Below are 113582 nucleotides of genomic sequence, written 5' to 3' on the forward strand. Positions count from 1 at the left end.
GGACGCTGTTCGTCGGATTCCACGGCACTTTCCTGGTCCAGCACTGGCTGGGGGTGAACGGAATGCAGCGGCGGATTCCGGACTATCTGGCGGTGGAGGGCCTGACGACGCTCAACACGGTGTCGACGATCTTCTCGTTCCTCCTCGGAATGTCCTTCCTGCCGTTCTTCTACAACGTCTGGAAGACCGCGCAGTACGGCGAGAAGGTGGAGGTCGACGACCCGTGGGGCTATGGCCGCTCCCTGGAGTGGGCGACCTCCTGCCCGCCGCCGCGGCACAACTTCACCTCCCTCCCCCGGATCCGCAGCGAATCACCGGCCTTCGACCTGCACCATCTTCAGGATCCTGCGGCGCGGAGGGAGTTGACCGCACCGTGAGCAGTGAGGACGCGCAGGTGCTCCTCAACGAGATCGAGGGGCACCTGCTGATCGCCGCCGCCCGCGAGGAGGGCCGTACGGCCGCCGCACGTTTCAGTGCCCCCTTCGACTGGCTGACGGGGGCTCAGCGGGAGGAGGTGGAGCGCCGGTTCGAGGCGGAGTACCTCGCGGTCGCCCGCACCTCGTGGCAGCAGACCGCGGCGCGCGCCCACGCACTGCGGGAGGAGTACGAGGACGCGTACCGCGACCTGCGGCGCCGCCTGCTGGCCGGCTCGCTGCTGGCGTGCGCCGCGGTCGCGGCGGTCGTCGTCCTGCTGCTGCCGCTCGCCTAGTCCGGGGCTACGTCAGTGTCCACTTCTGGTTGTCGCCCGTTCCGCAGGACCACAGCACCGTTGAGGTGCCGTTGGCCGTGCCGTTGTTGTAGGCGTCGAGGCAGAGGCCGGCGTTGACGTTGGTGATGGTGCCGTCGCTGTTGACGTTCCACTTCTGGTTGTTCTGGCCGTTGCAGTCCCAGATGACGACCTTGGTGCCGTTGGCCGTGCCCTGGTTGTAGGCGTCCAGGCACTTGTTGCCGTACACCACGAGTTCCTTGCGGGAGGTGTAGGTCCAGGCCTGGTTCTGGCCGCCGTTGCAGTCCCACAGCTCGCCCTGGGTGCCGTTGGTGATCGTGTTGTTGTAGATGTCGAGGCAGCGTCCGGACTGCGTGCCGACGACCTGGGATCCGCCCGCCCCCGGCAGGGGTCTGACGGTGATCGAGTCGAGGGTCGGGGCGCCGGAGAAGGTGAGCGAGTTGGCGGAGCCCTTGGACAGGCCGACCTCGACCGAGATCGTGCCCGGGCCTGCGCCCGTCGGCGGGAAGGAGACCGCGCTCGCTCCCTGGCCATTGACCTTGAGGGTGCCGGTGCGGGCCGCGGAGGTGTTGTTGGTGTACGACACGTCGACGACCTTGATGCCGGTGTTCCCGGCGACCACGCCCGAGAAGCCGGCGGTACCGGTGTAGGTGTTGCCGGCCGCCTCCGTCCCGCCGGTGACCGTCAGCATGACCGAGCCGCCCGCCGGAACGCCGGAGGTGTAACCGGTGCCGTAGGTGCCGACATCGGCGCGCGCCCACAGGTCACGCACGGTCGCGGAGGCGTTCGTCAGACCGAGGTCGGACCAGCGGACGGTGATGTTCTGGGCGGAGGAGGTGCGGTTGAGGAGGACGACGGCGCGGTTGCCGGTGCCGGCGAGGACCTTGCCGTAGACCTGCAGCCCGGTCGTGTCCTCGGCGACCTTCACGCCCTGGAGGCCGCGCGGGTCCTGGTCGACGCCGATGACCTCGGGGTTCTTGAGGATGCCGGCGGTCTCCGACGTCATCGTGGCGAGGTTGTTTCCGGCGAGGAGCGGCGCGCCGGAGATGGCCCACAGGTTCATATGGGTGCGGTTCTGGGCGGCGGTGAAGCCGTCCATGCCGACCATCAGCATGTCCGGGTCGTTGTAGTAGCCGGTGTGCTGGGCGGTGGGGTGCAGCGTCTGGTCGAAGTTGGACAGCAGGTTCGTCATCGACGGCGAGTTGCCGTAGTAGATGATGTCCGTGCTGGTGCGCCACATGGGGGCCTGGCCCGGAGCCCAGTTCCAGGGGTTCTGCTTGCCCCAGTTGCAGAGGGAGAGGGTGAGCGGACGGCCGGTGGTGGCGGTCGCCTTGGCGACCGCGTCGCTGATCGACCGGTACGCCGTCGCCGCGTCGAGTCCCTCGACGTCTCCGCCGCACCAGTCGACCTTGACGAAGTCGAAGCCCCACTTGGAGAACTGGAGCATGTCCTGGTCGTAGTGGCCCTCGCTGCCCGTGTTCGGGGCCGCGGGGCGGCCCGTCGGGTAGTAGTAGCCGCAGCCGTTCTTGCCGGCGTCGGTGTAGATGCCGGCCTTGAGGCCCTTGCTGTGGATGTAGTCGGCGATGGCGCTCATCCCGCCGGGCCACTCACCGGTGTCGACGGTGATGTTGCCGTCGCTGTCGCGGGTGCCCTGCCACCAGCCCTCGTCGATGTTGATGTACTTGTAGCCGGCCGCCGGCAGCCCCGCCGCGACGAACGCGTCGACCTGCTGCTTGATGACGTTGTAGTCGATCCTGGCGGCGAAGCTGTTCCAGGAGGCCCAGCCCATGGGGGCGGTGGGCACGGCCATCTGACGGGTCGTCGCCGCCTGGGCGGGGCCGGGCGCCGCGAACAGGAGCGCGGCGGCCGCGGTGACGGCGAGGGCGAGGAGGCGTACGGCGGCTGCTCTGCAGCGGTCTGCGAGACCTCTGCGGGTCGAGCGCGGAGGGGGGTACATGCGGCTCCGTCCATTCGACATATCGAACGAGGATCGGTGATCCGAACGCGTTGCGCGCCGAAAGTAGAGCCACCCGGAGCGTCAAGTCAACGGAAGTGACAAGCGTGAACTCGCCTTTCTCCACGGGGCGTTCTCGCTGAAAGGCGTACGACGGCGGGATACTGGCCGTCGTGCGTGTAGCGATCATGACGGCGGGATCCCGGGGCGACGTCGCCCCGTACACGGGACTCGGACATGGGCTCTCCCGTGCCGGGCACGAGGTCACTCTGGTGACGCATGCCCGTTTCGAACCGCTCGTGGCCGGGTCGAAGGTCCGTTTCCATCCGCTGCCCGTCGACCCGCGGGCGGAGCTGGAGTCCTCGCGGGGGCGCGGGCTGCACCGCAGTGCGACCGGTGTGGGCAAGCTGGTGCGGGTGGTCGCGATGGCGCGGGCGCTGGTCGGGCGGATGACGGACGATCTGGTGGCGGCCGCCCGGTCGAGCGACATGCTGCTGCTGTCCGGTTCGGTGGGGCCACTGGGACACGCCATCGCGGAGGGCCTGTCCCTGCCCTTCCTCGACGTACCCCTCCAACCCCTCGCACCCACACGGGAGTTCGGGCCGCCGATGCTGGGTGCCCGTTCCCTTGGAGCGGTGGGCAACCGCGTCGCGGGCCATGGGGTGAGCCTGGCCGTGGAGCAGGTCTTCGCCGGGGCGCTGCCTGCGGTACGGCAGCGGCTGGGGCTGCCCCGGGTGAGTGCCACCGCGTCATGGCGGGCGCAGGAGCGGCGGGCGCGGCCGGTGCTGCACGGATTCAGCCCGCTCGTGGTGCCACGACCGGACGACTGGCGTCCGGGCCTGTCGGTGACCGGATACTGGTGGCCCTACGACGCGGAGCCCCAACTCCCCTCCCCTGTACGGGACTTCCTCGACGCGGGCCCGCCACCCGTGTTCGTGGGCCTGGGCAGCGCGACCGTGCCCGACCCCGAGCGGCTCAGCGCCTGCGTCGTGAGCGCCCTGCGCCGGGCCGGGCTGCGCGGGGTGATCCAGCGTGGCTGGGCCGGCCTGGAGGCCTCCGGCGACGACATGCTGACCGTCGACGAGGTCCCGCACTCCGCGCTCTTCCCCCGTATGGCCGCGGTGGTCCACCACGCGGGCGCGGGCACGACGGCGGCGGGTCTGCGCGCGGGGGTGCCGGCCGTGCCGGTGCCGATCCAGTTCGACGAGGGCTTCTGGTCCGCCCGCCTGGTCCCCCTGGGCGTCGCCCCGCGCACCCTGCCCCTGCGCCGGCTCACCCCGGACACGCTGGCCACGGCACTGCTGCGGGCCACCAGAGACCCGGCGTTCGCGCGGCACGCCGAGACGCTCGGGGCACGCATCCGCGGGGAGGACGGGGTGGCCCCGGTGCTGGCGGCGGTGGACCGGTGGGGTGGCTAGGAGGCCATGAGCGCCCTGCGCGCGGAGAACGGGATGAGTCACGCTCATGACCACGGCGCACCCGAGAATCGAGCTGCTTCTGCCGGCGGGCGCGTCCATGACCGCCGCGGCCCTGCTGCTCCTGGCGCTGCTCAAGAACGCCGAGATTCGTGCCGAGCACGCGGTCCGGCACAAGCTCGACGCGTTCGCCGCCGCCCTGCTCGAAGTGCACCGCGACAACCGCATCGACGCGTTCGAGGACCTGCGGAATGCGATCCGGATGGCGGAAGCGATCTGACACCGGACCGCGAAACGCCGCCGTGGTCCTTCTCGCCCCTCCGCATACCGACGATCATTCCGCGCCATGGACATCTTGCTCGTCGCCAGCGCGTTCAACAGCCTGTCCCAGCGTGTGTACGCGGAACTGTCCGACGAAGGGCACCGGGTGGACGTCGTGCTCGCCTCGCACGGCGCCGAAGCGATCCGGACCGCCGTTCACGAAACCCGCCCCGAACTGATCATCGCCCCGATGCTGAAGACGGCGCTGCCGGAGGACATCTGGCGGGAGCACACCTGCCTCGTCGTGCACCCGGGGCCGCCGGGCGACCGCGGCCCGTCCTCCCTGGACTGGGCGATCGCCGAGGGTGCCTCGCAGTGGGGGGTGACGGTGCTGCAGGCCGAGGCGGCCATGGACGCGGGCGCCGTATGGGCGGCCGAGCCCTTCCCGGTGCCACCGGTCGGCAAGAGCAACCTGTACCGGGGTGAGGTCTCCGACGCCGCCTCGGCCGCCGTCCGGCAGGCGGTGCGGCGGTACGCCGACGGATCGTTCAAGCCGCAGCCGCAGAGCGATCCCGCGATCCGGGTGGTCTGGCGCGACTTCTTCCGCCGGGAGCAGCGCAGCATCGACTGGGAGAACGACACGACGGAGACGGTCCTGTGCAAGCTCCGCGGGGCCGACTCCCAGCCGGGAGTCCTGGACGAACTCTGCGGCCAGGAGGTGTTCCTGCACGGCGGCCACCTCGAGGACCGGCTGCACGGGCGCCCCGGGGAACTGCTCGCGACGCGCGCCGGGGCGGTCTGCCGGGCCACCCGGGACGGCGCGGTGTGGATTTCGGAGCTGCGGCCCCGCAAGGCCTCCGGCGACCCCGCGCCGTTCCGCCGCCCGGCGGCCTCCGTGCTCGCCTCCTTCCCGGCCCCGTCTCTGCCGGAGATCGCGGCACCGCTGGAGTTGCCCTCCGGCCGGATGACCTGGAGCGACATCCGCTACCGGCAGCACGGCGACGTCGGATTCCTGAGGTTCTCCTTCCCCGGCGGAGCGATGAGCACCGGCCACTGCCGCAGGCTGCTGGCCGCCTACCGGTACGCGCTCACCCGCCACACCTCGCTGCTGGTGCTGGGCGGCACCCGCGACTTCTTCTCCAACGGCATCCACCTCAACGTCATCGAGGCGGCCTCCGACCCCGCGGGCGAGTCCTGGTCCAACCTCAACGCCCTGGACGACCTGGTCGAGGCGGTGCTGCGCACCACCGACCGGATGGTGGTGGCTGCGCTCGGCGGCAACGCCGCGGCCGGCGGCGTGATGCTCGCCCTGGCCGCCGACCAGGTGTGGTGCCGCACCGGCACCGTCCTCAACCCGCACTACCGGCGGATGGGCCTGTACGGGTCGGAGTTCTGGACGTACACGCTGCCGCGCCGCGTCGGGACCGAGACGGCCCAGCGGCTGACGACCGAGGCGCTGCCGGTGAGTGCGGCGAGCGCGGCACGGATCGGCCTGGTGGACCGTCTGGTGGAGGTCCCGCCGCAGGGGTTCACCGCCGAGGTCGAACGGTTGGCGGCCGAACTCGCCGGCGACCCGGACCTCCCGCAGCGGATCGCCGCGAAGGCCGCGGCACGCCAGGCGGACGAGGCACGGCAGCCGCTCGCGGAGTACCGGCGGGACGAACTCGCCCGTATGCGTGCCATCTTCTTCGATCCGCAGGCCCCGTACCACGCCCTGCGTTCCGCCTTCGTACGCAAGCTGCCGAACGGCGAGTCCCGGCCCCTGGCCCCGACAGATGCCCCGGGCGCCGGGGATGCCCGGTGACGCGGTCCGCCACCCGCCTGCTGGTGGCGGGTGTCGGCAACATCTTCCTCGCGGACGACGCCTTCGGGCCCGAGGTGATCCAAGCCCTGGAAGGGCGGCCGCTGCCTCCCGGGGTCCGGGTCCGGGACTTCGGCATCCGCGGCCTGGACCTCGCGTACGAACTGCTCGACGGCTACGACACGGCCGTCCTGGTCGACGCGGCCGCGCGGGGGCACCGCCCGGGCACCTTGTCGCTGATCGAGCCGGAACCGCCCGGCGGCGGCACGGGCGCCGCCCCGCCCGAGGCACACGGCATGGATCCGGCCAAGGTGCTGGCCCTGGCCGCCCACCTGGGCGACGAGCCGCTGCCGCGGGTCCTCGTCCTCGCCTGCGAGCCCGAGGTGCGGCCGCACGGCGACGAGGACATCACCCCGGGCATCAGCGCACCGGTTCGCGAGGCGGTCGACCGGGCCGTCGCGGCCCTGCACACCCTGGTCCCGGCGCTGCTCGCCGACCCCGCGGCCATGCCTTCGTTGAGCCGCCCGGACGAATCCACGGACCCGTCCGCGGCCGAGGTCCCGCTCCCGGTGGCCGGCGGCGTCGACGATCGGTGACGCACCGACACCCGTGTCCCTCGAACGACCGCGAGGAGCAGCGCCCATGTGCGAGTCCATGGACGACGTCACCCAGGCCGTCCTGGCGAAGAACGACGGCCTGGCCGCGAGCCTGCGCGACGAACTGGCCCGGCGCGGGGTCGGCGTCGTCAACCTGCTGTCCAGCCCCGGCAGCGGCAAGACCGAACTGCTCGGGCAGGTGCTGGCTCTGGCGGTGGAGCGGCGCATCCCGGTGGCCGCTTTCACCGCCGACCTGGCGACCGAGAACGACGCCCAGCGGCTCGCCCGTTCGGGCGCGCCGGTCAGACAGCTGCTGACCGACGGGCTGTGCCATCTGGAGGCCCGGCAGCTCACCGGCCATGTGCAGAGCTGGCTGCCCGAGGACACCGCGGTGCTGTTCGTGGAGAACGTCGGCAACCTCGTCTGCCCGGCGGCCTACGACCTCGGTGAGAGTCTGCGGATCGTCCTCATGGCGGTCACCGAGGGCGAGGACAAACCGCTGAAGTACCCCACGGCCTTCGGCTCCGCTCATCTGGTCGTGCTCACCAAGACCGATCTGTCCGAGCCCGCCGGTTTCGACGAGGCCGCCTTCGTCGCCCATGTGCAGCGGGTCAACCCCGGGGTGGAGGTGGTCCGGTCCTGCGCACGTGACGGCGCCGGTGTCGCCACCGTGCTGGAGCGGGTGCTCGCCGCGCGGGACGGGGGCCCCGTGCACCGGCCTCCCCTCGCGCCGCACCCTCACCGCCACACGCACCAGGCACCGGGCCTCGCGGCCGGCCGCGTCTCGTGACCGCTCCGGCCGCGCAGACGGTGCGCCGCCGTGTCGTGGTGCGCGGCACGGTGCAGGGCGTGGGTTTCCGCCCCTTCGTGCACCGCCTGGCCACCGATCTCGCGCTGTCGGGATTCGTGAGCAACACGGCGAGCGGCGTACTCATCGAGGTGGAGGGCCCGCCCGACGGCGTCGCCCGCTTCTGCCGCCTTCTGGCCACGGAGACTCCACCGCTGGCCACCGTCACCGGCGTCGGCGTCGAGGACCTGCCCGCCACGGGCGCGGACGACGCCTTCACGATCCGTGCCACCGAACGGTCCGCGGGCCGCACGCTGCTCCCGCCCGACACGGCGACCTGCGCGGACTGTCTGCGCGAGCTCGCCGATCCGGCCGACCGCCGCCACCGACACCCGTTCGTCACGTGCACCCACTGCGGCCCCCGCTTCACCATCGCCACGGGGATGCCGTACGACCGGGCGGTCACCACGATGGCCGGCTTCCCGATGTGTTCCGCATGCACCCGGGAGTACGGCGACCCCGCGGACCGGCGCTTTCACGCCCAGCCCGTCGCCTGCCCGGCCTGCGGTCCCCGGCTGCGGCTGGTGCCGGCACCCCGCAGCGGGATCCTTCCTGCACGAGACGGCGACGCCCTTGCGGCGGCCCGGTCTCTGCTGGCAGCCGGCCGCGTCCTCGCCGTCAAGAGCCTCGGCGGCTACCACCTGGCATGCGACGCCACCGACGCACGCGCCGTCGGCACACTGCGCGCCCGCAAGGAGCGCGGTGCCAAGCCGTTCGCGGTGATGTGCCCGGACCTCGACACCGTGCAGCGGATCGCCCTGGTCTCCGCGGCCGAGGGCGCGGCGCTCACCAGCCCCCGCCGCCCCGTCGTCCTGCTGCGCCCGCGGACACCGGCCCACCACCTCAGCCTCGCTCCCGGTGTCTGTCCGGGCAGCCCGCAGCTCGGCGTGATGCTGCCCTACACCCCCGTGCACGTCCTGCTGTTGGGGCTGCCCGGTGATCCACCGGGCCCTCGGGTCCTGGTCATGACCAGCGGCAACCGGTCGGGGGAACCGATCGTCACGGACGACGAGGAGGCGCTGACCCGGCTGGCCGGACTGGCCGACGCCTGGCTCACCCACGACCGGGAAATCGCCTCACCGTGCGACGACTCCCTGCTGCGGGTGCGCGCCGACGGCAGCGAGCAGGTACTGCGCCGGTCCCGGGGGTATGTGCCGCGCCCGCTGCGGCTGCCGGTCGGCGTGCGGCCCGCGCTCGCGGTGGGCGGCGACCTCAAGAACGCACTGTGCGTCGGCGCGGGCGATCAGGCCTGGCTCGGCCCGCACATCGGTGACATGGGTGATCTGACCACGCTGGAGGCCGCCGAGCGGGCGGAGGGGCACATCCGGCGGCTGAGCGGCGTCACCCCTGAACTCGTCGCGGCCGACCGGCACCCCGGCTACCACTCGGCCCGCTGGGCCCGCCGCCGCGCGGCCGAACTGCCCGGGCGCACACCCGTGTTCGTCCAGCACCACCACGCGCACATCGCCTCGACGATGGCCGAGCACGGCCTCGACGGCACCACACCCGTGATCGGCGTCGCCTTCGACGGCACCGGCTACGGCGACGACGGCACCGTCTGGGGTGGCGAGATCCTGCTCGCCGACTACGCGGGCCACCGGCGCTTCGCCCACCTCTCCCCCGCCCCGCTGCCCGGCGGAGACGCCGGGGTGGCCAACCCGTGCCGTCTGGCCCTGGCCCGGCTGTGGGCCGCGGGCGTGCCGTGGGACACGGACCTGCCCTGCGTCGCCGCCTGCTCGGCGACGGAACTGACCCTCCTGGAACGGCAGTTGACGCGCGGGCTGGCCTGCGTGGCGACCTCCAGCATGGGTCGGCTCTTCGACGCGGTGTCCTCCCTGCTGGGGGTGTGCCACCGCGCGGGATACGAAGCCCAGGCCGCCCTGGAGCTGGAGGCCGCGGCCGCCTCGGCCCGGGACGTCGGCACCTCGGCGTACACCTTCGGCATCGGGTCCGGCCTGTGCGACCCGGCACCGGTGCTCCGCGCACTCGTCGCCGACCTGCGGCGCGGTACACCGGTTCCCCTGCTCGCCGCGCGCTTCCACCGGGGCGTCGCGCGGGCCGTCCTGGAGATCTGCCGGCGGGCGCGCCGGGACACCGGCCTGGCCACGGTCGCCCTCAGCGGCGGGGTCTTCGCCAACGCACTGCTGGAGGAGGAGTGCACGCGGCTGCTGGCCGAGGACGGCTTCGCGGTGCTGCGGCACGGTGAAGTCCCTCCGAACGACGGCGGACTGGCCCTTGGACAACTCGTGGTCGCGGCGCACGAACGACAAGAGGAGTGACCCATGTGTTTGGCAGTGCCCGGCAAGGTCGTGGCCATCGACGACAGTGCAGACCCGCTCACCGGGCTGATCGACTTCGGCGGTGTGCAGAAGCAGGCGTGTCTGGAGTACGTGTCGGACGTTCGGGTGGGTGAGTACGTCATCGTGCACGTCGGGTTCGCGCTCCAGCGCCTGGACGAGGAGTCGGCGCTGGCCTCCCTGCAGCTCTTCGAGGAACTGGGGCTGCTGGAGGAGGAGTTCGGCGACGCCTGGGAGCAGGCCTCGCGGGACGCCGGAGTCGCCGCCGTGAGTGAGGAACCACGAGGGAGCGAGGCCCGGTGAAGTACATCGACGAGTTCAACGACCCCGATCTGGCCCGCCGTCTGCTGGACGAGATCCGCGCCTCCGCCACCCGGCCGTGGGCGCTGATGGAGGTGTGCGGCGGGCAGACCCACTCCATCATCCGGCACGGCATCGACCAACTGCTGCCGGAGCAGGTGGAGTTGATCCACGGTCCCGGCTGCCCCGTGTGTGTCACCCCGCTGGAGGTCATCGACAAGGCGCTGGAGATCGCCGCGCGCCCCGGGGTGATCTTCTGTTCCTTCGGCGACATGCTCCGGGTCCCGGGCACGGACCGGGACCTGTTCCGGGTCAAGGGCGAGGGCGGCGACGTACGCGTGGTGTACTCACCGCTCGACGCCCTGGAGCTGGCCCGCCGCAACCCGGACCGGGAGGTGGTCTTCTTCGCCATCGGCTTCGAGACCACGGCCCCCGCCAACGCGATGGCCGTCCACCAGGCGCGCCGCCTCGGCCTGACCAACTTCAGCCTCCTGGTGTCGCATGTGCGGGTTCCTCCGGCGATCGAGGCCATCATGACGGCCCCCGAATGCCGGGTGCAGGGCTTCCTGGCCGCCGGGCATGTGTGCAGCGTGATGGGCACGGCCGAGTACCCCGAGCTGGCCGAGCGGTTCCGGTTGCCGCTCGTGGTGACCGGTTTCGAGCCGCTGGACATCCTCGAGGGCATCCGCCGGGCGGTGCGGCAACTGGAGCGCGGAGAGCACCGGGTGGAGAACGCGTACCCGCGTGCCGTGCGCGAGGACGGCAACCCGGCCGCCGTACGCATGATCGAGGAGGTCTTCGAGGTCACCGACCGGAACTGGCGGGGCATCGGACCCATCCCGAGGAGTGGCTGGCGGCTGACCGAGGCGTTCCGGGCGTTCGACGCCGAGCACCGCTTCGACGTCGCCGGGATCCGCACCGAGGAGCCCGCCGAGTGCCGCGCCGGCGAGGTGCTCCAGGGGCTGATCAAGCCGACCGAGTGCGCCGCGTTCGGCACCACCTGCACCCCGCGCACCCCGCTCGGCGCCACCATGGTCTCCAGCGAGGGCGCCTGCGCGGCCTACTACCTCTACCGCCGGATGAACGCCGCGACGCCGCAGGCCGCGCGGGAGGAGATGAACCCCGTTGCCTGAACTCTTCGAAACCGTCGACCCCGCGGGCTGGACCTGTCCCGCGCCGCTTCGCGACCAGCCCGTGGTGGTCATGGGGCACGGCGGAGGGGGCGCCCTGTCGGCGGAGCTCATGGAACAGGTCTTCGCCCCCGCCTACGGCAATGCCACCCTCGCCGCGCTCACCGACTCCGCAGTCCTGCAACTGGGCGGCGCGCGGCTGGCGTTCTCCACCGACTCCCATGTGGTCAGGCCGCTGTTCTTTCCCGGCGGCTGCCTGGGCGACCTCGCGGTCAACGGCACCGTCAACGACCTCGCGATGAGCGGCGCCAGGCCCGCCTATCTGTCCGCCGCCTTCGTGCTGGAAGAGGGCGTCGAACTGACCGTGGTCGAGCGGATCGCGCGCGCCATGGGCGTGGCCGCCGAGGCGGCGGGGGTCGTCGTGGCCACCGGTGACACCAAGGTGGTGGAGTCCGGGCACGGCGACGGCGTGTACGTCACCACCGCCGGAGTGGGGCTCGTCCCCGACGGGGTGGACATCCGTCCCCAGCGTGCGCGGCCCGGTGACGCCGTCATCGTCAGCGGTCCGATCGGCCTCCACGGAGTGGCGATCATGAGCGTCCGGGAGGGCTTGGAGTTCGGCGTCGAGCTCTCCAGCGACACCGCGCCGCTCGCGGACCTGGTGGCGGCCATGCTGACGGTCACGCCCGACATCCACGTCCTGCGGGACCCCACCCGTGGCGGCCTGGCCGCGTCCCTCAACGAGATCGCCCGCGCCTCCGGGACCGGTGTCCGCCTGCGGGAGCGGGCCATCCCGGTGCCGGACGCCGTCGCGAACGCCTGCGGCTTCCTGGGCCTCGACCCGCTCTATGTCGCCAACGAGGGCCGGCTCGTCGCCTTCGTGCCGCCGGCCGCGGCGGAGGAGGTCCTCGCGGCGATGCGCGCCCACCCCCAGGGCGCCGGAGCCACGCTGATCGGCGAGTGCGTCGCCGAGCACCCCGGCATGGTCGTGGTCTCGACCGGCCTCGGCGGCACCCGGGTGGTGGACCTGCCGCTCGGCGAGCAGCTTCCGCGGATCTGCTGAGCCCGGCACACGAGGCCCCCCGCCGCAGCATCGAGCTGCGGCGGGGCCTCGTATGTGTCACTCGATCCCGGTGATCTCCAGTTCCCGGCCGCTGCGCAGGTCGGAGGAGGGCCGGTCGCAGTGCGGGCACCAGAAGAACGGTGGCATGCCCACCGGGAACTCCGCGGCGCACGCGCCGCAGTAGGCGTGCGCGAGGACCGGCTCCACCACGAGCCGCGCGCCGGCGAGAGCGGTGCCGTCGCGGGCGGCCTCGAACGCGAAACTCAGTGCGTCGGGTACCACCCCGGCCAGTTCGCCGACCCGTACGGTCACCGCCGAGACGGCTTCCGTCCCGTCCGCCCGGGCGAGTTCGCCGGCCCGCTCGATGATCGCGGTCGCGATCGACAACTCGTGCACGGCCGGCTCACGGATAGCGGCGGCCCGCGCGGAAGCCGCCGGTCAACCGGTAGATCCGCAACTCGCGCTTGATGCTCGGCCACTCCCGGACGAGCAGCGCCAGGGCCACGGCGCCGGCCAGAACGGCCTCCGCCAGCAGCAGCTGCCGTCCCGTTGTGGCACCCTGCGCGCCGTCTGCTCGTTGGACCTTCATTCCGGCTCCCTGTTGTTCCTCATCCCGGGGGGATGTTCGGCATGGCGTCGAGGAGGGCGTCGTGCCGCTTCCAGTGGATCCCGGTGGAGCGGCGGGCGTCCGCGGTGCCGTCCTCGTGGTGTCCGGTCTGGCGGCCGTAGGGCCCTGTGTTGCCCTGGTGCATGCCGGGCACATGTCCGGCGGAGTCGGGCTTGGCCTTGGGTCGGCCGACTCTGATGGTGCCCATGGGGTGTTCTCCTTCCTCGCCTCCGCGCCGCGGAGTGGTGGTCAGGGCCGCTCGGTGAGGTCGTCGAAGAACCGTTCGACGGCGGGCCAGACCCGGCCGCCGCCGGACAGGCCGCGCCATTCCCGGCGTACGACGGCGATCATCCGGTAGCAGTCGTCGACCGGGACGATCCAGTGGTGGTCGAGGCCGTGGACGGTGTTCACGAGCAGTGCCTCCACGTCGGGTTCCACGGAGGCGAGCTGCGGACAGGCTGCTGTCAGCCGCTGCCAGGCCGCCGCGTCGACCTCCCACCGCATGGCCCCGGCCGGGCTCGGGCCCTCGGCGGTGACCGTGCCGTCGGACCGGGGCACGAAGAAGACCAGCCCGACGGGCACGCCCAGAACCCCAGTGTCCACCCGGGGGAGCCTGATCCGCCTGCGGGGAACGAGCCGGTAGTGTCCGTCGCCGGCAGCGCCGTCGGCGAACAGCACCGAGCAGGGACCGCAGGCGCAGCGCATTTCCTCGGCTGCGGTGTCGTACAGGTGGCGGTGCTCCTCGGGCACCGGCGCGGCGCACAGGTCGCACCGCTCCGTTTCCGCCTCCGGCCGGGGCTCTGGGGAGGAGCGGATGAGGCGGGCGAGCGCGCCGTCCGTGGTCACGGTGTGCCTCGGCGGGTGAGCGTGGTCAGCGGCACGAAGGCCGGAGCGGTCGTCTGCACCGGCTCCACCTCCGTCAGCTCCGGGGCTACGGCGAGCACCGCCTCCCGGACGGCGGCGGTGACGTCGCCCGTCCCGCCGCCGCAGCCGGAGCCGCAACCGCCGCCCGCCGTCAGCCGCACGCGGCCCACCTCGCCGTCCGCGCCGGCCCACTCCACGTCGCCGCCGCGTTCCTGTAGGGCGGGCCGCAGCCGCTCGACCGCGCGGGCCGCCCGGCGCTCGACGGGCTCGGGGTGGATCGCGTGCAGGACCAGCAGATGCCCCAACAGCTCGTCGTCGGCGAGGTGTTCGGCCAGCTGCGCGTCCGCGTGGTCCATGACCCGGGCGAGCGCCTCGCCGTAGATCTCGGTCAGCAGCCGTACGGTCTCGACCGCGGAGCGGGTGGCGGGTCCGGGTGCGGATTCGATCCCTTCCAGCAGTTGGTCGAGCCGGGTCAGCCGGGCCTCGACGGCGGGGTCCGCGAGCCGCTCGGGCTCAGCCATGGTTCGCGCCGTAGGTCGGCGAGTGCAGGGTGGTCAGGGTCTTGCCCTTCCCGACATACATGTGCACCCCGCACGGCAGACAGGGGTCGAAGCTGCGGACGGTGCGCATGATGTCGACGCCCTTGAAGTCGTCCGGGCCGTTCTCCTCGAAGATCGGCTGTCCCTGGACGGCGTCCTCGTAGGGGCCGGGGGTGCCGAACTTGTCGCGGGGGCTCGCGTTCCACGGAGTGGGCGGGTACGGGTGGTAGTTGGCAATCTTCTTGTCCTTGATCACCAGATGGTGGGAGAGGACACCGCGTACGGCCTCGTGGAAGCCGCAGCCGATGGCCTCGTCCGGCACCTCGAAGTTCTCGAACACCTTGGTGTCGCCGCCCCGCACCAGCCCCATCGCCTCTTCCAGGAACTGCAGGGCCATGGCGGCCGCGTAGGCGACGAAGTAGGGGCGGGCGCGGTCCCGTTCGATGGTGTTGCTCCACTTCGGGATGCGCCACTCCAGGGTCGTCTCGGGCAGCGTCTCGCCCTTGGGCAGCGAGATGCGCACGCTGTGTCCGGTGGACTTGATGTACGGGGTGTCGACCAGTCCGCTCAGCGCGGTCGACCAGAGGCGGGCGAGCGGGCCGCCGCCGGTGTCCAGGGCGAGGTGGTCGCCGCTGCGCGCGTCGTACCAGCGCGGGCTCATCACCCAGCTGTACTTGTCGTCGAAGTCGCGCTTCTGCGGTACCGGCACGGTGGTCTGGTTCCACGGGTGGCGCAAGTCGACCGGGTTGCCGAGCGGGTCGTGGGTGACGAAGGGCTGCTCGTTCACCCAGTCCTCGTAGTAGGAGCTGCCGAGCATGATGCGCAGGCCGAGGTTGATGTCGACGAGGTTGTTGGTGACCAGTTCGCCGTCGACGACGATGCCGGGGGTGACGTACATCGCCTTGCCCCAGGTGTTCATGTTCTCGTAGCGGTAGTCGACGACGTCGGGGTTCTGGAAGGCGCCCCAGCAGCCCAGCAGGATGCGGCGGTTGCCGACCTCCTCGTAGCCGGGCAGTGCCTCGTAGAAGAAGTCGAAGACGTCGTCGTTCATGGCGACGGCCTTCTTGACGAAGTCGATGACCCGCATGAGGCGGCTGAGATAGTCGGTGAAGACGGTCGGCTGCGGCAGCGTGCCCACGCCACCGGGGTACAGCGTGGACGGGTGGACGTGCCGTCCCTCCATCAGGCAGAACATCTCGCGGGTGACCCGGCTGACCTTCAGGGCCTCCTTGTAGACCTCGCCCTCGAAGGGGTTGAAGGCCTTCATGATGTCGGCGATCGTCCGGTAGCCGTGGATGTCCCCGCGCGGGGCGTCGGAGCGTTCGGCGCGGGCCAGCACACCGGGGTTGGTGGCCTTGACCATGGCTTCGCAGAAGTCCACGAACACCAGGTTGTCCTGGAAGATCGTGTGGTCGAACATGTACTCGGCGGCTTCGCCGAGGTTGACGATGTGCTCGGCGAGCCGGGGCGGTTTGACCCCGTAGGCCATCTGCTGGGCGTAGTCGGAGCAGGTGGTGTGGTTGTCGCCGCAGATGCCGCAGATGCGCGAGGTGATGAAGCCCGCGTCGCGGGGGTCCTTGCCTTTCATGAACACCGAGTAGCCACGGAACAGCGAGGACGTGCTGTGGCACTCCACGACTTCCCGGTTGGCGAAGTCGATCTTCGTGTAGATGCCCAGGTTCCCGATGATGCGGGTGATCGGGTCCCAGGACATGTCCACGAGCTGCGGCGGCTTGCGTCCCGTGGGCCGGGCCTCGGTTGTCGTCATCGCTGTTGCTGCCCCTTGCTGTCGCTGTTCCGTAGGTCGGTCCGTGGTGGGGGTGTGTGCCGGGCGGGGTCAGGGACGCCAGTGCGGGTCGTAACCGCTGGTCAGCTTCCGCTTGTTGTGGCGCCACCTGGGTTCGTGGTTGACCAGCTCGTTCGTGAAGCCGCGCAGCCGGCGGATGACGGCTCCGTACGGCTTGACGATCATCGAGGAGAGCGTTCCGCCGGGCGGCTCGTCCATGAACGGCATGAACGCGTCGGGGAAGCCGGGCATGGTGCAGCCGATGCAGATGCCGCCGACGTTGGGGCAGCCGCCGATGCCCGCCATCCAGCCGCGCTTGGGCACGTTGCAGTTGACGACCGGACCCCAACAGCCCGTCTTCACCAGGCACTTGGGCGAGTTGTAGTCCTTGCCGAAGGTGCCCTGCTCGTAGTACGAACCGCGGTCGCAGCCCTCGTGGACCGTCTTGCCGAACAGCCACTGCGGGCGCAGCATGTGGTCCAGCGGGGGCGGCGGAGCGGATCCGGCGGCGTGGTAGAGGACCCAAATCAGGGTCTCCATGAAGTTCTCGGGCTGGATCGGACAGCCGGGGACGTTCACCACGGGCAGGCCGCCCTGGGATCTGAAGTCCCAGCCCAGGTAGTCCGCGAGGCCCATGCAGCCGGTCGGGTTGCCGGCCATGGCGTGGATGCCGCCGAAGGTGGCGCAGGTGCCGGCGGCCACCACCGCCCAGGCCTTGGGGGCGAGTTGGTCGATCCACCAGTTCAGGGCCTGCGGTTCGCCGGTCTCCGGGTCGTTGCCGAAGGACGTCCAGTAGCCGTCGCCCTTGATGATGTTCTGGTTGGGGACCGAGCCCTCGATGACGAGGATGAACGGGGCCAGTTCGCCGCGTACGGCCGCCCGGTAGGGGGCGAGGAAGTCCTCTCCGCCCAGGCTCGGGGAGAGCACCTTGTTGACCAGGTTCACCTTGGGCAGGCCCGGGATCAGGCCGAGCACCAGGTCCTCGATGGAGGGCTGGTCGGCGGCCGTCAGGGAGACGGTGTCGCCGTCGCAGCTCATGCCCTCGGAGATCCAGAGGATGTGGAGCTCGTCGAAGCCCTGCCGTTCCTCGCCGCGGCCGGGTTCGGCGCTGACCTCGGTGGTGCTGCTGTGCGTCGTCATGTCAACGGCCTTTGCTGCGGGGGGTGTCGGAGTCGGTGGGCTGGAGCGGTTCGAGTTCGTCGGGCCGGAAGTAGTGGAAACGGCCGTACCAGCTGTGCAGTTCGGCCGCGGGGTCGTCGTCGAGGGTGACGGCGAGGTGCACGCTGCCGTCCACGTCGTGGAAGACGGCGGCCACCTCGGCGGTCCGTCCGGCCAGGAACATGTCCTGGGCGTCGGCGCCCCGCCTGCGTGGCCGGAGCCGTACGCGGCTGCCGCCACCGAGGGGCACACCGTCGACGAGCACCGTGTCGGTGGACGGGGACAGGCCGTCGTCGGCGCCCTCCTGCCACCAGGCGGGGCGTTCGGCGCGCGGGGACGACGGGCTGGCCGGGGCCAGGGAGCGGACGGCACCGTGCAGCCGTTCGAAGACCTCCTGGGGCATGGTGTCGACCCGGTCGAGGATCGCGGCGGCCCGTGGGTCGGTGGCGCGTGCCTCGCGTTTCTCCTCGTCCGTCAGCAGCATGGTGCGCAGCGTGAGGATCTCGTCGATCTCCGCCGCGTCGTGCAGGTCCCCGGGGCTCTCCGGGGCCACCTGCGGATGGTCGGGGAGGATGATCGGGGAGGAGAGCAGGACGTGGCCCGTGGCGCCGGCAGGGGAAGTCGATGGCTCGCCGCCGAGGACGGGGAACGTGAATTCGTTCCGGCACGTTCCTGCCTGGGCCCGCAGGTCCTCGGGCGGATCGATCAGCGAGACGAACTCGACGCCGTCGCCGCCGATCAGCGTGTGCGCGGCGATGAGCGCGCCGCACAGCGCTTCCTCGCGCGTGGCCCGTGGGTCCGGGGCGGGTCCCGTGTTGGCGGTGCGTACCCGCAGACGGCAGAGGTTCTCCCCCAACTGCTCGGCGCCTAGGGTGACATGGGCCCGTACCTCCTCGCGACGGCGCACCACCCGCCCGGCACCCGAGGGCAGTGCCTCGATGTCCCTGCCGGCCGCCGCTCCCGCCGCAACGGTGCGTTCCCCCTGCAGGAGGTCGTCCAGCGGGACCGCGATGTCCACTTCGCAGGGCACGGCCTCGTCGAAGGTCAGATGCACCGTGCCGTCATCGGTGCGCAGCGACTGGACCTCTCGCAGGCGGCCGTGGCCGGTCTCCTGCACCTGCTTGCGCTGCAGCTGGAGGTAGCGAAGCCTCACCCGCAGGGTCGCGCCGGGCTGCCGGGTCCTCAGCAGCACCTCGGTCTGCTGGTACCAGGAGTCGGCGGAGCCGGACACATGGGGGACGACCGGGCCGTCCTGCTCCACCCAGGCCTGCGGGAAGAGCACTCCGAACTGCCAGCGGACGCGGTTCTTGGCCGACGAGCGGCGATAGGGATACAGCAGGTAGCCCTCATACAGGACGGCGTCGGCGACGGCGCCCAACTGCTCGAAGCCGTGCCGGGACCGGTCGGCCGGCAGACCCGGGGCGTCCCTCGTGGCAGCGGGCGCCCTGCCGCCCTCGACCGACCTCTGCGACATCGCGCCTCCTCGTCACGGCGTGCACGCCCACGCCTTCCACCACGGTCACACCGCCCACGCACCCTCGCCTCCTCCGGCGCAGCATCACTGAGCCGTTCGAGGGGTCACTCGGAGTGGTCAGACGGTCCGCGGCACAGGGCATGGGAGTGTCGTCGGCCGATCGGCGGCAGAAGTCGTCACAGGCCCGGGGTGGGGCAGCGCCGTTCAATCAGTCGGTGTCGCCCATCCCGGCGGACGCAGAATCGCCAGCAGCTGGTGGACCAGTTCGTCCACCACTTCGTCGAGCGTGGCGTTCACCCAGCCGGCGCTCCAGTCGTGCAGCAGCCCGTTGACGCTGCCGATGAAGGCCGTCGCGGGGATGCGGTAGTCGCGGGGGGCGGCTTCTCCGTGGGCGGCGGCGGTGTCCGCCTCGGCGCAGATGAGGTCCACCCAGCGGGAGCGGCGGGCCAGGCGCTGTTCCTCCAGGCGTGCGCTGACGCCGATGATCTCGACGAAGGTGATCCTGATCCGGCGTGGATCGCCGGTGACGTTCCCGGCGTAGGCGCGGAAGATGGCGGTGACGCGCTCGGCGAGCGGGAGCCCCTGCGCCTCGGCGAACGCGGTGAGGACGGCCTCCTCGGCCCAGTCGTTGACCTGGAGGTGCAGCGCGGCCAGCACGTCCTCGAGGGTGCGGAACTCCTCGTAGAACTGGCGGGTGGACAGGCCCGCGGCCTCGCTCAGTGCCGCGACCGTGGTGGCGCGGTAGCCGGGGTCGCCGCCGAAGAGTTCGAGCGCCGCGTCCAGGAATCTCCTGCGCCGCTCGGCCTGCCGTTCCGCGGCGGTTTTGCCGCCGTATCGTCCGGTCGGCGCCTTGAGCCTTCCCGCCACTGAGCCTCCCTTGTCGCCCGCCCCCGCCAATTTTGTCGTGTACGCAGTCTTGTGGAGAAGGGCACCTCTTCCTTACTTTCCAGTAAGTAAGAGTCTGAACGCACCTGTTTTCAGATTCGGCCTCCATTTCTTTTGGCATGCCCTCATCACGCCCCGTCCGCAGAGGAGAGAGAGCACTCATGCCTGCCTTCAGATCCAGGCACATCTGCTCCGTAGCCGCCGCCCTCGTCCTGACCGTCGCCGCGCCCGCGACCGCCGCCACCGCCGACTCGCCCGCAGCGCTGCGCGAGGTGCTGTTCGTGGGCAACAACTGGGACGGCACCGCCACCGTCCTGAAGTCGTCCGGCGACTTCGCCAAGGTCGGGGAGATCAACGTCGTTCCCGACAAGGCGCAGCGCATCGCGGAGATCAACGCCGACCCCATCAAGTGGATCTACTACACGGCCATCCGCAACCAGGTCGGCCAGGGCCACGACCAGTACGTCGACGACATGTACTCCACGCCCGACGGCACGTCCGTGGTCGTCTCCCGGCCCAGCTTCGCCGACGTCGTCTCCATCGACCTGGCCACCGACAAGATCAACTGGCGTTTCCCGGTGGCCGGTTACCGTGCCGACCACATGGCCGTCTCCCCCGACGGCACCAAGGTCGCCGTCTCCGCGTCCACCGCCGACAAGGTACAGGTGCTGGACATCAACACCGGCAAGGAACTGGGCGAGTTCGGCACCGGGGACAAGCCGCACGAGAACGTCTTCACCAACGGCGGCAAGTACATCTGGAACATGTCGATCGGCGAGGTCACCACCTCCCTCGACGACCCGTCGGCGGACTGGACCAAGGGCGACCGTCACATCACCGTCGTAGACGCCACCACGTACAAGACGGTCAGGACCATCGACATGCGCGACCGGCTGGACGCGATCGGCCTGAAGGACTTCTCCGACGCGGTACGGCCTGCCGCCTTCACGCCCGACTGGTCGAAGATGTACTTCCAGGTGTCGTTCTTCAACGGCTTCCTGGAGTACGACATCGCCGCCGACAAGATCACCCGGGTGAAGACGCTGCCGGCGAACCCGGCGACCAACCCCGACCGCACCACCTGGCTGCTGGACTCGCGCCACCACGGCATCTCGATGAGCCCCGACGGCAGCAAGCTGTGCGTCGCCGGAACGATGGACAACTACGCCACCGTCGTCGACCGGGCCACCCTCCAGGAGGGTCCGCTCGTCACCGCGTCCACCCCGTACTGGGCCACGGTCAGCGGTGACGGCAAGGACTGCGTCATCTCCGAGAGCGGCGCCGACCAGGTCACGGCGATCGACTTCGCGACCGGCCAGAAGGTCACGTCCGTGCCGGTCGGGGACCATCCGCAGCGGGTACGGCTCGGCCATGTACAGGCCGGCTGGACGGGTCCGTCCGCGAGCTGATCCCCAAACCGACGGCGCCGGACTGTGCGGTCCGGCGCCGTCGGCCTGTCGGTCCGCCCGAGCCCCGGCTCAGAAGTGCGCCGCCGCCCAGGTCGCCAGTTCGGCCTTGGCCGCGCTGAGCAGACTCGCCGACGGTGCCGTTGCTCCGTTGGTCACCAGCGCGTAGTGCAGGACGCCGGAGTCCGAGTCGGTGAGCAGGAGCCGCCGGCTGCCCGTGCCACCCGGTTCGGGAGCCGCCGCGACCGGTGCGGAGGCCGTGTACGCCGAAGGGCCGTAGACCGCGCCGAGGTCGGAGACGACGGTGGTCGTGGCGGTCGGGAACGAGGCGGGCAGGTGCAGTTCGGTGGGCGCCGTGCCGCTGCCCGACCTCCACACCAGCAGCCCGTACTGGCCGGAGCCGACCAGCTGGGACACGTTCGGCAGTGAACTCGGCACCGGGTTCCAGGTCAGGGTCGTGGAACCGTCGCGTGAGCGGTCCTCGTAGGTGAAGGCGAGCGTCGTACCGGCCGTGGCACTCGGGTAGATACGGTCGAGGAGCCGGGCGTCCTGACGGAGTGTCACCGCGCCCGAGTCGTCGAGCTTCACGGCGGAGAGGTCCTCGTCGTTCCAGGCGTCACCCGACGTCTGGACCTTGTCGGGGTTGTCGTTCATCAGCTCGTGGTGACGGCCGTTGTAGATGTCCCACTGCCACTGGTTGCCGGAGAGGACGGGTCCGGACGAGGACGGGCCGGACCACCAACTCGAGCCCGGCAGCCGGGAGTCGAGGGCCTGGTACATCGCCTTGTCGACCGTGGGGGCCTTGCCCGCCACCGATCCGGACAGCGGCTGGCCGAACTCGCTGACCACGGTGGCCGTCCCCGCGGCCGAGGCCCGGTCGCGGATCGTCCCGAAGTCGTTCGCGTACTGCCCGTCGGACGCGTTGCCCCACATCAGGATGCCGGAGATGGCCTTCTGGTCGTAGAAGTGGGTGTTGAAGACATAGCGCGGGCCGAGCGTGCCGGCGTCCAGCAGTCCGCCCTCCTGCTTCTGGGAGTCGATGTTGGAGTTCCAGAAGAGGTTCGGTTCGACGAAGGCCGGTTTGGCCTGCCAGCCGGCCGCGTCCATCCGGGCCCGGAACTTCTGGTAGAAGGGCCACAGCAGGTTCTGCTCCCAGCCGCGGCTGGTCTGGCCGGAGTCGTACCCGCCCGCGAAGGGTTCGTTGTAGGGGTCGAAGCCGACGATGCCCGCGAACTCGGCGTCGCTCAGGTGCTGTTCGACGTACGCCATGGTCTTCTGGGCGGTGGCGAGGAAGGCGTCCTGCAGGCCGTAGTTGTTGTGCCAGAAGTCGTACTGTGCCTTGGTCACGGCCTGGTTCTGGGTGATGTTCTGGCCCCAGAAGAGGCAGATCCCGCACGACTCCTGCGGGTAACCGCCCAGCGCCACAGCCCACTTGGGGGCGCCGTCGCCCGTGTACCAGCTGCCGGAGTTGAAGAGGTAGCGGGAGTAGAGGTCCTGATGGAAGTCGGGGTACACGCGGACGCCGGCGTCGAGGAAGGCCTGCATCTGCGCGGTGGCGGCGGCCAGGTAGGCGGTGTCGACGGTGCCGCGGGTGGGTTCGGCGTGCGCCCAGGACAGCAGGAAGCGGACCGAGTTGCCGCCGCCGAGGGCGCGCAGCGCGGTCGCTGACTTCTTCGCGTCGGCGACCGAGGCGAAGGGCAGGCCGCTGTTCTCCTCCAGCTTGGTCTCGCCGGAGACGTTGTAGCCGCGCAGCACGACCTCGCGGCCGTTGCCGTCGACGAATCTGCCGTTCTGCACGGTCAGGGGGGATTCGTCGAACCAGAGGGAGTCGGGAAGGGTCGCGGCGGTGGCGGAGGGTGCGCCCGCCACCGTCAGGGATCCGAAGAGGACAACCAGCACAAGGAGCAGACGTGTCCGAATATTCGGCATGTCCACTACAGTCCGGTGATTTCCGGACACCGTCAATACTTCTGACTCTTGAGTAAGTTTCAGGATTTTCGAGGAGCGTTCCTTCTCAGCCACCTCAGCCCGTCACGCGACGCGTCACGTTCAACAGGTACTCCTTGCGGTTGAGGGGGTTGTGGTCGGTGCGCGGACGTTCGGGAACCGTTCCGAAAGTGATCGGTGCGTAGTGGTCGAAGGCGCTCTCCAACTCGCCCTCACCCCGCGTGAGTCCGGGCAGCCGCTGCTCCAGTTCGTGCACCCGGCCGGCCGGGACGGCACCCTCCAGGACGCAGGCGGCGCCCTGCGTCCGGGTCGTCTGCGGCACGGCACGCAGGGCGGCCAGTACCGGCAGCAGGGCGCCGAGGGTGTCGGCCGGGGCTTCGAGGCGGAAGCGGTGCATCGGCTCGTGGACCCGGGTGCCTGCCCGGCGCAGTGCCTCGATCAGGACCAGCGGGGTCAGGCCGCGGAAGTCGTAGCCGGTGCTGGACATGCTCTTGTCGAAGCCCTGGTGGGCGTGACTCTGCCGGGGCGAGTAGCCGGAGTGGGTCATGGTGACCGTGCAGTCGGTGACCTGCCAGCCGTGCAGGCCCTGCCCGAGGGTTTCGCGGACGGTGTCCTCGACGGCCTTGAAGAAGGCGTACGGCATGGCGCCGAGCTCCACCTCCAGGCGGAACCGCACGCCCGAGCCGGCCGGTGCGGGGTCGACGCGCAGGCCGACGGTGGCCAGGAACGGGTTCGGGTCCTTCTTGTTGAACTCGACCGCCGCTCCCGGCCCCGTCGGCCGCTCGATGCAGATGACCGTGGTCTCCCGGAAGGTGACGTCGAGCCCGAACTCCTCGGCGAGGGTGGCCTGGACGACCTCCTTCTGGACCTCGCCGTAGAGGGACACGGAGGTCTCCTGGCGCACCTCGTCGTGGCGCAGGTCGATCAGCGGGTCCTGTTCGGCGAGTTGGGTGAGCGCGAGATGGAGCTTTCGGGTGTCGACGCCCGGGCCCGGGACGACCACCGTCTCCAGCGTGGGAGGAGCGAAGAAGTGCTCGGGGGCCTTGCGGGGTTCGCCGAGCGCGTCGCCGATCCTGATGTCGGTCAGGCCCCACAGCCTGGCGATCCGTCCGGCGGGGACGGCGTCCGCCCGGGCGTCCGCGCCGTGCTCGAAGACGCTGATCCCGGTGACCCTTCCCTCGGTGCGGGCCTCGCCGAAGGGGATCCGGTCGCGGGTGCGCAGGGTGCCGGAGAACATACGGGCGTACGCCACCTTCTCCCCCGCCGGGCCCCGCTCGACCTTGAAGACGGTGCCCGAGACCGGCCCGTCGGGGTCGCCGTCGGCCGGGGGCAGGAGCTCTTTGATGCCGGTGACCAGGGCGCTCACGCCTGCGCCGGTGATGGCCGAGCCGAAGTGGACGGGGTGGACCAGGGCCTGACGGGTCTGGGTGGTGAGGGCCGCGCGGAGGGTGGCATGCGACGGGTCGCTGCCCTCCACATAGGCGGCGAGCAGCTCGTCGTCCTGGCCGGCCAGCGCATCGAGCGCCGTCGGGGCGAGCCCCGGCAGGAAGCGGGCATCGCGTGTACCGAGTCCGCTCACCGTCCCCATCGGCACGACCGCCGGCGTGAGCCGCTCGGAGATCTCCCGCAGTACGCCGTCGTACCGCGCCCCGCGGCGGTCGATCTTGTTGACGAACAGGAGGGTCGGGATGCGCAGCCGCTGCAGCGTCCGCATCAGGACGCGCGTCTGCGCCTGGACACCCTCGACGGCCGAGACGACGAGAACCGCGCCGTCGAGCACTCCGAGCACCCGCTCCACCTCGGCGATGAAGTCCGGGTGGCCGGGGGTGTCGATGAGGTTGACCGTCACGTCGTCGATCGCGAACGAGACGACGGCGGACTTGATGGTGATGCCGCGCTGCCGCTCCAGCGCGAGGGTGTCGGTGCGGGTGTTCCCGTCGTCGACACGGCCGGGCTCGTCGATCACTCCGACCGAGTGCAGCAGCCGCTCGGTCAGGCTGGTCTTACCTGCGTCGACGTGCGCGAGGATACCGAGGTTGAGCAAGTGCACGAAGCGTCATGTCCTTTGAAGAGTGGGTCATTCCTTCCTGGGCGGACATGAACGGTGCTCGCATTGCTTCTCCTGGACGGTGCGGTGACACAGCACATGAAGTGCAGCAGTTCCGATGCCACGGCGGCAACGGATTAACGCTCAACCAATGGCTCCTCGACCCTCGCCCCCTCCGTGAACCGGTCCTAGAGTGACGCACATCACGTCCCGTGATCCTGGGAGGGCACATGACCCACATCTCGGTGAAGGTGGACGGCACGACGTACGAGGACGACGTGGAACCCCGTCTCCTCCTGGTCCACTACCTGCGCGACCGCCTCGGTCTGACCGGCACCCCCATCGGCTGCGACACCTCCAACTGCGGGGCGTGCACGGTGGAGCTGGGCGGTGTCAGCGTCAAGAGCTGCTCCGTGCTCGCCGTCCAGGCGGACGGAGGTGAGGTGACGACGGTCGAGGGGCTGGCCCAGGACGGTGAGCTGACCGCCCTGCAGCGCGCCTTCCACGAGAAGCACGCCCTCCAGTGCGGCTACTGCACCCCGGGGATGCTGATGGCCGCACGCGATCTGCTGCGCGAGCACCCGCACCCCACCGCGGACGAGATCCGGCACGCCCTCGAGGGCAACCTCTGCCGCTGCACCGGCTACCAGAACATCGTGCGGGCCGTACAGGCCGCCGCCGAAGAGGAGGTCCCGGCATGACCGACCAGACGGTGGCAGGCGAGGTCGGCCGCGCCCGGCCGCGCAAGGAGGACGCCCGGCTGATCACCGGGCAGACCAACTGGACCGACAACATCAGCGTGAACGGCCTGCTGCACATGACGATCCTGCGCAGCCCCATGGCGCACGCCCGCATCACAGGCGTCGACGTCTCGCCGGCCCGCCGACGCCCCGGTGTCATCGCCGCGTTCAGCGGCGCCGACCTCGCCGAGGGCCTGGGCTCGCTGCCCTGCGCCTGGCCGGTCACCGAGGACATCGTGCTGCCCGACCACCCGCCCATCGCCGTGGACGAGGTGCGCCACGCCGGCGACCCGGTGGCGGTCGTGGTCGCCCGCGACCGGTACGCGGCCGCCGACGCGCTGGAGGCGATCGAGGTCGACTACGAGCCGCTGCCCCCGGTCCTCGACCTGGAAGCCGCGCTCGCCGAGGACTCCCCGCTGGTCCACTCCGACAAGGGCACCAACCGCTGCTACGTCTGGCCGTTGAAGACGGGCGAGGACTTCGACTCCGTACGGCAGCGCGCCGAGGTGACCCTGAAGCGCCGCTACCACCAGCAGCGGCTCATCCCCAACGCGATGGAGCCGCGCGCGGTCGTCGTCACCCCGCTCGCCGCCTCCGGCGAGTACACGCTGTACTCGTCCACGCAGATCCCGCACATCCTGCGGGTCATGATGGCGGTGGTCACAGGCACCCCCGAGCACAAGATCCGAGTGGTCGCCCCGGACGTCGGCGGCGGCTTCGGCTCCAAGCTCCAGGTCTACGGCGAGGAGGCCCTCGCGCTCGCGGTCGCCCGCCGTCTCGGCCGTCCGGTGAAGTGGACCGAGTCCCGCTCCGAGGGTTACCTCGCCACCCACCACGGCCGCGGGATGATCCAGGACATCGAGATCGCCGCCCACCGCGACGGCAGGCTGCTCGGCCTCAAGGTCGACCTGCTGACCGACATGGGCGCCTACCTGATGCTGGTCACTCCGGGCATCCCGATCCTGGGCGCGTTCATGTACCCGGCGATCTACAAGATGGACTCCTACGACTTCACCTGCACCGGCGTCTTCACGACCCGGACGCCCACGGACGCCTACCGCGGCGCCGGGCGCCCGGAGGCCACGTTCGCCATCGAACGGATCATGGACGAGCTGGCCGCCGAACTCGGCCTGGATCCGGTGGAGTTGCGGCGCCGGAACTGGATCCGGCACGAGGAGTTCCCGTACACCTCGATTGCGGGCCTGACCTACGACAGTGGACACTACGAGGCGGCGACGGCGAAGGCCCTCGAGTTGTTCGACTACGACAAGCTCCGCGCCGAGCAGGCCGATCGCATCGCCCACGGGGACACCGTACGGCTCGGCATCGGCGTGTCGACGTACACCGAGATGTGCGGGCTCGCGCCGAGCCGGGTGCTGCGCGACCTCAGGTACGCGGCCGGCGGCTGGGAGGCGGCCACCATCCGGATGCTGCCGACCGGCAAGGTCGAGGTGGTCACCGGCACCAGCCCGCACGGACAGGGCCATGTGACCAGCTGGAGCCAGATAGCCGCCGATGTGCTGGGTGTCCCGTTCGAGGACGTCGAGGTCGTGCACGGCGATACCAAGGCGGCACCGCAGGGCATGGACACCTATGGCTCACGCTCGCTCGTGGTGGGCGGAACGGCTGTCCACCACGCGGCGGTGAAGGTGGTCGACAAGGCCCGGAAGATCGCCGCGCACCTGCTGGAGGCCAGCGAGCAGGACCTGGACTTCACGGGCGGGGTGTTCTCCGTGAAGGGCTCCCCGGAGGCCCGCAAGACCATCCAGGAGGTCGCCTTCGAGACGTTCACCTCGCACGACCTGCCGGACGGCCTGGAGCCCAGCATCAACGCCGAGCATCTGGTCGACCCGGAAAACTTCTCCTATCCGCACGGCACCCACCTGTGCGCGGTGGAGGTCGACACCGAGACCGGGCAGGCGCGAATCCGCTCCTACGTCTGCGTCGACGACGTCGGCAAGGTCGTCAACCCGACGATCGTCGAGGGGCAGGTGCACGGTGGACTCGCGCAGGGCATCGCGCAGGCACTGTTCGAGGAGGCCGTGTACGACGACGAGGGCAACCTGGTCTCCGGCACGATGGCCGACTACCTCGTGCCCGCCGCGCCCGATCTGCCCGACTTCACGGCCGAGCGGACCGAGACGCCCGCCACCTCGAACCCCCTGGGGGTCAAGGGAGTCGGTGAGGCGGGCACGATCGCGTCCACGCCCGCCGTGGTCAACGCGATCGTGGACGCGCTGCGGCCGCTGGGGGTGCGGGACGTGCGCATGCCCTGTTCGCCCGAGCGGATCTGGCGGGCGATCCAGGCCGGTCAGTCAGCTCGATCCGGTCAGTCCGGCAAGTCCGATCAGTCAGGTCAGTCCGGTCAGTTCGGTAAGGGGGCCCCGGCATGATTCCTCCGGCATTCGACTATGCCCGGCCGGCGAACGTCGACGAGGCGGTACGCACCCTCGCCGACGCAGGCGAGGAGGCGAAGGTGCTGGCCGGCGGGCAGAGCCTGCTGCCGCTGCTGAGGCTGCGACTGGCCTTCCCCGAGCTCGTCGTGGACGTCGGCCGCATCCCCGAGCTGCGCGGGGTGCGCGAGGACGGCGACACGCTGGTCATCGGCGCGATGACCACGCACCACGACGTCATCCACGATCCGCTGGTGCGCCGGCACGCGGGCCTGCTCGCGTCCGCAACGGTCACGGTCGCCGATCCCGCCGTACGGCACCGGGGCACCCTGGGCGGTTCGCTCGCACACGGCGATCCGGCCGCGGACCTGCCCGCGGTGGTGCTGGCGCTGAACGGCGAGCTGGTGGCGCAGGGACCGGGCGGACGGCGCACCATCGCGGCCCGTGACTTCTTCGTCGACTACCTGCAGTCCGCGCTCGCGCCCGACGAGCTCCTGGTGGAGGTGCGGGTGCCCAAGGCGGACGGCTGGGGCTTCCACTACGAGAAGTTCCACCGCTCCGCGCAGTCGTACGCGATCGTCGGCGTGGCGGCACTGGTGCGGCGCGACGACGGGCACATCGCCGAGGCGCGGGTCGGTCTGACCAACATGGGCTCCACCCCACTGCGTGCGTCGGCGGCCGAGGACGCCCTGACCGGCGCCGGGGACGCGGAGGCCGTCGCGCGGGCCGTGGAGTCGGCGGCCGAGGGCAGCAGGCCGTCGCAGGACATGTCGGCCTCGCCGGAGTACCGAGCGCATCTGGCACGGGTGCTGACCCGGCGGGCGGTCCTTGCGGCGGCCGGAATGGGGTGAGGGACGATCACGCACGAGCACGGCCCGAGCGCGGACCTCAACGGCCCCGAGCAGGTACGGGCCCGTCTGGAGGAGACGGGATACCTCGTCGACGACGAGCTGGCGACCGCCTGCTTCCTGGCCCTGCGGCTGCACCGGCCGATCTTCTGCGAGGGCGACGCGGGCGTCGGCAAGACGGCCCTCGCGTCCGCTCTGGCCGAGGCGCTGCACGCACCGCTGATCCGGTTGCAGTGCCACGAGGGTATCGACGCCTCGCAGGCGCTGTACGACTGGGACTTCCCGCGTCAGCTGCTGCACCTGCGGGCCGCGGAGGCGGCCGGCGTGAGGGACGCCGACCGCCTGGAGGGCGAGCTGTACGACCGTCGCTTCCTGGTAGCCCGGCCACTGCTCAAGGCGCTGGAGACACAGCCGTCGGTACTGCTGGTGGACGAGATCGACCGCGCCGACGACGAGTTCGAGGCGTTCCTGCTGGAGCTGCTGTCGGAGTTCTCGGTCACGATCCCGGAGCTGGGCACCCTGCGCGCCGAGGTGCCGCCGGTGGTGGTGCTGACCTCCAACCGCACCCGCGAGGTGCACGACGCGCTGAAGCGGCGGTGCCTGTACCACTGGTTCGACCATCCGGGCTTCGCCCGCGAACTGGCCATCGTACGGCGGCGGTTGCCGGCCGTCTCGGCTCGGCTGGCGGAGCAGGTGACCGCGCTGGTGCAGGAGCTGCGGTCGCAGGACCTGCTGAAGCCGCCGGGCGTCGCCGAGACGATCGACTGGGCCCAGGCCCTGGACGCGCTGGGCGCGAGCGAGGTGGACGCGGAGCTGGCCGTGGCGACCCTGGGTTCGGTGCTGAAGTACCGGGAGGACACGGACCGGGCACGCGGGCTCGATCTGGCGGCGGTGCTCGCGGCCCGGGGGGCGTGAGCGCAGTGGGCGGCGGTGTGGGGCGGGCGGAGAGCGGGGGACGGGGGCAGACCGACGGACACCGGCCACAGGCCCCGCATGCAGGTGGGCGCGTCCGCGCCGCTGAGGTGCGGGGCCGACGCGCCGATGCGCCGGGGCGGGAAGGTGGAAGTGCCCACGGGGGCGTGTCGACCGGCGGCCCGGTTCATCCGCTCGCCGGGCCCGCCGCGGGCGCCCGTGCCGATGCCGCCCTCCTCGGCTTCGCCCGCGCCCTGCGCGCGGCCGGGGTCGACGCGAGCGCCGAGCGGGTGCACGCCTTTGTGCGGGCGGTGGACGAACTGCGGGCCGGGATGCGGGCGGACGTGTACTGGGCGGGGCGGCTGACCCTGTGCGGCGGGCGGGACGACCTGGAACGCTACGAGCGCGTGTTCGCCGCCTACTTCGGCGGCGCCGCGCCCGCCGGGCGGACGGTGACCGTTTCTGCCCCGCCCCGGCCGCGGCTGGCCGCGCGGGAGGGGCCGCTGCCCCGTACGACCGCTCGCGACGAGGAGCAGCCGGCACCGCCCGCCGCGGCGCTCGCCAGTTCCTCGGAGGTCCTGCGGCACCGTGACATCGCCGGGCTGGACTCCCCCGAGCGCGAGCAACTGCGCCGACTGCTGGCCGCGTTCGCGCTGCCCGGCGAGGTGCGGCGCACCGCGCGGCGGCGGCCGGCGCGGCGCGGGGCGGTCGATCCGCACCGGACGGTGCGCGAGTTGCTGCGGCGCGGCGGGGAACCGGCCCGGCTGCGGCAGCACACCCGGGCGGACCGGCCGCGGCGCGTGGTCCTGCTCGTGGACGTCAGCGGCTCGATGGCGCCCTACGCCGACGCGTTGCTGCGGTTCGCACATGCGGCCGCCCGCGGCAGCCGTACCGAGGTGTTCACCGTCGGCACCCGGCTGACCCGGGTCACCCGCGAGCTGTCGCACCGCGACGCGGACCTGGCGATGGCCGCGCTCGCGGCAGCCGTGCCCGACTGGCGCGGCGGCACCCGGCTCGGGGAACTGCTGCGCGAGTTCCTGGACCGCTGGGGGCAGCGGGGCATGGCGCGCGGGGCGGTCGTGGTGGTGCTGTCCGACGGGTGGGAGCGTGGCGATCCGGAGCTGCTCGGCGCCCAGATGCGCCGTCTGCACCGGCTGTCGCACCGGGTGATCTGGGCCAATCCGCGCAAGGCGCGCCCCGGCTACGCACCCGTGGCCGCCGGGATGGCGGCGGCGCTGCCGAGCGTGGACGCTTTCGTGGAGGGGCACAGTCTGGCCGCGCTGGAGCGTCTGGCGGCGGTGGTGCGCGGGGCCGGACCGGCGCCCGTGGAAGGAGCGGATCGTGCGTGAGATTCTCCCGACGCTGAGCGAGTGGTACGCGACCCGGGTCCCGTTCGGCCTGGCGACCGTGGTCGCCGTGAGCCGCAGCGCACCGCGTGAACCCGGTGCGGCCATGGCGGTGGGGCCCGGTGACGAGGTTGTGGGCAGCGTGTCCGGGGGCTGTGTGGAGGGCGCGGTGTTCGAGCTCGCCCAGGAGGTCGTCGAGACCGGCGAGGCACGCCTGCAGACCTTCGGCTACAGCGACGAGGACGCGTTCGCGGTCGGACTCACCTGCGGCGGTGAGATCACGCTGCTGGTGCGGCCCGTCACGCAGGAGACAGACCCGGGGTTCGCTGCCGTCGCACGGTCGGTGGCCGAGGGCCGCCCGGTGACCGTCGCGACGGTCACGGACGGGCCCGCCCGCATCGGGGCCACCCTCGCCGTCTGGCCGGACGAGGTGTCCGGCACGCTGGGCACCGCCGGTCTGGACGTGGCCGTGACCGCCGACGCGCGCGGCGAACTCGCCCTGGGGGCCACGGGGTTGCGCCACTACGGCCCGCACGGCGAGCGCCGCGAGGACGCGGTCACCGTCTTCCTGCACTCCTTCGCCCCGCCACCGCGCATGCTGGTCTTCGGCGCCATCGACTACGCGGCCGCCGTCGCCCGCATCGGCAGCTTCCTCGGCTACCGGGTCACCGTGTGCGACGCCCGCCCGGTCTTCGCCACGCCCAAACGCTTCCCGGACGCCGTCGAGGTGATCGTCGACTGGCCGCACCGCTATCTGCGGGGCACCGACACCGACGCACACACGGTGATCTGCGTCCTCACCCACGACCCCAAGTTCGACGTGCCGCTGCTGGAGGAGGCACTGCGCCGGCCAGCCGCCTACATCGGGGCGATGGGCAGCCGCCGCACCCACGACGACCGCATGAAACGCCTGCTCGACGCCGGGCTCACCGAGAGCGAACTGTCCCGGCTGCGCTCCCCCGTCGGCCTCGACCTCGGCGCGCGTACGCCCGAGGAGGTCGCCGTGTCCGTCGCCGCCGAGATCGTCGCGCTGCGCTGGGGCGGCAGCGGCGCCCCGCTGACGGCCACCGCAGGGGCCATCCATCCGTCGACGTAACGCCCGTTGGAGGAAGCCATGGAGCTGCACCACGAGTTCACCGTGCCGGTCCCGGTCGACGACGCCTGGCGGACGCTCCTCGACATCGAGCGGGTCGCCCCGTGCATGCCCGGGGCGACCGTCGAGGAGTACGACGGCAAGACCGTCACCGGCTCGGTGAAGGTCAAGGTGGGCCCGATCACCGTGACGTACAAGGGAACGGCCGTCTTCGAGGAGCAGGACGAGACGGCGCACCGCATGGTGCTGATCGCCAGTGGCCGGGAGACCCGCGGCCAGGGCACCGCACGCGCCACGGTGACCGGCACTCTGAGCGAGCGCGACGGCGGTACGGCGGTGTCGGTGCGGACCGATCTGACGGTGACCGGGCGTCCGGCGCAGTTCGGGCGCGGTGTGATGGCGGAGGTGGGCGACCGGCTCGTCGGGCAGTTCGCCCAGTGCCTCGCGGAGCGGATCGTGGAGCCCGAGCCTGCCGCGGTGGTGGCCGAGCCGCCGGAGGAGACCGAACCCCTCGACCTGTTCCGTACGGCCGGGGTGCCGGTGGCCAAGCGGGCGGCGGTGGCGGTCGCGGCGGCCGTCGTGCTGGCGGTCGTGTTCACACGGGTACGGCGGTGGCGGCGGGGCTGATCCCCTCTTTCCTCTTTCTCAGCCCGCGTCGCCCCGGTAGTCCGCGAGGATCGCCTCCAGGTGCTTCAGCGCTGCCGTGATCCGGGCCGGGTGGTCCCGGAAGAAGGGGTCGTCGGGTACCGGGAGCGATCCGGCGAGGGCCCAGCCGCGGCCCCGCGCCCAGGTCGCGGCGTCGGCGCCGACCGCCTCACGGAAGACGTCCCGCGCCCGCGCGGGCAGGAACTTCCAGGCGGGTACCAGGTCCACGGCGGGGTCGGCCACGGCCAGCGTGCCGAAGTCGATGACCGCGCTCAGCCGGCCGTTCCGCGTCAGGAGGTTGCCCGCGTCGAGGTCGCCGTGGATCCACACCGGCGGCTTCTCCCAGGCGGGCGCGGCGAGGGCCGCCTCCCACACCTCCGTCACCGCGTCGACATCGACGAGGCCCGCCTTCTTCAGCGCCTCGAGCTTGGGCCGCACACGGGCCTGAGCGGCCACGGAGTCACGTTCGTCGCCCAGCGGCACACCGCGGAAGGCGTTGCTCTGCTCGGGGCCGGGGCCGCCGGTGGGGTCGGCGGCCTGCAGCGCGGTGATGAACTCGGCGAGATCGAGGGCGGTGCCGACCGGGTCGGCCAGGGCGTCGGTGGCCGCCGTCTCGCCGTCCAGCCACCGGTACACGGACCACGGATACGGGTAGCCCTCGCCGGGTTCCCCCATCGCGAGGGGCTCGCAGACGGCCAGCGGAAGGTACGGGGCCAGGCGGGGCAGCCAGCGGTGCTCGCGCTCCACCTGGCCGACCCAGTGCGCATAGCGCGGCAGACGCACGGACAGCTCGTCGCCGAGCCGGAAGGTGGCGTTGTCCATGCCGGACTGCGGCACCGGGGCGAGGGGCAGATGGGCCCATTGCGGGAACTGGGCAACGAGCAGACGGCGTACGAGAGTTGCGTCGATCAGCACGCCGTCCATCTCAGCGCGGCGACCGCTGGACGTCCAACGGTTTTCTGGGTGTGGGGTGCCGTCCGAGGGGTAGGCGGCGGCCTATGGGGCATGCACGCCCCCGCGACACAGCACCTCTGCGGGAAGGAGGTCCGTGACAGCGCACACTCGCAGCGCCCGGGCCGCTCGCAGCTGCATGCAGCGGCCCGGACTTTGCGCCTGCTCACGTCACCTCTCGCCGCCCGGAAGCAGAGCGCCCGGCAGCACGAGCAGGGCGAGCACCGCGGCCGCCGCGTAGAGGCCCGCGGCTCCGAGGGCGACGGCGTGGAAGCCCCGTACGAAACGGGTCTCGTCATCGGGCTGTCCGGCGACCGCGCCCGCCACCGCGATGCCTATCGCACCGCCGGTCTGACGTGCGGTGTTGTTCATCGCGGAGGCCAGCCCCGACCGCTGGGCCGGGACGGCCGCGATGGCCGCGGCGACGACCGCGGGAGTCAGGAGGCCCATGCCGATGCCCCACAGCAGGAACGCGGGCAGCAGGACGAGATACGAGGAGTGCGGTGCGGCCAGGGCGAGGAGGGCGAGCCCGGCCGTGGCAACGAGCAGACCCGCGGCAGCCGGAAGTCGCGACCCGATCCGGCTGGTGACGCGCCCGCCGAAGGGCGCGATGACGGCGAGCGGGGCGAACAGCGGTATCACGGCCGCGCCCGCGAGCAGCGCGGAGCGGTCCTGGACCGACTGCAGGAACAGCATCAGCACGAACAGCGTGCCCAGCGTGCCCATGTTCATGATCCCGGCCACCACGTTCGCCGCGTCGAAGGCGGGTCGCCTCAGCAGCGGAACGGGCAGCATCGCCTCGTCCCCGCGACGCAGTTCGACGACGGCCAGCGCCGGCACGGCGAGGACGGCGAGCGTCGCGGCCGCAAGCACCTGCGGGGCGTCGGCCCCGGATCGTCCGCCCTCGATGAAGGCGTACGTCGTCGCCAGGAGCAGCAGGCTGCCGAGCAGCAGTCCGGGCACGTCCAGACGCCGGGCCTGCTCCTCCCTGCTCTCCCGCACGATCGCGGCGGACCACGCGAGGGCGACCAGCACGATCGGCACGTTCAGCAGGAAGATCGCCCGCCAGCCGAGGGTTTCGGTGAGGGCACCACCGAGCAGCGGTCCGGCGGGCAGCGCCAGGCTGCCCGTGCCGGCCCAGACACCGATGGCACGGGCACGTGCCGCGTCGTCGGGGAAGGCACGGCTGATGATGGCCAGCGTGCCCGGCAGCAGCAGCGCCGCCCCCGCGCCCTGGACCACCCGGGCGGCGACCAGGACGGGGACACCGGGGGCGAGTCCGCAGGCCAGCGAGCCGGCGCCGAAGACGACGAGTCCGGCGAGGACCACACGCCGGTGCCCGTACAGGTCCCCGGCCGTCCCGCTGGTCAGCATGAGGGCGGCGAGCGCCAGCGCGTAGCCGTCCACCACCCTCCCCCAGAGGGGGTACCCCCGGCAGGCCGCCGATGTCGGTGCCGAGGCCCGAACCGATGCGGGGCAGCGCCACGTTGACGATGGTGACGTCGAGCAGCACCAGGAAGTACCCGGTGCACATGACGAACAGGACGGTGCGCGGCGAGCCCTCGTGCCGTGCGGGGCTCACCGCGCGCCGCAGAAGCGTGGCCGGTGATCCAGTCATGGTTCCTTGGTAACAGGAGGGTCTGACAACGCCGCCGGATGCCGGATACGCACGTACGGCCGCCGCTGCCGGGTGCCCCGCCCCGCAGGCCCGAAACCGGTGATTACCTCGCGGGCAGGCGGTGCAGCTGTACGTCCGCGAGGAGGCCGTCGGCCACCGTGGCGGTCATGTAGGTGCAGTGGGGCTGGCGGCGCCGGTCGGTCGGGGAGCCGGGGTTGAGCAGGCGCAGGCCGCCGGGGGCGGTCGTGTCCCAGGGGATGTGACTGTGCCCGAAGACCAGCACGTCGACGTCGGGGAACCGGGCGGCACAGCGCGCCTCCCGGCCCTGAGCGGGGCCCGTCTCGTGCACGACCGCGAAGCGCACTCCGCCGAGTTCGGCGTACGCCACTTCGGGCAGCCGGGCTCGCAGCGCCGGTCCGTCGTTGTTGCCGTACACGCCGACGACCCTGCGGCAGCGCTCCTCCAGCAGGTCGAGGGTGGCGGTGTCGACCCAGTCCCCGGCGTGGAACACGACGTCGGCGCGCGGGAGTTCGGCCAGGAGCGGCTCGGGCAGCTGCTTGGCGCGTTTGGGGAGGTGGGTGTCGGTCGTCAGCAGAAGGCGCACGGGCTCAGCCTAGAGCGGGGCGGTCCCCGGGGCTGGAGTGCCAGTGGAGGTGCCGGGACGAGCAGCGCCCGGGCGTGGGCCAGGACGACCGGGTCGGTGTCGACGTCCAGGCGTTGCAGTCGCGCGCGGGGTGCGCCAAGGAGGAGTTGACCGGCGCGATTCCGCCTGTCGGGTGCTCGTGCCCAGTTGAGCGCACGGCAGCCGATCTACAGGGAAAACTGTTCAGCCTGAACTGGACAGTTTCGCCTTTCGGTTTTATGGTCGTGGCATGGATGAACAGACCACCGATCCTTCCGAGGGCATCGGCGAGTCCGCCGCCCGCGCGGCACGCGATCTGCGAGTGGTGGTCAGTCGGCTGCGGCGGCGCATCAGGGAGGTCGCAGAGGACGACGAGCTCACGCCGCCCCAGGTCTCCGCGCTCACTCTGGTGGCGAAGCACGGGGCCGCCACGGCCAGTGCGCTGGCCACGGCGGAGGGTGTGCGACCGCAGTCGATGGCGACCACGCTCGCCGCGCTGGACCGGCAGGGGCTGATCCGACGCAGTCCCGACCCCGACGACGGCCGCCGCCAGCTCGTCACCCTGACCGACGCGGGCCGCCTGCGGGTCGAGGGTGACCAGCAGGCCCGTGAGGAATGGCTGGCCCGGGCGCTGCAGGACCGCTACACCGAGGACGAACGGCGGACGGTCCTCGAGGGGCTCGCGCTGCTGGAACGGCTCACGCAGCCGTGATACGTCGGCTCTCCGGCATCGGGGGAGGCGCGCGGACCGCCCGTCCCTCCCCCGCCGGGTTCGACCGGCGGCTCATTGCGCCGATGCTGTTCGGTTCGGTCCTCAACCCGATCAACTCCTCGATGATCGCGGTGGCGTTGGTACCGATCGGGGTTGCCTTCGGTGCGCCGCCGGCCGAGACGGTGTGGCTGGTGTCCGCCCTGTACCTGGCCACCGCGGTGGGGCAGCCGGTCGTCGGGCGGCTCGTGGACATGTACGGGCCGCGTCGCCTCTATCTGACCGGTACGGGTCTGGTGGGGATCGCCGGGCTCCTCGGCGCGCTCGCCCCCTCGCTCGGCGCGCTCATCGGCGCGCGCGTGCTGCTCGGCTTCGGGACGTCGGCGGCGTATCCGGCGGCCATGCAGCTGACCCGCAGCGAGGCCGAGCGCACGGGTCACGACAGCCCGGCGGGGGTACTGACCGCGCTCGCCATGGCCAACCAGGTCGTGGCCGTGATCGGCCCCGCCCTCGGCGGTCTGCTGATCGGCCTCGGTGGCTGGCGGGCCGTTTTCACCGTCAACGTGCCGCTGTCCGTCGCCTGTCTTGTCCTGGGTGCGCGCCGTCTGCCGAGGACACCCGGGCGCACCACGGGCCGGGGACACGGTGTCGACCTGCCCGGCATGGCGTTGTTCGCGGTCATGCTGGTCTCGCTGATGATCTTCCTGACGGGCCTGCGGCTCGACCGCTGGTACCTGCCGGTCCTGTCCGCGGTCGCCGCGGCGGGTTTCGCGGTGCGGGAGCTGCGGGTGCCCGACCCGTTCGTCGACCTGCGCGTCCTCGGCGGCAACGTCCCGCTGATCGTCACGTATGCGCGCCAGTTGCTGGCCTACACGACCTCGTACGCCTTCCTGTACGGCTTCACTCAGTGGCTGGAGGAGGGGCGCGGTCTGCGCGCCGCGACGGCGGGACTGGTGCTGCTGTCGCTGTCGGCCACCGCGCTCGCCGTCTCCGCCGTCACCGGTCGCCGGGAGGCCGTACGGGGCAAGCTCGTCGTCGGCAGCCTTCTGCAGATGGCCGGCTGCGCCGCACTGCTGCTGGTCGGCGCCGGAACCCCGATGTGGGCGCTGGTCCTGGTCGGAGCCGTGATGGGCGTGCCGCAGGGCCTCCTCGGACTCGCCGTCCAGAACGCCCTGTACCGCCAGGCCGAGCCGGCCCGCACCGCCTCGGCCGCCGGGCTGCTGCGCACCTTCGGCTACCTCGGCGCGCTGGCCGCGTCCGCCGCCGACGCGGCCTTCTTCCCCCACCGCGCCGACACCTCCGGGATGCACGACCTGGCCCTGTTCATGCTCGCCGGATCGACGCTGCTCCTGGCGTCCGCTCTCCCCGACCGTTCACTCGACACCCTCGTACCGCAACGAAAGGCCTGATCCCATGACCGTCACCGCCCTCGACCCGCGCACCGCCCTCGTGGTGATCGACCTCCAGGCGGGCATCGTCGCCGCGCCCGTCCAGCCGCACAGCGGCGCCGATGTCGTCACCCGTACGGCCGAACTCGCCGACGCCTTCCGCGCCCGCGATCTGCCCGTGGTGCTGGTCCGGGTCTCGTTCGCCGCCGACGGGGCGGACACGGTGCCCGGCCGTACCGAGGTCTCCCGCCCTGGCGGCGCCTTCCCGGAGGGCTGGGACGTCGTGGTCGCCGAACTGGCCGGTCACCCCGGCGACATCACCGTCACCAAGCGCAACTGGGGTGCCTTCCACGGCACCGGTCTCGATGTCCAGCTGCGCCGCCGCGGTGTCACGCAGATCGTGCTGACCGGCATCGCCACCAGCATCGGCGTGGAGTCCACCGCCCGCGCCGCGCACGAGCACGGCTACCACGTCACACTCGCCACCGACGCCATGAGCGACCTGGACCCCGAGGCCCACCGGAGCAGCGTCGAGCGGATCTTCCCGCGCCTGGGCGAGACGGGCACCACCGCCGAGATCCTGGAACTGCTGGCCAAGACGCACGTCTGACCCCGCCCGCGGAGACGATCTGGAGACAGGCCCGGAGTGGGGCGAAGCTCCCGGCGGAGATAGCATCTGGCCACCCGTACCCACACTTTCGGCGAGCGACCCGAGGGGGCTCGGAAGCCCGATGCCGGTCAAGGTCAGCGTCATCGTCCCCGTGTACAACCCGGGGCCCTACATCGAGGACTGCATCGCCTCGCTGCTGAAGCAGTCACTGCCGCCCGACGAGTACGAAGTGATCTTCGTCGACGACGGTTCCACCGACCAGACCCCGGCCCGGCTCGATGCGCTTGCCGCACAGGAGCCCCGGGTGCGGGTGATCCACCAGGAGAACTCCGGCTGGTCGGGCAAGCCCCGCAACGTCGGCATCGCCGCCTCCCAGGGCGAGTACGTGATGTTCGTCGACAACGACGACCGCCTCGGCGACGAGGCTCTGGAGCGGATGTACGGCTACGGGGTGGCCAACGGCGCCGACGTCGTCGTCGGCAAGATGGCCGGCCAGGGCCGCGGGGTGCCGGTGGAGCTGTTCCGCCGCAACCGGCCGCGGGCCAGTGTGCGGGACGCCCCGCTCATCGACAGCCTCACCCCGCACAAGATGTTCCGCCGGGCCTTCCTGGACGAGATCGGCCTGCGCTTCCCCGAGGGCAGACGGCGCCTGGAGGACCACGTCTTCGTGACGGAGGCGTATCTGCGCGCGGCCAACGTGTCCGTGATCGGCGACTACGTCTGCTACTACCACATCCGGCGCGACGACTCCTCCAACGCGGGCTTCCAGCAGTTCGACCCGGCCGGGTACTTCAAGAACCTGCGGGAGGCGCTGGACGTCGTCGACCAGTACACCGAGCCGGGCAAGGTGCGTGACAGTCTGCACCGCCGCTGGCTGCGGGTGGAGATGGTGGAGCGGCTGCGCGGCAACCGTCTGCTCGCCAAGCCGGACGACTACCGGCGCAAGCAGTTCGAGGAGATCCGCCAGGTCGTCGTCGAGCGCTTCGGCCCCGGTGTCGCCGCCGGACTGCAGCCGACGCAGCAGGTCGTGGCCGCGCTCGTCGCCGCCGACCGGTACGACGACGTGGTGGCCTTCGCCGAGTGGGAGACCGGGCTCGGGCTCTCGGCCCGGCCCGGGAGCGTCGAGTGGCAGGACGGCAGGCTGCGCTTCGATTTCGTCGCCGAGCTCACGGCGGGCGGTACGCCGCTGACGTTCCCCGGCGGCGGGGTCCGCACCCCGCTGGAAGGCCCGCCGAAGGACCTCGACGAGGCGATCGCCTGGGTGGGCGCCGACACCGTCGCCCGGTTCGGACAGGCCGCCGTGGACCTGCTGGTGCGCGAACGCTCCAGCGCCGCCCAGTACTTCCAGCCGATCGAGGTCACCCGGGAGATCGTGCCGGTCGAGGACAGCGGGCAGGTGCGGCTGGTGCTGCGCGCCACGGCGACCGTCGACCCGGCCGGCGCGGTGGACGGCGCGCCGCTGCGCGCCGGGCTGTGGGACACGTACGCCCGCGTCAGGCTGGGCGGCTGGAGCAAGACGTCCCGCGTGGGCCCCGGCCCGCGCAAGGCCCGTGCCGCCACGTCCGCGGCGGTGGTGGGCGGGCGGGTGGTCCTGCCGTACTGGACGGACCAGCACGGCAATCTCGCCCTGGACGTCGACCGGGCCAACCAGCGCCTCGGCCTCGGCAAGCTCGACCCGGACACCGTGAGCGTCTCCGGCGGCCGACTGCGTGCGCCCCTGCCGCTGCACGTCGCGGCCGAGACAGCCGTATTGCTGCGGCTGACCTCGCACGACAGATCGGTGGACGTGCCGGGCACGCTGTCCCCGGCCGGGGAGGGGGCTCTGCTGGAGGCCGCCCCGACCGTCGCCGACCTCAGCGGCGCGACCTGGCGGACCGCCCTGTGCGCGGCGCCCGACGCCGCCGAGCCGCGCTTCCTCCCGCTGCCGCTCGCCCTGCACGCGGACCCGCACTCGATCAAGGTGGTACGAACCCCCAGGCCCTCGGCGGTACGGCGGCTGGCCCGCAGGGCGCGGCGGGCGCTGGCCGCGGTGCTCAGACGGCGCACGGCGTCCCGGGCAGCCAAGGCGGGAAAGGCGTGAAAGCACCCGACAACTGGGCATAGCGGGCGCGTGAGCGCTGGAGCCGAAGATCTTCCCCGACGAGCGGGGCAGCTGCCACGAGTGGTACCGGCGCGAGGAGTCCGGCGAGGCCACCGGCTACGACCTGGCGCTCGCACAGGCCACCTGCCAGGTCACCCGGTGGGGTGTGCTGCGCGAGCTGCCGAGTGGGAGGCGGTACGCCTCGACGAGGGCGCCCGGCACGCCGTGCTCGCCACGGAGGGCCTCGGGCGCGCCTTCACAGGGCATCCCTGCGATGCGGTCCCCGAAGGACGCGCAGGCGCCGTCGCCGGCAGAGGTCCGGCGGACCGGGCTCATGCCGTCGTACGACGCCTGCACCTCCCGTTACGGGGAGCCTGGGGTCCGGCCCTTCAGCGGCCGTCCGCCAGGCTCTCCACGGCCGAGCGCAGCGGCTGCCAGCCGCGGGAGCGGCTGAGGCCGCGGTTGCGCGCGCGGGCCAGGGGGCGCCAGAAGTCGGCCCCCAGCAGGGTCTCGGGCGTGACCGCCTTCACTCGCTCCAGGACCGTCTCGGGCACCTTCTGCGGATCGGGCACCTGGAACTCGGCGATGATCTCGTCGTACTTGTCCTTCAGCACGGTGTTCTGGTGGTCGGCGCCGAAGACGATCAGCTGGCCGGTGGGCTGAGTGTCGACGAGGACGGTCACGAGATCGGGCCGGTAGCGGTTCAGGATCTCGATGATCTTGTAGACGTCGCCGGTCCAGGCGTCGGTGTGCCGGTCGCGGGCGGCCTCGTCGATGCTGCGCGGCAGCATGTCGTCGAAGACGATCACGCTCGACCAGTCCGAGTGCTTCTCGATGTTGATGAAGTCCCGCAGCGCGTACTCGAACAGGTGCATGCCGTCGATGAACGCGAGGTCGAGTGTGGTGCGCCGCCAGTAGCCGAGCGGGCTGCGGCCCCGACGCAGGTTGCGCACGGGGTGGCGGCCGCCCTTGAGGTGGCCGAGGGGGTTGTCGCGGGCGAAGAAGTCGTCGCTGGTGGCCTTCACCAGGTGGACGTCGCACCGAATCTCCGTGACCACCTTGAACGCGGGGTCGACCGCGATGCTGGGGACGCGGGACAGCGTGAGACTGCGGCCGTCGTTGACTCCGATCTCCAGGTAGTTGCGGTTCGCGGTGGCCTTGTGCAGACCCCGCAGGAATTCATGGCGTTTCACGAAGAGGACTCCTTGCGGATCAGGGGGAATGCTTCGTGCAGGGCGGATCGCCAGTCGCGCAGCGGCGGCAGACCCAGCTCCTGCCGACGACCGTGGGCGAGAGCTCTGTACGCGGGGCGGGTCACGGATCGCGGGAAGGCCCCGCTGCTCACGGGCCGCACCCGGTCGGGGCCCGTGCCGAGGCCGGGGAAGACCTCGCGGGCCGGCTCACACCAGGAGGCCTCGCCACAGCCGGTGGCATGGCGGACACCGCTCGCACCCCGGCCCGGGTGCGGGCCGAGGTCGGCGAGACGTGCGGCGACGTCCGCGCTCCCCGTGGGCTGCCCGCGCTGGACGTCGACGACGTCGAGGGTGTCGTGGCGGGACTCCAGGTCGATCATCGTGCGGACGAAACTACGCCCGTGAACGCCGTGGAGCCAAGCGGTTCGCGCGATTGCGATGGATGTGGGACGCTCCTCGGCCACGGAACGTTCACCGCAGCTTGGTGCAGCCGTAGGTGCCGCTCGCGTCGGTGGCATGAACTTCTGGATACGGGGTACGAGCGTCGCCCGCGCGGGCCCAGGCGAGGTGACGGAGCCCCGCTGCACAGTTGACGATCAGCTCGGGGCGGTGGCCGGTCAACGTCCGCCGGCCAACGTCCGCCGGGCGGCGTCCTGTTGGGTGATACCGACAGCCCGTGCAGCCCAGCCCCACGACGTTCCCTGTGCCCCCGACGATGAAGTCACGCAGTCGGTGAACGTTGCGATCAGGACAAGGACGCGGAACGTGATGTCGGAGCCCGCACAATGACGCCGACCTCGGTGGTGCCGGCCGCGGCAAGGGATTCCAGAAGGGGCCGGGCTTGTTCGCCACGGGCAGGGTCCGGCGCCGGTGGTCAGTCCTCGCCCCGCACGATGTTGCCCTCCGGGCCGGCCTGGTCCGTTCGGGTGGTGCCCTGTTCGAGAACCGCCGGAATGCAGGTGCGCAGGACGCCCTTCCCCCGCAGCCGCCGGGCCCTCGCCCAACCGGTCTCCGGTCGACGGATCGCAAGCTTGTCTGTGGTGTGCGGCGTCACGGCGGTTCATCTTCCTTCTGCTTCAGAGCCTGCTGGCCGGGTCCCCTTCGGCGGCCCGGTCAAACGCCGTTGCCGGCCCGTCGGCGGCGCGGGAACCTGCCACGCGCAGGCCCCACTTCGACGCCGGCTCGACACTCAGGCGGTGCCCAGCGCCCCGCGAAGGGTGCTGATCGCCTGACTGATGGCGGCCTCCGCGGCATGAGTCTCACGCAGGGCGTTGAGCATCACGAAGTCGTGGATGATGCCCTGGTATCGGACCGCGGTGACCGGGACGCCCGCCTCGCGCAGCTTGTTGGCGTCGGCACCGGCACCGCGGTCGTCTTCCCCGAGTACGGCCTCTCGCCCGAGGACCTGACCCCCGAGCAGGACGCCCTGGCCGAACAGCTGCTCCGTCTGATCACCGCCAACGTCACGAACTGAGCACGAGCTCCGCCCACACCTGTTTGCCGCCGCTGGCCGGCACGGTTCCCCACGCCTCGGACATCGCTTCCACGAGGAGGATGCCGCGGCCGCCGGTGGCCTCCCAGCCGATGCTGGTCGGCTTCACCGGGGTGCGCGGCGAGGTGTCGGCGACCGAGACACGCAGCCGGTTGTCGAGCAGGGTGAGGTCGAGGCGGACCTGGCCGTCGGTGTGCACCAGGGCGTTGGTGACGAGCTCGGAGACGACCAGGAGTACGGCGTCCATGTCGTCGCGGGTGACGCCCCAGGCGCGGAGGGTACGTCGGGTGAAGCGACGGGTGTGCCCGACGGCCTCGGGCACGCGCCAGACCGTCCAGCTCTCGCGCAGCGGACGCAGCTCCATGCCGTCGTAGCGCAGCAGGAGCAGGGCGACGTCGTCGCTGCGCCGGGCGTTGCCGAGCAGGGCGTCGGCGACCAGGCCGAGGTGGCCGGGGTCGGAGCCGGACAGTTCCCGGGCGAGTCGCTCCATGCCGTCGTCGATGTCGGCCTCCGCGGACTCGACGAGGCCGTCCGTGGTGAGCGCGAGGACCGTGCCGGGCCGCAGCCGCAGCGCGCTCATCGGGAAGTCGGCCTGGGCGACCACGCCGAGCGGTGGCCCCCCGTCGGACTCGGGCACCTCGGTGCTGCCGTCCGGGTGGCGCAGCACCGGCGGCAGATGGCCTGCCCGCACGTACCAGGCGGAGCCCTCCTCCATGTCCACGTCGACGTAGCAGCAGGTGGCGAAGAGATCGGTCTCCATGTCCGTCAGCAGCCGGTTGGCATGGGAGACGACCACGTCCGGCGGGTGGCCCTCGACGGCGTAGGCGCGCAGCGCGGTGCGCATCTGGCCCATGAGGGTGGCGGCGCTCGCGTTGTGGCCCTGGACGTCGCCGATGACGAGGGCGACGTGGTTGTCGGGCAGCGGGATCACGTCGTACCAGTCGCCGCCGACCTCCAGGCCCGCCGTGGTGGGCAGGTAGCGGGCGACGGCGACCGCGCCGGGCAGCTTGGGCAGGCGGCGCGGCAGCAGCTGGCGCTGGAGCATGCCGACGAGTTCGTGTTCGGCGTCGAAGGCGTGGGCGCGCATCAGGGCCTGGCCCGCGAGGCCCGCGGAGGCGGTGAGCAGGGCGCGTTCGTCGGGGCCGAAGTCGTGCGGGGTGTCCCAGCCGATCAGACAGGCACCGGCCATACGGTTCCCGGCGGGCAGCGGCAGCACGGCGAGTCCGCCGGGACCGACCTCGGCGAGGGCGGGCTCCAGTGGGGTGCCGGCGGGCCAGATGCGGGCGCGGCCCTCCCGCAGGGCGGCGGCCAGGGTGGGCATGGCGCGCACGGGTGCGTCCGGCCACTCGGTGCGCCACTCCTGGCGCCACAGCTCGGGCCAGGATTCCGGATCGGCCGGGTCGAGGACCGTGACGACGAGCCGGTCGCCCTCCAGCTCGGCGAGCGCGATCCGGTCGGCCTGCAGCGGCTTGCGCAGGGCGGAGACGACGGCCTGGCTGACGTCGCGGACGGTGCCCGCCGTCGCGAGCATGGCGGCGAGGCGCTGGACGCGGGCCACGTCGGTGACCTCGGAGCGCAGCTTGGAGGCGTCGGCGACCGTGCCGACGAGCATGGCGGGCCGGCCCTCGCCGCCGGGCAGCAGACGCCCGCGCAGCCGCAGCCACTTGGGCGGGCCGGAGGGCTGCAGGACCCGGAACTCCAGCTCACGGTCGCCGAGGGACATGTGGTCGGCCTCGACCACCGACATCAGCGAGGGCAGGTCCTCCGGCACCGTCAGGCCCAGCAGGGTCTCGACCCTGCCGTCGAACTCGGCCCGGGTGACGGCGAACAGCCCCAGGATCTCGTCGCCGACCTCGACGCGGCCGCTGTCCATGGCGAGGCTGAACGCGTTGGCCGGCAGCTCGCCTCCCTCGGCGGTGCGGGCGGGGGCGGGACAGCCGACGGCGTCGGCGATCAGCTCCAGGCACTTGCGGTCCTCGGTGTCGAAGCCGTCCGGCCGCTCGCTGACGGCCAGCAGACAGCCGCCGTCTCCGTTCCCGCGCGCGGGCAGCACTGCCAGGTGGAAGTCCCGCGGCGGCGTCCGCCGTGCCTCGGTGTCCCCCGCGAGTTCCTCGGGCCCGAGCCAGACCGGGCTTCCGGAGCGGTGGCTGTCGGCCACTGGGGAGCCGCCGGAGCGCGGATAGCTGTCGCGCACCCCGAACAGCGTGCGCGGCACGCCCGCCGACTCCACCAGGCACAGCAGGTCGCCGTCCTCCTCGGGGGTGTACACACCGGCGAACGCCGCCCCGGCGAAGACCAGCGCCTGCTCCAGGACCCGACGCACCCGATCGGGTGAGGCCGGACCGGACGTGAGCGCTTTCAGGGCACCTTCGGCGCGCAGAGTTCTCGTTCTGCGTGCCTCTGCGCCCTCACTGACCACGTCCGCAATTACAGCGCGTATGGGACGCCTGCGCAGCCCCTGTGCGCATTCAGTCGAGGTCATCGAGGGTGCGCACTCGAAAATCGCCGAACATGTCTTGACGCGTGCGTATCGCACGGTGATCTCGTGACAGGCGTGACTGTCCCGAGCCCTGGGACGGCTGGAAGTGTCGGTGCCGGGCCACGGAGGGGGATCCATGGACAAGCGGTACGAGGTGTACGCACTCGCGGACAGACACTTCTACGAGACGCCGGACCGGCTTGCCGGTGCCGGACAGCAGCCGGCACCGCTCTTCGAGACCGCGCGTCGTGAGGTGCCGGAGGGCTGGGACGCGGCGCGGATCGGTGACTGGCTGACGCTGACGCCGCTCGGCGCGGACGGCAGTCCGCTGCCGGGCCCGGCGCAGGGCTGGAAGATCCACGCCTCGGCCACCCGGGCGAACGCGGAGCGGATCGCGGCGATCGTGTGGGACTACTGCGTGCCGCGCCGGATCCCGTTCAAGTTCGTGCCGGGACCGCATCTGCTGCACCTGCGCAACACCAAGTACGCGGCCCGCGACACCAGCGGCAAGTTCGTCACCGTCTACCCGGCCGACGAGGAGCAGCTCCATCAGGTGCTGCGCGAACTGGGCGGGTTGCTGGAGGGTTTCGAGGGGCCGTACATCCTCACCGATCTGCGCTGGTACGACGGGCCGCTCTATGTCCGCTACGGCGCGTTCGCGCGCACCTTCGTCGTCGACGAGCGGGGCTCGCTCGTGCCGGCGGTGCGGGACGGCGCGGGCACGCTGGTGCCGGACCGGCGGGCGCCGTCCTTCCAGGTGCCGGAGTGGGTGACGCTGCCGGCGTTCCTGGAGCCGCAGCTGGCGGCCCGCAACACCACGACGGTGGGCGAGTTGCCGTATCGCATCGAGAAGGCGCTGCACTTCTCCAACGGCGGCGGGGTGTATGCGGGCACCGACACCCGCAACGGGCGCAAGGTCGTCCTCAAGGAAGGGCGGCCGCATGCGGGCCTTGCCTCCGACGGCGCGGACGCTATCGCCCGGCTGGAGCGCGAGAAGCAGGCCCTGGAGCAGGTGGCGGGCACCGGTGTGGTGCCCGAGGTGCGGGACTGGTTCACGCTGGGCGACCACCGCTTCCTCGTCATGGACTTCCTGGAGGGGCGCCCGCTCAACTCCTTCTTCGCCGAGCGACATCCGCTGCTCACCCCGGACCCGGATCCGGAGGCCGTCGCGCGCTACACGGCGTGGGCGGTGCGCATCCACGGGGCGGTGCAGCGTGCGGTGGAGGCGGTGCACGCGCGCGGGATCGTCTTCAACGACCTGCATGTCTTCAACATCATGGTCGCGCCGGACGAGGAGTCGGTGTTCCTGCTCGACTTCGAGGCGGCGGCGCCGGTGGCCACGAGCGGCCGTCAGGTCGTCGCGCACCCCGGTTTCTTCGCCCCGCCCGACCGGTCGGGCACCGATGTCGACCGCTATGCGCTGGCCTGCTTACGGCTCGCGCTGTTCCTGCCCGTGACCACCCTGTTCGTGGTCGACCGGGGCAAGGCGGCGCACCTGGCCGAGGTGATCGCGCAGCAGTTCCCGGACGTACCGCGGGAGTTCCTGGACGAGGCGGTCGCGGAGATCACGCGCGGCGCCGGTGTGGGCGCACCGGCGCTGGTACGGCCCGGCGACTGGCCGCACAGCCGTGACTCGATGGTCAACGCGATCCTCGCCTCGGCCACCCCCGAGCGCGACGACCGGCTCTTCCCGGGCGACATCGCCCAGTTCTCCGACGGCGGCGGGCTCGGGCTCGCGCACGGCGCGGCCGGCGTGCTGTACGCGCTGGCGGAGGCCGGCGCCGAACGGTACGAGGAGGGCGAACGCTGGCTCCTGGAGCGTACGGCCCCGCCACCGCCCGGCACACCGCTCGGCCTGTACGACGGGCTTGCGGGCGTCGCGTACGTCCTGGACCGGCTCGGCCACCGGCAGCGGGCGCTCGACCTGATCGAGGGCATCCTCGCCGAGAAGTGGCAGAACCTCTCCGCCACCCTGCACGGCGGCCTGGCCGGCCTCGGCCTGGTCCTCGGCCAACTGGCGAGTACGACGGGCGAGTCGGAGCTGCGCGAGCGGGCCGCCGAGGCGGCGGAGATCGTCGTACGACGCCTTTCCGAGCCGCTGCCCGACACGCCCCGGCGGCGGGCCGGGTTGCTGCGGGGTGCGAGCGGACCGGCGCTGTTCCTGCTGCGGCAGTACGAGTGGACCGGCGACGCCGGGCTGCTGGAAGCGGCCGGGGTGGCGCTGCGCCGGGACCTGGACTGCTGCGTCGTCCAGAAGAGCGGCGGCGGCCTGGAGGTCGACGAGGGCTGGCGGACCCTGCCCTACCTCGGTGACGGCAGCGCGGGCATCGGCATGGTCCTGGACGACTATCTCGCGCACGCCGCCGACGCGGAGTTCGACAAGGCGCGCTCCGGCATCCTCACCGCCGCCACTTCCCGCTTCTACGCACAGCCCGGCCTCTTCCAGGGCCGCGCCGGGATGATCATGCACCTCGGCCGCACCACGGAGCCCAGCGCGACGGACCGTCACCTGGCGGAGCAGATCGCCGCCCTCGGCTGGTACGCGATGGCGTACGAGGGCCAACTGGCCTTCCCCGGGCACCAGATGATGCGGCTGTCCATGGACCTCGCCACCGGAACGGCAGGGTGTCTGCTCGCGCTCGCGGCGGCCACCGGTGACAGCGCCCACCTGCCGTTCCTCCCGCCGCTGCGGCGGCCCCTATGACGCGGCTCCGCGACCTGACGGAGTCGTGACCCAACCCCGTCCCCACGGGTGAACACACAGATGGAAGGACACGAAATGGCACTGCTCGACCTGCAGACGATGGAATCCGACGAGCACACCGGCGGTGGCGGCGCCAGCACCGCGAGCCTGCTCTCCTGCATCAGCGCGGCGAGCGTTCTGCTCTGTCTCTGACGGCACCGTGATCCACGGCTCCGGGCGGTCCGTTCCCGTGAGGGAGGGGCCGCCCGGGGTCCTGCGCTCCCCCGACCCCGGATGCGAGGCCGCAGCCGTATGACGACTCGTGCCGACGCCGCGCCTTCCGCCGCGTTGCTGAACTCCGCCACCCGGCACAGCGGCGCGCGCTGCATCGCCCTCTGCCTGATGAGCACGGCGTCCACCACTGCCGGACTGCTGCTGCCGGCCGCGCTCGGCCGCACCCTCGACCTCCTCCTCGCCCACTCCCCGGCGACCCGCTGGGTGCTGTACTGCGCGGGGATCGTGCTGTTGCTGGCCCTGCTCGACGCCGGCGAGACCGTGCTGGGCGGCACCGTCGACGCCCGGACGACGGCGTGGCTGCGGCGACGACTGACGGGGCATGTGCTGGCCGTCGGCCCGCGCGCCGCCGCCCGCTTCGGGCCCGGCGACCTGGTCGCCCGCCTCGTCGGCAACGCGGCCCAGGCGGGGACGGCTCCGGCCGCCCGCGCCGCACTGCTCGCCGCGCTGGCCGGCCCCGTCGGGGGCATGGTGGCGCTCGGTCTGATCGACCCGTGGCTGGCGGCCGTGTTCCTGGCCGGAGGACCGCTCCTGACGCTCCTCCTGCGCGCCTTCGCCCGGGACACGACACGCTGCGTGGCGGACTACCAGCAGGTGCAGGGGCGGATCGCGGGCGCGCTGGCGGAGGCGGTGGCCGGCCACCGCACCGTCGAGGCGGCGGGTACGGCGGACAAGGAGGCGGCTCGGGTCCTGCGGCCCCTGCCCGACCTGTCCCGCGCGGGCCATCGCATGTGGCGGGTGCAGGGGCGGGCCGCGGCGCAGGCGAGTGCCGTGGCGCCGCTGCTGCAGCTGGGCGTCGTAGCCGTGGCCGGACTGCTCCTCACCCGGCACCGGCTGTCGGTCGGCGAGGTGCTCGCGGCCTCCCGGTACGCGGTCCTCGCGACCGGCGTCGGCGTGCTGGTCGGCCGGTTCGCGAGCCTGGCCCGGGCCAAGGCGGCGGCCGGGCGCCTCGACGAGGCACTGACGGAACCGACCATGACATACGGCCACCGCCAACTGCCGCCCGGTCCGGGTCGCTTGGAACTGCGCGGCGTGACGGCGCGGCGCGGCGACCGTACCGTTCTCGACGGCGTCGACCTCGTCGTCCCCGGCGGCACGACACTCGCCCTGGTCGGCCGTTCCGGCACGGGCAAGTCGCTGCTCGCCGCACTCGCCGGCCGGCTGGCCGAGCCGGAGGCGGGAGAGATCCTGCTCGACGGCGTCCCCCTGCGCGACCTGACCCACAAGGACCTTCGCGGGGCGATCGGTTACGCCTTCGAACGCCCTGCCCTCCTGGGCACCACCATCGAGGACGCGCTGACGCTCGGCCTGCAGCGCCCCTCCCCCGCACGCATCCGCGGGGCCACCCGCCTGGCCCGTGCCGACGACTACGTGCACCGCCTGCCGAACGGCTACGCCACCGCGTGCGCCGACGCACCCCGTTCCGGCGGGGAGTCCCAACGCCTGGGCCTGGCCCGGGCCTTCGCCCACGACGGCCGCCTGCTCATCCTCGACGACGCCCTCTCCAGCCTCGACACGGTGACGGAGGCACAGATCGCCGAGTCCCTGACCCGGGGCGCGTCCGGCACCCGGCTCCTCATCGCCCACCGGGCGGCCACGGCGGCGCGCGCGGATGCGGTGGCGTGGCTGGACGGGGGGCGGGTACGGGCGGTGGGCACGCATGCGGAGTTGTGGCGGATGGCCGGGTATCGGGCGGTGTTCGGGGACGGGGGGCGGCCTTGAACGGCGAGGGCGCCTGGCGTGGTCGGGAGTGTCGGCAGAGCGAAGCGCGAGTGGCCGGGCCTCGACGGACCGCCGGCTGCCCGGCAGGGCTCGGTGAGGAGGCGTGAACCCGACAGGAAGGGGCCGGGCGGCACGGTCCCCGTGTGCTGAGGGGCGAAGGTCCAGCGTCGATCGAGTACATCGGGCGGCGGCCTCCGGATGGTGGCCGGAGATGGAGCGCCCGTTTGACTTCCTCCCCCACCTAAAGGCGGGGGATTCCAGCGGTCGCCCGCTGGGGTTCCTGCTTCACCGACGACCGCCCCGTCCGGGAGGACTCCCGTTGAGGTCTTACACCGTCTCCACAGGCAGACACCGCCAGCCCGGCGGCCAGGATATTGCGCGCCGCGTTCACGTCGCGGTCATGCACCACGCCGCAGTGCTCGCACGTCCACTCACGGACATTCAAAGGCAGCTTCCCGCCGACCGTGCCGCAGGCCCCGCACAGCTTGGAGCTGGGGAAGAAGCGGTCGATCACGACGAGGTCGCGCCCGTACCAGACGCACTTGTACTCCAGCATGGAGCGCAGGTCCGTCCAGGCCGCATCCGAGATGGCGCGCGCCAGGCGCCCGTTCTTGAGCAGGTTGCGGACGGTGAGGTCCTCGATCACGACCACTTGGTTCTCGTGGACGAGACGCGAGGTCAGCTTGTGCAGGAAGTCGCGGCGCCGGTCGGCGATCCGCGCGTGGATGCGGGCAACCTTCCTGCGGGCCTTGGCCCGGTTCGCAGAGCCCTTGACCTTGCGCGACAGCTCCCGCTGGGCGCGGGTCAGGCGGGCCCGGTCCTGGCGTTCGTGCCGCGGGTTGGTGATCTTCTCCCCGGTGGACAGGGTCACCAGCGAGGTGATCCCGGCGTCCAGGCCGACCGTGTTCGTGGTGGCGAGCGCGGGCGTGATGGTGTCCTCGCACAGCAGGGACACGAACCAGCGGCCCGCCGCATCCCGGGAGACTGTCACCGTGGTCGGTACCGCACCCTGCGGCAGGGGGCGCGACCAGCGGATGTCCAAAGGCTGCGCCATCTTCGCCAGAGTCAGCTTCCCCTCGCGCCAGGTGAAGGCGCTGCGGGTGTACTCGGCCGACGCACGGGACTTCTTCCGGCTCTTGAACCGGGGGTACTTCGCCCGCTTGGCGAAGAAGTGGGCGAACGCGGTCTGCAGATGGCGCAGCGCCTGCTGCAGCGGAACGGAGGACACCTCCGTCAGGAAGGCCAGCTCCTCGGTCTTCTTCCACTGCGTCAGCGCGGCGGAGGACTGCACGTAGGAGATGCGGCGCTGCTCGCCGTACCAGGCCCGGGTCCGCTCCTCCAACGCCTTGTTGTACACCAGGCGGACACAGCCGAACGTACGCGACAGCTCCGCCGCCTGCTCGCCCGTGGGGTAGAAGCGGTACCTGAACGCCCGCTTGACCTGCCGCGCCATACCTCACAATCTATCAACTCCCTTGCGAGCGGCGGGGGTCGGCCAGCTGCCGGCGAACGCCGCTCCGCCCTGGCGGCGAACTGGCTCTTCCTGCCCTGCTCCGCAGGAACTTCGTTTCCTCACCCGGCTGAAGTCGGGGGTATCCACGAAGGAGAGACCCGATGAATGGCCGGGGTGGCGCGCAGCACGGCAGCGGGATCCTTGTGCGTGGGCTTCGTTTCCTGAGGGGGCGGTGGCGGGTCGTGGTGCGGCTCGGCGGGTGGTCCGTGCTGGAGACGGGGCAGACCTTTGTCACCGGATACGCCCCGGCGCGCGCACTCGACGCGGGGTTCCTGGCCGGGCGGGCCGAGATCGGGCTGGCCTGGCTCGGCGTGGCCGGGCTCGGTGTCGTCGTGGGGGCGTACGGGACCGGACGGGTCTACGCGGCCGTCGCCGCGCTGGTCGAGCCCCTGCGGGACCGGCTGGTCGAGCGGGTGGTCGCGCGCGGGGTCCGGAAGGCCGACGGCGGGGCGCTGTCGGGGCTGACGCAGCAGGTGGAGATCGCGCGGGACACCTTTGCCGGGCTCGTCATGGTGTCGCGCTCGTTCGTGTTCACCGCGGTGGGGGCGTTCGTCGGGCTGTGCTCGCTCGCCCCGCTGCTCCTGCTGGTCGTGGGGCCGCCGCTGCTGGCCGGAGTGGCCCTGTTCGCGGCGTCGCTGCGGCCGTTGGCCCGCCGGCAGGAGGCGTTCCTCGTCGCCGACGAGGCCCTGGCCGACCGCCTGGGTGCCGTCTGCCCGGGGCTGCGGGACATCACGGCCACCGGCGCCGAGGAACGGATCGCCGCCGACACGGGGGAACTCGTCGACGCCGAACTGCGGGCCGCCCGCTCCCTCGCCCGCTGGGGCGTCCTGCGCATCGCGTCGCTCGCCGTCGGCGGCCAGCTCCCGATCGTGCTGCTGCTCGCCGCCGCCCCCTGGCTCCTGTCCCGGGGTGTCACCACAGGCGCCCTGGTCGGCGCCCTCGCCTACATCACCCAGTCCCTCCTCCCGGCCCTCGGCAACCTGGTCCACGGCCTCGGCACGAGCGGCTCCCGCCTGACGGTGGTCCTACGACGGCTGGCCCCGCCCCACAGGGCCGGCACCGACCCTCCGCACCCGGTACGAACCGCAACAGACAGCCACGACGGCCCCCGCCCATCGCCCTTGCCCCTGCCAACACCCACCGACCAGCGAAGCCCCTCCACGCCCCCCGACGACCGGGCTCCGCAGAGGCTGCCCGTGCTCGACGGCCACCAAGGCGAACCCCCGATCCCTGCCCGGCACGCTTCGCCATGCTCCGGCACCGCCCCAGCCGCCACCCCCGACGACCGCGCCCACAGGCCTGCCCCGCCCGAGAGGCAAGACCCTGCGCCCCACCAGACGACCCCCGCCGCAACAACCCCGGGCAGCCGGCCCCGCAAGACGCCTGCCTCAGCCGACGGCCAAGACGGTCACCGCACACCTGCCCCACACCGAGCGCCCCCCGACGACCCAGCCACCAGCCCAGCCACCCCCGGCGACCACTCCCACCGCCCGCCGCCGGCACCGGTCCGCCCAAGCAATCGCCCCACACCGGCCCCGCGACGCCCGTCGCCCGCCGACGCGCCCGCCACCCCCGCGCTCTCCCTCACCTCCGTCACCTTCGCCTACGGCCCCACCGCCACCCCCGTCATCGCAAACCTCGACCTCGTCCTTCCTCCCGGCTCCCACCTGGCCGTCGTCGGTCCCAGTGGGATCGGGAAGTCCACGCTCACCGCTCTGGTCGCGGGACTGCTGAAGCCGCGTCGCGGGACGATCCGGGTGGGTGGGGAACCGGTGCCGTCGGCGGCGGCCGCTCGGCGGCGGGTGCTCATTCCGCAGGAGGCGTACGTGTTCACCGGGACCGTCGCCGACAATCTCGCCCATTTCCGGGAGGGTCCCGTGCCGGAGGCGGAGCTGCTCGCGGCGGCCGACGCCGTCGGGCTCGGCCCGCTGGTCGACGCGCTCGGCGGGCCCGGCGCCCAGATCGACCCCGCGGCGCTCTCCGCGGGCGAACGGCAGCTGATCGCGCTGGCCCGGGCCTATCTGTCGAACGCCCCGCTCGCCCTGCTCGACGAGGCGACCTGTCATCTGGATCCGCAGGCGGAGGAGCGCGCCGAGCGGGCGTTCGCGCAGCGGCCGGGCGGCACCCTCGTCGTGGTGGCCCACCGCATCAGCTCGGCGCGGCGGGCGGATCGCGTGCTGGTCATGGACGGGCGGGGCACCGCCTGCGGAACCCACGACGAGCTGCTGGAGACCTCGCCGCTGTACCGCGAGCTGGTCGGAAGCTGGACGCCCGCGCCGTCACAGCCAGCCCTCCCCCTGCGAGATACGGATCGCGTCGATGCGGTTGCGAGCCCCGGTCTTGCGGGTGATGGCCGCCATGTAGTTGCGCACGGTCCCGTGGGACAGGTGAAGGCTCCCGGCGATCTCCGCGACGGACGCACCCTCGGCGGCCAGGGATAACACGCTCAGCTCCCGCCGGGTCAGCGGCATCTCGGCGGCCTTGAGGAACCCGAAGCCCAACGAGTCGCTGATGAAACGTTCCCCCTGGGCGACCCGCCGGATCCCGTGCACGAGGTGTTCCGGCGAGGCCTCCTTGTCGACGTAACCGAGCGCCCCCGCCTCGATCGCCCGTTTCAGCAGGCCCGGCCTGTTCGCACTGGCAAGCACGAGAAGTCTCGGTGGTACCCCGTCCGGGCCGCGCGAGCGCAGCTCGCCGAGCGGCGGGATGCCGCACGTGTCCGCGCACTCCAGATCCGCCGCGCAGACGTCGGGCCGCAGGGACCTCACCCGGCCGGGTGCGCCGCGCCACGGCGTGTCCTCCACTGCGAGGTCGGGTTCCCGGCGCAGCCAGTCCGCCAGCACCGATCGCACCAGACACTCGTCATGCACCAGAAGTACCCGGATCACTGCCGCCCCTCAGCATTCCGTCATTCCGTCTGCGGTCGCATTGGTGTTGAACGCGTGCCCATTGTTGGCGCCCGCGACCGTTCATGGGCGCGAAGAACCGGCCAACAGGGGGCGCGGGGGCGCACGCGCGGCGCCCGCACACCGCCCCGCGCATCAACTCAGGAGGCATGCACCGGGGGCAAGGGGGTACGCGAGCCTTCTTCACCGAGCCGGGGACCGTCGTGTGCCCGTACTCGGGCCGGTCGGCGCCGTCCGGCCACCGCTCGCCGTGCGCGACCGGCCGCCAGGGGGCAGATTGATCCCTGGGCCCCGTCGCCCGGCCGTGCGAGGAGGTGGTCGGCGTGTCCGACGGGCAGACGTCCGCGCAGGCGCCGGCGGCCGCCAGGACGCGGGTGGGCCGGCCGCTGCTGTCCCTGGCGCTGGCGTCGATGATGGACGAGGTCCACGCGCACTCCGGGGCGGTGTATCTGCTGTCGCCCGCCGAACCCGTGCTGGAGATGGCCGTGATGGCGGGCCTGCCCCGGGCCTTCGCAGCGCCCTGGGAGCGGGTGGGGCTGAGCGCGCCGATCCCGGTCGCGGACGCGCTGCGGGAGCGGCGGCTGGTGTGGGTGGGCGGCGAGGAGGAGATGGCGGCACGCTATCCGCGCATCGCCGTGGTGCTGCCCTATCCCTTCGCGCTGGCCGCGGTGCCGGTGGCGACCGGCACGACGGCGTACGGCGCGGTCTTCGTGACCTGGCCCGGCTCGCATCCGCCCGAGCTGTCCGACCGGGAGCGGGACCATCTGACCGCGGCCTGCGACCGACTGGCTAAGCGGCTGGAGCGGGCCCTCGAGGAGAGCCGGCAGCTGCTGCCCGAGCCCGATCTGCTCGGTGGACCGCCGGCGGGCAGCCTGGCCGGCACCCTCGGCACGGTGGAGGCGGCGCGGATGGTGGCACGGCTGCCGTACGGGCTGTGCTCGCTGGATCTGCACGGCCGGGTCGCCTTCGCCAACGCGGCGGCGGCCGAACTGATCGGTCTCCCGGTCAGCAAGCTGCTGGGCACGCAGCTGTGGGCGTCGGTGCCCTGGCTCAACGACCCCGTCTACGAGGACCGCTACCGGGCCGCGCTGATCAGCCAGCAGACGACCTCGTTCGTGGCGCTGCGCCCGCCCGGGGACTGGATGTCCTTCCGGATGTATCCCAGTACGACCGGGCTCAGCGTCCGCGTCACCCGCGCGCGGGCGGTGGCGGAGATGAAACGGGCCGGGCCGCAGCCCGGTGACGCCCCCTCCCGGCTGGTCACCATCTCCCAGGTGCTGACGCTGGCCGGTGCGCTGACCGAGGCGGTCGGCGTGCAGGACGTGGTGCAGCTGGTCGCGGACGAGGTCGTACCGGCCGTGGGCAGCCAGGCGCTGGTGGTCCTCGGCTCCCGGGCGGGGCGGCTGCATGTGCTCGGGCACCGCGGATATCCGGACGCGCAGGTCGTGGAGCGGTTCGACGGGCTGCCGCTGACCGAGCGCACGCCGGGCACGCACGCCCTGAACACCGGGGTGCCGGCGTTCTTCGACTCCCGGGAGGAGCTGGAGCGCCTGTATCCCTCGCGGCGGGCCACCCCGGGCGGCTTCGCAGCCTGGGCCTATCTGCCGTTGATCGCGTCAGGACGCCCGGTGGGCACCTGTGTGCTCGCCTACGCCGAGCCGCATCCGTTCCCCGCGGACGAGCGCGCGGTGCTGACGAGCCTCAGCGGCCTGATCGCGCAGGCCCTGGAGCGTGCCCTGCTCTACGACGCCAAGAACCAGCTGGCGCACGGCCTGCAGGCGGCTCTGCTGCCGCACTCACTGCCGCCGCTGGCCGGCATCGACTCGGCCTCCCGCTATCTGCCCGCCACGCACGGCATGGAGATCGGCGGCGACTTCTACGACCTGGTGCCGACACGGGGCGGGGCGGCGGCGGTGATCGGGGACGTCCAGGGGCACAACGTGACCGCGGCAGGGCTGATGGGGCAGATCCGCACCGCCGTGCGCGCCTACACGACCGTGGGCCAGGCGCCCGAGGAGGTCATGGGCAGCACCAACCGGCTGCTGATCGATCTCGGCGCGGATCTGTTCGCCAGCTGTCTGTATCTACGGCTCGACCCCGCGCGCGGGCGGGCCGTGATGGCCCGGGCGGGTCATCCGCCGCCGCTGCTGCGCCGCCCCGACGGACGGGTGCGGGTACTCGACCTGGCCGGTGGCCCGCTGCTCGGCATCGACGGCTCGGCCGGCTACCCGACGACGCAGGTCGACCTTGCTCCCGGTTCCGTGCTGGCCCTCTACACGGACGGGTTGATCGAATCGCCCGGCGTGGACATCGAGGACGCGCTCGCCGGCCTCGGTGAACGCCTCAACGAGGCGGGCGAGTTGCCCCTGGACGAGCTCGCCGACCATCTCGTACGGCACAGCACGGCCGCACGCGAACGGCTCGACGACGTGGCGCTGTTGCTGCTGCGGGCCCGTTGAGTAGGTCTGCGCGGGCGCTGACACGACGCGGTCCGGCCCTCCCGCCGGAGGGCCGGACCGTCCACCGTCGACCGGAACCACACTGGAGGCCGATCAGTGGGTCTCCATCAGGGGGTCCCGCGCTCGATGAGTGCGCTCGCTCGGTGAGCGGGACTCACTCACTGGGACCCGTTGAGGGACGACGAACCGTCGCCCGTACCGGTGCCGCTCTGGTCCCCCGCACCGGTGCCGGACTGGTCACCCGCACCGGCACCGGACTGGTCGCCGACGCCGTTCCCGGACTGGTCACCGGCCCCGGTCCCGTCGCTGGCCGTCGCGGACGGGTCGGCGGTGCCCACCTGGTCGCCGCCGCCGACCGCGTCGCCGCCGCCGGCCTGGTCGCCGGCCGAGGCGGAGGCGGACGGGTCGGCGGTGCCTGCCTGGTCACCCGCGCCCGCACCGGCACCCGCACCCGCGCCGCCGTCGCCCAGCGTCGCGCCCGTGGCCTGCAGGGCCGCGGTCACCGGCTGGAAGAACGTCTCGCCGCCGGCGGTGCAGTCGCCGGAGCCGCCGGAGGTCAGGCCGACCGCGCTGCCGTCCTGCGTGAACAGGGAGCCGCCGCTGTCGCCGGCCTCGGCGCAGACGTTGGTCTGAATGAGGCCGTTGACGGTGTCGGTGCCGCCCGGGACGGTCTCGCTCGCGAAGTTCACGGTGGCGTCGAGGCCGGTGACCTGGCCGTTGTGCAGGCCGGTCGTGCTGCCCATCCGGAAGACCGTCTCGCCCACGGTGGCGTCCGCGGCCTTCGTGATCTGGACGGTCTGGCCGTTGCCCGCGTTGACCTCGCTGGGCGCCTGGGTGCCGGCGTCGTCGTACTTGACCAGGGAGAAGTCGCTGCCCGGGAACGTGGCCTGGTCGACGGTGGCAATCGGCTGGCCGTTCTGGGAGTCGGACCACTGCTTGGCCGCTACTCCGCAGTGACCGGCGGTCAGGAAGGCAGGACTGCCGTCGCTGGCCGTGACGTTGAAGCCGAGAGAGCACCGGACCCCGCCCTGGGCGGTCTGGGCGAAGATGGCGTCACCGCCCGACACCTTCGTCTTGAAGGTGCCGGAGGACTTCTTCACGGTGGCCATGTCGGCGCCGAGGCTCTTGACCGTCGAGGTCAGTCTGTCCCACTTGGCGCCGGTGACCGTGGAGTCGGCGGTGACGGCCAGCTTGTTGGTCTTCGGGTCGATCGCCCAGGCGGTGCCCGGGATCGTCGCCTTGGCCTTCAGGGTCTGTGCGCCGGCCTTCAGCGCGGCGAGGCTGTTCTTGACCTCGCGGACCTTCGCGCCCGCCTCTTCCGCCTGGACGACCACGTTGTTCTTGTCGCCGGATATGACGTTGACGGTCAGCTGCTGCGTGCCCGAGTCGTAGTACGAACCGGCGAAGGCGTCACCGAGCAGGTTCTGGAGCTGCGAGGCGAGATTCGAGGCGTCCGTCGCCTTCAGGGTCTTGGGGGCGGCGGTGGTCGACGCCCCGTCCTGCGACGCGTTGGCGTGCGGCAGCAGGATGGCGGCTGCGCCGAGCGCCGCGACGCTGCCTGCCGCGATCGCGGCCTTGCGCTTCGGAATTCGCTTGTGACTCAAACTTCTCGACCTCCTGGGGGACCGGAGTCTGTGCCGCCGTACGGCAGCTGTTCTGTTCGGGCGCCTGGATGGCTGTTGGTACGCACGGGTCACACGGTGCGTTCAATTCCGTTTGCCAACTTGCTTTGCACAACGCCGAATCGGCCATGACCCGCGTCTGACGAACCCGCGCGGGGAACAATCGCCCATATGACGATGACCACCGCCGAAGCGGACAAGATCCTCTCCGCCAACTTCGCCCCTTGGGTCCTCGAGCTGGGCCTGACGGTCGAGGCGCTCGCCGACGACCGGGCGACGCTGCGACTTCCCTGGTCGGACCGGCTGGCCCGGGAGGGCGGCGGGCTGTCGGGGCAGGCGCTGATGGCCGCCGCCGACACGGCCACCGTGATCGCCGTGTCGGCCGCTCGCGGGGCCTACGGACCGATGACGACGGTGCAGCAGTCGACGTCGTTCCAGCGCGCGGTGACCGGTTCGGATGTCTTGATCGAAGCGGTGCTCACCAAATTGGGGCGCCGTATGGCATTCGCGGACATCACGCTGACCGCCGAGGTCTCGGGTGAACTCGCGGCACGCGCCAGCACGGTCTACGCACTTCTCGGCTGAGTACTTCTCGGCCCGATTCCGGGCAGACACGTTCCGCAGTCGATCGACAACGGTCCGTTCAGAACTGCGATCTGAATCACAACTTCAGGGAATCTGCACATCCAATTCCCATCCGGGTCACCGGGTGCAGGGGATCTGCACACGCCGCCGACCTCCGACACGCCATTGGGACGGGAGTGTCGGATTCGTCGCGGAGAAGGCAAGCCTGCGAACGAACCGATGCCGTGACGCATGTGAAGAACTCGCCATCGAGCCGTGCGCAAGCCTGCACGGATGGGTGCCCCTGGGACTCAAGTTGCCTGGTGAGGCCGTTGGTTGATTGGAAGCGTGTGCCCGCAGCGTGCTTTGATCCATCGCACCGCAGGGGCCGCGAAGGGTCACCGGAAACGGAAGCCCGGCGCCTGCGGTCGCGGCCGTCGCTCTGTCCCCCAGAGGGGGGCCGCTCCCCCCTTGTGAAATATCCATACGAAGGGAAGTTCCATCATGAACTCCACCCCCCGTGTTGAGACCGTTGAGATCTCGGACGCCGAGCTCGACGCTGTTTCCGGCGGCCTGTCGATCAACGCTGTCAACTCCGTCACCGGTGCGCTGGACGGCATTGCTCCCGTTTCCAGCACGCTCGGCACGGCCATCGGCACCGTCGAGGGTGTGACCGGCCTGAACACCGCTCCGGTCACCAGCCTGGTCGCCGGTCTCTGATCGCGCCTTTTGTGATCGTCGAGTCCCGGAGTCGTAAGGCGACTCCGGGGCCTTCGGTTGCCGTAAAAGCCTCAGACAGGCTCTTGAACCAGCCGGCTCGTGCGAGCCGGTCCTCTCTCGTTTTCAGGTGAGGGAAAGTTCCGTGCAGTTCCGCCAGCAGGCCCTCGCCAAGCTCCAGTCGCCGGAGGAGCTCGATCTTCCGGTGCGTTTCGCCCGCCCCCAGGGCTGGCTCGTCCTGTCGGTGACGGTGGTCGCGATGGCGGCCGCCTCCGTGTGGGCGGTCACCGGCTCGGTGACCTCCACGGTGAGTGCTCCCGCGATCCTCACGCACGGTGAGGGCAGCTACATCCTGCAGAGCCCGGTCGCGGGCCAGGTCACGGCGGTGCTCGCCCAGCAGGGCGAGCGGCTGCCGACCGGCTCGCCGGTCCTGAAGGTCCGTACGGCCCAGGGCGACAGCGTCGTCCGCACCGTCGCCGCGGGACGGATCACCGGGCTGGCCGCGACCATCGGGCAGATCATCCAGACCGGCGCGAACGTCGCCGCCGTGGAGAAGGTCGCGCACGCCGGCGATCCGCTGTACGCCACGGTGTACGTGCCCGCCGAGAACGCGGCCTCCATCCCCGCGGACGCCGCCGTGGACCTGACCGTCTCCTCGGTGCCGACCCAGACGTACGGCGTGCTGCGCGGTCATGTGAAGTCGGTGGACCGCTCCGCGCAGTCGGCCCAGGAGATCGCCGCGTTCCTCGGGGACAGCCAGCTGGGCGAGCAGTTCACCAAGAAGGGCCGCCCGGTGGCCGTACTGGTCAGGCTCGACAAGTCGTCGAGCACCAAGAGCGGCTACCAGTGGTCGTCGAAGGACGGGCCGCCGTTCGACCTCACCTCCATGACCCTGGCCTCGGGCTCGATCCGGCTGGCCGATCAGCGTCCCGTCGATTGGCTGCTGCCGTGAGCACCGCACAGGAGACGCGGAGCAGGCGCCGTGCCGCTCCGCCCAAGCGTCCCGTCCCCAAGGGCAGGGTGAAGACCGTCCGCACACCGACGGTCCTGCAGATGGAGGCCGTGGAGTGCGGCGCCGCCTCCCTCGCGATGGTGCTCGGCCACTACGGAAAGCACGTTCCGCTGGAGGAGCTGCGCATCGCCTGCGGTGTCTCCCGCGACGGCTCGCGCGCCAGCAACCTGCTGAAGGCGGCCCGCAGTTACGGCCTGACGGCCAAAGGCATGCAGATGGACACGGCCGCTCTCGCCGAGGTCAAGACGCCGGCCGTCCTGTTCTGGGAGTTCAACCACTACGTCGTCTACGACGGCATGGGGCGCCGCTTCGGCCGTCGCGGGGTCTACATCAACGACCCCGGCAAGGGCCGCCGTTTTGTGCCGATGGAGGACTTCGACGGCAGTTTCACCGGGGTCGTCCTGGTCATGGAGCCCGGCGAGGGCTTCAGCAAGGGCGGCCGCAAGCCCGGGATCCTGGGCGCGATGCCGGCCCGGTTGCGCGGCACCGCGGGCACCATGCCCGCCGCGGTGCTGGCGAGCCTGCTGCTGGTCGCGGTCGGCGCGGCGGTGCCCGCGCTCAGCCGGACGTACATCGACGAGTTCCTGATCGGCCAGAAGACCTCGCTGCTGGGGGTGCTGTTCGCGTCGATGGGCGCGTCCGTGCTGCTCACGGTGGTGCTGACGTGGCTGCAGCAGGCGAATCTGCTGCGCGGCCGCATCATCTCCTCGACCCTCTCCAGCGCCCGTTTCCTGCGGCATCTGCTGCGGCTGCCGGTGACGTTCTTCGCCCAGCGCAGCCCGGCCGACCTGGTGCAGCGGCTGCAGTCCAACGACCAGGTGGCCGAGACCCTGGCCCGCGACCTGGCGGCGGCGGGCGTGGACGCGGTGGTCGTGGTTCTCTACGCCGTCCTGCTCTACACGTACGACCCGCAGCTGACCTTCCTCGGCATCGGTGTCGCGCTGCTGAACATCGTCGCCATGCGGGTCGTGATCCGGCTGCGCGCCACCCGGACGGCGAAGCTGCGCGCCGACAGCGCCCGGCTCACCAACACCGCCTACACCGGTCTGCAGCTGATCGAGACGATGAAGGCGACCGGCGGCGAGGACGGCTACTTCCGCAAGTGGGCCGGGCAGCACGCCACCACCCTGGAGGAGCAGCAGCGGCTCGGTGTGCCGAGCGCCTGGCTGGGCGTGGTCGCGCCGACGCTGGCCTCGCTGAACAGCGCGCTGATCCTGTGGATCGGCGGCATGCGCGCGGTCGAGGGCGGCATCTCGGTCGGTCTGCTGGTCGCCTTCCAGGCCCTGGTCACCCGCTTCACCGCGCCGATCACCCGGCTGAACGGCGTCGCGGGCCGCATCCAGGACTTCGCCGCCGACGTGGCCCGCCTCAAGGACGTCGAGAACTTCCAGGCCGACCCGCTCTACGGCCGCCCCGGCGCCGGCGACTCCACCCGCCGGCTGCACGGCCACGTCGAGCTGCAGAACATCACCTTCGGCTACAACCCGCTCGACAAGCCCCTGCTCACCGGCTTCGACCTGACCGTCGGCCCCGGCCAGCAGGTCGCCCTGGTCGGCGGTTCGGGAAGCGGCAAGTCCACGGTCTCCCGCCTGATCTCGGGCCTGTACACCCCCTGGGAGGGCGTGATCCGCATCGACGGACAGCGCCTGGACGACATCCCGCGCGGCGCGCTCGCCGCCTCGGTCTCCTTCGTGGACCAGGAGGTCTTCCTGTTCGAGGGGTCGGTGCGCGACAACGTGGCGCTGTGGGACCCGTCGATCCCGGACGACGCGGTCGTCGACGCGCTGCGCGACGCCGCGCTCTACGACGTCGTGACGCGCAGGCCGGGCGGCATCCACAGCAAGGTGGAGCAGGACGGCCGCAACTTCTCCGGCGGTCAGCGCCAGCGCCTGGAGATCGCCCGGGCGCTGGTGCGCCGCCCCAGCATCCTGGTCCTCGACGAGGTCACCAGCGCCCTGGACGCGGAGACCGAGCAGGTCGTGATGGACAACCTGCGCAGGCGCGGCTGCGCCTGCGTGGTGATCGCGCACCGGCTCAGCACGGTGCGCGACAGCGACGAGATCGTCGTACTGCAGCACGGCACGATCGTGGAACGCGGGCGGCACGAGGACCTGGTGACGCGCGGCGGCGCGTACGCGGCGCTGGTCAGGGAGCGATGAGATGACGACCGCACACGAAGGCGACCTGGTTCTCGGCGCCCTCGGCTCCATGGGCACCTACGTCGACTGCTCGGGGCTGACCCGGCTCGATCTGGAGGGTCCGCAGGTGCTGTGGCTGGTCGCGGCCGGCAGCCTCGACCTGTTCGCGGTGGACGCCGTGCAGCAGGGCCACTGGCACCACCTCGGCCGGCTGGAGGCGGGCTCGCTGATCCTGGGCCCGGTCCCCGGCCCCCAGCACACCCTGGTCGCCCGCCCCCTGCGCGACTGCGTGGTGCACCGCATCGGCCTGCGCGAGCTGTACCAGACGGCCGACACCCAGACCTGGTCCTACGACGAGTACGGCAACGCCCAGTACGTGCCGCCGACGACCAGCCCCCTCGAATACGCCCTCGCCCTCGGCGTCGGCCGCAGCCTGTCCGTCCTCTTCCAGGCACCGATGGCGACCGAGGGGTCGGCCGCCGAGGTGACCGACGAGGACGTGTTCTGGATGCAGGTGCCGCCCGGCAGCGTCCAGTACGGCTCGCTCTACGGTGCCGAGGCCGCCGCCGACCTGCTGATGGACCCGGCGGTCTGGCAGAGCATGGTCGACCAGCAGTACCGCCTGCTCACCACGCTGGACCGGTGGATCGAGCAGCTGGAGCGCACCCACGAGACCCGGACGGCCGCCGGCATCAAGGCCGGTGAGGCGGTCCGCGCCCAGGCCGACCGCACGCTGCTGGCCTCGATCGGCAAGTCGTCCGGCAAGCGCACGACGGCCGCCGATGCGGACGCCTCGTACGCGGCGTGCAAGCTGGTCGCCGAGGCGGCCGGGATCCAGCTCGCCGAACCCGCGCAGAGCGGCACCGAGAGCGAGCGCCTGGACCCGGTGGAGCTGGTGGCGATCGCCTCCCGCGTCCGCACCCGGGCGGTACGCCTGGACGGCCGCTGGTGGCGGGACAACATCGGCCCGCTGGTGGGGCACCGGGCCCTGTCGGGTGCGCCGGTCGCGCTGCTGTGGCGGCGCGGCGGCTATGTCGCCGTCCATCCGGCGACCGGACGTGAGACGCCGATCGAGAAGGACAACGCGGAGGAGTTCGAGCCGCGCGCGGTGATGTTCTACCGCCCGCTGCCCGAACGCACGCTGAGCCCCTTGCGGCTGCTGCGGTTCAGCATGCGCGGCACCGGCGGCGACCTGACCAACCTGCTGCTGAGTGGTCTGGTGACGGTGGCGATCGGCGCGCTGGTGCCCATCGCGACCGGCAAGGTGCTGGGCGAGTTCGTCCCGAAGGCGCAAACGGGGCTGATCGCGCAGGTGTGTCTGGCCGTGATGCTCACCAGCATCGTGGCGGCGGCCTTCATGCTGCTGGAGAACCTGACCATCCTCCGTCTGGAGGGCCGGATCGAGGCCACGCTCCAGCCGGCCGTCTGGGACCGGCTGCTCAGGCTCCCGACGAAGTTCTTCACCGAGCGCTCGACCGGTGAGCTGGCCAGCGCGGCCATGGGCATCAGCTCGATCCGCCGCATGATGGCCGGGCTCGGGCCCGTCATCGCCCAGTCGGTGACCGTCGGCGCGATGAATCTGGGGCTGCTGTTCTGGTACAGCCCCTCCATGGCGCTGGCCGCGATCGGCATGCTCGTCGTCATCGCGGCCGTCTTCCTCGGGCTCGGCCTGTGGCAGGTGCGCTGGCAGCGCAAGCTGGTCGTGCTCAGCAACAAGCTGAACAACCAGGCCTTCCAGACCCTGCGCGGTCTGCCGAAGCTGCGGGTGGCGGCGGCCGAGAACTACGCGTATGCGGCCTGGGCCTCGGAGTTCGCGCAGAGCCGTGAACTGCAGCAGAAGGTCGGCCGCATCAAGAACCTCACCACGGTGATGGGCGCCGTCTATCTGCCGCTGTGCACGCTGCTGATGTTCATGCTGCTGGCAGGTCCGGCGCGCGGGGTGATGTCGGCGGCCGCGTTCCTGACCTTCAACACCTCGGTGACGATGGTGCTGACCTCCGTCACCCAGCTGACCAGCGCGTTCGTCTCGACCGTGGCCGCGCTGCCGCTGTTCGAGGAGATCAAGCCGGTGCTGGAGGCGACTCCGGAGGTACGCACGGCGAGCACCCGGCCGGGCCCGCTGTCCGGCGCGATCGAGGCCCGGCGGCTGTCCTTCCGCTACACGGACGACGGTCCGCTGGTCCTGGACGACGTGTCGTTCGAGATACGCCCCGGCGAGTTCGTGGCGATCGTCGGCCCCAGCGGCTGCGGCAAGTCGACGCTGCTCAGGCTGCTGATCGGCTTCGACAAACCGGTCTCGGGCAGTGTCCTGTACGACGGCCAGGACCTGGGGGCGCTCGACCAGTCGGCGGTGCGCCGGCAGTGCGGTGTGGTGCTGCAGCATGCGCAGCCCTTCACCGGTTCCATCCTGGACGTCATCTGCGGCACCGAGCCGTACACGCCGGAGGAGGCGATGGCCGCGGCCGAGCTGGCGGGGCTCGCCGAGGACATCAAGCGGATGCCGATGGGACTGCACACGATCGTCCAGGGCAGCGGCGCCGTCTCCGGCGGCCAGCGCCAACGCCTGATGATCGCTCAGGCGTTGATCCGCCGGCCGCGGATCCTCTTCTTCGACGAGGCCACCAGCGCCCTCGACAACGAGACGCAGCGCACGGTGATCGAGTCGACCAAGGCGCTCAACGCCACCCGCGTCGTCATCGCGCACCGACTGTCCACGGTCCTGGACGCGGACCGCGTGATCGTGATGGAGGACGGCAAGGTCGCCCAGCAGGGCCCGCCCGCGCAGCTGCTCGCGGACATGGGCGGGCGGCTGCACGAGCTGGTGCGGCGGCAGATGGCGTGAGAGGTCACTCGAGGCCGGGCACCGGCGCCCCGGAGGGCACACCGGCCTCGACGTACCCCTCGTAGAAGTCCTTCCAGGGGACGCCCGCCCCGGCGTGCGGCCCCTCGAACCGCTCCCCTCGTGCCTTCGCGTCGAGGGCGGCCAGGCACACCTCCCAGCCGGCGCCGTTGCGGGCGGCGGTGTCGGCGGCCTTGAGGACGTTGGTGAGGGTGAAGCGGGTGCGCTTGTCGTCCAGCGCCTCCAGGTCGAAGTGCAGTTCGTCGCCGCCCCACTCGAAGGACAGGTGACGCGGCTCGTCGAGGGCGAGCACCCGGCCCGTGGACTCCGGCATGTTCGGATCGCCGCTGAAGTTGATCGTGCCGCCGGGCCGGGGGTCGATCTCGGCGCGCGAGGGGAACCAGTGGGCGAGTTCCTCGGCATCGGTCACGAACTGCCAGACGCGCTCGATGGGATGGTCGTAGATACGGCTGAAGCGGACGGCCGGGCGGCCGTCGTCCAGGGTGAGATACGTGCCGGTGAGTTCAGCGGTCATGGTGGATCAGTCCTTCGGGGCGGGTTCCTCGGGATCGTCCGATGCGGTCTCGTCGAGGCGGTGGCCCAGCGCGTCCAGGCTGCGGTTCCACAGTCTGCGGTAGGGGGCGAGCCAGGCGTCGAGCTCGGCGATCGGGGCCGGGTCGAGCGCGTAGACGCGACGCTGCGCGTCCTGCCGCACCCGCACCAGGCCCGCCTCGCGCAGCACCTTCAGATGCTTGGAGGTGCTCGGCTGACTCAGACCGCACGCCTGCACGATCTCGCCCACGGGCCGCGGCCGCTCGAGGAGCAGCGCGACGATGGCCCGCCGGTGCGGATCGGCGAGGGCGGTCCACAGAGCGGCATCGGACATGGCCCCAATATGCCTCTGCAGCTATATTCCGGTCAAGGAATATGAGACGGAGGACACAGATAACGAAACGTTGCCGTTTCGCTGATCGAGGGTCTAGTCTGCGTGTGTACGAAACCGTTTCGTTCAAGATTTCCCGAACGACTTCCCTGGAGTGGTTCTCCCATGTCTCAGAACACCCTGACCGACAGCGCTCCCAGACGGGCGGCCGAGGCCGAGCCCGCCGCCTCGTCGAAGCGCTGGTGGATCCTCGCGGTCGTCGCCGTCGCACAGCTGATGGTGGTGCTGGACGCCACCATCGTGAACATCGCCCTGCCCTCGGCCCAGGCCGACCTCGGCTTCTCCGACGGCAACCGGCAGTGGATCGTCACCGCGTACGCCCTGTCGTTCGCCTCCCTGCTGCTGCTCGGTGGCCGTATCGCCGACCTCTTCGGCCGCAAGACCGCCTTCCTCATAGGCGTCGTCGGCTTCGCCGGCGTCTCCGCGCTCGGAGGTGCCGCGAACGGCTTCGGCATGCTGGTCACCGCGCGCGCCCTGCAGGGAGCCTTCGGCGCACTGCTGGCGCCGGCCGCGCTCTCCCTCCTCAACACGACCTTCACCGACGCCCGGGAGCGCGCCAGGGCGTTCAGCGTCTACGGCGCCATCGCCGGTGCCGGCGGCGCGGTGGGCCTGCTGCTCGGCGGTGTCCTGACCGACGCGTTCGACTGGCGCTGGACGCTGTACGTGAACGTCGCGATCGCCGTCGTCGCCTTCGTGGGCGGCTGGCTGCTGCTGACCAACCACCGCGACGCGGAGAACTCCAAGCTGGACGTGCCGGGCACGCTGCTGGTCGCCGCCGGTCTGTTCTCCCTTGTCTACGGCTTCTCCAACGCCGAGACGCACGACTGGGGTTCGGGCCTGACCTGGGGCTTCCTGATCGCGGGCGGTGTGCTGCTCGCGGCCTTCGCCTGGTGGCAGACCAAGGCCGCGCACCCGCTGCTGCCGCTGCGCATCCTGCTGGACCGCAACCGGGCGGCCTCGTTCCTCGCCGTGCTGATCTCCGGCGGCGGCATGTTCGGGGTGTTCCTGTTCCTCACCTACTACCTGCAGCTGAACCTGGGCTTCAGCCCGACCAAGACCGGTGTGGCGTTCCTGCCGATGGTCGGTGCGCTGATGGTGGCGGCGCAGCTCGGCACCACGGTCCTGGTGCCGCGGATCGGACCGAAGGTCGTCGTCCCGCTGGGCTTCGCGATCGCCGCGGCCGGCATGGCCTGGCTGACCGGGATCGGCGTCGGTTCGAGTTACGTCAGCACGGTGCTGCCTCAGCTGATCGTGACCGGGGTGGGCCTCGGCCTGGTCATGCCGGCGGCCATGCAGCTGGCCACCGGCGGGGTGGCCGCCGAGGACGCGGGCGTCGCCTCCGCCACGGTCAACGCCATGCAGCAGGTGGGCGGTTCGATCGGTACGGCCCTGCTGAGCACCCTTGCCGCGAGCGCCGCGACCGACTACCTGGCCGGCAAGGACGCGACCAGCAAGCTGGTGCGGGCTCAGGCGACGATCGAGAGCTACACCACGGCCTTCTCGTGGTCGGCGGTCCTGTTCGCCGCCGGCGCCGTGATCGCCTTCGTCCTCTTCCGCCGCGGGGCGCCGGAACAGGACGCCAACGCCGCACCCGTCGTCCACATGTGATCGAGCCGGCCTGAGCCGCACCGGCTCGAGCCGCACCGGACCGAGGGGCCGCCGTCCGCAGGGAGACGGTGGCCCCTCATCGCTGCCATGGTGGCCGTATGCGCAAAACGGCGGCGGCATTCGGGTCCACGCTCTTCCTGTTCCTCGCGCCCGGCACGGTGGTCGTCCTGCTGCCGTGGTGGCTGACCGGCTGGCGGGCGGGCGAGTGGTGGTTGCCCGTGCGCGCGCTCGGCCTGGTGCCCCTGGCAGCGGGGGCGGTCGTCCTGCTGTCGGCCTTCGTGCGCTTCGTGACCGAGGGGTTGGGCACACCGGCGCCGGTCGCGCCGACCGAGGACCTGGTGGTGGGCGGACTGTACCGGTACGTGCGCAATCCGATGTACGTCGCGGTGATCGCGGCGATCGGCGGCCAGGGCCTGCTGCTCGCCCGGCCGGTGCTGTTCGGGTACGACGCCCTCGCGGGCGGGGCGATGTGGGCGTTCGCCACGTGGTACGAACAGCCCGCGCTGACCCGCCGCTTCGGCGCCGACTACGCCCGCTACCGGCGCGCGGTGCCGGGCTGGTTGCCCCGGATGACACCTTGGCGCGGCGACTGACGGGCGTTGGCCTGCCCTGAATTGGGTACCCCCTGGCCCATGCGAATCAGCGTGGTGGATGTGGGATCGAACACGGTCAGACTGGTTGTGGCGGACGCCGAGGGCGGGGTGCCGCTGCCGGTCCACACCGCCAAGTGGCGCCTGCGGCTGTCGGAACACGTGAGGCCGGGGAGCAGCATTTCCGAGGAGGACATCGACCGCATCGCCGGGGCGGTCGCCGACGCGAGCCGGACCGCGGCCCGGTGGGGTGCGACCGCGCCGCTTGCCTTCGCGACCGCCGTGGTGCGTGCCGCTCCGAACCGCCGGGACGTGCTGCGCACCGTCCGGTCCCGGACCGGGGTCGAGTTGTGCACGCTGCCCGGCGAGGTCGAGGCCGAACTGACCTTCCTCGGGGCGCGACGCTGGATGGGCTGGCGGTCGGGGCCCCTCGCGCTGCTGGACATCGGCGGCGGTTCCCTCGAAGTGGCCTTCGGGCGCGGCCGGTTGCCCGACTTCGTGGCCTCGCTGCCGCTGGGCGCGGGACGGCTGACCCATGAGTTCTTCCAGGGGCAGGATCCGCCGCCGCAGGAGCACGTCCGCGCACTGCGCCGCAAGGTCCGGCACCAGCTGCGGGACGTCGCCGCGCGGATCCGGTGGGAGGGGCCGCGCACAGCGGTGGCCACCTCGCGCACCTTCCAGCAGCTGGGACGGCTGTGCGGGGCGCCGCCCGGGCGCCACGGCCCGTTCGTGGAACGGCAGTTGAAGCGCTCGGACCTACGCGCCGCCGTCGGCCGGCTGGCCGCGCTGCCGACCGTCGAACGCGCCCGGCTTCCCGGCATCTCCGCGCCGCGCGCCGAGCAGAGCCTGGCCGGCGCGGTCGTCGCCCACACCTCGATGAAGCTGACCGGACTCAGGGTGGTCACGATCTGTCCCTGGGCGATCCGTGAAGGCGTCCTGCTGCGCCAGATCGAGGACGGCATGTCCTGGTGGGCGAAGATCAACTGTCTCGACGAGGCGTCCCCGACCCCCGATCCGGTGCCCCTGCGCATCGCGGCCCCGGCACCCTGAACCAAGGCTCTCCAGTCGTTGCGCGTGCAAAATGTCAAGCTCGCCCATCACAATTCACCAGGTCGAGTGAACCAGATCTTGCGCTCGGCGTGTCGGGGATGCGCCCCCGCCGATCGGGGTAACTACCGACACCGAACGCGCCCTTTGCCTTGGTGGAGCGGACATGACGCCGCATGCGGACGACCGCGCTTCCGAACCGCCCGCGGCGAACCCTCATGCCCGCACTCGGACCGGCAGCCGGTTCACCGTGGTCAGGGTCGCGGGTGAGATCGATCTGGCGACCGCGGAGTTCCTCCGGGAACACCTGGACGCGGCGACCGCGCGGCCGCTGCCGGATGTGCTGGTCGACCTGCGGGAGGTCGAGTTCTTCGACTGCTCGGGCCTGCGTGTGCTGTGCCGGGCCGAGTCGCGGGCCCGGGAGCGCGGCGGCCGGCTGCGCATCGTCTCCGACGCGCCCGGCATCCGCCGGCTGCTGAGCGGTGCGGGGCTGCTGGGACGTTTTCCGCCCCTCCCCGCGATCCCCGGGGAGGGGCGGAACTGATGCCAGGAGTCGGCGGGCGGCCCCACTCCGCCCGGCCGACCCCTGGTGCGAGATCGACGGGTACCCCGCGACAAGGGACTCGCACTCCCCACTGGCGGGCCTCTTCAGGTGTGCACGAGGACTCCGCGATCCCGGTCTCTCAGAACGCGAAGACGCTGATCCCGTAGGAGTTCTTCACGCACTCGTTGCCGAAGGTCCGCTCATAGGAGACCCGCTTGCCCTGCCAGACACCGTCGACCGTGACGACGACCGGGTCGTACAGCTTGTTGCAGATCACGCCGTCCCTCGCCGTCAGGGCATTGAAGTCACCGGCGACGCCGCGCAGTTCGGCGCAGGCGAGGGCCGGATCCGGATGGGTACCGGAGGCCGTCGGGGCGCAGCTCAGGGTGACGGCCCGCAGCGGGGTCGCGACGGCCGCGCTTGCGCCGTGGCCGACGGTGAGCACCAGGGCCGAGGGGGCGTAGAGCGAAGCGGGGGCGGCGGCCGGGGCGGCGAGCGCCGACCCGGTCAGGGGTCCGCAGACGGCGGTGGCCGTGAGGGCGAGGGTGGCTGCCCAGCGCGCGGTGTTCCGCATTGTGTGCATCCTTCCGCAGGATTCGAGGGTGGGCCGGCCCGTTCCGGGTCGGTGGCGGACCGGCGAGCGCGAGTCTGCCGAGTCCGCCGCGGAAACACACTTCGACCCCACGCGTTTCAGTAACCTTGCGTGTTGAATCAGTGGCGCGAAGTCACAGAGTTCGACCGCCCAAACCCCGGAACTGAGCGGTTCTTGATCGCCCGAAGCAGCCAAGTGGCCGATTTCCTGCGCTTCGTTAATAGGCCTGAAACATTCCGGTTGAGCTGTCGGCAGACTCCCCCGCATCCCCTTGCGTTCATGGCTGCGCCGAGTAATCGTCATTACATGATTACTACAGCGCAACGAGAGAAGCTGCGCGGCTGGTTCGCCGGCCGTCTGCCCGAGGACCTCTTCGAGGAGCTGGCCGAGCTCACGGTCGACCGCGAGGAGATCACCGTGATCGGCCGCATCCCGGCGCCCCGGCTCGCCGAGGGCACGTCGGGCGCCGAGCGTGAGGCCGCCGTCCAGGGCAGGATCCAGGAGTTCCGGGAGCGCACCCGGGAGGCACGCGTCGAGGTGGCCCGCGAGGCCGAGCACCGCTTCCGCCGCAAGGTCTCCTGGGGTGTGGAGTGCGGTGGGGAGCGCGCCCTGTTCACCCACGTGGCCGCGCCTGTGATGACCCGGCTGCGCCAGCCGGAACGCCAGGTCCTGGACACGCTGATCGCCGGCGGGGTCGCCCGCAGCCGCAGCGACGCCCTCGCCTGGTGTGTGCGCCTGGTCCAGCGGCACACCGACGACTGGCTCGCCGAGCTGCGTGAATCCCTCGAACACGTGCAGCGGGTGCGGGCACAGGGCCCCGACACGGAACCGCGGGACGCCGCCGCGGACCCTTCGACGGACACGCCGGCCGACGACGACTGATGGAGGATTCGCACACTCACCACGCGAAGGATGGATGAACCGTCCTCTGGTGCGGGTCCTGCACGCCGCCTTACGGTCGGCAGACCGCCGAGAGGACGGCCGCCCTGCCCGCCGCACACCCCGCGACGACGACCGGCCGCCCACCCCGCCGCGCCACGACGCGCTCCACCGCCCCGCCCCCGCTGGAGCCACCTTGCCCTCGCAGTCGTCCGACTCCCCCGCGCCGCCGTCCCTCACCGAGGTCGAGGCCCATGGCGTCGAGCGCATCCCCGACGCGGACCGCACCGCGACCCCACTCGACCTGTTCCGGCTCGCCTTCGGCGGCGCCAACACCTTCTCCACCTGTGTTCTGGGCGCCTTCCCGATCCTTTTCGGCCTCTCCTTCTGGCAGGGCCTCGCCGCCACCCTCCTCGGCGTCCTCGCGGGCGCGCTGATCCTGTGCCCGATGGCGGTGTTCGGCCCGGTCAACGGCACCAACAACGCGGTCTCGTCCTCCGCGCACCTGGGCGTGCACGGCCGCGTGGTCGGCTCGTTCCTGTCGCTGCTGACCGCGGTCGCGTTCTTCTCGATCTCGGTGTGGAGCTCCGGGGACGCCCTGGTCGGCGGTGCGCACCGGCTCTTCGGCCTGCCGCGCGGCAACCTCTCGTACGTCGTCGCGTACGCACTGTTCGCCGGCCTGGTCCTCGCGGTGTGCGTGTACGGCTTCCGGTTCATGCTGTTCGTCAACAAGGTCGCGGTGGCCTCGGCCACCGTGCTGTTCCTGCTCGGCGCGATCGCCTTCGCCGGCGACTTCGACCCGTCGTACGCCGGTGTGTTCACCGACGCGGCGGACGCGGCGACCAGGTCACTGTTCTGGCCGTCGTTCATCGGCGCGGCCCTGATCGTGCTGTCCAACCCGGTCTCGTTCGGGGCGTTTCTCGGCGACTGGTCGCGCTACATCCCGGCGAGCACCCCGCGCCGCCGGGTGATCGGTGCCGCGTTCCTGTCGCAGATCGCGACGCTGCTGCCGTTCGTCTTCGGTCTGGCGACCGCGAGCATCATCGCCGCCAAGGCCCCGAAGTATGTCGACCCGGCCGCCCCCGACTTCGTGGGCGGGCTGCTCGCCATCTCGCCGGCCTGGTACTTCCTGCCGGTGTGTCTGCTCGCCTTGATCGGCGGCATGTCGACGGGGACGACCTCGCTCTACGGCACCGGGCTCGACTTCTCCTCCGTGTTCCCGCGGCTGTCGCGGGTGCAGGCGACCGTGCTGGTCGGCGTCCTGTCCATCGCGTTCATCTTCATCGGCCGCTTCGGGCTCGATCTCGTCCAGTCCATCTCCACCTTCGCCACGATGATCATCACCTGCACCACGCCATGGATGGTCGTCATGATGCTGGGCTTCTTCACCCGCCGCGGCTGGTACGACCCGGAGGCCCTCCAGGTCTTCAACCGCCGTCGGCGCGGCGGCCGTTACTGGTTCGCGCACGGCTGGAACTGGCGGGGCATGACCGCGTGGTGGGTGTCCGCGCTCATCGGCGTGCTGTTCACGAACATCCCGGGCCAGTTCGTGGGCCCGCTGGGCGACCTCGCGAACGGCATCGACATCAGCCTGCCGCTGTCGCTGGTGGTGGCCGCCGTGCTGTATCTGGCGCTGTTGCGGATCTTCCCCGAGCCGCGCGCGGTGTACGGGCCGGAGGGGGCGCGGCTGGCCCGGACGGTCGAGGTCGCGGTGCCGCCGATCACGGGGCCGGGAGCGGGAATTGAGGAGGCGGCACCGCTCGGCCGCCCGATCCGGCCTTGATCCTGCCGGAGTCCGGTTTCGGCCCACGGCCTTGATCCACGGGTCCACCCCGGTGGACGCACCTGCGCTTACTCGCCAGTATCGTCGGGGTGCAACGCGTACTCAGCGACGAGGGGCGGGACGTACCCATGGCCAAGCACTGGGCGGACTTCCAGTACGAGATCTATCTGGGCGGGATGTCGGGCGCCGTGCCGAGGCTGCCCACCGATCTGACCCGGCTGGAGGAGCTGACCGAGCAGCGGCTCGGCCCCGGGCCCGTCGGTTATGTCGCGGGCAGCGCGGGCGACGGCAGCACGGCGCGCGCGAACCGGGCGGCGCTCGGGCGGCGCCGGATCGTGCCGCGGATGCTGCGGGACGTGCACGAGCGGGATCTGTCCGTCGAGGTGCTGGGCCGCTCGCTGCCCGCCCCGCTGGCCCTGGCGCCGGTCGGCGTGCTGTCGATCATGCACCCGGAGGCCGAGTGCGCAGCCGCCCGGGCCGCCGCCGCGCAGGGCGTGCCGTACATCCTGTCCTCGGCGTCCAGCACGCCGATGGAGCAGGTCGCGGAGGCCATGGGCGACGCGGAGCGCTGGTTCCAGCTGTACTGGGCCAAGGACCGTGAGGTGACGCGGTCTTTCCTGAACCGGGCCAAGGCGGCCGGGTTCACGGCGCTGCTCGTCACCCTCGACACTCCGCTGCTGGCCTGGCGGCCCCGCGACCTCGACCAGGCCTATCTGCCCTTCCTGAACGGTGTCGGCACCGCGAACTACTTCTCCGACCCGGCCTTCCAGGCGGGTCTCGCCAAGCCGGTGCACGAGGACCCGAACGCGGCCGTGCTGCACTTCGTGGGCATGTTCGCGGACCCCGGCAAGACCTGGCCGGACCTGGCGTTCCTGCGCGAGAACTGGGACGGCCCGATCGTCCTCAAGGGCATCCTGCACCCGGACGACGCCCGGCTGGCCGCCGACGCGGGGATGGACGGCGTGGTCGTCTCCAACCACGGCGGCCGCCAGGTGGCCGGCTCCGTCGCGGCCGCCGACGCGCTGCCCCGGGTGGCCGAGGCGGTCGGCGACCGGCTGACGGTCCTGTTCGACAGCGGTGTGCGCACCGGCGACGACGTCTTCAAGGCACTGGCGCTCGGCGCGCGGGCGGTGCTCCTGGGACGGCCGTACGTGTACGGGCTCGGTCTCGACGGACAGCCGGGCGTGGAGCATGTGATCCGCTGTCTGCTCGCCGAGTTCGACCTCACGCTCGCCCTGTCCGGCCACGCCACGCCCGCCACGATCGGCCCCGCCGACCTCACCGAGGAATCCGCATGACACCCGCGAAGAACATCCTCGCCGTCATTTCCCCGCACGTCGGGGGCCGCACCGCCGGCGCCGGACTCGCCACGCTCTTTCCCGGCGGGGCGAACGTCACCGTCGTCGAGGCGACCGACGAGGACCCGGCCGCCCTCCGCGCAGCACACGTGATCATCACGGCGCTGTCCCCCGTCACCGCCGGACACCTCGCCGCCGCACCGGACGTGAAGCTGGTGCAGTGCGCGAGCCACGGCTTCGACTACGTCGACGTGGACGCCGCCCGCGCCCGGGACGTACTCGTGTGCAACATCGGCTCCAGCGGCGCCGAGTCGCAGAACGTGGCCGAGCAGACCTTCGCCCTCATGCTGGCGCTGGCCAAGCAGCTGATCCCCGCGCACACCGCGCTCGTCGAGGCGGACTGGGCGCTGCCGCGGCTGCAGCGCTCCCTCACCGAACTGTGCGGCAAGACACTCGGCATCGTCGGACTCGGTGGCATCGGGCAGGAAGTCGCCCGCCGCGCGCTCGCGTTCGACATGAGCATCGTCTACGCCGGTCGCCGCAGGCTGCCCGAGGAGACGGAGGCCCGGCTCGGCGGAGCCCGCCATGTCCCGCTCGACGAGCTGCTGCGCATGGCCGACTACGTCTCCCTGCACGCACCGCTCACCGACGAGACCCGGCAGCTGCTCGACGCCGACCGGCTCGCCCTCCTCAAGCCGACGGCGTTCGTGATCAACACGGCGCGGGGCGCCCTCATCGACCAGGACGCCCTCGCAGACGCCCTGGAGAAGGGCGCCCTGGCCGGTGCAGGCATCGACGTCTTCGACCCCGAACCACCCACCCCGGCCCTGCGCCTGCTCAAGGCCCCGAACGTGGTGCTCTCACCGCACGTCGGCGGGGTGACCCGCGAAACCCTGATCCGCATCGCCTTGGCCGCCGTGCAGAACGTCGCCGATTTCTTGGCGGGAGGGCAACCGCGGGACATCGTTTAGACGCTCTTCCCGGAGAGCTCCGCAGGCCGAGCCGCAGGCGACCCCGTCCCCGTGATCGACAGCGAGCCCGGGGTCACCGTCGCCGTCGCCGCCGGATCCGCCAGCCAGCGTTGCGCCGGGGAGCCGTCGCGGGCCTTGGCGACGATGTCCGCGCCCGGCCTCTCGGCGGTGGCGGCGAGGGCGAGCCGCTCGTCCCAGCGCGGCAGCAACTCGCCCTGCACGGTGAGGTCGTAGCGCACGTCCGCGCCCCGTTTGTCCTTCTGGGCGGCGCACTTGCCGAGGACGGCCACGCCGGCGTCCACGTGCGAGTCCAGGCACAGGCCGGGGTCGGCCGCGCTGCGCAGCAGACCGTCCTTGTCGAACGACCACTGCTGGGTGTCGGCGTCCGAGCACGCCGCCAGTTCGGTCCCGGCGCCGGCCTTCACCGTGCCGGTGATGTCGAGGCAGAGGTCGGCGCCGGCGTTGCGCAGTCTCGACTGCCCCGGAACCGTGGGGAGTTGGGCGGCTCCGGGCGAGGACTGGGAGCCGATGCCCGGCGCAGTGCCGCCGCTCGCACTGGTGGAGGCGGCCGGGTCGACGCCGTCGCCGTGCGACCACAGGCCGGCCGCGAACAGACTGGCGAGCAGCCCGGCGGAGACGACGCCGACCCCGGTCAGCAGCGCCCGCGTGTTCCGCGGCACGCCCGGCGGCCGGCGTCCGGGCAGCGGGATACGGGGCAGAATGCGCGGACGCCCGCCGCCGTGCCGCGCGGAGCCGCTCGCGCGCGTTGCCTGTGGCGCACGGCCGGGACGGGAGTCGAGGTAGCGGCGCGCGCCCCAGCCGAGCACCGCCTCGGCGATGAGCACCCCCAACCCGCCCTCGAAATGGCTCAGTTGTTCGGCGGCGGAACGGCAGTAACGGCACTCCGCCAGATGCTGCTGGACGTCCGGCAGCAGCGCGCCGCCCCGGCGAATCGGAACATCGAGGAGACGGTTGTAGAACCGGCAATCCTTGCTCGGCGCGAGTTCCCGATGGGCATGTACACAACCTTCGCGGAATTTTTCACGTGCCTGTTCGAGTGCCGCCGACGCGGTGTCGGTATCCATGCCGAGCAGTGCGGCGGGAACGGTTATGGACTCCGCTTCGACCTCGGTGTGCCAGAGCAGGCAGCGGGAGAGTCCGGGAAGGGCCTGGAAAGACCGCTCGGCGAGCCTGCGGTTTTCGGGCGTCATGGACTTCGCCGTACGTATACCGCGCCCGCCGGAGGGTTTCTGCAGCTCCGGCAGAACGCTGGATATCCGGTCCTCGGCGGACCACAGGCGGACCGTCTCGCGTACGGCCACCAGAATCCGGGGGCGCAGCGCGAGCGCGGGCTCGCCCAGCGCCAGCCGGTCGAGGACCTGGTGGAAGGCGGACGCCGTCACCATGGAGGCGAGGTCGGACGGGGAGGCCAGGCAGACGTCCGCATAGTCACGGGCGGGCTGCCAGTGCCGCGCCATCAGCAGCGCGACGGATTGGGCGACCTCGCCGTCGGGACGGCCCCTGAGCCGGGTGGCGAGGTTCTCGTCGGATTCTCCGGGAACGCCGCCGGGCGGCGGGTAAGGGGGACGAGGTGGGTGGGGGGTGGGCACTGAGCGGATTCCTTCCCACGCGCATGGGACACACAGGAGGGCGTGAATTCAGGTAGGTCCGTCCGGCCCGGTTTTCCGATTGGCCGATGGACACCCGGCCATTACACCCCCCGCACGGGTAGTTCACCCTTGCACAACACACTCATGACCAACAAGGCACTTGGGCAACATCTGCCTCTTTGAAGGTTGGTCAGAAACGGCGACAACTCGCCTCGCCTGCATGAGCTTTCGTCATTCCATGCGCCCCGTGTGAAACAGGCGCACGCGCCGGGGCACCGCGCACGCTCCCGGCGTGCACCACCCCGTAGTGCACTGGGTAGCGGCCCTTCTCGGAGGCCCTGCGCAGGACGGCGGCTCTCCTGCGCCGCACGGGCCGCCGGCCTTGTTCCTCCCGCCCTCGGTCGGCGGCCCCGGGGGCGGGTCGTCGCGGCTGCGGTCGGCGGCCCTCAGATCTGCCAGGAGCGCAGCCGGTCGGCCGCGCCGTAGACGTCGGCCTTGCCGGAGATCAGATCGCGGGCCAGGTCGACCAAGGCTCCATAGGGCGGGTCGATGCCGACATCGCTGACGAACATGTACGCCACGGCTGTCGCGCAGGCGAAGCGGGCATTGGCCGAGGGCAGGGGCTTGAGCAGGGCGAGGGTGTGCAGCAGGGCGGCGGCCCGCCAGGCGGGGTCGGAGTCCACGCCGAGGCGCGGCGGGTCCACGCGGTGGCGGGCGACGGCGGCGACCAGCGCCGAGAAGTCGTTGATGGTGGGCTGGTCCGGCAGGACCTCTTCGTGGCGCTGGAGCAGCCAGGGCACATCGATATGGATGACGGGTGCCATCGGTCAGGCGACCCGCCCCTCACCGGCGTGGGCGGGTTCGTCGTCGGGGAAGGCGGCGGCGAACTCGTCGGCGTGGGAGGCGAAGAAGCGGCGGAACGCCTCCGCGCCCTCCTGCAGCGCTCGGTGCCGGGCTATGTCCGCTGCGGCCGCCTCGCGCACGAGGGCCTTCATCGACGTACCGCGCTCCTTGGCGATCTGCCGCAGGTCCTCTAGTTCGCGGTCGCTGAACTCGACATTCAGGGCTGGCATGCCTTCACGGTACCGCCGGGGTACTCACGCGTAAATAGTCGCTGGTCACAGCACCTTTCAAACGGTACCTCCAGGCGCCGGTCCCGACTGAGGACCAGGTCCGTTTCCCGCCGGTTCCGGGCGGCGCGGCGCAGCAGACTTGAGCCATGACGACGTACACGAAGATCGACAGTCCGGTGGGTGAGCTGCTGCTGGTGGGCGAGGGCGGGGCCCTCGCCTCGCTGTCCCTGCCGGGGCAGCGCAGCGCGCCCGTCGTCCGTGCCGACTGGCGGCGCGACGACGAGGCGTTCGGGGAGGCCGTCCGACAGCTCTCCGCCTACTTCACCGGCCGGCTCCCCCGCTTCGAGCTGAGCCTCGCCCCCGAGGGGACGGAGTTCCAGCAGCTGGTGTGGCGGGCGCTCGACGCGATCCCGTACGGCACCACGACGACGTACGGGGAGCTCGCGGCCCGACTCGACGTGCCGCGCTCCGAGATCCGCGCCGTGGGTGCCGCGATCGGCGCGAACCCGCTCCTGATCGTCCGCCCCTGCCACCGCGTGATCGGCACCGACGGTTCGATGCGCGGGTACGCGGGCGGCGTCGAGCGCAAGGTGCGGCTGCTCACCCATGAGGGTGCGCTGCAGCCGATGCTGGGATGACGGGAGGAGACGACGTGACGCTCACCGAGGCCCAGGCCCGCAGGCGGGTCGACGGCACCGAATGGGCGGCCCTCACCGCCGAGTTGGACCTCCACGGCAGCGCGCCGACGGGGCCGCTGCTGACGCCCGCCGAGTGCCGCGACCTGGCGGCGCTGTACGAGAAGCCGGAGCTGTTCCGGACCACGGTCGACATGGCACGGCACCGCTTCGGTTCCGGCGAGTACCGGTACTTCACCCATGACCTGCCGGCCCCGGTGGCCGCCCTGCGGGCCGCCCTCTACCCGCGGCTGCTGCCGATCGCGCGGGACTGGGCGGCCCGGCTGGGCCGCCCGGCACCGTGGCCGGACTCCCTCGAGGAGTGGCTGGAGGCCTGTCACACGGCCGGACAGGACCGCTCGGCGCAGATCCTGCTGCGCTACACCGAGGGCGACTGGAACGCCCTGCACCGTGACGTGTTCGGCGACATGCTCTTCCCGCTTCAGGTGGTCGTCGGCCTCGACGAGCACGGCAGCGACTACACCGGCGGCGAGTTCCTGATGGTCGAGCAGCGGCCACGGGCCCAGTCCCGGGGCACCGCGACCGCGCTCCGGCAGGGCCATGGGCTGGTCTTCACCACCCGGGACCGGCCGGTGCGCACCAAGCGCGGCTGGTCGGCCGGAGCGATGCGGCACGGTGTGAGCGCCGTCCGCTCCGGCCGCCGGCGGGCGCTGGGCATCGTCTTCCACGAGGCGTGAGCGCTCCTCGCACCCCTTCTTTCAGGCTCCGGCCCACAGCCCCCTGCGGCGGTAACTCCCCTCCCAGAACAGCCGGTTGAGAACGCGTACCGGGGGCGGCAGGGCGCCGAGGAAACGCGCGCGGTCCGTCGGCGGGGTGCCGTCCACGATCCACGGTACGAACACCGAGGCGCCGCGCAGGCCCTGGGTCTCGCGGATGCGGCCGGTGAAGGCGGCCCAGTCCACGGCCGTCAGGACGTCCTGCATCAGCGGCAGCGCGCTGTCCTCCTCGTGTTTGAGGTGGTCGTCGAGGGTTGCCGTCAACGCCCGTACCAGATCGGGCAGTTCGGGCGCCTGGTCGTCCAGAGCGGTGGCGACGGCATCCAGCAGCGGGTCGATGCGGGAGTGTTCCGCCTCCATGTCGTCCAGCAAGGCGAGTTCCCTCGGGCGCCCCGCGACGCGCTCCCGCACACGCGGCCACAGGTCGCTGTCCTCGGCGGTGTGGTGGATGTGCAGCTGGAGCGTGAAGTTCTCCCATCCGGCACGCACGCCGGGGGTGTGTGCGCGGCCCTCGGCGACGGCCTGCGCGAGGCGTTCCAGGTCGCGTCGGAAGGCGTCGTGGGAGGCGTACATGGCGGTGAAGTCGATACTCATCGGGCGGCTTCCTCCAGTTCGGTCTCGTTGATCGGCAGGGCATGGGGGTTGGCGGACGGGCCGCGGTGGCGTCGTACGGCGAGACAGGCGAGCACCCCGGCCAGCAGTACGGCGGCGGACACGTACACGGCGGGGCCCATCGCGTCGACGAAGCCGTGGCCGAAGACCTGTCCGCCGAGGGCGCGCATGCGCTCGGCGACGTCCTGTGGCACACCGTGCGGCGCGCCGCCCTGCTGCCGGGCGCCGACGTCGGACTCGGCCTTGGAGAAGGCGGCGACGAAGGAGTCCCGGTATGCGGCGGGCAGCCGTCCGGCACTCTCGCGGGCCCGGTCGGTGAGGGCGGAGGCGAGCTGGTTCTGCAGCACCGCGCCGACGACGGCGCCCGCGAGGACCGAGCCGACCTGCCTGAGCGCGTTGGTGACGCCGGAGGCGGCTCCGGCCAGCCGGGCCGGGACGCCCCGCATGACCTCGGTGGCGAAGGGCGCGAAGGTGCAGCCGACGCCGAGGCCGGTGAGGAAGAGCGGCAGGGCGATGGCGAGCCATCCGGAGCCGACGTCGGCGACGGTCACGACCCAGGTCAGCCCGCCGGTCCAGGCGAGCAGCCCGCTCATCAGGATGTACTTGCCGCCGACCTTGTCGGACAGGGCTCCGGCGGGCCCCGCGGTCACGAACGAGCCGAGTGCCACGGGCAGCAGCACCAGACCGGACTTGAGGGCGCTGAAGCCCAGGACGGACTGCAGGTAGATCGTCAACGGCAGGAACATGCCGACGACGCCGAAGGCCACCGTGACGCCTACGAGGTTGACCAGGGTGAAGTTGCGGTCCCGGAAGAGCGCGAACGGGACGAGGGGTTCGTTCGCCTGTTGGCCGCGCTCGTGCAGCAGGAATCCCGCGAACAGGGCGGCGGCCAGGGTGAACAGGCTCCAGATCCAGCGGTTCCAGTCGTAGCGCTGTCCCTCGGTGAGCCCGAAGGCCAGGCAGAACAGGGCGGTCGAGGCGAGCAGGACGCCGAGGGTGTCGAAGCGGTGCCGGACGGTGCGCTGCGCGCCGGGGATGATCGCGAAGGTCATCAGCAGCACGACCGCCCCGATCGGCAGGTTGACGTAGAAGATCCACCGCCAGCTGAGGTGGGTGATCAGTGCCCCGCCGAGGATCGGGCCGAGCGCGCCGGAGGCACCTGCCACGGTGCCCCAGATGCCCATCGCCACTCCGCGCCGGTCGGCCGGGAACACCTCGGCGATGATCGCGAGGGTCTGCGGCATCAGCAGCGCCGCGCCCAGCCCCTGTACCGCCCGGAACGCGATGAGCTGGGCGGGGTCCCGGGCGAGGCCGCAGGCGAGGCTCGCCAGGGTGAACAGGGCGACTCCGGCGGCGAACAGGTTGCGTTTGCCGCGCAGGTCGCCGAGGCGTCCACCGGTGATCAGCAGGACGGCCAGCGCCAGGGTGTAGGCGTTGACGACCCACAGGATCTCGTCCAGGGACGCGTTCAGGTCCTCGCCCAGCTGCGGGATCGCGATGTTCACGATCGTCAGGTCGAGCAGCGTCATGAAGAACCCGAGGGAGAGGGTGATCAGGATCGCCCACGGGTTTCCGTGCCATTTCTTGAACACGATGTCGGTCTCCTCGCGGTCGGACTCGAGTCGGTCTCGTGTCGGACTCGCGTTCAAGAGGGCCGGACGGCGAGCTGGTGTGACACGGCGCGGAATTGGTGAGAGGTAGGTCACATCGCGCCCGTTCCATGTCACATTCGGCCCCCTCCCGGCCCTCGAAGTAGTGAGCGCGGCACGGGGAGGCCCACACATGACGCACAGCACCGGAAGTCCAGTCACCGACGAGGCGACCGATGTCTTCATGAACCATCGGGAGCTGTTGTTCAGCCTCGTCTACAACATGCTGGGCAGCGTCGCCGACACCGAGGACGTACTGCAGGAGACCTGGCTGGCGTGGTCGGGCCGGGGTACCGACGGGATCACCAACCCGCGCGCCTACCTGGTCCGGATCGCCGTCAACCAGGCGTTGCAGCGGCAGGCGGTGATCACCCGCCGCCGCGAGACGTATGTCGGCCCGTGGCTGCCCGAGCCGCTGGTCGCCGACGACGCGAGCGCCGACGACCCGGTGCTGCGGGGCGAGTCGGTGTCCCTGGCGATGCTCGTGGTCCTGGAGGCACTGACCCCGCTGGAACGCGCGGTGTTCGTTCTGGGCGAGGTGTTCGGCTACGCCCACACCGAGATCGCGGAGATCATCGACCGCAGCCCGGCGGCCGTACGTCAGCTGGCGCATCGCGCGCGGGACCATGTGCTCGCCCGACGGCCGCGCTACCGGGCGCACCCACGCGTCCGGCAGGAGGCCACCGAGCGGTTCGTGCGGGCGGCGCTCGGCGGGGACATCGCCGAGCTGATGGAGATCCTGGCGCCGGACGTCACGGTGTGGACGGACGGCGGCGGCAACCACAGGCCGGCGGTGCTGCGCCCGGTGCACGGCCGGGACAAGGCGGTCCGCCTGATCACCTCGTACGCGGCGCGGCGCGGCCCCCAGCAGCTCGACCTGCGCTACCGCCGGGTCAACGGCGACGACGCCGCGGTGCTGTACCAGGGCGACTCGCCGTACGCGGTGATGGTCATGGACCTCACGTCCGAGGGCGACCGCGTCAACGGCGTCTACATCGTCACCAACCCCGACAAGCTCACCCACGTGCACAGGGACGAAGACGAGGAGGGCGAGTGAGCGCCACGGAGACAGCGGGCCGGGGCGAGCGCGTCGCCGACTGGCTCGACGGACGCCTCGGCATCCACTCGCTGGGCAGGAAGTTCCTGCGCAAGGTGTTCCCGGACCACTGGTCGTTCCTGCTCGGCGAGATCTGCCTGTACAGCTTCGTCGTGCTGGTCCTGACCGGCGTGTATCTCACCCTGTTCTTCCATCCGTCGATGAACGAGGTGACGTACCACGGCAGTTATGTCCCGCTCAACGGCGTGCGGATGTCGGAGGCGTACGCCTCCACGCTGCACATCAGCTTCGACGTGCGCGGCGGGCTGCTGATCCGGCAGCTGCACCACTGGGCGGCGCTGGTCTTCGTCGCCGGGATGCTGACGCACATGATGCGGCACTTCTTCACGGGTTCGTTCCGCAGGCCCCGTGAGGTCAACTGGCTGTTCGGCTGGCTGCTGCTGTTCCTCGGCCTGTTCGAGGGCCTGTTCGGCTACTCGCTGCCGGACGACCTGCTGTCGGGCACGGGCCTGCGCTTCGTCAACGGCGCGCTGCTGTCGGTGCCGGTCGTCGGGACGTATCTGTCGATGTTCCTGTTCGGCGGTGAGTTCCCGGGCCATGACATCGTGGCCCGCTTCTACTCGCTGCACATCCTGCTCATCCCCGGCATCATGGCGGCGCTCGTCGTGGCGCACCTCATCCTGGTCGTGTACCACAAGCACACGCAGTTCGCGGGTCCGGGACGCACCGAACGCAATGTCGTCGGAACACCGTTCATGCCGGTGTACCTGGCGAAGGCGGGCGGGTTCTTCTTCCTGGTCTTCGGCGCGCTGACGCTGGTCGCGGCCGTGGCGACGATCAATCCGGTCTGGGTGTACGGCCCCTTCCGGCCCGACCAGGTCTCCACGGGCGCGCAGCCCGACTGGTACCTGGGCTTCGCGGAGGGCCTGGTCCGGGTGATGCCGGGCTGGGAGATCACCCTGTGGGGTCACACGCTCGTCCTCGGCGTGCTGATACCGGTCGTGGTCTTCCCGCTGCTCCTCGTCTTCATCGGGATCTACCCGTTCCTGGAGGCGCGGGTGACCGGCGACAAACGCGAGCACCACCTCCTGGACCGCCCGCGCAACCGCCCCGTCCGCACCGCGATCGGCGCCGCCTGGATCAGCCAATATCTGATCCTTCTGGCGGGCGGCGGCAACGACATCGTGGCCACCCGTCTGCATCTGTCGATCAACATGGTCACCTGGACGGTCCGCGTGGCGGTGTTCGTCCTGCCCGCGGTCGTCTTCGTCGTCACCCGCCGCATCTGTCTGGGCCTGCAACTCCGGGACGCGGAGCTGGTGTTGCACGGCAGGGAGACCGGTGTGATCAAGCGGCTGCCGCACGGCGAGTACGTCGAGGTGCACCAGCCGCTCGATCAGGCCGAGCTGCACACCCTCACCGCCCACCGGCGGCAGGGGGAACTCGTGGAACACGAGCCGCGGCCCGAGCTCGTGGAGCGCGAGCCGCAGCCCTGACGGGTCTCAGCCCTGGTCCGCCACGAACGACGCCATCCGGGACAGGGCCGCGTTCCAGTTGATGGCCGTCTCGTTGGTCGACCATGACTGGATGTCGTCGATGTAGCAGAACTGACCGACACAGCCCTGGAGCTTGCTCTGTGCGTAGGGATCCTGGATGGACGAGTTCGGCCCGCCCGCCAGGGTTCCGTGCGGCGGGTTCGGGAGCTTCGGGTCCAGTTCGTGTGCGTACCAACGGCTGTGCTGATTGTGGGAGTTGACCTCGCCGTAGCCGGTGACGTACGAGATGTTCAGCGCGTTGCGGCCCAGGATGTAGTCCATGCTCTGGACCGCGCCGTCCCGGTACTTGGCGGCACCCGAGATGTCGTACGCCGTCGCCAGGACGACCGCGTTGTTGAGGATCTGGTGGCTGGAGCCCCAGTCGTAGACGTTGTCGTCGGGTGCGTAGGGCATGCCGTACGGCTGTGACTTCAGGGTGGCCAGGTAGCGTTCGGCGCCCTTGACGACGGACTGGCGGATCCTGTCCCGGCCGGGCAGTTTGCTGGGCACGGTCGCGAGGTCCAGGCGGCCCGCAGCGGCCGTCCTTCCCCAGTCGAAGCCGAGCGGGCCGAAGATGTCGGCCGTGTTCACCGGGGAGTTGCGCACATAGTCCGCGAACTCCTTCTCGCCGGTGGTGAGGTACAGCTCCGCCGCCGCCCAGTAGAACTCGTCCGTCGCGTTGGTGTCGTCGTAGGTGCCGCCTCCGGTGCCGTCGCTCGCGGAGGCGTACATGGTGGGGTGGGCGAGCGCCGCCGTCCAGGCCTTGCGGGCCGCCGTGAGGGCCTTCGCCACGAAGGCGCGGTCGTAGGGGCGGTAGAGGCGGGCCGCCTGGGCGGCCGTCGCCGCCAGGTTGAGGGTCGCCTGGGTGGACGGCGGGTGCAGTTCGCGCTTCTGCGGGTCGTCGCTCGGCAGCAGGGGCAGGCCGGTCCACTGCGCGTCGTGGATCTTGTGATGGGCCATGCCGGCCAGCGGCTGCCCGTCGGGCACCTGCATCTTCAGCAGGAACTCCAGCTCCCAGCGGGCCTCGTCGAGGATGTCGGGCACCTTGTTCGCGCTCTCCGGGATGGCGAGGGTGCCGTCCCCCAGCTTCCCCGGCTCCCCCGTGCGGGCCAGCTTTTCGCGTTCGTAGGTGCTCAGCAGCTCCCAGGTGGCGATGCCGCCGTTGACGACGTACTTGCCGTGGTCGCCTGCGTCGTACCAGCCGCCGGTGACGTCGAGCGTGTAGTCGCACACGCCCGGCTGGCAGGGCACGTGGTCATCGCCCTGGTTCGGCGCCACATTGAGGTGCCCGGCGGCCCGGCCGTAGCCGGGACGCAGGTCGTCGCGGATCGCGATGCCGCTGCGCTGCGTGTAGTAGTACTTCACCGAGTCGAGGCGCAGTTGCTCGTAGGCGCCGGTGCCGATGTCGAACGGGCGGCTGGTCTCCCCGTCGGCGACGAGCGTGAAGCCCTTGCCCGGCCTGCGGTAGTCGCCGAAGTCGATCGAGTGGACGTTCTGCCCGGAGGAGACGTCGACCCCGCGCGGCTCGGTCCAGCCGTGGTCGACCGTCGCACCGTCGGCGTCCTTGAGCTGCCAGGGCAGTTTCGCGGTGGCGTCGGTGACGAGGGTGGCGTTCTTGGGGCCGGAGGGCAGATAGGCGACCTGGTTGACGCGGACCCGGGGTCCGGTGTCCGGCTGGTACACCTCGGGCGGTACACCGCCGAGCAGCGATATGTCGTCCATGCAGAATCGCCAGGCGTCAGCGCTGCCACCGGCCTGGAAGGCGACCTGGCCCTGGGTGGTGTCGACGGGTGAGGTGAAGGTGTACGAGTAGGTGTTGCCGGAGACGCTCAGTTGCGGGCTCACCTCGAAGTAGGTGTCGTACGGCGCCACTTGGAGCCCCACGACCGCCCGCACCACATGCCCTTCGGGCGAACCGGTAGCTTTGAAGCTGAACTTGTACGACTCTCCCTTCTTCAGGGTGACGTCGTTCTGGCCGACGGCGGCGTCCCAGCGGTTGGCGGTGCCGCCCGGCACGTCCGCGCAGAGCTGCCCCTCGGACAGGCCGGCAGTGACGTTGGTGGTGGTCCACCAGGGGTCGGTGGTGGTGTCGAAGGTGCCGTTCTTGAGCTGTTCGACCGGGTCGGCGGCGGCCGGAGGGGCCGGCACACCGGTCAGCGCCGTCCCCAACAGGGCCGTCAGGGTCAGCAGAACGGTTCTGCGTCGTTTCACGTCTGGGCTCCTCTGGCGGAGGTACGGGTGACGCTCGCCGACCCAACGGGGTGGGAGCGCTCCCAGATGCGGACGCAGCTCATGCTTGTTCGCGCCATGACACTCCGTCAACGGTCCGGACGGGACTGGTTTCCCGCCCGGACCGCTCCGGCCGCTCAGCCGCCCGGCGCCTCCCACTTGCTGATCCGCACGGCCCCGAGGACTTCGCCGGGGTGAGCGCTGGTCAGGGTGAGCCGCAGGCGGGAGCCGCGCGTCGCGTCGAAGGTGAGGACCGTGGGCGCGTCCGAGGCGGTGGCCCAGTCGACCGCCGACCCGGTGACGGGCACGTACCGGCGCCCGTCCCACACGGCCGCCTCGATCGACGCGGGCAGGCTGTGCGTCGCGTCAACGGTGAAGGAGACCTCCACCCGGTCGAAGGTCCGGGCCCTCCCGTAGTCCACCGAGACCCAGTCCTTTTCCCGCGCGCCGTTGAAGGCGGGCAGCAGGGCCGTGGCCGACTTGGCGAAGGCGTTGGACCAGCCGGTCGCCGCGTCCCCGTCGAGCATCGCGGCGGGCAGGGTGTCCGGGCGGCCGGAGTAACTGGCGTCCGCGTACGGGTAGTTCGGGGGCGCCGGGTGCTCAGGACCGAACGCTGCCGCCGGGGTGGTCGCGGCCGACCGGGCGGGCGTGGTGCGCGCGGTGGCCGTTCCTGCCCGCAGCCCCTCCGCCCGTGCGGTCACCTTCAGGGTGCCGGCCTCGGTGCCGGCGCGCACGATGGCAAGGGCCTTGCCGTGGAAGGCGCTGCGGGTGGTCGCCTGGTAGCGCTCGGCGCTCTCCTCCCGGCCGTTGTCGAGCCCCGCGAGGGATCCGCCCGTCACCTCGAAGGTGATCAGATGCTCCGCGTCGGGCACCACCACTCCGCGCGCGTCGACGACGTCCGCGGTCACGAAGGCCAGCGAACGCCCGTCCGCGGCAAGGGACTTGCGGTCCACCGTGAGCCGTACGGCATACGGTTCGCCCGCCGTGCGCAGCACGTCGGTGGCGACCACCTTCCCGTCCCTGCGGGCCACCGCCTTCAACTCCCCTGGCTGGAACGGTACTTTCCAGGTCAGGTGCAGCTTGCCGGCGCTGCCGTTCGGGCTGGTGTAACTGCCGGGGTAGGGGCCGGTGGTGAAGGTCTTGTCGTCACCGGTGGCCTCCGTGGTCTCCAGATACGCACGGCCGTCCGTGGTCCTCTTGGTGTCGAAGGTGCGCGTGCCGAGGGACTTTCCGTTGAGGTAGAGCTCGACGGTGTCGACGTTGGAGTAGGCCCACACCTCGACCGTGTCGCCCTGTTCGTGGTTCCAGCTCATGGGCAGCAGATGGACCATGGGCTCGCTGATCCACTGGCTCTGGAACAGGTAGTACATGTCCTTGGGGAAGCCGGCCGTGTCGACCGCGCCGAAGAAGGACGCCTTGACCGGGAAGACGTCGTACGGCGTCGGCTCGCCGATGTAGTCGATGCCGGACCACAGGAACTGCCCGGCGAACCACTTGCGGTCCCGGTCCTTCTTGTGGCCGTACTCGCCGCTCATCGTCCAGGAGGCGAGGTTGTTGTCGTAGGAGGAGACCTCGCGTCTGCCGGGCGTGTGGTTCTCGCCGGTGTTGAGGTGCTCGGGCTCCTGGTACGAGCCGCGGGTCGAGGTCTCCGACGAGGACTCCGACTCGAAGAGGAACAGCTTGGGGTACTTGGCGTGCAGGGCGTCGACCGACTTGGCGGTGTTGTAGTTGAGGCCGAGGCCGTCCAGCTTGGCGAGCATGAGGTCGGCCGCGGAGCCGGTGGCGGGCACACCGTGGTACTTGTCCGAGCCGATGACGACCGGCCGGGTGTCGTCCGCCGCCTTGATGGCACCGATGATCCGGTCCGCCATGGCCAGTCCGGCGGTGGAGGTGGAGTCGGGTATCTCGTTGCCGATGGACCACAGCACCACGGCGGGCGAGTTGCGGGCCGCGAGCACCATCTCGGTGGCGTCCTTCTCGCACCACTCGTCGAAGAAGCGGCCGTAGTCGTACGTGGTCTTGCCGGTCCGCCAGCAGTCGAAGGCCTCCACCATCATCACGATGCCCAGCTCCTCGCAGACCTGGATCATCTGTGGCGAGGGCGGGTTGTGCGAGGTGCGGAAGGCGTTGACGCCCATCGACTTCATGATGGTCATCTGCCGGCGCACGGCGTCGATGCTGATCGCGGCGCCGAGGGCACCCTGGTCGTGGTGCAGGTCCACGCCCTTGATCTTGGTGTGGGTGCCGTTGAGGGAGAAGCCCTCGTCGGGGTCGAAGCGGTAGGTGCGGATCCCGAAGGGGGTGCGGTAGGTGTCGACGGTCCTGCCGCCGACGCGCAGTTCGGTTTCCAGGGTGTAGCGGTGCGGGGCCTCGAAGTCCCACAACTTCGGGTCGGGAACGGTGAGTTCGTGGGTTTCGGCCGTCTTGTCGGTGACCGCGACCGTAGTGGTGGCGCGGGCCGCCGTGCGGCCGTCGGGGTCCTTGACCGTCGAGCGGATCTCGACCCGGCTCGCGGCACCGGACTCGTTCACCACCGAGGTCCGTACGCGTACGACGGCCCGCTCGCCGGTGATGTCCGGCGTGGTGACGCGGGTGCCCCAGCGTTCGACGTGCACCGGCTCGGTGACGACCAGGCGGGCCTCGCGGTAGATGCCGCTGCCCGAGTACCAGCGGCTGCTGGGGAGTTGGTTCTGCACCTTGACGGCGATCACGTTCTCGGTGGTGCCGTCGGTGTGCAGCAGGTCGGTCAGGTCGAAGGCGAAGCCGGTGTAGCCGTAGGGGTGCTGGCCGGCCTGGGTGCCGTTGCAGTAGACGTAGGAGTCCATGTAGACGCCGTCGAACTCCACCGAGATCCGTTTGCCGGCTAAGGCGGGCGGCAGGGTGAAGGCGAGGCGGTACCAGCCGAGGCCGCCGGGGAAGAAGCCGGTGCCGCTGGTGGTGCCGTGCTCGGTGGTCGGGGTCTGCTCGATGCTCCAGTCGTGCGGCACCGCCACCTCGCGCCAGCCCGAGTCGTCGTAACCGGGGTCGGCGGCCTGTGCGTAGGCCCCACTCGGATCGGTGATCCCGTCCGGGTTGACCAGCGCGAACCGCCAGCCGTCGCGCAGCGCCACGGTGCGGCGGCCGGATCCGCCCGCGGCGGACTCGGCGGCCCGGGCCGCCGGAGTGGCAAGAAGCGCTCCGGCGGCCGGCGCGGCGGCGGAGGCGAGCAGAACCGATCTCCGAGTCACTGTCATGGCGGCTCCCCCTCATCAGGGCCCAGAAGTACTCACAACTGATCGCGAACAAACAGATTCTGACGCGGCGCCACACAGGGCCGTCAAGGGTGCGGTGACGCTCTTCTGCCCCACGCGCCACAACGGCCGGAATTGCCCCTTGACCGGGCCGCCGCGCACCCATGGGGGTTCCCGTCCCTGCGGCTCCCCGACGGACTAGGCTGGCACTCAAGTGACCCGGCGGTTCACTGTGAGTGTTCGCGATGGAGTGGCGACGATGAGCCCGGAGTATCCGTTCGACGAGACCGCGACGGCGCGGGCTGTCATCGATGAATCCGGCACGCTTCTCGAGTGGAACCCGGGTGCGGAGCGACTGCTGGGCTGGCCCGTCACCGAGGTGGTGGGCCGCCCCGGTGGGAATCTGCTGATCGACAGGGATGTCCTAGCGCCCGCCGGGACCCGCTGGGACGGCACCGTGCAACTGCGCCACCGCGACGGCCGCGAGGTGTCCGTCTGGCTGCTCGCCCACCATCGTCCGTCGCAGAGCGACACGCCCGGCCGGTGGCTCCTCTTCAGCCCGCTGGACGGCGACGCCCCGCACTCCCCCGACGACCCGCTGGCCCAGGCGGCGCTCACCCAGTCGCCCTGCGCGGTCGCCGTGTACGACGAGCGGCTGCGGCTGAGACGGGTCAACGACGCCATGGCCGAGGTGATCGGCCTGCCCGAGGAGCGCGTGCGGGGGCTTCGCCTGGCCGAGATCGGCGGCAAGCCGCAGAGCGAGGAGCTCGAGGCGCACATGGTGCAGGTGCTCACCACCGGGCGCCCGCTGGACGTCCAGACGTACATGCGCTCCGGCGGCGAGGACCGCGCGCACGCCTGGCTGGCCCGGATGGCGCCGGTCACCGACGCCGAGGGACGGGTGCGGGGCGTGTGCCTGGCCGCGCACGACTTCACCGACAACTACCTTGCCCGGGAGCGGCTGCAGCTGGTCAACGAGGCGAGTGTGCGCATCGGATCCACGCTCGACGTCACCCGTACGACGCAGGAGCTCGTGGACGTTCTCGTCCCGGCCCTGGCCGACCTGGTCAGCGTCGACCTGCTGGACCTCCAGGAGCACGGCGGCGAGCCCCCGCTCAGGCTGACCGCCCCCATCGGACTGCGCCGGGCCGCACACCTCTCCGTCAATCCCGGCACGCCCGAGGCCGTCCTCCAGCCCGGTCAGCTGGAGCACTACCCGGCGGGCTCGCCCCAGGCCGACTCACTGGTCGCGGGCCGCACGATCGTCGCGTCCATCTCCTCGGGCGCCCTCGACCAGTGGCTCAGCTGGCACAAGACCCGCGCCGAGCGGGTCAAGGAGTACGGCATCCACTCCACGATGTCCGTGCCGATCCGGGCCCGCGGTCAGACCCTCGGTGTCGCGGTCCTCACCCGGTTCCGGCGACCGGACCCCTTCTCCGCGGACGACATCCTGCTGGCCGAGGAGATCACCACGCGGGCCGCCGTCTGCATCGACAACGCCCGCCGCTTCTCCCGCGAACGGGAGACCGCCCTCGCCCTGCAGCGCAGCCTGCTGCCCCGCTCGCTGCCGCGTACGGCCGCCGTGGACGCCGCCTCGCGCTATCTGCCGGCGGCCCGGGCGGGTGTGGGCGGTGACTGGTTCGATGTGATCCCGCTGTCGGGGATGCGGGTCGCCATGGTCGTCGGGGACGTCGTCGGGCACGGCATCCAGGCCTCGGCCACCATGGGCCGGCTGCGCACCGCCGTGCGCACCCTCGCCGACATAGACCTCGCCCCCGACGAACTGCTCACCCACCTGGACGATCTGGTCGTCCGGCTGTCCGCGGAGGCCGGAAACGAGGGCAGCCCCGGCGAGGTCGGCGCCACCTGCCTGTACGCGGTCTACGATCCGGTGTCCCGGCGCTGCACCCTGGCCCGGGCCGGGCATCCGCCGCCGGTCCTGGTCCCGCCGGGCGGCGTTCCGCAGCAGGTGGACCTGCCGGCCGGGCCACCGCTGGGCCTGGGCGGGCTGCCCTTCGAGTCGGCCGAGCTGGAGCTGCGTGAGGGCAGCGTGCTGTCGTTCTACACGGACGGGCTGATCGAGACCCGCGACCAGGACGTCGACGCCGGCCACCGGATGCTGTGCGACGCGCTGAAGACGTACTCCGACTCGCTGGACGAGACCTGCGACCGGGTGCTGCACGCCCTGTTGCCGTCGGGTGGCGCCCTGGACGACGTGGCCCTGCTGCTGGCCCGCACCCGCGGGCTGCCGTCCTCGCAGGTGGCGACCTGGCACATCCCCGCCGACCCGGCACTGGTCGCGCCGATCCGCAAGCAGGTCGTCGAGCAGCTGGACGGCTGGGGGCTGCAGGAGGCGGCGTTCACCGCCGAGCTGGTGGTGAGCGAACTCGTCACGAACGCGATCCGGTACGGCGCGCACCCCATCCGGCTGCGGCTGATCCACGACGAGGCCACGCTGATCTGCGAGGTGTCGGACACCAGCCACACGGCTCCGCATCTACGGCGCGCCAAGACGTGGGACGAGGGCGGGCGGGGGCTGCTGCTGGTGGCTCAGCTGACGCAGCGGTGGGGAAGCCGGCACACCGCTGACGGGAAGACGATCTGGGCGGAGATCGGACTGCTCGACGAGTAGCGCTCCGCGGGTTGTGCGGTAACGGGTCGTCTTTCGTCTGCGGCACCGTTGTGGCTGGTCGCGCCCGCGCGGCGGAGCCGCACATGGATACAGCCCCGCGCCCCTTTGGGGCGCTACTGATCAGGGCGCTTCCAGCAGCCAGGGCCTGATCTGTTTGCGGGCCTCGTGCAGGCGCGACTTGAAGGTGCCGAGGGGGATGCCGGTGCGCTCGGCTGCCTCTGCGTAGTCGAGCTGGCAGATGTCGCGGTAGACCAGGGGATCGACGAGTTGGGGGTGTTCGCGTTCCAGGCGGTCCAGGGCCTCCAGCAGGTCGAGTCGGGAGCCGGCGATGACGCTGGTCGTGCGGGGGTCGGTGAGCCGGCCCGCGTCGATGGGGGCCGGCTGTTCGGCGGAGCGCCGCTTGAGTGCGCGGTACTTCTGGCGGCAGCAGTTGGCGACGACCGTGTAGAGCCAGGTGCTGAAGCGGCTGCTGCCCTGGAAGGTGGAGATCTTCCGCGCGACCTGGAGCAGGACGTCCTGCGCGGCCTCCTCCGCGTCCTCTCGGCAGGGCAGGAACCGGCCGCAGCGCCGGACCACCTCGGGCCTGATCGCCCGGAGCAGTCCCTCCAGCGCCGCCGGGTCGCCCGCCGCGGCGCTGCGGGCCAGGTCCTCGGTGGGCGCGACCTGGGGCTCTCCTCGGGAACGATCCACGTCCAGGCATGATAGTCGTATGCATTCCGTCGAGCGGATCGGGCGCTACCGCCTCGAACGTCGCCTGGGCACGGGCGCGTTCGGCACGGTCTGGCTGGCCCATGACGACGAGCTCGACGCGCCGGTGGCGGTCAAGGTCCTCGCCGACAACTGGTCCCACCGGCTCGATGTACGGGAGCGGTTCCTGGCCGAGGCGCGGATGCTGCGGCGGGCGGGTTCGGACCGGGTGGTGCAGGTCTACGACATCGGTGAACTCCCCGACGGGCGGCCGTACTTCGTGATGGAGTACGCCGACGGCGGCACCCTCGCCGATCTGGCGGCCGGCGGTCCGCTGCCGGTGGCGGACGCGCTGCGGCTGACGGCGCTGGCCGCCCGGGGTGCGGCGGCGCTGCATGCGGCGGGGATCGTGCACCGGGACATCAAGCCGAGCAACGTGCTGCTGTGCTCCTCCCCCGACGGCGCCTCGCGGGTGCTGCTGGCCGACCTCGGACTTGCCAAGAGTCTGGCGGAGGCGTCGGGGCTCACGCAGGCCGCCGGTTCGGCGGGGTACCGGCCGCCCGAGCAGGCCGAACCCGGCGTCGGCATCGACGCCCGGGCCGATGTGTACAGCCTGGGCGCGGTCGCCTACCACCTGGTCACCGGCGCGGTTCCGGGTGAGCCGGGCAGGGTCGTACGGCCCGACCGGCTGCGCCCGGATCTGGCTCCTGCTGTCCGGCGGGCCCTGATGCGGGCGCTGGCGCCGGACCGCAGACGCCGCTGGCCCGGTGCCGTGGCCTTCGCGCAGGAGCTGGAACGACTCGCCGCCTCCGGCCGCCGGCCCCGAAGACACCGGACCGCTCTCGCCCTTACCGGTGCCGTGGCCGTGGTCGCGGCCGTCGGTGTGACGCTGGCGCTGGTCGACCGGCAGGGTCCGGCCACCACGGGGGTGCGGGTCTCGGACACGACCGGCACGGTCGTGGCCGAGGTTCCCCGCGGCTGGGACCGGCAGGTACGCGACTCCGGGTGGGATCCGCGGGCGCTCGGCCTGCCACCGGGTCATGAGCCGGGGTTCGCGGTCGCGGACCGTCTGACCGCGTGGCAGGACCTGACGGCCGAGGTCAACGGCGTGCTGGTGGGCCTGAGCGAGCACGGCGACCTCACGGCCGCGGTGAACGCCCTCACCCACCCGGGCTGCCACTACGACGGCGCACGCGCCTACACCGGCGCCGTCTGGCACGGCAGGGTCCGTGTCTGGGACGGCTGCCCGGGCGGCGGGTCGGTCACGGAGGCCGCGCTCGCCCCGGCGGACGGCAGCGCGCAGACTCGGGTGTACGTACAGATCCGACAAAGCGGCCGAGCGCAGGCGACCGACCGCATCCTCGCCTCCGTACGCATCGGAAGCTGATGCGGAACACTCGGGCCGCGCGCGAACTTTTTCGTCCCGGCACGCATCGGACCTGCATGACGGGGCACATCAGCGCCGTACGCACACGCCACGACGTGTGCGAGGAATCTCCGGGAGTGTTGAGGCACATGGCGAAGAAGTCCCCCTCCGTCCACCGGCCGGCCCTGCTCGCGAGTGCGGTCGCGGTGCTCGGTCTGCTGACGGCCTGCGGCAGCAGTGGCGGCGGCACGGCGAGCACTCCGGCGACGCTGCCCGGTACGGCAGCGCCCGCCACCGGCGGCCACCACAGCACCGACCGGGCGAGCGCGTCCGCCTCCACGGCGAGCACCGCTCCCGGCGGGGCCACCCTGACCGCGTCGGCGGCGCAGTCGACGCCGGCCGGCACCACGGGAGGCCGTTGCCACACCTCCCAGCTGCGGGCGACCGTCGGGCAGAACGACCCCGGCGCCGGACAGGAGAACTTCCCGGTCGTCCTGACCAACGCCTCTTCCCGCACCTGCACGGTGCGCGGCTATCCCGGTGCCGCGTTCGTGGACGCGTCGGGCCGGCAGCTGGGCCCGGACCCGAAGCGCTCCTCGGGCACTCCCACGACGGTGACGCTGGCGCCGGGCAGGAGCGCCTGGGCCGGGCTGACCTTCTCCAACCCGGACGTCAGCGGCGCGCACGCGGACACCCCCGCCTCACTGCTGGTCACGCCCCCGGATGAGCGCGACCATCTCACGGTGACGTGGAAGGGCGGCCAGGTCCCCGTCTCCGGCAACGCCTCCTCGGTGTTCCTGACGGTACTCAGCCCGGGCACCGGCCCCTGAGCGGGCAGGGCCCCCGGCGGAGCTCTTACCGTGACCTGTTTTCATTGAGGGTCCCGCCCTGATCTGCCCTGATCCGCCCTGAAGGACCCTGCCCTGAACACCGCGCTCGCCGAAATACTCTCCGCCGCCCTGCTCGTCGCAGTCCTCGCCTGGGCGGTGGTGCGCCCGAAGGGCCTGCCGGAGGCCGTGCTGGCGGTTCCGGCCGCGGGGATCGTGATCGCCACCGGCGCGATCTCCCTGGACCACGCCCGGGCGGAGGCCGCGAGCCTCGGGCCCGTCATCGGCTTCCTCGCGGCCGTGCTGGTGCTGGCCCACTTCTGTGACGTGGAGGGGCTGTTCCAGGCGTGCGGGGCGTGGATGGCCCGGCGGGCGGCGGGCTCTCCCGGGCGGCTTCTGGCGGCGGTCTTCGTGCTGGCGTCGGCGATCACCGCCGTGCTCAGCCTGGACGCCACGGTGGTGCTGCTGACTCCGGTGGTGCTCGCCACCGCCGCCCGGGCCGGGGTGCGGGCCAGACCGCATCTGTACGCGTGCGCCCACCTGTCGAACACGGCCTCGCTGCTGCTTCCCGTCTCCAATCTCACCAACCTGCTGGCCTTCGAGGCGAGCGGACTGAGCTTCACCCGGTTCGCGGCGCTGATGGCACTGCCCTGGCTGGTCGCCATCGGCGCCGAGTATCTGGTCTTCCGGCGGTTCTTCGACGAGGACCTGGCCGCGTCCGTCCACTCCCCCGAACCCGGCCAGACGCCCGCGCTGCCGCTGTTCGCGCTGGTCACCGTGGGGTGCACGCTGGGTGGATTCGTCGTGGCCTCCGCGGCCGGCATCGACCCGGCCTGGGTGGCCGCGGCGGGCGCGCTGGTGCTGGCCGGCCGCGCGCTCCTACGGCGCAGGGCGACCCCGCTGTCGGTGGTGCGGGCCTCGTCCCCGGCGTTCCTGGCGTTCGTCCTCGCGCTCGGCATCGTGGTGCGGGCGGTGGTCGACAACGGGCTCGCCGACGCCCTCGGCCATGTGCTGCCCGGCGGCGCGGGGCTGCTCGCGCTGCTGGGCATCGCCGCGCTGGCCGCCGTACTGGCGAACCTGATCAACAATCTGCCCGCGGTGCTGGTCCTGCTGCCGCTGACCGCCGCCGGTGGGCCCGGTGCGGTGCTGGCGGTGCTGCTCGGGGTGAACATCGGGCCGAACCTGACGTACGCGGGATCGCTGGCAACGCTGCTGTGGCGGCGCATCGTGCAGCGGCACGGCCAGGAGGTGCAGCTCGGGGAGTTCACCCGGCTCGGCCTGCTCGCCACCCCGGCCGCGCTCGTCGCGGCCGTGGCGGCGCTGTGGCTGTCGCTTCAGGTGGCCGGCTGAGCTCGGCGGTCAGTGGTGGCCGCCACCGCCGTATCCGTAACCGTTGCCGTATCCATAGCCCGGGCCGTAGCCGCCCCATCCGCAGGAGGACGGGTTGTAGTAGCAGTACTGGTTCGAGGGGTAGGGGTTCGTCGGGGTCGGCCACGCGGCGGAGGGAGCAGCGGACGGCCTGGACGGCGTGGGTGTGGGGCTCGGGGTCCTCGCGGCCTTGGGGGTGGCCTTCGGTGTGGGCGAGGGGCTGTTGTCGGCGTCCCAGTTGACCACCTGCATCTGCAGGTCGGCCTTGGACGTGTCGAACCCCCAGCGCTGGGCGGTGCCGTCGTCGCGGGTCTTGACGACCAGGGCGCCCGAGCCGTCAGTGGCCGCGGGGGTCAGGGCCAGGTCCTGGTTCCAGCGCGGCACCAGGGTGCCCTGCAGGGTGAAGTCGTAGCGGATGTTCTTGGCCCCCGGCTCGGAGTCGCCCGTGCACGGGGCGAGCTGCACCGAGTAGCCGAGGTGGGAGTCCAGGCACAGGTCGGGGTCCGTGGCACTGCGCAGACGGCCGTCGGTCTCGTACGTCCACTGCTGGACGGATGCCGAGGAGCAGTCGGCGAGTTCGGTCTCGGCTCCCTTGACGGCCTTCTTGCCGACGACGGCGACGCACAGCCCGGAGTCGGCGTTGTGCAGTTTGCCGCGGATGGTGCCCTGGGAACCCGTGCTGGTACCGACCCAGGAGGGGCCCGCAGACGGTGTGCCCGCGCCGCTGCCGGGGGTCTCGGAGGGGTGGTCGCCGTCGGCCGTGGTGGTGCCGTCGCCGGAGCCGAGGACGGACCACAGGACCAGCGGCAGGACGACCAGTCCGCTCACCGTCAGAACGGCCGCGGCGAGATTGCGGCGGCGGGCGGCGGCGGGCCGGGCGGCCTTGTGGGCGGCACGGCGGGCGGCGGAGCGGCCGCCGGGACGGGGGGCGGTGCCGGGCGCGGGGTGAGTGGGGGCGAAGGGCTCGCCCGGGATCGGCGGGAGGGGGATCTCCGGGGGCAGGGCGCCGGACTCCTCGGTCAACGAGGCCACCCGGGACTCCACATAGGCCCGCGCGCCCCAGCCGAGCACCGCCTCGGCCAGGGCGAGGCCGAGCCCCTGGTTGAACTGTGCCAGCTGGTCGGCGGTGTGGCTGCAGTGCCTGCAGCCCGCGAGGTGGGTGTTCAGGTCGGGATCGATCTCGACTCCGCCCCGCCGGTAGGTCACGTCCAGCATCCGCAGATAGCGCCGGCACTCCTGCTCGGGGGCGAGTTCGCGGTGGACCTGGAGGCACTCCTCGCGCAGCCGTTCGCGGGCCCGCTCCAGTTCGACGCCGGCGTCCTGCTCGTCGATGCCCAGCAGGCCGGCGGGTATCCCCAGTGCCTCCGCCTCGACCTCGACATGCCACAGCAGGCAGCGGGCCGACTGGGGCAGCCGCTGGAAGGCCCCGGACAGCAGGCGGCGGTCGGACGGCGGGAGCAGGCGGGCCGCGACGCGGTCGCTGCCCTCGGAGGACAGCTCGGGGTGGAGGTGTTCCCGTCTGTGGTCGTTGTCCCACTCCGCGGCGATACGGCGGACGGTGACGAGGAGTTGGGGCCGCCACGCGGAGGTCGGCCCGTTCTGCCGCAGGGTTTCGCCGAAGAGCCGCGTGAATGCGGCGGTCGTGAGCATTCCCGCCGAAGCGGCACCGTCGGTGCACAGCCGGGCATAGGCGAACGCTGCTTCCCAGTGCCGGTCGAGAAGTTCACCGACGGGCTGCAGCGCGGGCGTCGTCCCCGTCCACTTCTTCAGTTCTGCGCTCAGCTGTTCGTCCGTCACGAAGAACCGGCGGTCGGGCGTGGGGGAATTCGACAGGCCCGCGTCTTTCACGGCTGCATTCCTCTCGGGGGCATGCGTCATAAAGTCCATACCAACGGGTATGAGTACGGGATTCGGCAGCTCCAACGCCGACCTGGGGAAGCTCTTTTGGAGCGTAGGTCGAACGGGAGCGGCCTCGTGCACACAGCCGGAAAATGTATTGTCCGTGCGCCGACAGGGCACACCTTTGCACAGGTCAGGCAGGCCTAACAAGAGATCCAGGGGTTTTCTGCTTTGCGGGCGGGCCGACGAGATTTGACGAACGGTCAAACCTGTCGGCACGGCATTGGGAAATGGGATTGGGCTGGTCGGCGCACCGGTCGCTCCGCAACCATTGAACAGGCGTTCCACCGCGCAACCCACGGGCCGGGCGGAGTGCCGCGCTTCACGTCTCAACCATTGAGCCGCCTCTCCGGTAGGCGCCGGGCGGCACTCCGTAGCGTGTGTGGAAGACGCGGTTGAAGTGGAAAGGGCTGGCGAAACCCGAGGCCGCGGCCACCCGGTCCACGGACAGGTCGGTGCTCTCCAGGAGTCGGGCGGCATGCCGCAGCCGGGCCTCGCGCAGGGCCCGCATCGGGGACTGGCCCAGTTGCCGGGTGAACAGGTGGGCGAACCGGGAGGGCGACAGGGAGACGCTTTCGGCGAGCGAGCGCACGGTGTGCGGGGCGCCGGGGTCGGCGGCGATCAGCGCCTCGGCGCGGCGCACCCGGGCGTCGACGCCGGGCGGCGGCGCCGCGGTGCGCGCGGTGGCGGCGGTGAGCAGGACGATCTCCTCCAAGGAGGACAGGGCGAGCTCCCGCGCCGCGGTGCCGTGCGCCACGGCGACCCGGTCGTCCGGCGCGTCGGCGGGCGGTGACTCGCTTCCGGTCCAGCGGGCGTCGGCGAGCATCCGGCGGAAGGCCGCGCCGACGCGGTCGCGCACGGCGGCCGGGGTCGGGGTGACGACGAACAGTCCGTCACCGGTGTCGTACGGCCGCAGCCACGGCGCCCAGGACGGGCGTGCCTGGCAGTGCACCCACCAGAACTGCCAGCTGCGGGAGGCAGGTTCGACCGCGTACTCGTGCCGTACGCCCGGGGCGAGCACCACCAGGTCGCCCGCGCCGGCCCGTGCCTCCGTCTCGCCCTGGCGCAGCCGGCCGTGCCCGCCTGTGGTCCAGGTGAACAGCCAGCTGTCCGCGCCGCGCGGCCGGTTGACGCCGTAGCCCTCCAGCCGGTCGTAGCGGCCGACCACGACGAGGCCCGGCGGCGGGGCGGGATCGCCGGGTGCAGCAGTCTCGGGCAATCCGTCAGCGTTCACGGGCATCCTCCTGAAGCGCACGGCGACCTAGCGTGATGAGCCGAGGACACCCGATCGAAGGAGCGGACATATGACAGCCATGGATAGGGGCGCCGTCGGCGCCTCCATCCTCACCCAGGACGGGCTGAGGCGGTTCCAGGAGGACGGGTTCACCGTCGTACGCGGACTGTTCGCACCCGACGAGATCGACCGGCTCTGTGCGGAGTTCGCCGCGCTGCACGCGGCCGGGCCGGTGCCCGGGCACTTCGAGCCACGCGTGTCCGAGGATCCGCTGGCGGCCTACCCGAGGGTGATGCACCCGCACGAGATCAGCGAGACGGCACTGCGCGTGCTCCTCGACGCCCGGCTGCGCAGGGTGCTGGAGGCGTTGCTCGGCGAGGAGGTCCTGGCCGCCCAGAGCATGTTCTACTTCAAGCCGCCGGGCGCGCGGGGACAGGCGCTGCATCAGGACAACTTCTATCTGCGGGTGGAGCCGGGCACCTGTGTGGCGGCGTGGGTGGCCTGTGACGTGATCGGCCGGGACAACGGCGGTCTGGAGGTCGTCCCCGGTACGCACCGCATGGACCTGTTCTGTCCGGAGGAGGCGGACGTCGAGGTGTCCTTCGCGCGGGAGTACGTTGCGCCGCCGCCGGGCCTTGCGGCCGTGCCGGTCGACATGGCGCCCGGGGACGTCCTGTTCTTCAACGGCAGCATGGTGCACGGCTCGCAGCCCAATGGGACCACCGACCGGTTCCGCCGGTCGTTCATCGGCCACTACGTGGGGCGGTCGGCGGAGCGCATCGGGCACTACTACCGCACGCTGTCGATGGACGGCGAGCGCGTGGTCCTCGCCGAGAGCGAGGGCGCGGGCCCGTGCGGCACGGAGTTCGCACCGCACGGGCCGCATTAGCCGACCCTGGCGGGCATCAGCTGTGACCGACGACGGGGTGCGGGGAGTAGGGGGCCTCCAGCTCCTCGATCTCCTTGTCGCTGAGCTCGAGTTCGACGGCGGCCACGGCGTCCTCGATGTGGTGCGGCTTGGCGGCGCCGACGATCGGGGCGGCCACCGTGTCCTGGTGCAGCAGCCAGGCGAGGGCGACCTGGGCGCGCGGGACGGCGCGGTCGCCGGCGATGCGGGTGACGGCCTCGACGATGGTGCGGTCGCCCTCCGGGTAGAGGCGGCTGCCGAAGTTGTCGCCCGCGCTGCGCTCCGTCACCGTGCCCCAGTCCCGGGTGAGGCGGCCGCGGGCGAGCGGGCTCCAGGGCAGGACGCCGACGCCCTGGTCGGCGCAGAGCGGCAGCATCTCGCGCTCCTCCTCGCGGTAGAGGAGGTTGTAGTGGTTCTGCATGGACACGAACTTGGTCCAGCCGTGCCGCTCGGCGGTGTACTGCATCTTGGAGAACTGCCAGGCGAACATCGAACTCGCCCCGATGTAGCGCACCTTGCCCGCCTTCACCAGGTCGTGCAGGGCCTCCATGGTCTCCTCGACCGGGGTGTGCGGGTCGAAGCGGTGGATCTGGTACAGGTCGACGTAGTCGGTGCCGAGCCGGCTCAGGCTGTGGTCGATCTCCGTCATGATCGCCTTGCGGGACAGGCCGGCGCCATTGGGCCCGGGGCGCATCCGGCCGTGCACCTTGGTCGCCAGCACGATCTCGTCGCGGTCGGCGAAGTCGCGCAGTGCCTTGCCGACGATCTCCTCGCTGGTGCCGTCGGAGTAGACGTTGGCCGTGTCGAAGAAGTTGATCCCGGCTTCCAGCGCCTGCCGGATCAGCGGACGCGAGGCCTCCTCGTCGAGCGTCCACTCGTGCACGCCGCGGTCGGGCAGGCCGTAGGTCATACAGCCGAGACAGACCCGCGACACGTCCAGGCCCGTCGAACCGAGCTTCACGTACTGCATCGTTGCTGCTCCTGCCTTCGGGATGGGTACGAAGGGGAGCGTACGGCCTCGCCCGCACTCCAGGCAGCACGGCCCGGACGGCCGGGGCACCGGCCGTTGCTGCCCGCAGGTGACCGCCCGGCGTGGGAGCCGCCCGGCGGTCGGCGCGCTCGCGCATCCTCGGCGCAGGTGACCGGCGCCCCGCCGGTCGTGGCCCTGCGGGAGGAACCCGATGCCGACACGTGCGACGAAGACGAAGCAGAAGCTCCTGATGGGAACGGCGGCACAGACCCTCGCCCTGCCCCTCATGCTGGTCTCGCCCGCATGGAGCAGTCCCAGTCCCCCACCGGAACCGTCCACGCTGTGCGCACCCGCGGGGGTCCTGCGGGGCGCGAACGGGCAGCGTGCCGTGGTGAGCCTGTGCGCGGGCAGCGGCACTCCGACGATGGCGATGTCCGCCCCGGCCACCTGCACCGGTCCGGGAGAGGACGACGACGACCGCGCCTGTCTGACCTCGGGCACCTGGACCGCACGGAAGGGCGGCGTGACGGCTGCCTCCGGGAATCTTCCCGGAGGCGGCGAGTATCCCGGCCCGGGGACGTACGACGTGACGGCCGACGTCCGCGTGAAGTCGTCGCCCGCCGGACTGAATCTGCACGGCACCGTCCACGCCACGCTGACCCTCACCGCACCCAAGCCACCGGCCACGCACCGCATCGAGGTCGACCGGACCACGCTGCAGCGCGGCGCGGCGACCACACTGACGTACCGGATCTACCGCGACAGCGAACAGGGCGACGGCAGCGCCCGGTTCGGGCTGATCGGACAGGAGAGTTCGGGGGTGCGGCTGTCCACGTCGGACGCCCGCTGCGTCAACCCGCTGACCGGCCGCTATCCCGCGACGACCAGGAACGCGTATGCCGTCGACTGTGCCCTCACCGACCTGCAGCCGGGCCACCCGGCCACGGTCGTGGTCCGCGCCTCGCTGGGGTCCGCCTGCTCGACGGTCGTCTCCAAGCTGGGCTACTGGATGCCGCAGGGGCAGGCGCTGTACACCGGCGGCATGCTGGCGGGTCCGACGGTCCGCTGCGCCTGACCCGTCACCGCCGTTCGACCAGATCCAGCGCCCGTTCCCAGCCGAACTCCGGTCGCGTGCCGTCCTCGTCCGGCTCGCCGGAGTACGGCTCGCCGAACCGGACGCCCATCCCGCGCAGCCGCACCAGGCTGTCGCGGTAGGCGGGATGGGCGGCCAGCGCGTCGGCCACGCACGGGAGTACGGCTACCGGGACGCCCAGGCCGTAGGCCTCGCACAGGGTGGCCACCGCGAGGGTGTCGGCGAGACCGGCCGCCCACTTGTTGACGGTGTTGAAGGTGGCGGGCGCGACCACGACGGCGTCCGGCGGCGGGAAGGGGCGCGGGTCGCCGGGGGTACGCCAGGCGGAGCGTATGGGGCGGCCGGTCTGCGCCTGGACGGCGGCGGTGTCGAAGAAGCCGTTCACGGCGACCGGTGTGGCGATGACGCCGACCTCCCAGTCCCGCTCCTGGGCCGCGGTGATCAGCTTGCTGACGTCCGCGGCGATCCCGGCGGCGCACACGACGACGTAGAGGAAGGGCTTCTCGGCCTGTTCGGTCATCCGCGAACCCTACTCACCGGGAACGCTAAGCGAGCGGGAAGGACCGTCCCCGTTCGGCCTCGGGCCGCGGGCCGTGGATGCGCCGCTGCTTCTCCTCGATCGGCACATCGTTGATGCTGGCCTCGCGCCGGGTCATCAGGCCGTGCTCGTCGAACTCCCACAGTTCGTTGCCGTAGGAGCGCCACCACTGACCGCCGGCGTCGCGGGACTCGTACTGGAAGCGGACCGCGATGCGGTTGCCGTAGAAGGCCCACAGGTCCTTGCGCAGCGCGTAGTCCAGCTCGCGCTCCCACTTCGCGGTCAGCAGCTCGACGATCTCGGCCCGTCCGGTGACGAAGGTGTCGCGGTTGCGCCACACCGAGTCCTCCGAGTACGCGAGCGCCACCTTGTGTGGGTCACGGGTGTTCCAGGCGTCCTCGGCGGCCTGGACCTTCTGCGCGGCCGTCTCGCGGGTGAACGGGGGCAGGGGTGGGCGGTCGGCGGCCATGAATCCTCCTCGAAGGGCGTACGCGGCGGAGAACGAGCGTTCTCCGCCGGGCTGCTACCGTAGGAGAACGCTCGTTCTCGCGTCAAGCGAACACGTCAAAGGGGAGGTCGTACGCCGCATGGCCGTCATGGACAGTGCAGTCGCCCGGGAGCAGGCGCTGGATGCCGCGGAGGAGCTGTTCTACGGGCGGGGCATCCAGTCCGTCGGCATGGACGAGATCCGCGGCGCCTCGGGCCTCTCGCTCAAGCGGCTCTACCAGCTGTTCCCGGCGAAGGAGCAGCTGGTGGAGGCGTATCTGGAGCGGCGTGACGTGCGCTGGCGCGGCCGCCTGGCCGAGTTCGTCCAGCGGCAGGAAGGGCCCGAGGAGCGGATCCTGGCGGTCTTCGACTGGCTGGAGCTGTGGTTCGCCGAGGACGGTTTCCGTGGGTGCGCGTGGATAAATTCCTACGGCGAGCTGGGCGCCTCGTCGGCCCGGGTGACGGCCCAGGTACGGGCGCACAAGGGGGCGTTCCGGGAGTATCTCGCCGGGCTCGTGGCGGACGCGGGGCTGCCCGGCGCCCTGGCCGGGCAGCTGTTCCTGCTGGCCGAGGGCGCCATGGTCACCGCCGGGATCACCCAGAGCGTCGAGCCCGCCCGGGAGGCGCGCGAGGCGGCACGCCTGCTGGTGCGGGCGGGCTGAGCCCCGGGCTCTCAGCCCCCGGACACGGTGATCGCGCCGACCGGGCAGGCCCGGGCCGCTTCGCGCACCATCGGGTCGCCGCCGCCGTCCTCCCGTCCCGGCAGCAGCGTGCTGAATCCGTCGTCGTCCTGGGTGAAGACGCCCGGGGCGGCCAGGGCGCACTGGCCCGCGCCGATACAGACGTCCTTGTCGATCTCGATGTGCGTGTCGGTGTGCATGGCCTTGAGCCTCTTACCAGGTCACGGGGAGTTCCAGCATCCCCTGGATCGTGTCGCCGGGTTTGAAGGGGATCTCGTCGGCCGGGGCGGCGAGACGGAGCGTGGGCAGCCGGTCGAAGAGGGTGCGCAGGGCGATCTCCAGCTCGGCGCGGGCCAGGTTCTGGCCGAGGCACTGGTGGATACCGAAGCCGAAGGCGACGTGGTGGCGGGCGGAGCGGTGCCAGTCGAGGGTGTCGGGGGCGGGGTAGACGTCCTCGTCGCGGTTGATGACCGAGGTGGCGAAGACCACGCCGTCACCCGCCCGGATCGTCGTGCCGCCGGCCTCGATGTCCTCGGTGGCCCGGCGCAGCAGGCCGTCCGCGATCGACAGCATGCGCATCAGCTCCTCGACGGCACCGGGCAGCAGCTCCGCGTTGCCGCGCAACTCGGCCAGCTGCTCCGGGTGCTGGAGGAGGGTGAACGTGCCCAGGGAGATCATGTTGGCGGTCGTCTCGTGGCCGGCGACCAGCAGGATGGTCGCGAACGAGATGACCTCCTGGCGGTCGAGCACTCCCTCGCGCAGCTGCTGGTGGACGAGTTCGTCCAGCACGCCGTCGCCGGGCTCCGGCTGTTTCAGCTTGCTGTCGATCAACTCCTCGAAGTACGCGTCCAGTTGGTTGCGCGCGTCCTGCACGTCGTCGGCCGTGGGGCCGCGCAGCAGCCGGCGGGACTGTCCCTCGAAGAACTCGTGGTCGGCATACGGGACACCGAGCAGCGCGCAGATCACCATCGACGGCACGGGCAGCGCGAAGGCGTTCACCAGCTCGGCGGGCGGCCCCTGCGCGATCATCGCGTCGAGCCGCTCGTCCACGATCCGCTGGATCTGCGGCCGCAGTTCGACGGCGCGCCTGAGGGTGAAGCTGGGCACCATCATCCGCCGCTGCGTGCGGTGTTTCGGGTCGTCGACGCCGAGCAGCGCGACCCTCCGGTTCTTCACCGCGGTGAACCGCTCGGTGGGCGCCGGGAAGTCGGGATGGGTGCGGTCGGTCGACAGGCGCTGGTCGGAGAGCAGCTCGCGGGCGAGGGCGTGCCCGGTGACGAGCCAGGCCGGGCGGCCGTCGTAGAGCGTGATCCGGCTCAGCGGGCGGGTGGCGCGCAGCGGGTCGTAGGCGGTGGGCGGGTGGTAGGGACAGGTCCGGTCCTGGGGGAACGCGACGGGTTCCGTTTCCGTCATGGAAGACCTCGCAGACGAAGAGTGCGTCGTGCAGATCTTCATTAGATGCCCGGGGCATCTATGGGACGACGTGAAGTTCGGCCAGATCGGTGGCGCGGGCATTCTGGCCGGGGATGCTCGCTCGCGCATCGGAATCGGGCCGGGGCGACGGCGGCCACCTCCATGATCCGGCCACGCCTGGAGCCGTTGCGGGGTCGGCCGATGACCGATCTGCTGACGCGTGGCGTGATCACGACCCCGGAGGGCAGTGCGGTATGGATGAATCTTGCGCGCACCGATGTTGAAGCGGTGCCAGTCAGCTGCAGAACTCGACGATGGGACGGATGACATGCCTCTTGAGGGCGAGTACGAACCCAGCCCGGAGCAGTGGGTACGCGATCAGGTGGAGCTGTACGAGAGCTCCGGCGGCACGAAGGGGACGACGCTCCTTGACACCGGCCTGCCCGTCGTCCTGCTCACGACCCGGGGCGCGAAGAGTGGCAAGATCCGCAAGACGCCTCTGATGCGCGTCGAGCACGAGGGCCGGTACGCCCTGGTCGCCTCGCAGGGCGGCGCGCCCAAGCACCCGGTCTGGTACCACAACGTCAAGGCGGATCCCCGGGTGGAGCTCCAGGACGGGCCCGCCAAGCAGGACATGACGGCCCGCGAAGTCACCGGCGTCGAGAAGGCCGAGTGGTGGGAGCGTGCCGTGGCGGCGTATCCGCCGTATGCCGACTACCAGAAGAAGACGGACCGGGAGATTCCGGTGTTCGTGCTGGAACCGGTCGACGGGGAGCACTGATCCGGGCCGGGTTCGGCTGTCCCGGAAACAGGCGCTCCGACAGCCGCCCGACCGGCCGCTGAACCGGGCCGGAAAAAAATCTTCGTTCGAGGACGCATGAACCCGGTGGCGCCGGGCACGCGTGCGTCAGGCCCCGCCGCGTTCCCCCGTCGCGGCGGGGCTTTCTCGTGCCTCATCGGCGGGCCGGTCGGTGATGTCGAGGAAGATCTCGGAGGCCTCGGGCACGGTGTTCGCGAGGGACCGCTTGATCCGGACCGCGACCTCCTCGACCTGTTCGCTGTCCAGGCCGGGCACCAGGTCGACGCGGGCGGCCACGAGGGCGGTGTCGAGGCCCGTCTTCATCGTGAACAGCGCCTCCACGCTGTCGATCTCGGGCTGCGCCTCCAGCAGGGACTGGATCCGGGCCGCCGTGCGAGGGTCGGCGGACTCCCCGATCAGCTGGTCGCGGGCCTCACGGCCCAGGTGGTAGGCGACGAAGACGAGCAGCGCGCCGATCGCCAGCGAGGCGGACGCCTCCCACACCACCTGCCCGGTGATCATGTGCAGGGCCATGCCCGCGGCGGCCAGTGTCACGCCGAGCACCGCCGTGCCGTCCTCGGCGACCACGGTGCGCAGCGCCGGGTCACGCATGCCCTGTGTGCCGCCCTGGCGGCGCACCTGGTGCAGGGCCCGCAGCAGTGAGATGCCCTCGGCGACGAACGCGACGCCCAGCACGATCAGGCCGGCGACATACCCGCTCAGTTTCTCCTCGGCCCCGTTCTTGAGGGCCTCGGCGCCCTGGAAGAAGGAGAAGCAGCCGCCCATGACGAAGATCCCGACGGCTGCCAGGAGTGACCAGAAGAACCGCTCCTTGCCGTAGCCGAAGGGGTGCCGCTTGTCGGCCGGCCGGCGGCTGCGGCGCAGCGCGGCCAGCAGGAAGACCTCGTTGAAGCTGTCGGCCACCGAGTGCGCCGCCTCCGACAGCAGCGCGGGTGATCCCGCGATCAGACCGCCGACGGCCTTGGCCACCGCGATCAGCAGGTTGGCGGCGAGCGCCACCAGCACGGTGACGTGTGTCCTACGGTCCGCCTTGTCGTCCGAGGATGTCGAGGATGTCCCGCTCACCTTCGCCGACTGCCCCTCTGGTGGCGGCTCACACCGGCCGGGCGCAATTCGGGGGAATCGAAGGAATGCGGGGAACCCGGTCGTCGAACAGGGGGAACCCGGCCCTCGGGGGACACACGACGCAGGGAGGAATCATGGGCGGCGGGGGCAACAGCAGCTACGGGCAGAGGACGTTCAAGCGGTCCAAGAGCCACTTCACGGACCGGATCACGGCGGACGGCCGGGACGGATGGCCGGTCGAGGCGGGCCGTTACCGGCTGGTGGCCAGCCGTGCCTGTCCGTGGGCGAGCCGGGCGCTGATCTCGCGCCGGCTGCTCGGCCTCGAGGACGCCCTGTCCCTGGGCATCGCCGACCCGATCCAGGACGACCGCAGCTGGCGCTTCTCCCTGGACCCGGACGGCCGCGACCCGGTCCTCGGCATCCGCTTCCTCAGCGAGGCCTACGACCGGCGGGAGACCGGCTACCCGGGCGGCGTGAGCGTGCCGGCGATCGTCGACGTACCCAGCGGGAAGCTGGTCACCAACGACTACCAGCAGCTCACCCTGGACCTGGCCACCGAGTGGCGGGCCCTGCACCGCGACGGGGCCCCCGACCTGTACCCGCACGCCCTGCGGGACGAGATCGACTCGGTGATGGCGGACGTCTACGAGGACGTCAACAACGGTGTGTACCGGGCGGGTTTCGCCACGGACCAGGAGGAGTACGAGGCCGCGTGCGCCGGTGTCTTCCGGCGGCTGGAGCTGCTGACGCCGCGGCTGGCCGGGCAGCGTTATCTGGTCGGCGACACGATCACCGAGGCGGACATCCGGCTGTTCACCACCCTGGTGCGTTTCGACGCCGTCTACCACGGTCACTTCAAGTGCAACCGCTTCAAGCTCGCGGAGAACCCGGTCCTGTGGGCGTACGCCCGTGACCTCTACCAGACGCCCGGCTTCGGTGACACGGTCGACTTCGACCACATCAAACGGCACTACTACCAGGTGCACACCGGCATCAACCCGACCCGGATCGTGCCCCTCGGGCCGGACCTGTCCGGGTGGCTGACGCCCCATCACCGCGAGGAGCTGGGCGGCCGGCCGTTCGGCGACGGGACGCCGCCGGGGCCCGTGCCGGCGGACGAGGTGGTTGCGGCGCCGGGCCGGCCCTGACCCATGAAGGAGACAGACGTGGCGAAGACGAAGAAGAGGAAACTGAAGCTGCCCCTCGCCTACAAGCCCCTGGGGTTCGCCATGGGCTGGGCCAGCGGTGCGATCGCCTCGCTCGCCTTCCGCAAGACGTGGATGGCGCTGCGGCACGAGGAGGACGCGCCCGACGCCCTGGACCGGGACCGCGGCTGGGGAGAGATCCTGCTCGCCGCGGCGGTCCAGGGCGCCCTGTTCGCCGTGGTGCGCAGTGCGGTCGACCGCACCGGAGCGAAGGCCATCGAGCGCTCGACCGGCGTCTGGCCGGCCGACGACCAGGGCGGCCGCGACTGACACGGGCAGGGACCTGTCCGGCGGATCAGCTTGCCCTCCCGTATCCCGTGAGGCCGGGCTGATCCGCCGGAGATGCCGGTCTCAGCCCTGCTTCGGCGCCGTCGGTGTGGTGCGGCGCAGGGTGAAGGAGTGGCCTGCCGGGTCGGCGTAGCCGCGTTCCTCGAAGGGGCCGGACGCGTCCTTCGTGTCCAGGGGGCGCCCGCCGAGTTCGATCACCTTGCGCTCCACCGCGTCCAGGTCCTCCACCATGAAGTCCAGATGGACCTGGAGGGAGTTCTCGGGGCGCGGCCAGCTCGGCGGCGTCGCGTTCACATCGCGGCGGAAGGCCAGCCGGGTACCGTCGGCGCCCCTGATCTCCACGCGGTTGGCGGTCGCGTCCGTCTCCTCGGCCGCCAGCAGCTCCTTGTAGAACACGGCGAGCTTCTCGGGCTCGAGGCAGTCGAGCACCAGATAACCCGCTTCCACCAGTGGCATGTCTCCTCCGAACGGTCCGGGGCGCGGGACTTCGTGCCCCGCGGCCCTGTACTTCACGGATATCCCGGTCCGGCGGATTCAGTCGGCGGCCGGCCGCTCCCCCGCCCCGCGTGGCCGTGCCCGGATCTCCGCCAGCCGTGCCGCCGCGGCGCTCAACAGCAGGTCCAGAGCGGCCGGATAGGAGCTGCGGGGCATGTCGGCCACGAGGTGGCGGGCCGTCGCGGCGATGTGCGGGTGCGTGTCGGCGGGCAGCCGGGCGTAGGTGGCCTGCCATACCCCCGCCTCCGCCTCCTGGGCGGTCTTCGGCAGCGCCGTGCTCGCCGAGTCGAGGGCGCCGAAGGCGAGGGACTGGTCGACGAAGGCGTGATAGATCCGCACCGCCTCGGCGTCGGGGAAACCGGCGTCGCGCAGCACGCCCAGGATGGTCTCGACGGCCTGGATCTCGTACGCCCGCCCGGTCACCCGGTACGAGCTCAGGACGGCCGCCCGCGGATGGGCGAGGGCGCCCGCGTGCATGCGCAGGCCGAGGTCGCGCAGGTCGGCCCGCCAGTCGCCGGTGGGCCGCCAGATGCGCAGGGTACGGCCGATGAGCTCGTCGGCGATCGCGAGCATGAGGTCGTCGGTGTGCCGGAAGTAGCGGTACAGCGAGCTCGGGTCGGCGCCGAGGGCACGGCCGAGGCGGCGGACGGACAGGGCCTCCGCGCCGTGTTCCTCGATCAATCTGAGGGCCGTGGCGACGATCAGCTCCTCGGAGAGGACGACGCCCTGCTTGGTGGGCCGTCTGCGCTGCCGGGCGGTCGGGGGGACGACGCGCTCGCTCATGGACTGCCTCCCTGGGGCCGGTGCCCGCACCTTATGACAACACCGTTGACCTGTTAAGTCCCCGGGCAGTTTCATGTGCGTTCACCGGGGCCGCCCAGGCCCCCAGGTGCGAGCGGAGACCGGCCATGTCCGACCAGCCCTTCGGTGCAGCCCCGCCGGCGCGGCCCGCGCTGCGCAAGTCCCTCGGTGTGCTCGACGGCATCGCCATCGCCGCGTCCAGCACGGCCGCCACCACCAGCATCGGCATCGGCCTGGGTGTCACGGCCGGTGTGGTCGGCCTGCATCTCCCGGCGATCATGCTGCTGGCGTTCCTGCCGGTCCTCGGCATCGCGGGCGCCTTCTCCCGGCTGAACCGGGTGGAGCCGAACGCGGGCAACGGCTATGTCTGGGTGGGCCGTTCGCTCAGCCCGTGGCTGGGCTTCATGGTCGGCTGGGTGAACATCGTGGCGACGCTGGCGTTCCTCGCCTACACCACCGCGGTGACCGGGTCGGCGCTGATCCAGCTCGCCGGGGAGGCCGGACTGCACCGGGTCGCCGGGCTCGCCCTGGACCCGGGTTCGACGGTGCAGACGACCGCGGTCGGCATCGTGATCCTGGTCGCGGTCACGCTCACCGCGGTCACCGGCATCCGGACGGCGGCGCGGCTGCAGACCGGGCTGCTGGTCTTCGAGTACCTCGTCCTGCTCGGGTTCTGCGGATACGGCATCGTCCACGGGCCGCACGCCTTCAGCCTGAGCTGGTTCGACCCGTTCGCCATCCCGTCGGCGTCGGCGCTCGCCCAGGGACTGCTGCTGTCGGTCTTCTGCTACTGGGGCTTCGAGGCCGCGTTCAGCGTGAACGAGGAGGTGCGCGACCCGCGCGACGCCTCCCGCGCCGGGATCATCACCCTGGTCACCATGCTGACGCTCTTCCTGATCGGCTCGGTGGCCTTCCAACGGGTCCTTTCCGAGCCGGAGTTGGCCGGGCACGGCGCCCAGGGGCTGGCGTTCTTCGGGGACCGGCTGGCCTCCCAGCCGCTGGCCGCGCTCCCCCTGGTGGCGCTGCTGTTCTCGGCGGTCGCCTCGCTGCAGGCCGGTGTGATTCCGACGGCCCGGGCGATGTTCGCGATGAGCCGGGACCGTACCCTCGGGCCGGTGTGGTCCAAGGTCAGCTCCCGGTACGGGACTCCGGCCGCCGGGACGCTGCTGATCGGCGCCCTCGCGACGGCGATCGCGGCCCTCGCCCTCGTCATTCCGCGGCTCGCGGACATGATCATGGCGACGGTGAGCGCCGTGGGCATCGTCGTCGCCCTGTCGTACGCGCTCACGGCCCTCGCGGCGGCGGTGCGCTTCCGCTCGCTGCTGCGCGAGGACTGGCGCCAGGGCGTACGGGCGGTCGTACTGCCGACGGTCAGCGCCGTGGCGCTGCTCGGACTCGGCGGCTATCTCGGCTGGTCCTTCTACTCCTCGACCGACCATCTCGAACTCCGCGCGG

The 113582-nt window shown here is 71.6% G+C and carries 99 protein-coding genes and 2 pseudogenes (2 of these 101 running past the window's edge); 56 read left to right on the top strand and 45 right to left on the bottom strand.

Annotated elements, in window-relative coordinates:
• A protein-coding gene (ctaD, locus tag ACFY1U_RS31900) for a cytochrome c oxidase subunit I (RefSeq protein WP_390697597.1) crosses the window boundary here: on the top strand, nt 1–377 show its 3' portion. 1231 nt of this gene lie to the left of the window's left edge; the window shows 377 of its 1608 coding nt (coding positions 1232–1608); its start codon lies off the left edge, out of view; the stop codon is at nt 375–377.
• On the top strand, nt 374–709 hold the full coding sequence (locus ACFY1U_RS31905) for a hypothetical protein (protein ID WP_390697598.1): 336 nt from the start codon (nt 374–376) through the stop codon (nt 707–709). The genes ctaD and ACFY1U_RS31905 overlap by 4 nt, the downstream gene beginning before the upstream one ends.
• Before the next feature lie 7 nt (nt 710–716).
• On the opposite strand, the gene ACFY1U_RS31910 is transcribed toward ACFY1U_RS31905, so the two are convergent.
• On the bottom strand, nt 717–2684 hold the full coding sequence (locus ACFY1U_RS31910; protein WP_390697599.1) for an RICIN domain-containing protein: 1968 nt from the start codon (nt 2682–2684) through the stop codon (nt 717–719).
• Between the two features lie 185 nt (nt 2685–2869).
• Between ACFY1U_RS31910 and ACFY1U_RS31915 the strand changes: the two genes are divergently transcribed.
• From ACFY1U_RS31915 to hypE, 9 genes are all read left to right on the top strand, one after another.
• The gene (locus tag ACFY1U_RS31915; protein WP_390697772.1) at nt 2870–4099 is read left to right on the top strand and encodes a glycosyltransferase; all 1230 of its coding nucleotides are present in this window, start codon (nt 2870–2872) and stop codon (nt 4097–4099) included.
• A gap of 46 nt (nt 4100–4145) precedes the next feature.
• Complete coding sequence (locus ACFY1U_RS31920; RefSeq protein ID WP_390697600.1) at nt 4146–4376, top strand: hypothetical protein; 231 nt, start codon at nt 4146–4148, stop codon at nt 4374–4376.
• Nucleotides 4377–4442: 66 nt separating this feature from the next.
• Nucleotides 4443–6161 carry a hydrogenase maturation protein gene (locus tag ACFY1U_RS31925; protein WP_390697601.1) on the top strand — a complete coding sequence of 573 codons (1719 nt, stop codon included), beginning with the start codon at nt 4443–4445 and terminating at the stop codon, nt 6159–6161.
• On the top strand, nt 6158–6754 hold the full coding sequence (locus ACFY1U_RS31930; protein ID WP_390697602.1) for a hydrogenase maturation protease: 597 nt from the start codon (nt 6158–6160) through the stop codon (nt 6752–6754). Before ACFY1U_RS31925 ends, ACFY1U_RS31930 begins: the two co-directional genes overlap by 4 nt.
• Before the next feature lie 46 nt (nt 6755–6800).
• Nucleotides 6801–7544, top strand: a complete 744-nt coding sequence (gene hypB / locus ACFY1U_RS31935) for a hydrogenase nickel incorporation protein HypB (protein ID WP_390697603.1) — start codon at nt 6801–6803, stop codon at nt 7542–7544.
• Nucleotides 7541–9880: a carbamoyltransferase HypF gene (gene hypF / locus ACFY1U_RS31940; RefSeq protein ID WP_390697604.1), complete on the top strand. Its 2340-nt coding sequence runs from the start codon at nt 7541–7543 to the stop codon at nt 9878–9880. The genes hypB and hypF overlap by 4 nt, the downstream gene beginning before the upstream one ends.
• A gap of 3 nt (nt 9881–9883) precedes the next feature.
• On the top strand, nt 9884–10201 hold the full coding sequence (locus ACFY1U_RS31945; RefSeq protein ID WP_390697605.1) for a HypC/HybG/HupF family hydrogenase formation chaperone: 318 nt from the start codon (nt 9884–9886) through the stop codon (nt 10199–10201).
• Nucleotides 10198–11331 (top strand): hydrogenase formation protein HypD, encoded by a 1134-nt coding sequence (hypD, locus tag ACFY1U_RS31950; protein WP_390697606.1) that lies wholly within the window; start codon nt 10198–10200, stop codon nt 11329–11331. The genes ACFY1U_RS31945 and hypD overlap by 4 nt, the downstream gene beginning before the upstream one ends.
• The gene (gene hypE, locus ACFY1U_RS31955; RefSeq protein ID WP_390697607.1) at nt 11324–12391 is read left to right on the top strand and encodes a hydrogenase expression/formation protein HypE; all 1068 of its coding nucleotides are present in this window, start codon (nt 11324–11326) and stop codon (nt 12389–12391) included. Before hypD ends, hypE begins: the two co-directional genes overlap by 8 nt.
• 57 nt (nt 12392–12448) lie before the next feature.
• Here the strand turns inward: hypE and ACFY1U_RS31960 are convergent, their stop codons facing one another.
• The 9 genes from ACFY1U_RS31960 to ACFY1U_RS32000 all read right to left on the bottom strand — a co-directional run bounded on the left by ACFY1U_RS31960 (nt 12449) and on the right by ACFY1U_RS32000 (nt 19686).
• Entirely contained in the window at nt 12449–12787 is a 339-nt protein-coding gene (locus ACFY1U_RS31960; protein WP_390697608.1) for a hydrogenase maturation nickel metallochaperone HypA, read from the bottom strand.
• Between the two features lie 7 nt (nt 12788–12794).
• Nucleotides 12795–12980, bottom strand: coding sequence for a hypothetical protein (locus ACFY1U_RS31965; protein ID WP_390697609.1), 186 nt, complete (start codon nt 12978–12980; stop codon nt 12795–12797).
• A 19-nt stretch (nt 12981–12999) separates the two neighbouring features.
• Nucleotides 13000–13206, bottom strand: a complete 207-nt coding sequence (locus ACFY1U_RS31970; protein ID WP_390697610.1) for a hypothetical protein — start codon at nt 13204–13206, stop codon at nt 13000–13002.
• Between the two features lie 41 nt (nt 13207–13247).
• Nucleotides 13248–13844 carry a DUF5947 family protein gene (locus tag ACFY1U_RS31975; protein WP_390697611.1) on the bottom strand — a complete coding sequence of 199 codons (597 nt, stop codon included), beginning with the start codon at nt 13842–13844 and terminating at the stop codon, nt 13248–13250.
• Nucleotides 13841–14383 (bottom strand): NifU family protein, encoded by a 543-nt coding sequence (locus ACFY1U_RS31980; RefSeq protein WP_390697612.1) that lies wholly within the window; start codon nt 14381–14383, stop codon nt 13841–13843. The genes ACFY1U_RS31975 and ACFY1U_RS31980 overlap by 4 nt, the downstream gene beginning before the upstream one ends.
• Nucleotides 14376–16169, bottom strand: a complete 1794-nt coding sequence (locus tag ACFY1U_RS31985) for a nickel-dependent hydrogenase large subunit (protein ID WP_390697613.1) — start codon at nt 16167–16169, stop codon at nt 14376–14378. Before ACFY1U_RS31985 ends, ACFY1U_RS31980 begins: the two co-directional genes overlap by 8 nt.
• A 69-nt stretch (nt 16170–16238) precedes the next feature.
• Nucleotides 16239–17327, bottom strand: a complete 1089-nt coding sequence (locus ACFY1U_RS31990; RefSeq protein WP_390697614.1) for a hydrogenase expression protein HypE — start codon at nt 17325–17327, stop codon at nt 16239–16241.
• A gap of 1 nt (nt 17328) precedes the next feature.
• The gene (locus ACFY1U_RS31995; protein WP_390697615.1) at nt 17329–18819 is read right to left on the bottom strand and encodes a hypothetical protein; all 1491 of its coding nucleotides are present in this window, start codon (nt 18817–18819) and stop codon (nt 17329–17331) included.
• Between the two features lie 204 nt (nt 18820–19023).
• Nucleotides 19024–19686: a TetR/AcrR family transcriptional regulator gene (locus ACFY1U_RS32000; protein WP_390697616.1), complete on the bottom strand. Its 663-nt coding sequence runs from the start codon at nt 19684–19686 to the stop codon at nt 19024–19026.
• Between the two features lie 179 nt (nt 19687–19865).
• Here ACFY1U_RS32000 and ACFY1U_RS32005 point away from each other — a divergent pair, with 179 nt between their 5' ends.
• A complete protein-coding gene (locus ACFY1U_RS32005; protein WP_390697617.1) occupies nt 19866–21113 on the top strand; it encodes a YncE family protein in 1248 nt (415 codons plus the stop codon).
• 69 nt (nt 21114–21182) lie between these two features.
• On the opposite strand, the gene ACFY1U_RS32010 is transcribed toward ACFY1U_RS32005, so the two are convergent.
• The gene (locus ACFY1U_RS32010) at nt 21183–23039 is read right to left on the bottom strand and encodes an endoglycosylceramidase (RefSeq protein WP_390697618.1); all 1857 of its coding nucleotides are present in this window, start codon (nt 23037–23039) and stop codon (nt 21183–21185) included.
• A 94-nt stretch (nt 23040–23133) separates the two neighbouring features.
• Nucleotides 23134–25107 carry a GTP-binding protein gene (locus ACFY1U_RS32015; RefSeq protein WP_390697619.1) on the bottom strand — a complete coding sequence of 658 codons (1974 nt, stop codon included), beginning with the start codon at nt 25105–25107 and terminating at the stop codon, nt 23134–23136.
• Nucleotides 25108–25334: 227 nt separating this feature from the next.
• On the opposite strand from ACFY1U_RS32015, the gene ACFY1U_RS32020 reads away from it, so the two are divergent.
• From ACFY1U_RS32020 to ACFY1U_RS32050, 7 genes are all read left to right on the top strand, one after another.
• Nucleotides 25335–25805, top strand: a complete 471-nt coding sequence (locus ACFY1U_RS32020) for a (2Fe-2S)-binding protein (RefSeq protein WP_390697620.1) — start codon at nt 25335–25337, stop codon at nt 25803–25805.
• Nucleotides 25802–28237: a xanthine dehydrogenase family protein molybdopterin-binding subunit gene (locus ACFY1U_RS32025; RefSeq protein WP_390697621.1), complete on the top strand. Its 2436-nt coding sequence runs from the start codon at nt 25802–25804 to the stop codon at nt 28235–28237. The genes ACFY1U_RS32020 and ACFY1U_RS32025 overlap by 4 nt, the downstream gene beginning before the upstream one ends.
• Nucleotides 28234–29088 carry an FAD binding domain-containing protein gene (locus ACFY1U_RS32030; protein WP_390697622.1) on the top strand — a complete coding sequence of 285 codons (855 nt, stop codon included), beginning with the start codon at nt 28234–28236 and terminating at the stop codon, nt 29086–29088. The genes ACFY1U_RS32025 and ACFY1U_RS32030 overlap by 4 nt, the downstream gene beginning before the upstream one ends.
• A 6-nt stretch (nt 29089–29094) precedes the next feature.
• Nucleotides 29095–30000, top strand: coding sequence for an AAA family ATPase (locus ACFY1U_RS32035; RefSeq protein WP_390697773.1), 906 nt, complete (start codon nt 29095–29097; stop codon nt 29998–30000).
• A gap of 164 nt (nt 30001–30164) precedes the next feature.
• On the top strand, nt 30165–31346 hold the full coding sequence (locus ACFY1U_RS32040) for a VWA domain-containing protein (protein WP_390697623.1): 1182 nt from the start codon (nt 30165–30167) through the stop codon (nt 31344–31346).
• Nucleotides 31339–32439, top strand: coding sequence for an XdhC family protein (locus ACFY1U_RS32045; RefSeq protein WP_390697625.1), 1101 nt, complete (start codon nt 31339–31341; stop codon nt 32437–32439). Before ACFY1U_RS32040 ends, ACFY1U_RS32045 begins: the two co-directional genes overlap by 8 nt.
• 18 nt (nt 32440–32457) lie before the next feature.
• Nucleotides 32458–33063, top strand: coding sequence for an SRPBCC family protein (locus ACFY1U_RS32050; RefSeq protein ID WP_390697626.1), 606 nt, complete (start codon nt 32458–32460; stop codon nt 33061–33063).
• 18 nt (nt 33064–33081) lie between these two features.
• Here ACFY1U_RS32050 and ACFY1U_RS32055 read toward each other — a convergent pair whose 3' ends face one another.
• From ACFY1U_RS32055 to ACFY1U_RS32065, 3 genes are all read right to left on the bottom strand, one after another.
• Entirely contained in the window at nt 33082–34005 is a 924-nt protein-coding gene (locus ACFY1U_RS32055) for an aminoglycoside phosphotransferase family protein (protein ID WP_390697627.1), read from the bottom strand.
• Nucleotides 34006–34203: 198 nt separating this feature from the next.
• Nucleotides 34204–35439 carry an MFS transporter gene (locus tag ACFY1U_RS32060; RefSeq protein WP_390697628.1) on the bottom strand — a complete coding sequence of 412 codons (1236 nt, stop codon included), beginning with the start codon at nt 35437–35439 and terminating at the stop codon, nt 34204–34206.
• Between the two features lie 314 nt (nt 35440–35753).
• A complete protein-coding gene (locus ACFY1U_RS32065) occupies nt 35754–36254 on the bottom strand; it encodes a metallophosphoesterase family protein (protein WP_390697629.1) in 501 nt (166 codons plus the stop codon).
• 268 nt (nt 36255–36522) lie between these two features.
• On the opposite strand from ACFY1U_RS32065, the gene ACFY1U_RS32070 reads away from it, so the two are divergent.
• The 4 genes from ACFY1U_RS32070 to ACFY1U_RS32085 all read left to right on the top strand — a co-directional run bounded on the left by ACFY1U_RS32070 (nt 36523) and on the right by ACFY1U_RS32085 (nt 41059).
• A complete protein-coding gene (locus ACFY1U_RS32070; protein WP_390697630.1) occupies nt 36523–36984 on the top strand; it encodes a MarR family winged helix-turn-helix transcriptional regulator in 462 nt (153 codons plus the stop codon).
• Nucleotides 36981–38390, top strand: coding sequence for an MFS transporter (locus ACFY1U_RS32075; protein ID WP_390697631.1), 1410 nt, complete (start codon nt 36981–36983; stop codon nt 38388–38390). The genes ACFY1U_RS32070 and ACFY1U_RS32075 overlap by 4 nt, the downstream gene beginning before the upstream one ends.
• A gap of 4 nt (nt 38391–38394) precedes the next feature.
• Nucleotides 38395–38979, top strand: coding sequence for a hydrolase (locus ACFY1U_RS32080; protein ID WP_390697632.1), 585 nt, complete (start codon nt 38395–38397; stop codon nt 38977–38979).
• A 121-nt stretch (nt 38980–39100) separates the two neighbouring features.
• Complete coding sequence (locus ACFY1U_RS32085; RefSeq protein ID WP_390697633.1) at nt 39101–41059, top strand: glycosyltransferase family 2 protein; 1959 nt, start codon at nt 39101–39103, stop codon at nt 41057–41059.
• A gap of 117 nt (nt 41060–41176) precedes the next feature.
• On the opposite strand, the gene ACFY1U_RS32090 is transcribed toward ACFY1U_RS32085, so the two are convergent.
• From ACFY1U_RS32090 to ACFY1U_RS32115, 6 genes and pseudogenes are all read right to left on the bottom strand, one after another.
• The gene (locus ACFY1U_RS32090) at nt 41177–41395 is read right to left on the bottom strand and encodes a hypothetical protein (RefSeq protein WP_390697634.1); all 219 of its coding nucleotides are present in this window, start codon (nt 41393–41395) and stop codon (nt 41177–41179) included.
• 53 nt (nt 41396–41448) lie between these two features.
• Nucleotides 41449–42252 carry a class I SAM-dependent methyltransferase gene (locus ACFY1U_RS32095; protein ID WP_390697635.1) on the bottom strand — a complete coding sequence of 268 codons (804 nt, stop codon included), beginning with the start codon at nt 42250–42252 and terminating at the stop codon, nt 41449–41451.
• Nucleotides 42249–42770, bottom strand: coding sequence for a sugar nucleotide-binding protein (locus tag ACFY1U_RS32100; RefSeq protein ID WP_390697636.1), 522 nt, complete (start codon nt 42768–42770; stop codon nt 42249–42251). The genes ACFY1U_RS32095 and ACFY1U_RS32100 overlap by 4 nt, the downstream gene beginning before the upstream one ends.
• A gap of 356 nt (nt 42771–43126) precedes the next feature.
• On the bottom strand, nt 43127–43306 hold the full coding sequence (locus ACFY1U_RS32105; protein ID WP_390697637.1) for a hypothetical protein: 180 nt from the start codon (nt 43304–43306) through the stop codon (nt 43127–43129).
• Nucleotides 43307–43441: 135 nt separating this feature from the next.
• Nucleotides 43442–43699 (bottom strand): annotated as a pseudogene (locus ACFY1U_RS32110) (esterase); the annotation flags it as partial.
• 16 nt (nt 43700–43715) lie between these two features.
• Complete coding sequence (locus ACFY1U_RS32115; protein WP_390697638.1) at nt 43716–46163, bottom strand: SpoIIE family protein phosphatase; 2448 nt, start codon at nt 46161–46163, stop codon at nt 43716–43718.
• Nucleotides 46164–46359: 196 nt separating this feature from the next.
• Here ACFY1U_RS32115 and lanKC point away from each other — a divergent pair, with 196 nt between their 5' ends.
• The 3 genes from lanKC (at nt 46360) to ACFY1U_RS32130 (ending at nt 50922) form a co-directional block, all read left to right on the top strand.
• Nucleotides 46360–48927 (top strand): class III lanthionine synthetase LanKC, encoded by a 2568-nt coding sequence (gene lanKC, locus ACFY1U_RS32120; RefSeq protein ID WP_390697639.1) that lies wholly within the window; start codon nt 46360–46362, stop codon nt 48925–48927.
• Nucleotides 48928–49002: 75 nt separating this feature from the next.
• Complete coding sequence (locus ACFY1U_RS32125) at nt 49003–49119, top strand: SapB/AmfS family lanthipeptide (protein WP_030937754.1); 117 nt, start codon at nt 49003–49005, stop codon at nt 49117–49119.
• 99 nt (nt 49120–49218) lie between these two features.
• Nucleotides 49219–50922 carry an ABC transporter ATP-binding protein gene (locus ACFY1U_RS32130; protein ID WP_390697640.1) on the top strand — a complete coding sequence of 568 codons (1704 nt, stop codon included), beginning with the start codon at nt 49219–49221 and terminating at the stop codon, nt 50920–50922.
• 241 nt (nt 50923–51163) lie between these two features.
• On the opposite strand, the gene ACFY1U_RS32135 is transcribed toward ACFY1U_RS32130, so the two are convergent.
• A complete protein-coding gene (locus tag ACFY1U_RS32135; RefSeq protein WP_390697641.1) occupies nt 51164–52375 on the bottom strand; it encodes an RNA-guided endonuclease InsQ/TnpB family protein in 1212 nt (403 codons plus the stop codon).
• A 161-nt stretch (nt 52376–52536) separates the two neighbouring features.
• Between ACFY1U_RS32135 and ACFY1U_RS32140 the strand changes: the two genes are divergently transcribed.
• Nucleotides 52537–54876, top strand: a complete 2340-nt coding sequence (locus ACFY1U_RS32140; RefSeq protein WP_390697642.1) for an ATP-binding cassette domain-containing protein — start codon at nt 52537–52539, stop codon at nt 54874–54876.
• Here ACFY1U_RS32140 and ACFY1U_RS32145 read toward each other — a convergent pair.
• Nucleotides 54799–55323: pseudogene (locus tag ACFY1U_RS32145) on the bottom strand (LuxR C-terminal-related transcriptional regulator); the annotation flags it as partial. The gene ACFY1U_RS32140 and the pseudogene ACFY1U_RS32145 sit on opposite strands and share 78 nt — an antisense overlap.
• 332 nt (nt 55324–55655) lie before the next feature.
• Here ACFY1U_RS32145 and ACFY1U_RS32150 point away from each other — a divergent pair.
• Nucleotides 55656–57800 (top strand): PP2C family protein-serine/threonine phosphatase, encoded by a 2145-nt coding sequence (locus ACFY1U_RS32150; RefSeq protein ID WP_390697643.1) that lies wholly within the window; start codon nt 55656–55658, stop codon nt 57798–57800.
• Between the two features lie 158 nt (nt 57801–57958).
• On the opposite strand, the gene ACFY1U_RS32155 is transcribed toward ACFY1U_RS32150, so the two are convergent.
• The gene (locus ACFY1U_RS32155) at nt 57959–59404 is read right to left on the bottom strand and encodes a S1 family peptidase (RefSeq protein ID WP_390697644.1); all 1446 of its coding nucleotides are present in this window, start codon (nt 59402–59404) and stop codon (nt 57959–57961) included.
• A gap of 189 nt (nt 59405–59593) precedes the next feature.
• Here ACFY1U_RS32155 and ACFY1U_RS32160 point away from each other — a divergent pair, with 189 nt between their 5' ends.
• The 5 genes from ACFY1U_RS32160 (at nt 59594) to ACFY1U_RS32180 (ending at nt 66695) form a co-directional block, all read left to right on the top strand.
• A complete protein-coding gene (locus tag ACFY1U_RS32160; RefSeq protein ID WP_390697645.1) occupies nt 59594–60007 on the top strand; it encodes a PaaI family thioesterase in 414 nt (137 codons plus the stop codon).
• 483 nt (nt 60008–60490) lie between these two features.
• Nucleotides 60491–60706, top strand: a complete 216-nt coding sequence (locus tag ACFY1U_RS32165) for a type A2 lantipeptide (RefSeq protein WP_390697646.1) — start codon at nt 60491–60493, stop codon at nt 60704–60706.
• Between the two features lie 142 nt (nt 60707–60848).
• Complete coding sequence (locus ACFY1U_RS32170) at nt 60849–61655, top strand: HlyD family efflux transporter periplasmic adaptor subunit (protein WP_390697648.1); 807 nt, start codon at nt 60849–60851, stop codon at nt 61653–61655.
• Nucleotides 61652–63874, top strand: a complete 2223-nt coding sequence (locus ACFY1U_RS32175) for an NHLP family bacteriocin export ABC transporter peptidase/permease/ATPase subunit (RefSeq protein ID WP_390697649.1) — start codon at nt 61652–61654, stop codon at nt 63872–63874. The genes ACFY1U_RS32170 and ACFY1U_RS32175 overlap by 4 nt, the downstream gene beginning before the upstream one ends.
• Nucleotide 63875: 1 nt before the next feature.
• Nucleotides 63876–66695, top strand: a complete 2820-nt coding sequence (locus ACFY1U_RS32180) for an NHLP bacteriocin export ABC transporter permease/ATPase subunit (RefSeq protein WP_390697650.1) — start codon at nt 63876–63878, stop codon at nt 66693–66695.
• A gap of 4 nt (nt 66696–66699) precedes the next feature.
• On the opposite strand, the gene ACFY1U_RS32185 is transcribed toward ACFY1U_RS32180, so the two are convergent.
• Both ACFY1U_RS32185 and ACFY1U_RS32190 read right to left on the bottom strand, forming a co-directional pair.
• Nucleotides 66700–67227, bottom strand: a complete 528-nt coding sequence (locus ACFY1U_RS32185; RefSeq protein WP_390697651.1) for an SRPBCC family protein — start codon at nt 67225–67227, stop codon at nt 66700–66702.
• A 6-nt stretch (nt 67228–67233) separates the two neighbouring features.
• Entirely contained in the window at nt 67234–67578 is a 345-nt protein-coding gene (locus tag ACFY1U_RS32190) for an ArsR/SmtB family transcription factor (protein WP_390697652.1), read from the bottom strand.
• Between the two features lie 162 nt (nt 67579–67740).
• Here ACFY1U_RS32190 and ACFY1U_RS32195 point away from each other — a divergent pair, with 162 nt between their 5' ends.
• From ACFY1U_RS32195 to ACFY1U_RS32210, 4 genes are all read left to right on the top strand, one after another.
• A complete protein-coding gene (locus ACFY1U_RS32195) occupies nt 67741–69243 on the top strand; it encodes an MFS transporter (protein ID WP_390697653.1) in 1503 nt (500 codons plus the stop codon).
• 98 nt (nt 69244–69341) lie between these two features.
• Nucleotides 69342–69836, top strand: a complete 495-nt coding sequence (locus ACFY1U_RS32200; protein ID WP_390697654.1) for a methyltransferase family protein — start codon at nt 69342–69344, stop codon at nt 69834–69836.
• A gap of 39 nt (nt 69837–69875) precedes the next feature.
• The gene (locus ACFY1U_RS32205) at nt 69876–70883 is read left to right on the top strand and encodes a Ppx/GppA family phosphatase (RefSeq protein ID WP_390697655.1); all 1008 of its coding nucleotides are present in this window, start codon (nt 69876–69878) and stop codon (nt 70881–70883) included.
• Nucleotides 70884–71046: 163 nt separating this feature from the next.
• The gene (locus ACFY1U_RS32210) at nt 71047–71424 is read left to right on the top strand and encodes an STAS domain-containing protein (protein WP_390697656.1); all 378 of its coding nucleotides are present in this window, start codon (nt 71047–71049) and stop codon (nt 71422–71424) included.
• A 139-nt stretch (nt 71425–71563) separates the two neighbouring features.
• Here ACFY1U_RS32210 and ACFY1U_RS32215 read toward each other — a convergent pair whose 3' ends face one another.
• Complete coding sequence (locus tag ACFY1U_RS32215) at nt 71564–71998, bottom strand: protease inhibitor (RefSeq protein ID WP_390697657.1); 435 nt, start codon at nt 71996–71998, stop codon at nt 71564–71566.
• 324 nt (nt 71999–72322) lie between these two features.
• Here ACFY1U_RS32215 and ACFY1U_RS32220 point away from each other — a divergent pair, with 324 nt between their 5' ends.
• The 4 genes from ACFY1U_RS32220 (at nt 72323) to ACFY1U_RS32235 (ending at nt 76947) form a co-directional block, all read left to right on the top strand.
• The gene (locus ACFY1U_RS32220) at nt 72323–72898 is read left to right on the top strand and encodes a hypothetical protein (protein WP_390697658.1); all 576 of its coding nucleotides are present in this window, start codon (nt 72323–72325) and stop codon (nt 72896–72898) included.
• Between the two features lie 34 nt (nt 72899–72932).
• Nucleotides 72933–74678: a purine-cytosine permease family protein gene (locus ACFY1U_RS32225; RefSeq protein WP_390697659.1), complete on the top strand. Its 1746-nt coding sequence runs from the start codon at nt 72933–72935 to the stop codon at nt 74676–74678.
• Nucleotides 74679–74806: 128 nt separating this feature from the next.
• A complete protein-coding gene (locus tag ACFY1U_RS32230) occupies nt 74807–75976 on the top strand; it encodes a lactate 2-monooxygenase (protein ID WP_390697774.1) in 1170 nt (389 codons plus the stop codon).
• Nucleotides 75973–76947 carry a 2-hydroxyacid dehydrogenase gene (locus ACFY1U_RS32235; RefSeq protein ID WP_390697660.1) on the top strand — a complete coding sequence of 325 codons (975 nt, stop codon included), beginning with the start codon at nt 75973–75975 and terminating at the stop codon, nt 76945–76947. Before ACFY1U_RS32230 ends, ACFY1U_RS32235 begins: the two co-directional genes overlap by 4 nt.
• Here ACFY1U_RS32235 and ACFY1U_RS32240 read toward each other — a convergent pair.
• From ACFY1U_RS32240 to ACFY1U_RS32250, 3 genes are all read right to left on the bottom strand, one after another.
• Nucleotides 76944–78557, bottom strand: a complete 1614-nt coding sequence (locus ACFY1U_RS32240; RefSeq protein ID WP_390697661.1) for an RICIN domain-containing protein — start codon at nt 78555–78557, stop codon at nt 76944–76946. The genes ACFY1U_RS32235 and ACFY1U_RS32240 overlap by 4 nt on opposite strands.
• Nucleotides 78558–79003: 446 nt before the next feature.
• Nucleotides 79004–79381 (bottom strand): toxin Doc, encoded by a 378-nt coding sequence (locus ACFY1U_RS32245; RefSeq protein ID WP_365838911.1) that lies wholly within the window; start codon nt 79379–79381, stop codon nt 79004–79006.
• 3 nt (nt 79382–79384) lie between these two features.
• On the bottom strand, nt 79385–79630 hold the full coding sequence (locus tag ACFY1U_RS32250; protein ID WP_030937710.1) for a hypothetical protein: 246 nt from the start codon (nt 79628–79630) through the stop codon (nt 79385–79387).
• A gap of 146 nt (nt 79631–79776) precedes the next feature.
• Between ACFY1U_RS32250 and ACFY1U_RS32255 the strand changes: the two genes are divergently transcribed.
• Both ACFY1U_RS32255 and ACFY1U_RS32260 read left to right on the top strand, forming a co-directional pair.
• Nucleotides 79777–80268, top strand: a complete 492-nt coding sequence (locus ACFY1U_RS32255) for a methylated-DNA--[protein]-cysteine S-methyltransferase (protein WP_390697662.1) — start codon at nt 79777–79779, stop codon at nt 80266–80268.
• A gap of 14 nt (nt 80269–80282) precedes the next feature.
• On the top strand, nt 80283–81002 hold the full coding sequence (locus ACFY1U_RS32260; protein WP_390697663.1) for a 2OG-Fe(II) oxygenase: 720 nt from the start codon (nt 80283–80285) through the stop codon (nt 81000–81002).
• Between the two features lie 21 nt (nt 81003–81023).
• On the opposite strand, the gene ACFY1U_RS32265 is transcribed toward ACFY1U_RS32260, so the two are convergent.
• Both ACFY1U_RS32265 and ACFY1U_RS32270 read right to left on the bottom strand, forming a co-directional pair.
• A complete protein-coding gene (locus ACFY1U_RS32265) occupies nt 81024–81635 on the bottom strand; it encodes a hemerythrin domain-containing protein (protein ID WP_390697664.1) in 612 nt (203 codons plus the stop codon).
• Nucleotides 81632–83245 carry a DHA2 family efflux MFS transporter permease subunit gene (locus ACFY1U_RS32270; RefSeq protein WP_390697665.1) on the bottom strand — a complete coding sequence of 538 codons (1614 nt, stop codon included), beginning with the start codon at nt 83243–83245 and terminating at the stop codon, nt 81632–81634. The genes ACFY1U_RS32265 and ACFY1U_RS32270 overlap by 4 nt, the downstream gene beginning before the upstream one ends.
• 190 nt (nt 83246–83435) lie before the next feature.
• On the opposite strand from ACFY1U_RS32270, the gene sigJ reads away from it, so the two are divergent.
• Nucleotides 83436–84359 carry an RNA polymerase sigma factor SigJ gene (gene sigJ / locus ACFY1U_RS32275; protein WP_390697666.1) on the top strand — a complete coding sequence of 308 codons (924 nt, stop codon included), beginning with the start codon at nt 83436–83438 and terminating at the stop codon, nt 84357–84359.
• A complete protein-coding gene (locus ACFY1U_RS32280) occupies nt 84356–85855 on the top strand; it encodes a cytochrome bc complex cytochrome b subunit (protein WP_390697668.1) in 1500 nt (499 codons plus the stop codon). Before sigJ ends, ACFY1U_RS32280 begins: the two co-directional genes overlap by 4 nt.
• Nucleotides 85856–85861: 6 nt before the next feature.
• On the opposite strand, the gene ACFY1U_RS32285 is transcribed toward ACFY1U_RS32280, so the two are convergent.
• The gene (locus ACFY1U_RS32285) at nt 85862–88105 is read right to left on the bottom strand and encodes a glycoside hydrolase family 9 protein (RefSeq protein ID WP_390697669.1); all 2244 of its coding nucleotides are present in this window, start codon (nt 88103–88105) and stop codon (nt 85862–85864) included.
• 155 nt (nt 88106–88260) lie between these two features.
• On the bottom strand, nt 88261–91356 hold the full coding sequence (locus ACFY1U_RS32290; protein WP_390697670.1) for a glycoside hydrolase family 2 TIM barrel-domain containing protein: 3096 nt from the start codon (nt 91354–91356) through the stop codon (nt 88261–88263).
• Nucleotides 91357–91612: 256 nt separating this feature from the next.
• On the opposite strand from ACFY1U_RS32290, the gene ACFY1U_RS32295 reads away from it, so the two are divergent.
• Nucleotides 91613–93985, top strand: a complete 2373-nt coding sequence (locus ACFY1U_RS32295) for a SpoIIE family protein phosphatase (RefSeq protein WP_390697671.1) — start codon at nt 91613–91615, stop codon at nt 93983–93985.
• Between the two features lie 120 nt (nt 93986–94105).
• Here the strand turns inward: ACFY1U_RS32295 and ACFY1U_RS32300 are convergent, their stop codons facing one another.
• Nucleotides 94106–94675 (bottom strand): RNA polymerase sigma factor, encoded by a 570-nt coding sequence (locus tag ACFY1U_RS32300; RefSeq protein WP_390697672.1) that lies wholly within the window; start codon nt 94673–94675, stop codon nt 94106–94108.
• A gap of 19 nt (nt 94676–94694) precedes the next feature.
• Between ACFY1U_RS32300 and ACFY1U_RS32305 the strand changes: the two genes are divergently transcribed.
• From ACFY1U_RS32305 to ACFY1U_RS32315, 3 genes are all read left to right on the top strand, one after another.
• Nucleotides 94695–96059, top strand: coding sequence for a serine/threonine-protein kinase (locus tag ACFY1U_RS32305; protein ID WP_390697674.1), 1365 nt, complete (start codon nt 94695–94697; stop codon nt 96057–96059).
• 128 nt (nt 96060–96187) lie between these two features.
• Nucleotides 96188–96868 (top strand): DUF4232 domain-containing protein, encoded by a 681-nt coding sequence (locus tag ACFY1U_RS32310; RefSeq protein WP_390697675.1) that lies wholly within the window; start codon nt 96188–96190, stop codon nt 96866–96868.
• 93 nt (nt 96869–96961) lie between these two features.
• Nucleotides 96962–98215, top strand: coding sequence for an SLC13 family permease (locus ACFY1U_RS32315; RefSeq protein WP_390697775.1), 1254 nt, complete (start codon nt 96962–96964; stop codon nt 98213–98215).
• Between the two features lie 9 nt (nt 98216–98224).
• On the opposite strand, the gene ACFY1U_RS32320 is transcribed toward ACFY1U_RS32315, so the two are convergent.
• On the bottom strand, nt 98225–100081 hold the full coding sequence (locus ACFY1U_RS32320; protein WP_390697676.1) for a ricin-type beta-trefoil lectin domain protein: 1857 nt from the start codon (nt 100079–100081) through the stop codon (nt 98225–98227).
• Nucleotides 100082–100454: 373 nt separating this feature from the next.
• Nucleotides 100455–101372, bottom strand: coding sequence for a helix-turn-helix domain-containing protein (locus tag ACFY1U_RS32325; protein ID WP_390697677.1), 918 nt, complete (start codon nt 101370–101372; stop codon nt 100455–100457).
• Nucleotides 101373–101445: 73 nt separating this feature from the next.
• Here ACFY1U_RS32325 and ACFY1U_RS32330 point away from each other — a divergent pair, with 73 nt between their 5' ends.
• Nucleotides 101446–102255 carry a phytanoyl-CoA dioxygenase family protein gene (locus ACFY1U_RS32330; protein ID WP_390697776.1) on the top strand — a complete coding sequence of 270 codons (810 nt, stop codon included), beginning with the start codon at nt 101446–101448 and terminating at the stop codon, nt 102253–102255.
• A gap of 16 nt (nt 102256–102271) precedes the next feature.
• On the opposite strand, the gene ACFY1U_RS32335 is transcribed toward ACFY1U_RS32330, so the two are convergent.
• Nucleotides 102272–103243 carry an aldo/keto reductase gene (locus tag ACFY1U_RS32335; RefSeq protein ID WP_390697678.1) on the bottom strand — a complete coding sequence of 324 codons (972 nt, stop codon included), beginning with the start codon at nt 103241–103243 and terminating at the stop codon, nt 102272–102274.
• A gap of 211 nt (nt 103244–103454) precedes the next feature.
• Between ACFY1U_RS32335 and ACFY1U_RS32340 the strand changes: the two genes are divergently transcribed.
• On the top strand, nt 103455–104318 hold the full coding sequence (locus ACFY1U_RS32340; protein ID WP_390697679.1) for a hypothetical protein: 864 nt from the start codon (nt 103455–103457) through the stop codon (nt 104316–104318).
• A 4-nt stretch (nt 104319–104322) separates the two neighbouring features.
• On the opposite strand, the gene ACFY1U_RS32345 is transcribed toward ACFY1U_RS32340, so the two are convergent.
• Together ACFY1U_RS32345 and ACFY1U_RS32350 are read right to left on the bottom strand one after the other, a co-directional pair.
• Nucleotides 104323–104856: a flavoprotein gene (locus tag ACFY1U_RS32345; protein ID WP_390697680.1), complete on the bottom strand. Its 534-nt coding sequence runs from the start codon at nt 104854–104856 to the stop codon at nt 104323–104325.
• Nucleotides 104857–104881: 25 nt separating this feature from the next.
• A complete protein-coding gene (locus ACFY1U_RS32350; protein WP_390697681.1) occupies nt 104882–105343 on the bottom strand; it encodes a nuclear transport factor 2 family protein in 462 nt (153 codons plus the stop codon).
• Nucleotides 105344–105470: 127 nt separating this feature from the next.
• Here ACFY1U_RS32350 and ACFY1U_RS32355 point away from each other — a divergent pair, with 127 nt between their 5' ends.
• Nucleotides 105471–106022, top strand: coding sequence for a TetR/AcrR family transcriptional regulator (locus tag ACFY1U_RS32355; protein WP_390697682.1), 552 nt, complete (start codon nt 105471–105473; stop codon nt 106020–106022).
• Nucleotides 106023–106033: 11 nt separating this feature from the next.
• Here ACFY1U_RS32355 and ACFY1U_RS32360 read toward each other — a convergent pair whose 3' ends face one another.
• Both ACFY1U_RS32360 and ACFY1U_RS32365 read right to left on the bottom strand, forming a co-directional pair.
• Nucleotides 106034–106240 carry a ferredoxin gene (locus ACFY1U_RS32360; protein WP_344401312.1) on the bottom strand — a complete coding sequence of 69 codons (207 nt, stop codon included), beginning with the start codon at nt 106238–106240 and terminating at the stop codon, nt 106034–106036.
• 13 nt (nt 106241–106253) lie between these two features.
• Complete coding sequence (locus tag ACFY1U_RS32365; protein WP_390697683.1) at nt 106254–107453, bottom strand: cytochrome P450; 1200 nt, start codon at nt 107451–107453, stop codon at nt 106254–106256.
• Nucleotides 107454–107781: 328 nt separating this feature from the next.
• Between ACFY1U_RS32365 and ACFY1U_RS32370 the strand changes: the two genes are divergently transcribed.
• The gene (locus ACFY1U_RS32370; RefSeq protein ID WP_390697685.1) at nt 107782–108234 is read left to right on the top strand and encodes a nitroreductase family deazaflavin-dependent oxidoreductase; all 453 of its coding nucleotides are present in this window, start codon (nt 107782–107784) and stop codon (nt 108232–108234) included.
• A gap of 126 nt (nt 108235–108360) precedes the next feature.
• Here ACFY1U_RS32370 and ACFY1U_RS32375 read toward each other — a convergent pair whose 3' ends face one another.
• Nucleotides 108361–109338, bottom strand: coding sequence for a cation diffusion facilitator family transporter (locus ACFY1U_RS32375; protein ID WP_390697686.1), 978 nt, complete (start codon nt 109336–109338; stop codon nt 108361–108363).
• A gap of 134 nt (nt 109339–109472) precedes the next feature.
• Here ACFY1U_RS32375 and ACFY1U_RS32380 point away from each other — a divergent pair, with 134 nt between their 5' ends.
• Both ACFY1U_RS32380 and ACFY1U_RS32385 read left to right on the top strand, forming a co-directional pair.
• Complete coding sequence (locus tag ACFY1U_RS32380; protein WP_390697687.1) at nt 109473–110486, top strand: glutathione S-transferase family protein; 1014 nt, start codon at nt 109473–109475, stop codon at nt 110484–110486.
• A 3-nt stretch (nt 110487–110489) separates the two neighbouring features.
• Nucleotides 110490–110813 (top strand): DUF4235 domain-containing protein, encoded by a 324-nt coding sequence (locus tag ACFY1U_RS32385; protein ID WP_390697688.1) that lies wholly within the window; start codon nt 110490–110492, stop codon nt 110811–110813.
• Between the two features lie 81 nt (nt 110814–110894).
• Here ACFY1U_RS32385 and ACFY1U_RS32390 read toward each other — a convergent pair whose 3' ends face one another.
• Together ACFY1U_RS32390 and ACFY1U_RS32395 are read right to left on the bottom strand one after the other, a co-directional pair.
• On the bottom strand, nt 110895–111287 hold the full coding sequence (locus tag ACFY1U_RS32390; RefSeq protein WP_344401306.1) for a VOC family protein: 393 nt from the start codon (nt 111285–111287) through the stop codon (nt 110895–110897).
• A 78-nt stretch (nt 111288–111365) separates the two neighbouring features.
• Nucleotides 111366–112109, bottom strand: a complete 744-nt coding sequence (locus ACFY1U_RS32395) for a TetR/AcrR family transcriptional regulator (protein ID WP_390697689.1) — start codon at nt 112107–112109, stop codon at nt 111366–111368.
• 125 nt (nt 112110–112234) lie between these two features.
• Here ACFY1U_RS32395 and ACFY1U_RS32400 point away from each other — a divergent pair, with 125 nt between their 5' ends.
• Nucleotides 112235–113582: the 5' portion of an APC family permease gene (locus ACFY1U_RS32400; RefSeq protein WP_390697690.1), read on the top strand. The gene runs 155 nt beyond the window's last position; 1348 of the gene's 1503 nt are visible here — the first part of the coding sequence; the start codon lies at nt 112235–112237; its stop codon lies off the right edge, out of view.

Origin of the sequence: Streptomyces sp. NPDC001351 (assembly GCF_042896045.1) — a bacterium.
Taxonomy (GTDB): Bacteria; Actinomycetota; Actinomycetes; order Streptomycetales; family Streptomycetaceae; genus Streptomyces.

Excerpts from the sequence above, each read along its gene's own strand:
- ACFY1U_RS31910 (WP_390697599.1), bottom strand. The coding sequence starts at position 2,684 with ATGTACCCCCCTCCGCGCTCGACCCGCAGAGGTCTCGCAGACCGCTGC.
- ACFY1U_RS31915 (WP_390697772.1), top strand. The coding sequence starts at position 2,870 with ATGACGGCGGGATCCCGGGGCGACGTCGCCCCGTACACGGGACTCGGA.
- ACFY1U_RS31920 (WP_390697600.1), top strand. The coding sequence starts at position 4,146 with ATGACCACGGCGCACCCGAGAATCGAGCTGCTTCTGCCGGCGGGCGCG.
- ACFY1U_RS31925 (WP_390697601.1), top strand. The coding sequence starts at position 4,443 with ATGGACATCTTGCTCGTCGCCAGCGCGTTCAACAGCCTGTCCCAGCGT.
- hypB (WP_390697603.1), top strand. The coding sequence starts at position 6,801 with ATGTGCGAGTCCATGGACGACGTCACCCAGGCCGTCCTGGCGAAGAAC.
- ACFY1U_RS31945 (WP_390697605.1), top strand. The coding sequence starts at position 9,884 with ATGTGTTTGGCAGTGCCCGGCAAGGTCGTGGCCATCGACGACAGTGCA.
- ACFY1U_RS31965 (WP_390697609.1), bottom strand. The coding sequence starts at position 12,980 with ATGAAGGTCCAACGAGCAGACGGCGCGCAGGGTGCCACAACGGGACGG.
- ACFY1U_RS31970 (WP_390697610.1), bottom strand. The coding sequence starts at position 13,206 with ATGGGCACCATCAGAGTCGGCCGACCCAAGGCCAAGCCCGACTCCGCC.
- ACFY1U_RS31980 (WP_390697612.1), bottom strand. The coding sequence starts at position 14,383 with ATGGCTGAGCCCGAGCGGCTCGCGGACCCCGCCGTCGAGGCCCGGCTG.
- ACFY1U_RS31985 (WP_390697613.1), bottom strand. The coding sequence starts at position 16,169 with ATGACGACAACCGAGGCCCGGCCCACGGGACGCAAGCCGCCGCAGCTC.
- ACFY1U_RS31990 (WP_390697614.1), bottom strand. The coding sequence starts at position 17,327 with ATGACGACGCACAGCAGCACCACCGAGGTCAGCGCCGAACCCGGCCGC.
- ACFY1U_RS31995 (WP_390697615.1), bottom strand. The coding sequence starts at position 18,819 with ATGTCGCAGAGGTCGGTCGAGGGCGGCAGGGCGCCCGCTGCCACGAGG.
- ACFY1U_RS32005 (WP_390697617.1), top strand. The coding sequence starts at position 19,866 with ATGCCTGCCTTCAGATCCAGGCACATCTGCTCCGTAGCCGCCGCCCTC.
- ACFY1U_RS32010 (WP_390697618.1), bottom strand. The coding sequence starts at position 23,039 with ATGCCGAATATTCGGACACGTCTGCTCCTTGTGCTGGTTGTCCTCTTC.
- ACFY1U_RS32020 (WP_390697620.1), top strand. The coding sequence starts at position 25,335 with ATGACCCACATCTCGGTGAAGGTGGACGGCACGACGTACGAGGACGAC.
- ACFY1U_RS32025 (WP_390697621.1), top strand. The coding sequence starts at position 25,802 with ATGACCGACCAGACGGTGGCAGGCGAGGTCGGCCGCGCCCGGCCGCGC.
- ACFY1U_RS32030 (WP_390697622.1), top strand. The coding sequence starts at position 28,234 with ATGATTCCTCCGGCATTCGACTATGCCCGGCCGGCGAACGTCGACGAG.
- ACFY1U_RS32050 (WP_390697626.1), top strand. The coding sequence starts at position 32,458 with ATGGAGCTGCACCACGAGTTCACCGTGCCGGTCCCGGTCGACGACGCC.
- ACFY1U_RS32055 (WP_390697627.1), bottom strand. The coding sequence starts at position 34,005 with ATGGACGGCGTGCTGATCGACGCAACTCTCGTACGCCGTCTGCTCGTT.
- ACFY1U_RS32070 (WP_390697630.1), top strand. The coding sequence starts at position 36,523 with ATGGATGAACAGACCACCGATCCTTCCGAGGGCATCGGCGAGTCCGCC.
- ACFY1U_RS32080 (WP_390697632.1), top strand. The coding sequence starts at position 38,395 with ATGACCGTCACCGCCCTCGACCCGCGCACCGCCCTCGTGGTGATCGAC.
- ACFY1U_RS32085 (WP_390697633.1), top strand. The coding sequence starts at position 39,101 with ATGCCGGTCAAGGTCAGCGTCATCGTCCCCGTGTACAACCCGGGGCCC.
- ACFY1U_RS32090 (WP_390697634.1), bottom strand. The coding sequence starts at position 41,395 with ATGAGCCCGGTCCGCCGGACCTCTGCCGGCGACGGCGCCTGCGCGTCC.
- ACFY1U_RS32100 (WP_390697636.1), bottom strand. The coding sequence starts at position 42,770 with ATGCCACCGACGCGAGCGGCACCTACGGCTGCACCAAGCTGCGGTGAA.
- lanKC (WP_390697639.1), top strand. The coding sequence starts at position 46,360 with ATGGACAAGCGGTACGAGGTGTACGCACTCGCGGACAGACACTTCTAC.
- ACFY1U_RS32125 (WP_030937754.1), top strand. The coding sequence starts at position 49,003 with ATGGCACTGCTCGACCTGCAGACGATGGAATCCGACGAGCACACCGGC.
- ACFY1U_RS32130 (WP_390697640.1), top strand. The coding sequence starts at position 49,219 with ATGACGACTCGTGCCGACGCCGCGCCTTCCGCCGCGTTGCTGAACTCC.
- ACFY1U_RS32135 (WP_390697641.1), bottom strand. The coding sequence starts at position 52,375 with ATGGCGCGGCAGGTCAAGCGGGCGTTCAGGTACCGCTTCTACCCCACG.
- ACFY1U_RS32140 (WP_390697642.1), top strand. The coding sequence starts at position 52,537 with ATGAATGGCCGGGGTGGCGCGCAGCACGGCAGCGGGATCCTTGTGCGT.
- ACFY1U_RS32160 (WP_390697645.1), top strand. The coding sequence starts at position 59,594 with ATGACGATGACCACCGCCGAAGCGGACAAGATCCTCTCCGCCAACTTC.
- ACFY1U_RS32165 (WP_390697646.1), top strand. The coding sequence starts at position 60,491 with ATGAACTCCACCCCCCGTGTTGAGACCGTTGAGATCTCGGACGCCGAG.
- ACFY1U_RS32180 (WP_390697650.1), top strand. The coding sequence starts at position 63,876 with ATGACGACCGCACACGAAGGCGACCTGGTTCTCGGCGCCCTCGGCTCC.
- ACFY1U_RS32185 (WP_390697651.1), bottom strand. The coding sequence starts at position 67,227 with ATGACCGCTGAACTCACCGGCACGTATCTCACCCTGGACGACGGCCGC.
- ACFY1U_RS32190 (WP_390697652.1), bottom strand. The coding sequence starts at position 67,578 with ATGTCCGATGCCGCTCTGTGGACCGCCCTCGCCGATCCGCACCGGCGG.
- ACFY1U_RS32195 (WP_390697653.1), top strand. The coding sequence starts at position 67,741 with ATGTCTCAGAACACCCTGACCGACAGCGCTCCCAGACGGGCGGCCGAG.
- ACFY1U_RS32200 (WP_390697654.1), top strand. The coding sequence starts at position 69,342 with ATGCGCAAAACGGCGGCGGCATTCGGGTCCACGCTCTTCCTGTTCCTC.
- ACFY1U_RS32205 (WP_390697655.1), top strand. The coding sequence starts at position 69,876 with ATGCGAATCAGCGTGGTGGATGTGGGATCGAACACGGTCAGACTGGTT.
- ACFY1U_RS32210 (WP_390697656.1), top strand. The coding sequence starts at position 71,047 with ATGACGCCGCATGCGGACGACCGCGCTTCCGAACCGCCCGCGGCGAAC.
- ACFY1U_RS32215 (WP_390697657.1), bottom strand. The coding sequence starts at position 71,998 with ATGCGGAACACCGCGCGCTGGGCAGCCACCCTCGCCCTCACGGCCACC.
- ACFY1U_RS32220 (WP_390697658.1), top strand. The coding sequence starts at position 72,323 with ATGATTACTACAGCGCAACGAGAGAAGCTGCGCGGCTGGTTCGCCGGC.
- ACFY1U_RS32225 (WP_390697659.1), top strand. The coding sequence starts at position 72,933 with ATGAACCGTCCTCTGGTGCGGGTCCTGCACGCCGCCTTACGGTCGGCA.
- ACFY1U_RS32230 (WP_390697774.1), top strand. The coding sequence starts at position 74,807 with ATGGCCAAGCACTGGGCGGACTTCCAGTACGAGATCTATCTGGGCGGG.
- ACFY1U_RS32235 (WP_390697660.1), top strand. The coding sequence starts at position 75,973 with ATGACACCCGCGAAGAACATCCTCGCCGTCATTTCCCCGCACGTCGGG.
- ACFY1U_RS32245 (WP_365838911.1), bottom strand. The coding sequence starts at position 79,381 with ATGGCACCCGTCATCCATATCGATGTGCCCTGGCTGCTCCAGCGCCAC.
- ACFY1U_RS32250 (WP_030937710.1), bottom strand. The coding sequence starts at position 79,630 with ATGCCAGCCCTGAATGTCGAGTTCAGCGACCGCGAACTAGAGGACCTG.
- ACFY1U_RS32255 (WP_390697662.1), top strand. The coding sequence starts at position 79,777 with ATGACGACGTACACGAAGATCGACAGTCCGGTGGGTGAGCTGCTGCTG.
- ACFY1U_RS32265 (WP_390697664.1), bottom strand. The coding sequence starts at position 81,635 with ATGAGTATCGACTTCACCGCCATGTACGCCTCCCACGACGCCTTCCGA.
- sigJ (WP_390697666.1), top strand. The coding sequence starts at position 83,436 with ATGACGCACAGCACCGGAAGTCCAGTCACCGACGAGGCGACCGATGTC.
- ACFY1U_RS32290 (WP_390697670.1), bottom strand. The coding sequence starts at position 91,356 with ATGACAGTGACTCGGAGATCGGTTCTGCTCGCCTCCGCCGCCGCGCCG.
- ACFY1U_RS32295 (WP_390697671.1), top strand. The coding sequence starts at position 91,613 with ATGAGCCCGGAGTATCCGTTCGACGAGACCGCGACGGCGCGGGCTGTC.
- ACFY1U_RS32305 (WP_390697674.1), top strand. The coding sequence starts at position 94,695 with ATGCATTCCGTCGAGCGGATCGGGCGCTACCGCCTCGAACGTCGCCTG.
- ACFY1U_RS32310 (WP_390697675.1), top strand. The coding sequence starts at position 96,188 with ATGGCGAAGAAGTCCCCCTCCGTCCACCGGCCGGCCCTGCTCGCGAGT.
- ACFY1U_RS32325 (WP_390697677.1), bottom strand. The coding sequence starts at position 101,372 with ATGCCCGTGAACGCTGACGGATTGCCCGAGACTGCTGCACCCGGCGAT.
- ACFY1U_RS32330 (WP_390697776.1), top strand. The coding sequence starts at position 101,446 with ATGGATAGGGGCGCCGTCGGCGCCTCCATCCTCACCCAGGACGGGCTG.
- ACFY1U_RS32335 (WP_390697678.1), bottom strand. The coding sequence starts at position 103,243 with ATGCAGTACGTGAAGCTCGGTTCGACGGGCCTGGACGTGTCGCGGGTC.
- ACFY1U_RS32340 (WP_390697679.1), top strand. The coding sequence starts at position 103,455 with ATGCCGACACGTGCGACGAAGACGAAGCAGAAGCTCCTGATGGGAACG.
- ACFY1U_RS32345 (WP_390697680.1), bottom strand. The coding sequence starts at position 104,856 with ATGACCGAACAGGCCGAGAAGCCCTTCCTCTACGTCGTCGTGTGCGCC.
- ACFY1U_RS32350 (WP_390697681.1), bottom strand. The coding sequence starts at position 105,343 with ATGGCCGCCGACCGCCCACCCCTGCCCCCGTTCACCCGCGAGACGGCC.
- ACFY1U_RS32355 (WP_390697682.1), top strand. The coding sequence starts at position 105,471 with ATGGACAGTGCAGTCGCCCGGGAGCAGGCGCTGGATGCCGCGGAGGAG.
- ACFY1U_RS32360 (WP_344401312.1), bottom strand. The coding sequence starts at position 106,240 with ATGCACACCGACACGCACATCGAGATCGACAAGGACGTCTGTATCGGC.
- ACFY1U_RS32365 (WP_390697683.1), bottom strand. The coding sequence starts at position 107,453 with ATGACGGAAACGGAACCCGTCGCGTTCCCCCAGGACCGGACCTGTCCC.
- ACFY1U_RS32370 (WP_390697685.1), top strand. The coding sequence starts at position 107,782 with ATGCCTCTTGAGGGCGAGTACGAACCCAGCCCGGAGCAGTGGGTACGC.
- ACFY1U_RS32380 (WP_390697687.1), top strand. The coding sequence starts at position 109,473 with ATGGGCGGCGGGGGCAACAGCAGCTACGGGCAGAGGACGTTCAAGCGG.
- ACFY1U_RS32385 (WP_390697688.1), top strand. The coding sequence starts at position 110,490 with ATGAAGGAGACAGACGTGGCGAAGACGAAGAAGAGGAAACTGAAGCTG.
- ACFY1U_RS32390 (WP_344401306.1), bottom strand. The coding sequence starts at position 111,287 with ATGCCACTGGTGGAAGCGGGTTATCTGGTGCTCGACTGCCTCGAGCCC.
- ACFY1U_RS32395 (WP_390697689.1), bottom strand. The coding sequence starts at position 112,109 with ATGAGCGAGCGCGTCGTCCCCCCGACCGCCCGGCAGCGCAGACGGCCC.